This is a genomic window from Streptomyces sp. NBC_01166, assembly GCF_045039765.1.
Lineage (GTDB): Bacteria > Actinomycetota > Actinomycetes > Streptomycetales > Streptomycetaceae > Streptomyces.
Genome location: NZ_CP108613.1, coordinates 169,955 through 283,388 on the forward strand (window position 1 = coordinate 169,955; position 113,434 = coordinate 283,388).

Annotated in this window: 98 protein-coding genes and 16 pseudogenes (1 of these 114 only partly in view); 63 read left to right on the forward strand and 51 right to left on the reverse strand. The window is 68.3% G+C overall.

All coding sequences use genetic code 11. The annotated features are described in order from the left end of the window. Nucleotides 1–181 precede the first annotated feature (181 nt). The 5 genes and pseudogenes from OG379_RS00880 (at nt 182) to OG379_RS00900 (ending at nt 6,553) form a co-directional block, all read left to right on the forward strand. Nucleotides 182–1,432 carry an ATP-grasp domain-containing protein gene (locus OG379_RS00880; RefSeq protein ID WP_405658216.1) on the forward strand — a complete coding sequence of 417 codons (1,251 nt, stop codon included), beginning with the start codon at nt 182–184 and terminating at the stop codon, nt 1,430–1,432. Then, on the forward strand, nt 1,429–2,253 hold the full coding sequence (locus OG379_RS00885) for a methyltransferase domain-containing protein (protein WP_405658218.1): 825 nt from the start codon (nt 1,429–1,431) through the stop codon (nt 2,251–2,253). Before OG379_RS00880 ends, OG379_RS00885 begins: the two co-directional genes overlap by 4 nt. 7 nt (nt 2,254–2,260) lie before the next feature. Then, nucleotides 2,261–3,784 carry an FAD/NAD(P)-binding protein gene (locus OG379_RS00890; RefSeq protein ID WP_405658220.1) on the forward strand — a complete coding sequence of 508 codons (1,524 nt, stop codon included), beginning with the start codon at nt 2,261–2,263 and terminating at the stop codon, nt 3,782–3,784. Between the two features lie 154 nt (nt 3,785–3,938). Beyond that, nucleotides 3,939–4,555 (forward strand): annotated as a pseudogene (locus tag OG379_RS00895) (SDR family NAD(P)-dependent oxidoreductase). Between the two features lie 1,089 nt (nt 4,556–5,644). Further along, entirely contained in the window at nt 5,645–6,553 is a 909-nt protein-coding gene (locus tag OG379_RS00900; RefSeq protein ID WP_405658222.1) for a terpene synthase family protein, read from the forward strand. A 69-nt stretch (nt 6,554–6,622) separates the two neighbouring features. Here the strand turns inward: OG379_RS00900 and OG379_RS00905 are convergent, their stop codons facing one another. From OG379_RS00905 to OG379_RS00920, 4 genes are all read right to left on the reverse strand, one after another. Continuing rightward, nucleotides 6,623–7,813 carry a hypothetical protein gene (locus tag OG379_RS00905; protein WP_405658223.1) on the reverse strand — a complete coding sequence of 397 codons (1,191 nt, stop codon included), beginning with the start codon at nt 7,811–7,813 and terminating at the stop codon, nt 6,623–6,625. A 291-nt stretch (nt 7,814–8,104) separates the two neighbouring features. After that, on the reverse strand, nt 8,105–9,265 hold the full coding sequence (locus OG379_RS00910; protein WP_405668355.1) for a wax ester/triacylglycerol synthase domain-containing protein: 1,161 nt from the start codon (nt 9,263–9,265) through the stop codon (nt 8,105–8,107). Between the two features lie 546 nt (nt 9,266–9,811). Then, nucleotides 9,812–12,019 (reverse strand): MMPL family transporter, encoded by a 2,208-nt coding sequence (locus tag OG379_RS00915; RefSeq protein ID WP_405658226.1) that lies wholly within the window; start codon nt 12,017–12,019, stop codon nt 9,812–9,814. A gap of 906 nt (nt 12,020–12,925) precedes the next feature. Beyond that, a complete protein-coding gene (locus OG379_RS00920) occupies nt 12,926–13,309 on the reverse strand; it encodes a hypothetical protein (protein WP_405658228.1) in 384 nt (127 codons plus the stop codon). A 1,259-nt stretch (nt 13,310–14,568) separates the two neighbouring features. Between OG379_RS00920 and OG379_RS00925 the strand changes: the two genes are divergently transcribed. The 4 genes from OG379_RS00925 (at nt 14,569) to OG379_RS00940 (ending at nt 19,122) form a co-directional block, all read left to right on the forward strand. Next, nucleotides 14,569–15,069: a hypothetical protein gene (locus OG379_RS00925; protein ID WP_405658231.1), complete on the forward strand. Its 501-nt coding sequence runs from the start codon at nt 14,569–14,571 to the stop codon at nt 15,067–15,069. Nucleotides 15,070–15,209: 140 nt separating this feature from the next. Beyond that, nucleotides 15,210–18,290 carry a tetratricopeptide repeat protein gene (locus OG379_RS00930; RefSeq protein ID WP_405658233.1) on the forward strand — a complete coding sequence of 1,027 codons (3,081 nt, stop codon included), beginning with the start codon at nt 15,210–15,212 and terminating at the stop codon, nt 18,288–18,290. A gap of 265 nt (nt 18,291–18,555) precedes the next feature. Continuing rightward, complete coding sequence (locus OG379_RS00935) at nt 18,556–18,804, forward strand: hypothetical protein (RefSeq protein ID WP_405658235.1); 249 nt, start codon at nt 18,556–18,558, stop codon at nt 18,802–18,804. 60 nt (nt 18,805–18,864) lie between these two features. Further along, the gene (locus OG379_RS00940; RefSeq protein ID WP_405658237.1) at nt 18,865–19,122 is read left to right on the forward strand and encodes a hypothetical protein; all 258 of its coding nucleotides are present in this window, start codon (nt 18,865–18,867) and stop codon (nt 19,120–19,122) included. A gap of 300 nt (nt 19,123–19,422) precedes the next feature. Here OG379_RS00940 and OG379_RS00945 read toward each other — a convergent pair whose 3' ends face one another. From OG379_RS00945 to OG379_RS00955, 3 genes are all read right to left on the reverse strand, one after another. Further along, nucleotides 19,423–20,427 carry an NADP-dependent oxidoreductase gene (locus OG379_RS00945; protein WP_405668357.1) on the reverse strand — a complete coding sequence of 335 codons (1,005 nt, stop codon included), beginning with the start codon at nt 20,425–20,427 and terminating at the stop codon, nt 19,423–19,425. A gap of 69 nt (nt 20,428–20,496) precedes the next feature. After that, on the reverse strand, nt 20,497–20,904 hold the full coding sequence (locus OG379_RS00950) for an aldo/keto reductase (protein WP_405658240.1): 408 nt from the start codon (nt 20,902–20,904) through the stop codon (nt 20,497–20,499). 60 nt (nt 20,905–20,964) lie between these two features. Then, nucleotides 20,965–21,657 carry an SDR family oxidoreductase gene (locus OG379_RS00955; RefSeq protein ID WP_405658242.1) on the reverse strand — a complete coding sequence of 231 codons (693 nt, stop codon included), beginning with the start codon at nt 21,655–21,657 and terminating at the stop codon, nt 20,965–20,967. Nucleotides 21,658–21,782: 125 nt separating this feature from the next. Here OG379_RS00955 and OG379_RS00960 point away from each other — a divergent pair, with 125 nt between their 5' ends. The 6 genes from OG379_RS00960 (at nt 21,783) to OG379_RS00985 (ending at nt 27,033) form a co-directional block, all read left to right on the forward strand. Next, nucleotides 21,783–22,385 (forward strand): TetR/AcrR family transcriptional regulator, encoded by a 603-nt coding sequence (locus tag OG379_RS00960; RefSeq protein ID WP_405658244.1) that lies wholly within the window; start codon nt 21,783–21,785, stop codon nt 22,383–22,385. A 373-nt stretch (nt 22,386–22,758) separates the two neighbouring features. Further along, the gene (locus OG379_RS00965) at nt 22,759–22,998 is read left to right on the forward strand and encodes a hypothetical protein (protein ID WP_405658245.1); all 240 of its coding nucleotides are present in this window, start codon (nt 22,759–22,761) and stop codon (nt 22,996–22,998) included. Between the two features lie 393 nt (nt 22,999–23,391). Continuing rightward, complete coding sequence (locus OG379_RS00970; RefSeq protein WP_405658247.1) at nt 23,392–23,739, forward strand: ArsR/SmtB family transcription factor; 348 nt, start codon at nt 23,392–23,394, stop codon at nt 23,737–23,739. Nucleotides 23,740–23,876: 137 nt separating this feature from the next. Continuing rightward, nucleotides 23,877–24,884 (forward strand): zinc-dependent alcohol dehydrogenase family protein, encoded by a 1,008-nt coding sequence (locus OG379_RS00975; protein WP_405658249.1) that lies wholly within the window; start codon nt 23,877–23,879, stop codon nt 24,882–24,884. Between the two features lie 119 nt (nt 24,885–25,003). Next, a complete protein-coding gene (locus OG379_RS00980) occupies nt 25,004–26,017 on the forward strand; it encodes an NAD(P)-dependent alcohol dehydrogenase (RefSeq protein ID WP_405658251.1) in 1,014 nt (337 codons plus the stop codon). A gap of 218 nt (nt 26,018–26,235) precedes the next feature. Continuing rightward, nucleotides 26,236–27,033 (forward strand): SDR family oxidoreductase, encoded by a 798-nt coding sequence (locus tag OG379_RS00985; RefSeq protein ID WP_405658253.1) that lies wholly within the window; start codon nt 26,236–26,238, stop codon nt 27,031–27,033. Between the two features lie 19 nt (nt 27,034–27,052). On the opposite strand, the gene OG379_RS00990 is transcribed toward OG379_RS00985, so the two are convergent. The 6 genes and pseudogenes from OG379_RS00990 to OG379_RS01015 form a co-directional block, all read right to left on the reverse strand. Beyond that, on the reverse strand, nt 27,053–28,015 hold the full coding sequence (locus OG379_RS00990; RefSeq protein ID WP_405658256.1) for a hypothetical protein: 963 nt from the start codon (nt 28,013–28,015) through the stop codon (nt 27,053–27,055). A 278-nt stretch (nt 28,016–28,293) separates the two neighbouring features. Continuing rightward, nucleotides 28,294–28,734 (reverse strand): annotated as a pseudogene (locus OG379_RS00995) (aldo/keto reductase); the annotation flags it as partial. Nucleotides 28,735–28,794: 60 nt separating this feature from the next. Next, nucleotides 28,795–29,793 carry an aldo/keto reductase family protein gene (locus OG379_RS01000; protein ID WP_405658257.1) on the reverse strand — a complete coding sequence of 333 codons (999 nt, stop codon included), beginning with the start codon at nt 29,791–29,793 and terminating at the stop codon, nt 28,795–28,797. A 14-nt stretch (nt 29,794–29,807) separates the two neighbouring features. Then, nucleotides 29,808–29,996, reverse strand: coding sequence for a hypothetical protein (locus OG379_RS01005; protein WP_405658258.1), 189 nt, complete (start codon nt 29,994–29,996; stop codon nt 29,808–29,810). An 85-nt stretch (nt 29,997–30,081) separates the two neighbouring features. After that, complete coding sequence (locus tag OG379_RS01010; RefSeq protein ID WP_405658260.1) at nt 30,082–31,347, reverse strand: MFS transporter; 1,266 nt, start codon at nt 31,345–31,347, stop codon at nt 30,082–30,084. A gap of 300 nt (nt 31,348–31,647) precedes the next feature. Next, a complete protein-coding gene (locus tag OG379_RS01015; RefSeq protein WP_405658263.1) occupies nt 31,648–32,526 on the reverse strand; it encodes a helix-turn-helix transcriptional regulator in 879 nt (292 codons plus the stop codon). Between the two features lie 160 nt (nt 32,527–32,686). Between OG379_RS01015 and OG379_RS01020 the strand changes: the two genes are divergently transcribed. The 3 genes and pseudogenes from OG379_RS01020 to OG379_RS01030 all read left to right on the forward strand — a co-directional run. After that, nucleotides 32,687–33,823, forward strand: a complete 1,137-nt coding sequence (locus OG379_RS01020; protein ID WP_405658265.1) for an FAD-dependent monooxygenase — start codon at nt 32,687–32,689, stop codon at nt 33,821–33,823. 1,668 nt (nt 33,824–35,491) lie between these two features. Next, on the forward strand, nt 35,492–35,659 hold the full coding sequence (locus tag OG379_RS01025) for a hypothetical protein (RefSeq protein ID WP_405658267.1): 168 nt from the start codon (nt 35,492–35,494) through the stop codon (nt 35,657–35,659). Between the two features lie 247 nt (nt 35,660–35,906). Beyond that, nucleotides 35,907–36,008: pseudogene (locus OG379_RS01030) on the forward strand (DUF6959 family protein); the annotation flags it as partial. A gap of 165 nt (nt 36,009–36,173) precedes the next feature. On the opposite strand, the gene OG379_RS01035 reads toward OG379_RS01030, so the two are convergent. Continuing rightward, on the reverse strand, nt 36,174–36,749 hold the full coding sequence (locus OG379_RS01035) for a TetR/AcrR family transcriptional regulator (RefSeq protein WP_405658269.1): 576 nt from the start codon (nt 36,747–36,749) through the stop codon (nt 36,174–36,176). A 140-nt stretch (nt 36,750–36,889) separates the two neighbouring features. Between OG379_RS01035 and OG379_RS01040 the strand changes: the two genes are divergently transcribed. The 3 genes from OG379_RS01040 (at nt 36,890) to OG379_RS01050 (ending at nt 39,842) form a co-directional block, all read left to right on the forward strand. Next, entirely contained in the window at nt 36,890–37,708 is an 819-nt protein-coding gene (locus OG379_RS01040; protein WP_405658271.1) for an SDR family NAD(P)-dependent oxidoreductase, read from the forward strand. Continuing rightward, nucleotides 37,705–38,670, forward strand: coding sequence for an EamA family transporter (locus OG379_RS01045; protein WP_405658273.1), 966 nt, complete (start codon nt 37,705–37,707; stop codon nt 38,668–38,670). Before OG379_RS01040 ends, OG379_RS01045 begins: the two co-directional genes overlap by 4 nt. Before the next feature lie 1,004 nt (nt 38,671–39,674). Beyond that, on the forward strand, nt 39,675–39,842 hold the full coding sequence (locus OG379_RS01050; protein WP_405658276.1) for a hypothetical protein: 168 nt from the start codon (nt 39,675–39,677) through the stop codon (nt 39,840–39,842). Nucleotides 39,843–40,086: 244 nt separating this feature from the next. Here OG379_RS01050 and OG379_RS01055 read toward each other — a convergent pair. The 3 genes and pseudogenes from OG379_RS01055 to OG379_RS01065 all read right to left on the reverse strand — a co-directional run. After that, a pseudogene (locus OG379_RS01055) lies at nt 40,087–40,200 on the reverse strand (IS5/IS1182 family transposase); the annotation flags it as partial. A 150-nt stretch (nt 40,201–40,350) separates the two neighbouring features. Further along, complete coding sequence (locus tag OG379_RS01060; protein ID WP_405658278.1) at nt 40,351–40,827, reverse strand: hypothetical protein; 477 nt, start codon at nt 40,825–40,827, stop codon at nt 40,351–40,353. Nucleotides 40,828–41,758: 931 nt separating this feature from the next. After that, nucleotides 41,759–42,188, reverse strand: a pseudogene (locus OG379_RS01065) (transposase); the annotation flags it as partial. Between the two features lie 79 nt (nt 42,189–42,267). On the opposite strand from OG379_RS01065, the gene OG379_RS01070 reads away from it, so the two are divergent. Further along, complete coding sequence (locus OG379_RS01070; RefSeq protein WP_405658280.1) at nt 42,268–42,720, forward strand: SMI1/KNR4 family protein; 453 nt, start codon at nt 42,268–42,270, stop codon at nt 42,718–42,720. Nucleotides 42,721–42,804: 84 nt separating this feature from the next. Here the strand turns inward: OG379_RS01070 and OG379_RS01075 are convergent, their stop codons facing one another. Then, complete coding sequence (locus OG379_RS01075; protein ID WP_405668359.1) at nt 42,805–46,494, reverse strand: DNRLRE domain-containing protein; 3,690 nt, start codon at nt 46,492–46,494, stop codon at nt 42,805–42,807. Nucleotides 46,495–47,172: 678 nt separating this feature from the next. Here OG379_RS01075 and OG379_RS01080 point away from each other — a divergent pair. Continuing rightward, nucleotides 47,173–47,316, forward strand: a pseudogene (locus tag OG379_RS01080) (IS5/IS1182 family transposase); the annotation flags it as partial. 203 nt (nt 47,317–47,519) lie between these two features. Here OG379_RS01080 and OG379_RS01085 read toward each other — a convergent pair. Together OG379_RS01085 and OG379_RS01090 are read right to left on the reverse strand one after the other, a co-directional pair. Continuing rightward, a complete protein-coding gene (locus OG379_RS01085; protein WP_405668831.1) occupies nt 47,520–47,702 on the reverse strand; it encodes a hypothetical protein in 183 nt (60 codons plus the stop codon). 76 nt (nt 47,703–47,778) lie between these two features. Then, a pseudogene (locus tag OG379_RS01090) lies at nt 47,779–48,030 on the reverse strand (hypothetical protein); the annotation flags it as partial. 729 nt (nt 48,031–48,759) lie between these two features. Between OG379_RS01090 and OG379_RS01095 the strand changes: the two are divergent. Further along, the gene (locus tag OG379_RS01095) at nt 48,760–50,547 is read left to right on the forward strand and encodes a serine/threonine-protein kinase (protein ID WP_405658282.1); all 1,788 of its coding nucleotides are present in this window, start codon (nt 48,760–48,762) and stop codon (nt 50,545–50,547) included. 593 nt (nt 50,548–51,140) lie between these two features. Then, on the forward strand, nt 51,141–51,743 hold the full coding sequence (locus OG379_RS01100; RefSeq protein ID WP_405658283.1) for a hypothetical protein: 603 nt from the start codon (nt 51,141–51,143) through the stop codon (nt 51,741–51,743). Here the strand turns inward: OG379_RS01100 and OG379_RS01105 are convergent. Continuing rightward, nucleotides 51,729–51,889 (reverse strand): annotated as a pseudogene (locus OG379_RS01105) (ISL3 family transposase); the annotation flags it as partial. The gene OG379_RS01100 and the pseudogene OG379_RS01105 overlap by 15 nt on opposite strands. Nucleotides 51,890–51,952: 63 nt before the next feature. Next, nucleotides 51,953–52,105: pseudogene (locus OG379_RS01110) on the reverse strand (ATP-dependent DNA ligase); the annotation flags it as partial. 279 nt (nt 52,106–52,384) lie between these two features. On the opposite strand from OG379_RS01110, the gene OG379_RS01115 reads away from it, so the two are divergent. Beyond that, nucleotides 52,385–52,675: a hypothetical protein gene (locus tag OG379_RS01115; protein ID WP_405658285.1), complete on the forward strand. Its 291-nt coding sequence runs from the start codon at nt 52,385–52,387 to the stop codon at nt 52,673–52,675. A gap of 898 nt (nt 52,676–53,573) precedes the next feature. Here OG379_RS01115 and OG379_RS01120 read toward each other — a convergent pair. Continuing rightward, nucleotides 53,574–54,599, reverse strand: coding sequence for a hypothetical protein (locus OG379_RS01120; protein ID WP_405658287.1), 1,026 nt, complete (start codon nt 54,597–54,599; stop codon nt 53,574–53,576). Nucleotides 54,600–55,095: 496 nt separating this feature from the next. Here OG379_RS01120 and OG379_RS01125 point away from each other — a divergent pair, with 496 nt between their 5' ends. The 7 genes and pseudogenes from OG379_RS01125 to OG379_RS01155 all read left to right on the forward strand — a co-directional run bounded on the left by OG379_RS01125 (nt 55,096) and on the right by OG379_RS01155 (nt 59,408). Continuing rightward, on the forward strand, nt 55,096–55,656 hold the full coding sequence (locus OG379_RS01125) for a hypothetical protein (RefSeq protein WP_405658289.1): 561 nt from the start codon (nt 55,096–55,098) through the stop codon (nt 55,654–55,656). Nucleotides 55,657–55,934: 278 nt separating this feature from the next. After that, on the forward strand, nt 55,935–56,591 hold the full coding sequence (locus tag OG379_RS01130) for a hypothetical protein (protein WP_405658291.1): 657 nt from the start codon (nt 55,935–55,937) through the stop codon (nt 56,589–56,591). A 385-nt stretch (nt 56,592–56,976) separates the two neighbouring features. Then, a complete protein-coding gene (locus tag OG379_RS01135) occupies nt 56,977–57,627 on the forward strand; it encodes a hypothetical protein (RefSeq protein ID WP_405658293.1) in 651 nt (216 codons plus the stop codon). Nucleotides 57,628–57,642: 15 nt separating this feature from the next. After that, nucleotides 57,643–57,993 carry a hypothetical protein gene (locus tag OG379_RS01140; protein WP_405658295.1) on the forward strand — a complete coding sequence of 117 codons (351 nt, stop codon included), beginning with the start codon at nt 57,643–57,645 and terminating at the stop codon, nt 57,991–57,993. Nucleotides 57,994–58,138: 145 nt separating this feature from the next. Further along, nucleotides 58,139–58,390 carry a hypothetical protein gene (locus tag OG379_RS01145; RefSeq protein ID WP_405658297.1) on the forward strand — a complete coding sequence of 84 codons (252 nt, stop codon included), beginning with the start codon at nt 58,139–58,141 and terminating at the stop codon, nt 58,388–58,390. 219 nt (nt 58,391–58,609) lie between these two features. Continuing rightward, nucleotides 58,610–58,897 (forward strand): annotated as a pseudogene (locus OG379_RS01150) (hypothetical protein); the annotation flags it as partial. A 1-nt stretch (nt 58,898) separates the two neighbouring features. Continuing rightward, nucleotides 58,899–59,408 carry a hypothetical protein gene (locus OG379_RS01155; RefSeq protein ID WP_405668833.1) on the forward strand — a complete coding sequence of 170 codons (510 nt, stop codon included), beginning with the start codon at nt 58,899–58,901 and terminating at the stop codon, nt 59,406–59,408. A 114-nt stretch (nt 59,409–59,522) separates the two neighbouring features. Here OG379_RS01155 and OG379_RS01160 read toward each other — a convergent pair whose 3' ends face one another. From OG379_RS01160 to OG379_RS01170, 3 genes are all read right to left on the reverse strand, one after another. Next, nucleotides 59,523–59,915: a hypothetical protein gene (locus OG379_RS01160; protein ID WP_405658299.1), complete on the reverse strand. Its 393-nt coding sequence runs from the start codon at nt 59,913–59,915 to the stop codon at nt 59,523–59,525. A gap of 583 nt (nt 59,916–60,498) precedes the next feature. Further along, nucleotides 60,499–60,726, reverse strand: coding sequence for a hypothetical protein (locus tag OG379_RS01165; RefSeq protein WP_405658301.1), 228 nt, complete (start codon nt 60,724–60,726; stop codon nt 60,499–60,501). A 61-nt stretch (nt 60,727–60,787) separates the two neighbouring features. Next, on the reverse strand, nt 60,788–61,210 hold the full coding sequence (locus OG379_RS01170) for a DUF6003 family protein (protein WP_405658303.1): 423 nt from the start codon (nt 61,208–61,210) through the stop codon (nt 60,788–60,790). A 209-nt stretch (nt 61,211–61,419) separates the two neighbouring features. Here OG379_RS01170 and OG379_RS01175 point away from each other — a divergent pair, with 209 nt between their 5' ends. The 3 genes from OG379_RS01175 (at nt 61,420) to OG379_RS01185 (ending at nt 65,723) form a co-directional block, all read left to right on the forward strand. Then, nucleotides 61,420–62,373 (forward strand): ISL3 family transposase, encoded by a 954-nt coding sequence (locus OG379_RS01175; RefSeq protein ID WP_405658306.1) that lies wholly within the window; start codon nt 61,420–61,422, stop codon nt 62,371–62,373. Between the two features lie 597 nt (nt 62,374–62,970). Continuing rightward, nucleotides 62,971–63,609, forward strand: a complete 639-nt coding sequence (locus OG379_RS01180) for a hypothetical protein (protein ID WP_405658308.1) — start codon at nt 62,971–62,973, stop codon at nt 63,607–63,609. 1,166 nt (nt 63,610–64,775) lie between these two features. Continuing rightward, a complete protein-coding gene (locus OG379_RS01185) occupies nt 64,776–65,723 on the forward strand; it encodes an SDR family NAD(P)-dependent oxidoreductase (protein ID WP_405658310.1) in 948 nt (315 codons plus the stop codon). 165 nt (nt 65,724–65,888) lie between these two features. Here OG379_RS01185 and OG379_RS01190 read toward each other — a convergent pair whose 3' ends face one another. From OG379_RS01190 to OG379_RS01210, 5 genes are all read right to left on the reverse strand, one after another. Beyond that, nucleotides 65,889–66,872, reverse strand: coding sequence for an SDR family oxidoreductase (locus tag OG379_RS01190; RefSeq protein WP_405658312.1), 984 nt, complete (start codon nt 66,870–66,872; stop codon nt 65,889–65,891). A 185-nt stretch (nt 66,873–67,057) separates the two neighbouring features. Then, nucleotides 67,058–67,975, reverse strand: coding sequence for an alpha/beta fold hydrolase (locus OG379_RS01195; RefSeq protein ID WP_405658314.1), 918 nt, complete (start codon nt 67,973–67,975; stop codon nt 67,058–67,060). A gap of 369 nt (nt 67,976–68,344) precedes the next feature. Beyond that, nucleotides 68,345–69,727 (reverse strand): wax ester/triacylglycerol synthase domain-containing protein, encoded by a 1,383-nt coding sequence (locus tag OG379_RS01200; RefSeq protein ID WP_405658316.1) that lies wholly within the window; start codon nt 69,725–69,727, stop codon nt 68,345–68,347. A 7-nt stretch (nt 69,728–69,734) separates the two neighbouring features. Beyond that, nucleotides 69,735–69,971 carry a hypothetical protein gene (locus OG379_RS01205; RefSeq protein WP_405658319.1) on the reverse strand — a complete coding sequence of 79 codons (237 nt, stop codon included), beginning with the start codon at nt 69,969–69,971 and terminating at the stop codon, nt 69,735–69,737. A gap of 489 nt (nt 69,972–70,460) precedes the next feature. After that, complete coding sequence (locus OG379_RS01210) at nt 70,461–70,853, reverse strand: ester cyclase (RefSeq protein WP_405658322.1); 393 nt, start codon at nt 70,851–70,853, stop codon at nt 70,461–70,463. Between the two features lie 126 nt (nt 70,854–70,979). Here OG379_RS01210 and OG379_RS01215 point away from each other — a divergent pair, with 126 nt between their 5' ends. Next, on the forward strand, nt 70,980–71,558 hold the full coding sequence (locus OG379_RS01215; protein ID WP_405658324.1) for a PadR family transcriptional regulator: 579 nt from the start codon (nt 70,980–70,982) through the stop codon (nt 71,556–71,558). A gap of 20 nt (nt 71,559–71,578) precedes the next feature. Beyond that, the gene (locus tag OG379_RS01220; RefSeq protein WP_405658326.1) at nt 71,579–72,559 is read left to right on the forward strand and encodes an NADPH:quinone reductase; all 981 of its coding nucleotides are present in this window, start codon (nt 71,579–71,581) and stop codon (nt 72,557–72,559) included. A 32-nt stretch (nt 72,560–72,591) separates the two neighbouring features. On the opposite strand, the gene OG379_RS01225 is transcribed toward OG379_RS01220, so the two are convergent. The 3 genes from OG379_RS01225 to OG379_RS01235 all read right to left on the reverse strand — a co-directional run bounded on the left by OG379_RS01225 (nt 72,592) and on the right by OG379_RS01235 (nt 74,104). Continuing rightward, complete coding sequence (locus OG379_RS01225; RefSeq protein ID WP_405658329.1) at nt 72,592–72,738, reverse strand: hypothetical protein; 147 nt, start codon at nt 72,736–72,738, stop codon at nt 72,592–72,594. A 366-nt stretch (nt 72,739–73,104) separates the two neighbouring features. After that, complete coding sequence (locus tag OG379_RS01230; protein WP_405658332.1) at nt 73,105–73,317, reverse strand: hypothetical protein; 213 nt, start codon at nt 73,315–73,317, stop codon at nt 73,105–73,107. 283 nt (nt 73,318–73,600) lie between these two features. Next, nucleotides 73,601–74,104 carry a hypothetical protein gene (locus OG379_RS01235; protein ID WP_405658334.1) on the reverse strand — a complete coding sequence of 168 codons (504 nt, stop codon included), beginning with the start codon at nt 74,102–74,104 and terminating at the stop codon, nt 73,601–73,603. Nucleotides 74,105–74,185: 81 nt separating this feature from the next. On the opposite strand from OG379_RS01235, the gene OG379_RS01240 reads away from it, so the two are divergent. Continuing rightward, nucleotides 74,186–74,833 (forward strand): transposase family protein, encoded by a 648-nt coding sequence (locus tag OG379_RS01240; RefSeq protein ID WP_405658336.1) that lies wholly within the window; start codon nt 74,186–74,188, stop codon nt 74,831–74,833. After that, nucleotides 74,811–74,960 (forward strand): annotated as a pseudogene (locus tag OG379_RS01245) (hypothetical protein); the annotation flags it as partial. The gene OG379_RS01240 and the pseudogene OG379_RS01245, both read left to right, overlap by 23 nt. A 261-nt stretch (nt 74,961–75,221) precedes the next feature. On the opposite strand, the gene OG379_RS01250 reads toward OG379_RS01245, so the two are convergent. The 3 genes from OG379_RS01250 to OG379_RS01260 form a co-directional block, all read right to left on the reverse strand. Next, on the reverse strand, nt 75,222–76,055 hold the full coding sequence (locus tag OG379_RS01250) for a shikimate dehydrogenase family protein (RefSeq protein WP_405658338.1): 834 nt from the start codon (nt 76,053–76,055) through the stop codon (nt 75,222–75,224). A 112-nt stretch (nt 76,056–76,167) separates the two neighbouring features. After that, on the reverse strand, nt 76,168–76,725 hold the full coding sequence (locus tag OG379_RS01255; RefSeq protein WP_405658340.1) for an AAA family ATPase: 558 nt from the start codon (nt 76,723–76,725) through the stop codon (nt 76,168–76,170). Beyond that, nucleotides 76,722–77,369, reverse strand: a complete 648-nt coding sequence (locus OG379_RS01260) for a bifunctional 4-hydroxy-2-oxoglutarate aldolase/2-dehydro-3-deoxy-phosphogluconate aldolase (RefSeq protein ID WP_405658342.1) — start codon at nt 77,367–77,369, stop codon at nt 76,722–76,724. The genes OG379_RS01255 and OG379_RS01260 overlap by 4 nt, the downstream gene beginning before the upstream one ends. Nucleotides 77,370–77,611: 242 nt before the next feature. Here OG379_RS01260 and OG379_RS01265 point away from each other — a divergent pair, with 242 nt between their 5' ends. The 6 genes from OG379_RS01265 to OG379_RS01290 all read left to right on the forward strand — a co-directional run bounded on the left by OG379_RS01265 (nt 77,612) and on the right by OG379_RS01290 (nt 83,456). Then, nucleotides 77,612–78,592, forward strand: coding sequence for a Gfo/Idh/MocA family protein (locus tag OG379_RS01265; RefSeq protein ID WP_405658344.1), 981 nt, complete (start codon nt 77,612–77,614; stop codon nt 78,590–78,592). Continuing rightward, entirely contained in the window at nt 78,585–79,568 is a 984-nt protein-coding gene (locus OG379_RS01270; protein ID WP_405658346.1) for a LacI family DNA-binding transcriptional regulator, read from the forward strand. The genes OG379_RS01265 and OG379_RS01270 overlap by 8 nt, the downstream gene beginning before the upstream one ends. Further along, complete coding sequence (locus tag OG379_RS01275) at nt 79,565–80,134, forward strand: VOC family protein (RefSeq protein WP_405658348.1); 570 nt, start codon at nt 79,565–79,567, stop codon at nt 80,132–80,134. Before OG379_RS01270 ends, OG379_RS01275 begins: the two co-directional genes overlap by 4 nt. A gap of 5 nt (nt 80,135–80,139) precedes the next feature. Then, entirely contained in the window at nt 80,140–81,045 is a 906-nt protein-coding gene (locus OG379_RS01280; RefSeq protein WP_405658350.1) for a sugar phosphate isomerase/epimerase family protein, read from the forward strand. Further along, nucleotides 81,042–82,043, forward strand: a complete 1,002-nt coding sequence (locus tag OG379_RS01285) for a Gfo/Idh/MocA family protein (RefSeq protein WP_405658352.1) — start codon at nt 81,042–81,044, stop codon at nt 82,041–82,043. Before OG379_RS01280 ends, OG379_RS01285 begins: the two co-directional genes overlap by 4 nt. Before the next feature lie 84 nt (nt 82,044–82,127). Beyond that, nucleotides 82,128–83,456: an MFS transporter gene (locus OG379_RS01290; protein ID WP_405658354.1), complete on the forward strand. Its 1,329-nt coding sequence runs from the start codon at nt 82,128–82,130 to the stop codon at nt 83,454–83,456. A gap of 185 nt (nt 83,457–83,641) precedes the next feature. Here the strand turns inward: OG379_RS01290 and OG379_RS01295 are convergent, their stop codons facing one another. Together OG379_RS01295 and OG379_RS01300 are read right to left on the reverse strand one after the other, a co-directional pair. Beyond that, complete coding sequence (locus tag OG379_RS01295; protein WP_405658357.1) at nt 83,642–83,848, reverse strand: methyltransferase domain-containing protein; 207 nt, start codon at nt 83,846–83,848, stop codon at nt 83,642–83,644. 138 nt (nt 83,849–83,986) lie between these two features. After that, the gene (locus OG379_RS01300) at nt 83,987–85,027 is read right to left on the reverse strand and encodes an NAD(P)-dependent alcohol dehydrogenase (protein ID WP_405658359.1); all 1,041 of its coding nucleotides are present in this window, start codon (nt 85,025–85,027) and stop codon (nt 83,987–83,989) included. A 93-nt stretch (nt 85,028–85,120) separates the two neighbouring features. Between OG379_RS01300 and OG379_RS01305 the strand changes: the two genes are divergently transcribed. After that, nucleotides 85,121–85,729, forward strand: a complete 609-nt coding sequence (locus tag OG379_RS01305) for a TetR family transcriptional regulator (RefSeq protein ID WP_405658361.1) — start codon at nt 85,121–85,123, stop codon at nt 85,727–85,729. A 69-nt stretch (nt 85,730–85,798) separates the two neighbouring features. Here the strand turns inward: OG379_RS01305 and OG379_RS01310 are convergent, their stop codons facing one another. Both OG379_RS01310 and OG379_RS01315 read right to left on the reverse strand, forming a co-directional pair. Then, nucleotides 85,799–86,038, reverse strand: coding sequence for a hypothetical protein (locus OG379_RS01310; RefSeq protein WP_405658363.1), 240 nt, complete (start codon nt 86,036–86,038; stop codon nt 85,799–85,801). A 40-nt stretch (nt 86,039–86,078) separates the two neighbouring features. Beyond that, complete coding sequence (locus OG379_RS01315; protein ID WP_405658365.1) at nt 86,079–87,050, reverse strand: SDR family NAD(P)-dependent oxidoreductase; 972 nt, start codon at nt 87,048–87,050, stop codon at nt 86,079–86,081. Between the two features lie 141 nt (nt 87,051–87,191). Between OG379_RS01315 and OG379_RS01320 the strand changes: the two genes are divergently transcribed. Next, nucleotides 87,192–87,686 carry a TetR/AcrR family transcriptional regulator gene (locus OG379_RS01320; RefSeq protein ID WP_405668361.1) on the forward strand — a complete coding sequence of 165 codons (495 nt, stop codon included), beginning with the start codon at nt 87,192–87,194 and terminating at the stop codon, nt 87,684–87,686. A 401-nt stretch (nt 87,687–88,087) separates the two neighbouring features. On the opposite strand, the gene OG379_RS01325 is transcribed toward OG379_RS01320, so the two are convergent. Further along, nucleotides 88,088–88,711 (reverse strand): TetR/AcrR family transcriptional regulator, encoded by a 624-nt coding sequence (locus OG379_RS01325; RefSeq protein WP_405658368.1) that lies wholly within the window; start codon nt 88,709–88,711, stop codon nt 88,088–88,090. A gap of 124 nt (nt 88,712–88,835) precedes the next feature. Here OG379_RS01325 and OG379_RS01330 point away from each other — a divergent pair, with 124 nt between their 5' ends. The 4 genes and pseudogenes from OG379_RS01330 to OG379_RS01345 all read left to right on the forward strand — a co-directional run bounded on the left by OG379_RS01330 (nt 88,836) and on the right by OG379_RS01345 (nt 93,233). Then, on the forward strand, nt 88,836–90,290 hold the full coding sequence (locus tag OG379_RS01330; RefSeq protein ID WP_405658370.1) for an amidase: 1,455 nt from the start codon (nt 88,836–88,838) through the stop codon (nt 90,288–90,290). Between the two features lie 1,111 nt (nt 90,291–91,401). Continuing rightward, entirely contained in the window at nt 91,402–92,025 is a 624-nt protein-coding gene (locus tag OG379_RS01335; protein ID WP_405668363.1) for a hypothetical protein, read from the forward strand. Between the two features lie 20 nt (nt 92,026–92,045). Next, a pseudogene (locus OG379_RS01340) lies at nt 92,046–92,408 on the forward strand (hypothetical protein); the annotation flags it as partial. 117 nt (nt 92,409–92,525) lie between these two features. Beyond that, nucleotides 92,526–93,233 (forward strand): annotated as a pseudogene (locus tag OG379_RS01345) (transposase). A 25-nt stretch (nt 93,234–93,258) separates the two neighbouring features. Here OG379_RS01345 and OG379_RS01350 read toward each other — a convergent pair. Then, nucleotides 93,259–94,212, reverse strand: a complete 954-nt coding sequence (locus OG379_RS01350) for a LysR family transcriptional regulator (protein ID WP_393766817.1) — start codon at nt 94,210–94,212, stop codon at nt 93,259–93,261. 167 nt (nt 94,213–94,379) lie between these two features. Between OG379_RS01350 and OG379_RS01355 the strand changes: the two genes are divergently transcribed. Then, nucleotides 94,380–95,504, forward strand: a complete 1,125-nt coding sequence (locus OG379_RS01355) for a PrpF domain-containing protein (protein ID WP_405658372.1) — start codon at nt 94,380–94,382, stop codon at nt 95,502–95,504. Between the two features lie 105 nt (nt 95,505–95,609). Continuing rightward, complete coding sequence (locus tag OG379_RS01360) at nt 95,610–96,866, forward strand: SLC13 family permease (protein ID WP_405658374.1); 1,257 nt, start codon at nt 95,610–95,612, stop codon at nt 96,864–96,866. 52 nt (nt 96,867–96,918) lie between these two features. Here the strand turns inward: OG379_RS01360 and OG379_RS01365 are convergent, their stop codons facing one another. Beyond that, the gene (locus tag OG379_RS01365; protein WP_405658377.1) at nt 96,919–97,128 is read right to left on the reverse strand and encodes a hypothetical protein; all 210 of its coding nucleotides are present in this window, start codon (nt 97,126–97,128) and stop codon (nt 96,919–96,921) included. Between the two features lie 242 nt (nt 97,129–97,370). On the opposite strand from OG379_RS01365, the gene OG379_RS01370 reads away from it, so the two are divergent. Continuing rightward, entirely contained in the window at nt 97,371–98,057 is a 687-nt protein-coding gene (locus tag OG379_RS01370) for a maleylpyruvate isomerase N-terminal domain-containing protein (RefSeq protein ID WP_405658379.1), read from the forward strand. Nucleotides 98,058–98,161: 104 nt separating this feature from the next. Continuing rightward, nucleotides 98,162–99,020, forward strand: a pseudogene (locus OG379_RS01375) (IS5 family transposase). 27 nt (nt 99,021–99,047) lie between these two features. On the opposite strand, the gene OG379_RS01380 reads toward OG379_RS01375, so the two are convergent. Further along, nucleotides 99,048–99,338, reverse strand: a complete 291-nt coding sequence (locus OG379_RS01380) for a barstar family protein (RefSeq protein WP_405658381.1) — start codon at nt 99,336–99,338, stop codon at nt 99,048–99,050. 56 nt (nt 99,339–99,394) lie between these two features. Then, a pseudogene (locus OG379_RS01385) lies at nt 99,395–99,786 on the reverse strand (integrase core domain-containing protein); the annotation flags it as partial. A gap of 6 nt (nt 99,787–99,792) precedes the next feature. Between OG379_RS01385 and OG379_RS01390 the strand changes: the two are divergent. After that, nucleotides 99,793–99,930, forward strand: a pseudogene (locus OG379_RS01390) (serine/threonine-protein phosphatase); the annotation flags it as partial. Between the two features lie 250 nt (nt 99,931–100,180). Here the strand turns inward: OG379_RS01390 and OG379_RS01395 are convergent. Beyond that, nucleotides 100,181–100,519 carry a MerR family transcriptional regulator gene (locus OG379_RS01395; RefSeq protein ID WP_405658383.1) on the reverse strand — a complete coding sequence of 113 codons (339 nt, stop codon included), beginning with the start codon at nt 100,517–100,519 and terminating at the stop codon, nt 100,181–100,183. A 1,011-nt stretch (nt 100,520–101,530) separates the two neighbouring features. Here OG379_RS01395 and OG379_RS01400 point away from each other — a divergent pair. Together OG379_RS01400 and OG379_RS01405 are read left to right on the forward strand one after the other, a co-directional pair. Beyond that, entirely contained in the window at nt 101,531–101,818 is a 288-nt protein-coding gene (locus OG379_RS01400; protein ID WP_405658386.1) for a DUF305 domain-containing protein, read from the forward strand. Nucleotides 101,819–101,982: 164 nt separating this feature from the next. Beyond that, nucleotides 101,983–102,495, forward strand: a complete 513-nt coding sequence (locus OG379_RS01405) for a DUF4396 domain-containing protein (protein WP_405658388.1) — start codon at nt 101,983–101,985, stop codon at nt 102,493–102,495. Nucleotides 102,496–102,784: 289 nt separating this feature from the next. On the opposite strand, the gene OG379_RS01410 is transcribed toward OG379_RS01405, so the two are convergent. The 4 genes from OG379_RS01410 to OG379_RS01425 form a co-directional block, all read right to left on the reverse strand. Continuing rightward, nucleotides 102,785–102,973: a hypothetical protein gene (locus OG379_RS01410; protein ID WP_405658391.1), complete on the reverse strand. Its 189-nt coding sequence runs from the start codon at nt 102,971–102,973 to the stop codon at nt 102,785–102,787. 1,143 nt (nt 102,974–104,116) lie between these two features. Beyond that, complete coding sequence (locus tag OG379_RS01415) at nt 104,117–105,859, reverse strand: glycoside hydrolase family 35 protein (protein ID WP_405658393.1); 1,743 nt, start codon at nt 105,857–105,859, stop codon at nt 104,117–104,119. Nucleotides 105,860–105,897: 38 nt separating this feature from the next. Beyond that, nucleotides 105,898–106,620, reverse strand: coding sequence for a heparin lyase I family protein (locus OG379_RS01420; RefSeq protein ID WP_405658396.1), 723 nt, complete (start codon nt 106,618–106,620; stop codon nt 105,898–105,900). Next, complete coding sequence (locus OG379_RS01425; protein WP_405658398.1) at nt 106,617–109,076, reverse strand: polysaccharide lyase 8 family protein; 2,460 nt, start codon at nt 109,074–109,076, stop codon at nt 106,617–106,619. Before OG379_RS01425 ends, OG379_RS01420 begins: the two co-directional genes overlap by 4 nt. A 185-nt stretch (nt 109,077–109,261) precedes the next feature. Here OG379_RS01425 and OG379_RS01430 point away from each other — a divergent pair, with 185 nt between their 5' ends. The 4 genes from OG379_RS01430 to OG379_RS01445 all read left to right on the forward strand — a co-directional run. Then, nucleotides 109,262–110,365 carry a substrate-binding domain-containing protein gene (locus OG379_RS01430; RefSeq protein WP_405658400.1) on the forward strand — a complete coding sequence of 368 codons (1,104 nt, stop codon included), beginning with the start codon at nt 109,262–109,264 and terminating at the stop codon, nt 110,363–110,365. Between the two features lie 133 nt (nt 110,366–110,498). Next, nucleotides 110,499–111,812: an ABC transporter substrate-binding protein gene (locus OG379_RS01435; RefSeq protein ID WP_405658402.1), complete on the forward strand. Its 1,314-nt coding sequence runs from the start codon at nt 110,499–110,501 to the stop codon at nt 111,810–111,812. A 301-nt stretch (nt 111,813–112,113) separates the two neighbouring features. Continuing rightward, the gene (locus OG379_RS01440) at nt 112,114–113,034 is read left to right on the forward strand and encodes a carbohydrate ABC transporter permease (RefSeq protein WP_393767265.1); all 921 of its coding nucleotides are present in this window, start codon (nt 112,114–112,116) and stop codon (nt 113,032–113,034) included. Next, on the forward strand, nt 113,031–113,434 hold the beginning of the coding sequence (locus OG379_RS01445) for a carbohydrate ABC transporter permease (protein ID WP_405658406.1). The gene runs 553 nt beyond the window's last position; only the first 404 of its 957 coding nucleotides appear in the window; the start codon lies at nt 113,031–113,033; the stop codon falls past the right edge of the window. Before OG379_RS01440 ends, OG379_RS01445 begins: the two co-directional genes overlap by 4 nt.

The following is a 113,434-nucleotide window of genomic DNA, read 5'->3' on the forward strand; positions in this document are numbered from 1 at the left end:
GTGGCCCTGGGGGAGGTCTCGGGTGTGGTTGGCGCCTGGTGCATTTCCTGCCTTCGGCCAGGTTGCTGAGGCCGTGTAGCCGCGCTGTCGGCCAACTTGCCACGGCGTATCCGTACACCCTGTCTGGGCAGGTGTGCGGGTGGACGGAACTTCCATTGCCCTTGTGAGCAAGAGGACCCTCATGATCGCTTTGGTCGACCCTCTTTCCAGTGGCGTGTTCCTCTCCTCCGCTCTCAGGGAACGGGGCCAAAACCGACTCCACCTGTATGAGGAGCGCTTCTCAGGTGCGGCCAGGAGTGACGCGAACGCGCCTGTACTGATTGTCAGCGGAGATACGGCGGAGACGGCGGCCGTGCTGCGACACCGGGGGGTTCGGCACGTGGTTCCCGGCAGCGAGTTCGGGGTCGCGTTGGCCCATGAGCTTGCTGCGGCTCTGGGCCTGGCGCGTAATGAGGACGAGACGGCAGCCGCCCGACGGGACAAGGCGCTGATGGGGGAAGTCCTGCGGAGGGCCGGTGTGCCCCGCGCGGGGCAGGCCGCGGTTGCAACGGTGGAGGACCTGACCAGGGCGGTGCGGCGTCTTGGGCTTCCGGTGGTCGTGAAGCCCGGCCAGAGCTCCGGCAGTGACGGCTGCAGGGTGTGCTGGTCGGAAGCGGCGGCGGTAAATCACTTCCTGGACATTCACCGGCAGATGAACCTCGTGGGCCTGGCGAACGACGAGATCTTCGTCCAGGAGTACCTCCGCGGTGAGCAGTACGTGGTGACGACGGTGAGTCTGGACGGCCGGCATGTGGTGTGCGAGGTGGCACGAACTGTCATCGAGGAGCTCGACGGCCTTCCGGTGCGCCGGTACAACATCAGCTGCCAGAGCCTTGGGGCAGCCGAGCAAGAAGTGGTGTCCTACACCCTGGACTGCCTGAACGCTCTGGGGGTGCGTCACGGTGCGGCCAACGCGGATGTGCGCCTCACCGGTGAGGGTCCGCGCCTCATCGAGGTCAATGCGCGCATCCTGGGGCCGGTGCTCCACCCCGATCCGTACTTCGCCGCGTTCGGCGACAGCCAGCAGCATGTGCTGGCGGAGAGCCTCGACGACCCTGCGGCGTTCACGGCCCGCGTTCGTCAGTCCTATGCCCCGCCGCAGGTGATGGGCAAGGCATTCGTGCGCTGCTGGGAGTCCGGTGTCCTCACGGCGGTGCCCGGCCTTTCGTCCGTGCGCCGGCTCCCGGGTTTCCACAGCGTGCGGGGACTGCCGCACGTCGGACAACCGGTCCGCAAGAACACCCTGACCAAAGGAAGGACAGGGATCGTCTACTTCGTCCACCCCCAGGAGTCCGTGGTGCGGGAGTCTCTGAAGGCACTCAGCAGGCTTGAGGACCAAGGGGCCCTCTTCCGTATCGCTGCTGCGCCGGCCACTGGAAGCGGCCACCCATGAGCGACGTGTTCTCCTCGCTGGCCACGTGCGGCCCTGAGACCGCGCAGCAGATCGCGTCGGTGCTGCACTCCCGCAGGCAGGACCCGGAGCAGCACCGGATGCTGCAGCGTTTCCTCACGGCCCTCAATGTCACCGGCGGACCGCTGCTCGAGATCGGCTGTGGTTCCGGTGGGCTCCTCACCGACCTCTGCGACCGGGCGCGCGCCGCCACAGTCGTCGGCATCGACCACAGCCTCGACCTGTTGAAGACGGCCGCCCGGGCCCAGCCGGCACCGGGGAACCTCAGACTCCTGGCAGCCGACGCACACCGACTGCCGTTCGCTGCCGAGACGTTCCAGACGGTCCTCATGTACACGTTGCTCAGCCACATCCCGGACATCCCCTCGGTGCTCCGCGAGGCTCACCGGGTGGGCCGCCAGGGAGGTCAGCTGGCCATACTGGACGGCGACTACGCATCGGCGGACTTCTCGCTGGGCGAGAACGATCCGCTTAGCGCCTGCGTAGCAGCCTGGCGTGCGCACTACGTCCTCAACACGCACGTACTGCGGTCCCTGCCGCGGCTACTGGAGGCGGCAGGATTCCAGCTCACGCAGTCTGGTGCCCACATCTACACGGCCGCTCACTCGGCCTACGCTTACACCATCATCGACCGCGGCGTGGACACGATGCTCGACAGCGGGACGATCGGCAAGGACCTCGCCCGCTCGCTGAAGGAGGAGGCGCGGCGCAGGGCACACGACGAGGACTTCGTCGGGAGCATCACCTACCGCTTCGCGCTGGCCCGTAAGCGCCCAACTGCCCGTAACGCGCCCGGGGCGTAGGGCTGCGATGCGTATCTGTCTGGTGGGCGGGGGCACGGCTGCGGCTTGTCTCGTCATGGCCTTGGCCCGCGCGCTCGGCTCACGCGACGTCGACCTCGTGATCGTGGAGCCCTCGGACCGGCTGTGGCGCGGCAGCGCCTACCGGATGGACCGTGACGAGATCGTGGTGAACGCGCCGGCCTCCATGATGACGCTGGTCCCCGACGACCCCGGGCACGCGCAGCGCTGGCTCGCCCGCGAGGACGGCAATGGTGCTCCCCGCCCCTGGACGCAGGAAGTCTTCCCACCGCGGCACGCTTATGGGCGTTATCTCGAGGAAAGCCTCTCCCAGACCCTGGAAGGTCTGACGGCCGCCGGCTGGCGCGTGACATGGCTGCGCCGACGGGCGGTGAGTGCCGCCTCCGATGGTGACAAGGCGGTGGTGGGGCTGGACGACGGGGGCAGCATCCGTTGCGACCACGCAGTGCTGTGCGTCGGAAACCCCTCCGGCTACGACCCCTATGAACTCGCCGGTCACCCGTCCTACATTCCCCGGCCCTACCCCGTGGCGTCAGCTCTGGGCAGCGTTCATCCCTCGGCGTCCGTGGCCGTCATCGGCTGCGGCCTCACCGCCGTCGACACCGTCCTCGGATTACGGGCCCAACGGCACCAGGGGCGCATCACGCTGCTTTCCCGGCACGGCATCCTGGCCGCCGTGCGCCGCCCACGGCAAGCCGGCCGGCCCGCGGTGCTGACCCCCCAGGCTGTCCGAAAGCGCCTCGAGAGCCCGTCACCACCCCTGCGGTGGGAGGAGGTAGCCGCTCTGGCTCGGGAAGAAGCACTCCTCGCCGGGGCCACACCGGGCCAGATCGCCGCCGAGCTGTCCATCGCGGACTGGGGGGTGAGACGACTACGCCGACAACTCGCCGACCGGGCTCACGTACAAGACATCGACTGGCTCCAGGTCACCACCTGGGCCCTGATCACCACCGTGCACGACTGGTGGCCCGCTCTGGCCCCCAGCGACCGCAGGAGGTTCTTCCGCCGGTACCACCGGCTGTGGGCCAGCTTCACTTCCCCCATGCCCGCCGCGACCGCCCGCACACTCCTGGAGATGGCCGACAGCGGCCAGCTCCACATCCTGCGTGGGCTTGAGGACGTCACATCCGCCGATCAAGGATTCGTCGTCAGGGCACACGACCGTGCCATGAGGGCCGACGTCGTGATCTGTGCTGCGACGGCGGCATCGGCGGCCCGTCCGGCCGCACCCGCAGGTGCCCAGGAGCTGACGGACTCACTGATCCGCAACGGCAGCGCGCAGCATCACCCCGACGGTGGACTGCGCGTGGAACCGGAAACGGGACGACTCCTCGGCCAGGGCGGCAGACCCCAGCAATCACTTCTCGCCCTGGGCCACCTCACGAGCGGCACCCACTACTACATCTCCGGCATACCGATGCTCGTATGGCGCAGCGAAGCTATCGCCAAAACCCTCACGACCGGCACACCGACCAGCGCAGCACCGACACCACCCAATCTGCTCGCCCCCTGACCGCACCGACCGGCTTCGCGTCTGTCCTGAAGGGACGCCCGCTCTGGCCGGCGAGGGGGCGTCCGCTGCCTCTCGCTTCCACCGATATCTCACCGGTTGGGCGTGGCTCTACGAGGCCGGCGGCGTGGCATCCGTCCCGGGCTACGACCGCACTATGACACCTGCAACCGCATCCGCCGCAACATCCGACTCCATCAAGTTCGCTGGGAAGTTCGCCCTCGTCACTGGAGCCACGCGAGGGGTGGGCCGGGGAGACCGTGGCGCTCCTCCACGCCCGCGGCGCCCAGGTCGTCGCCCTCGACGTCCGCCCCGACGTCACGAATCTGGAAGAGGAGTTTCACAATGATGGCGGTCAACGCCCGCGGCTCCTTCTTCTTCGCCCGCGAGGCATTCCGGGCCATGAAGAGCCGCGGCGGCGGCGCCATCGTCAGCACCGGCTCGTACGCCTCCAACGTCGCCCTGCCCGAGGGCGTCGCCTACAGTGCGTCGAAGGGAGCTCTGGCCCAACTGACCAAGGTACTCGCCGTCGAGGGCGGCCCCCTGGGCATCCGCGCCAACCTCGTGGCCGCGGGCGTCATCGAGACGGACTTCCTCGACACGATCCGCCCCGACAGCCGCGCCTACCTGGCGTCCTTCGCCACCGCGCAGCCACTGGGACGTGTGGCGCAGCCCGAGGAGATCGCCGAGGTCCTGTGCTTCCTCGTCTCACCCCGCTCCAGTTTCGTCACGGGAGCCGTGGTCGCCGCTGACGGCGGTTACACCGCGATCTAGTTGTATTGACCCGCAGGGGTGTTCACACGGCTGATGGGTGGGTGTCCGCCGACTGTCGACCACGTCGCCCTGGGTGGCCACAGCACCTGCAGCGGACAGCCGATGCGCCGGCCCTGTTCCTCGTGCTCCCGATCGACTCCAAGGCCGGACCTGTAGTCCTCGCACATCGCGTGCACGGTGGCCAGATCGTGGACCGCGCGCCAGTAGTCCTCATAATCACCGACGCCCGTCTTGTCGGGGTGGTGTACCAGACATCAGGGCCGGCGCTGATGATGCCTTCGGCATGCTTGTCGGTCTGCCCGAGGAAGGATCAGCGCCGACCGGAGCGGGTGGCAGAGCGGAGCGGGCGCACCGGCAGCCCGGATCGCTCAGCGCTGGGTGTCGGTCGCGGGGCCGGCTTTCGTGCACACCTCGTGCTCCAGGTCGGGGCGAGGCTTACCGGTATCATTCGCGTACTGGGCGACAAAGTTCTGCATATTGCGTGTCAGATCACGCCACGCCCTCCACGCTGTTTCCTGAGCCACAGCCTGCGCCGGGGTCAACGACTCACCCGGAGGCGGCCCGAACCGCTCCCGCAGCTTCTCTACATGGCCGTGCGCCTCATCCACCGCGCGCGCTGCTTCTCGATCAACTCTTCCAAGGTGTATCCCACAGCTTCGAACACTAGCCGCGGCCCACCATCTGAAGCGCTCGCTCATAGCCGGCGACAGCGAACGCGGCACACCACCACTTGGCAAAGAGAAGGAAAGGCTGACACCCCGCTGCTGCCTTTGAACCTTCGCTTCCAGCCGACGACTCAAGCAAACAACCGACTCGGAGATCCCCGTTTGCCTGCACCTGCTGGCGGGGCCCGTGACTGCGGGGGCATCCTGTGATCACGGGGCCTTAATCAATACCTCTTAAATCCGCTATCGGGCGCGCGCCCGACGTGTCCTCAACGCTCCCGGAGCGAGCGATCGAGGAACGGCACGACCTGGCGGCGTGGGATGCGGTGATCGGTTACCGGAATGGGTGTTTGCCGACGGCCGCTTCAGCTCCTCCCGCAGAGATTGGCAAGGGACGGTTCAAGCTTCTGCCAGGATCGGGTGCATGTCTGACAGTGCGTCCACGCCTCAGCGCATCACTACTGTGCTGCGGTGGGCCCGCGGCGAAGGTCTGGTTGCTGATGCACATGCCGAGCGCCGGCTCCTCGCCATGCGTCTGGAGGTTTTGGCCGGGCGAGCTTTGCCGCGGGCCGGTGCCGCCGACGTGATGCTGACGGCGCAGTGGGCAGCGTTCATCTGCTGGGTGGACGACCACATCGACCGCCAGGGTCTTGGCTCCCGGCCGGGTGAACTCGAGGGTTTCACCGCTCCGCTGCGGAAGGTACTCGAGCACGGCGGGCAGCATCCGCCGACGGCCCCGCACGCGGTGGTCCTGTGGAATCTGTGGCGGCGCACCGCACCGGGCATGTCAGACCGGTGGCGCGCTCGCTTCGCCTGTGCCTACAACGACTTCCTCGACGCCAGCGAACAGGAGGTGGCTCTACGGCGTAGCGGGGTGCGGCTGCCGTTGTCGATGTATGTGCGATTGCGGCGACGCACGATCACCTTGCTGCCCATGCTTGCAGTCCTGGAAAGCACCGGCCGCGCGCCGATGGTGGAGGGGCACGGCGTGGAGGCCAGACTGCGGGGCCTGGGCGGGGCGGTAGCCGATGTGGCTGGGTGGGCAAATGACCTTGCGTCGTACGCCAACGACATCGCCGCGGGCCAGGACAATCTGGTGGCCGTCATCGCGCGTGAGGACGGCTGCTCCACCCTCCGCGCCCGGGCACGGGTGACCGCGATGATCGAGGAACGCAGAGAGGGGTTCCGTACCGCCGCCGCCGCGCTGCGCTCGGATTGCGCTGTCGCGGCCGGGAACAACAGTGCGGTGGGCTGCTATGTGGACATGGTGGAGACGTTCATGGCCGCCACGCTGCACTGGCTGGCTGTCACCGGCCGCTTTGTCACGCCCTGACCCCCCTGGTCCTGCAGCCTTTGGCTGTGGACAGGACGCGGCAGCCGGCCCTGGCACGGACGGGTGGCGTCAGAGGCTGGGCGACTTGCCGGTCGGGAGAGTTTCGGACGGATCGCCGGATCCATTGTGGCCAGTGCCCGTAACGCGGGGAAGGAGTGCGGCCATCGCGAAGACGGTGGTGAGATAGGACGAGCCGAAGTAGACGGGGAAGCGGCCCATCCGGTAATACGCAGCGGCCGGCCAAGACCCGTCCGCGCACTGTGCGGCCGCGAGCCACGTCCGGTGCCGGTCCTGACCGGCGCTGAGCCCGAGGTGGTCGGCGGCCAGGGTCCGCAGAGCGATATCCAGAGCACTGACAGGCACACGCACCGCAGCGGCGGTAGCTTCCAGTTCGGCAAGGGCTTGCCGGGCGGGAGCGGCCAAGACCTGCGCGCTGGCCGGGAAGCGGGAGCACAGACGCGCGACGGCGTAGAGGAAGGCATCGGGCGAAGGGTAGTAGCGGGTGCCCGCGAGGTAGCGCCCCGAGTTGAGATGTTCCTGGAGGTAGTGGGTCGTCGCGTCGATCACCGCTAGGGCTTGCCCGGTGACCGGCTGGGGTGCCATCTGAACGGTGTAGAGGGCGTTCGTGCAGGCCACAGCGTCGTGCTTGCGCCCGCGGCGCAGTGTCGACGGCTCTTTGCCGTCCTCCCAATAGACCATGAAAACGTCCCTGTGCACGCACGGGCTGAGAGGGTGTGCAGGTTCTGCGACCCGCGGTGCGGAGCTCAGGAGCTCGTGCACTCCTCGGTCCAGGCCGGCGTCAGTCAGCAGGCCGTGGTCGTAGAGGGCGCCGGTCGCCAAGGCCGTGCAGTCGGTGTCTGCGGGAAAGCCGCCGATGCCGGGGAAGAACCGATAGCGCTCGCCCCATCGGCACGTCTGTACCTGTGTGGCCAGTCGCCTGGCGAGCTGCCCAGTCACGCCTCGTTCGCCCCGGGGTGTGAGCGTTGGAAGGAGCACCAGCGACACCATCGCTGAGAACGCCTCCCCTTGGAGATCGAAGCCCGGGTCTACCCCGAGGCGGCTTCGCAGGACCCCGCGCGCGAGAGAGCCGGGAAAACTCTGCCCGAACTGGGGATCGAGGGATAGCAGCGCTGGAGGAGCTCCGGCTGGCCCGACTGAGCCGCTGACGAATTCCAGTGCCCGGCCGACCGCATCCTGTACCGCAACTGCCGTCACCGGCGCGGTCCGCGGCGTTGTGGTCCCGGCCATGAAGACCGTCATGTCCTGTTTCCTTCCGAAGGATGCGGGAGAGCCCGCAACCGGTGTTCATTCGGCACGGCACGGGAGCACGAGGCCGGTGCGACCCCGAGCCCTCTGACGCGGTTGCGGCCCGCAGGCGGGCCGGGCGGGTGGCGTCCTCGCCTCAGCCGGGTTTGTCAGCATCACGGCCGGGATGATCCCCCGGCGCGATCGCGTGGCGGGCCGGGACGCAAACGTGCGGCAGCCTGAGAGGGGTGGCCGGGGCGGCGGATGCCACAAGCAGGACGCGGGCGCCCTGCTGGACAAGGCAGCTTATGGGCGCGGTGTGCTTGGGCCGGGTGTTGTCGCTGCCCGGGCGGCTGCTTCCTGCTGATCGCCCACAGGGTTGGGCGTTGTCATGGGGACGGGCGCCTGGGCCTCGCTGACAGCTTGCTCCCAGTGCGTGGCCAACTCGTGGAATGAAGGCAGCGCTCTGTTGGTCAGGAAGTGCGTGGTGGTGATGCCGTTGTAGCTGCACGCGAGGACGGAGGCGGGGTGGTTGCGGGGAAGCCAGGTGAAGGGCTGGATGTGGGTGACCGGATCGCTCTGGTAGTGGAGGGGCCGGCGGACGGCAACGTAAGAGGTGTCGATGACCGCGCGCGAGGGGGTGGTGAGCCGGTCGGCCAGGGCGCGGCCGAGGCGTGTCGGCGTTCTGTCGAGGATGGTGCGGGTGGCTTCCCGTCGAAGGGGGCTCTTGGGCCCTTGGGTGGCGGCGATGACCGCGTCGAGGCGGGCCTGGTGGGTGGGTTCGTGACTGGGCAGCGGGACGGTGGCGTAGGCGAACAAATTGCCAGGGCGGCCTGCCTCGTGGGCCCGGCGCAGGTTGGCCATCATCACTGCGGGTACCGGCCGGCCGACTCCCCGGGCCCAGTATGAGTGGGCCCAGGTCCGCACGGCGGTTGCCAGGGCGGCCAGGAACGCGTCGTTGCCGCTACCGCCACGGGCTGCACCCATGTCATGCAGAAGATGGGTGGGGACGCTGGCCCAAGTGCTGATGCGGGAGTCGTCCAGAACGTGGGCCGGATCGTTCCAGATGTTGTTGTGGGCCAGGGCTGTGAGCATCCCCCTGAGGGTGGAGGCACAGGCGCGTGGCCCGGCCACAGGATTCGTGCCGGTGGGGGCATGAGGGAGTACGGCGCCGAAGAGGTTGTAGAGGACGTTGATGACGGCTGCGCCGTCCTGGCCGGAGTGGTGGGCGCGGTAGCACAGCGTGTACTGGTGTGCGGCGTGGCCGTGCAGGAGCCACAGGTCCCACAGCGGGCCACTGGTCGGGAGAGGCTGGGTGAGCAGATCTTGCAGGACTGCGTCGAGACTGTCCTTGCCGGGCACGAGTTCGCGTTCTCGGATGCGTGGCTGGAGATCAGGGCGCGGATCGTGAACCCAATGCGCCCTCAGCCCGGCGCCCTGGAGGTGATGAGTCAGGCAGGGCAGCACGGAAAGACGGTCGCCCACATGCGCGCGAAGGTCAGCAAGCGCCGGCGCCGTCCCCTGAAGATGTAGGGCGGCACCGATGGTTTGGGACAGCCAGGGCTGCTTCTGGGCCATGTCATGCATGGTCAGGTCCATGAGGCTGGGGCGGGTGGAGATCACCACGAAGATCCTTATCGGAGTGGGTCGGAGGTCCGGCACACAGGGCACTGGTTCCGTTCGGCGCTGTGATGACGAGCGGGTTGCGCTCGTCCGTGAAGGAGTCGGTGACAGCGGAAGGTCCCGCAGAAGGCCGGGGAAGGAGTCTTCGACCAGGCCTCGCAAGGTATTGACGATGGCTCCAACACGGGTGCGAGAGCTCGGTCGCGCGACTGCAGAGCCGAGCGGTCAGCGGATCCGCCGCCAGCCCCGGTGGTCCAGTGGACAGGGCAAGGGCGGCGGGCCGGTCTGCTGGGACAGTGCTGCCGGAAAGGGGGGCAGGATTTCGGATCCAGCAGGCCCTGACGCGGCGAACGACACGTGCGGGCGCCTGCAAGGGGCAGGGACCAGTAGTCACAGGTGCTCCGCGACGGGTGCTGTGAGCGGGTGAGCACTGGTGTCGGTGGCGCTGAGGGAGTGATCTGGCCGTGTGTGAGGTGCTGCTGCGGACGCCTGCCCGTCGTGCGCGCTGATGCGCTCGTGCAAGCGGCGCATCCACGGCGGCGCCCACCAGTTGGCGGAACCGAAGAGAGCCAGGGCCGCTGGGACGAGGATCGGCCGGATGACGAACGCATCGACCACAATGCTCAGGGCGCAGCCGATGCCCACCATCTTCAGCACGGACAGTGGAGACGCCGCCAGCGCCAGCAGCACCGTGATCAGGATGATCGCGGACCACGAAATCGTACCCGCGGTCTGGCGTGTGCCCTCGACGGCAGCAATGCGGATGTCCCGGGTGAGGAGGTACTGCTCGCGGACCCGTGAGAGGAGGAACATCTCGTAGTCGGTCGCGAGCCCGAAGCACACACAAATGATCACGATGACGACGGAGGGATCGAGGTAACCGGGCGCAGTGACGTCACCGAGCAGAAAGGCCGCGTTTCCATCCTGGAAGACGGTCACCAGCACTCCCATGCTGGCGGTGAGGCCGAGTCCTGCCAGAACCAGAGCCTTCACCGGCAGCAACACACTGCCGGTGAACAGGAACAGCAGCACGAAGGTGCTGGCAGCCATCAAGCCCAGCCCCAAGGGAAGCCGCTCCGAGAGAGCAATCAGGGTATTGACCCGGTCCGCCGTGCCGCCCACCGCGGTGACCGGCCCCGGCGGGGCCAGGGCCCGGAGACGGGCCAGTGTGTCGGCGGCCGCCTCACTGTCCGGTACGTCGATGGTCTCCACCCGCACCGCGGTGCGTCTGGACGGGCCGGCGCCGGCCACCACCGTGGCATGTGCCACGCCTTGAGTGCGGGCTACGGTCCCGGCGTAGGCTGCGGCTCTGCCGCCCTCCACACCGGAAGACAGCAACAGCCACACAGGATCGACCTGGCGCAGGTCGAAGCGCGTACGCGCCTGCTCCGTCGCGACCCGCACCGGTGAGGAGCCGCGCATCATCCGCTCATCCGACACGGTGAACGTCGCGTGGGCGAAGGGTGCGGCCAGCGCGCAGAGCACGACCACCAGCGGCACCGCCCACCTCCAGGGCCGGTTGGTGGCTGAGGCTGCCAGCCTGCCCCATCCATCACTCCGCGTGCGGGACGGCCGCCGCCGAGGGAGGAGAAACCGGTCCCCTCGCTGACCGAGCACCGAGATCGTGCACACCACCACGATCACCGCGCTCACCGCGGCAAGGGTGACCACACTCAGAGCCACGTAGGCCAGCGATGACAGGGCGTAGACGGGAAAGAACAGCAAAGCCAGTAGGGCCGCGCCGATAGCGAGCGCGGAGTAGATGACCGTGCGGCCGGCAGTGCGGACGGTTACATCGAGGGCGTGGTCGCGGTCACGGCCAGCAGCGCGTTCGCTGCGGTAGCGGGTCAGAAGGAACAGACTGTAGTCGACGGCGAGACCGAAACCCAGGGCGGTTGTGAGGTTGAGCGCGAACGTACCCACCGGGACGACCAGGGTGAGTAGCCTCAGCAGAGCCAGGCCGACGGTGACGGCCACCGCACCGACCGCGACAGGAAGCAGAGCCGCCGCCAGAGAACGGAAGGCCATGACCAGGGCCAGGAAGGCCAGCGGGACAGCAAGGAGTTCTGCGCGCAGCAACGCGTCCTGCGAGCTATGGATCAGCTCGTCCTGGATCAGCGCCTGACCTCCCGCGCCCACGTTGAGCCCGTCGGTACGGGTCACGTCATCGGCCAGGTAGCGGGCGGCCGCAGCAGCTGCACGTTCCGAACCGGAGATCTGCACGAGCACCAGCGCTGTGCGGCCGTCCTCGCTGAACAAGGGGGGCGAGGGTGAGGTCCACGGATCGGCCGTCAACGTAACTGCCGGATGCGCGCGGACCCGAGCCACCAACGCCTTCCCGGCGACGGCCGCCGACCCGGAGCGCACCGTGATGCGGTTATGCACCGTCAGGATGAGGTTGGCGTCGGCAGGAACACGGAAGTCTGAGGCAAGCACGTCCACCGCTCGCTGCGTCTCCGCGTCCCGGTACTGATACCCGCCCGCCGACAGCCGTTCGGTGGCATCCGCTGCGACCACCGCCGACACCACCATCACGATCCCAAGCGCGGCCAGGAACCAGACGGCATGACGCCGCAGCACTCCCGGCCACGCGCGCACCCAGCTGCCTGGAGTGCCTCGGCGCCCGACGAGACCTCTCATACCGCACCCGCCCCGGCAGCAGCAGTCTTACCCACGGACTGCGGCCACCCACGGAGCCGGCGCACATGCCAGCGCGACACCACTAGGACGTCCAGGTCGTTCCAGGCGCGGGCCTCGTCAAGGGTCACCCACTGACCGAACCGCATCATGAGGCAATCGGCCTTGCGCTGTGGGGGGTCGCCGGCTCCCGGTGGGAGAACGCGGCCCACGACAACCAGGGCTCCCCTTTGACAACGGCCGCCCGCAGGCTCGCCATGATGCCCCCCAAGGGGTCGTTGATGTGCTCGCTTCCCCGCCGCTCGGCCCGATGACCATCACCGTTTGTGATCACAGCAATGTGACGTGGCGATGTGGGCACAACTGCTCCTAGATCCGACGGCTGACCTCGGAGTCTGCGCCAGCCCACCAGCGCCACACACTCCAGATCCCCCTCGGAGCGGCATACTTCAGCCTTTTGAAGGGCTCACAGCGGCAAAGGTTGACGCTTGCCCACCACCAGCACGTCCGCACCCTGCACCGCCACGCACGCTCCTCAACCATCGGCCGTGCCTCCGACGATCCCGGCTGCTTGCCACACGCACCCCCACCATCCAGTCACCTTCACACTTGCAAGATCAAGGCGACTTGCGGCCAGCCCCCAGAAGGCGTCAAAACCCCGTGGCGGCACTCGCTCTGACGAAGCCAAGGTCGAGCGCGGCAATGTGGAAGGCGGTGGGCTTGTCGCCGCGACACGCCATCAGCAGAACCTCACGCCTCAGATCGCGCAGGCCAGACGGGTATGAGCAGCTTCTGCGCTGCCGGTCCCCAGCTGCGGGCTTGACGCCTCTCGGAGGAACGTGCCGGCGTGACTCCCAGCAGACGGGGTCAGCCCGTCGCGTTCGAGCAGTCGACCCAGGCGACGAGGTCGGTACTGAAGTCGGGATCGTTCACGTGAACGACGCCGAACCTGATGTGCTGTCCTTGGGACAGGGGCTTGAGGCAGTCGATCGGGCTGCCTTCGTGCCAGGTGCCGTCGGTGTCCTTCCACGGCACGGCGCCGAGTCCGAAGCTCTTCCCCGGCTGTCGACCGTCAAGGGAGATCCCGAACTTGTCTCCCTTGATACCGACTGCCGAAACCGTGCCCTGGAACACCTGCGGGGTCGCAGTATCCGTCTGCAGCGTGTGGCCAATCCCGACTCCGACACCGGCGACCACCAGGCCCGCGACTATCAGCAGCGCCGGCTTCGACTTGATCCTGCGTATGTCCATCCGCGCAACATACGTCGATCCCGTCACCGGCGTGCCTGGTCGGCGTGACGAGCGTGCGCCGTCCTGAGCCCGAACACCTGGAAGTTGACCGCGACGGCAGGCTAGCCTCACCTCCCCCTGGGGTCCTGGCCAGCACACGGTCCGGGCACCATGCGGCGCGACGGGCCTGGCCGGACGTGGCGCTGACCTGGCACGGCACGCCCGGCGGGACGCCCTGCCGTCGCACCTGCGGACCTGCCAGTGCCGGGAGCGGGGCTGCTGCTGGCACCGGCGCCACCGCGGCTGCCACGGTCCGGTCCGGCTCGCCCTCACCGGCGAGCGCGGCGGCCGCCGGTGGCGTCTGGCCGACGTCTGCACCGCCTGCCGCCACCTCACACACGGCCCTTGTCCCCGAGAGCACGCCCGGATCCCTCGCGTCAGCGCCGGCGCGCCGGAGGGATCCAAGGCCAGGACGCGGCACGGCCGCTGAACACGCCGACGCACAGGCACGCGTGCGCCGGACGCTCACCTGTCTCGTCTCGGCCCTTCCCTGATCCTGCTCCCCCGGGGCCCGGCTGGTGGCCTTCCAGTGCGCTTTGCACGCGGACCCGAACGGCGAGGTTTGCCTGCTGCGCGGCATGCGGCTGCACCAGCGCGCAGATCTGTGGGACGAGCTGGAGTACGCCGGCTGGCTTCGCCGCGGCGCACGCAGCCGGGTTCAGGTGCGGGCCCACCTGCTCGACGCGGCCATGCAGGCCAGCCTCGGCGCACGCAGCGCGCCCGATCCGCCCACTGGGCGCTACAGCCGCTTCCCCATGGCACCGTACGAGCTTGGAGGACGAGGTCCTGTGGGAGTTGTCTCACCTGTCTCGAATCAGCGGGCACCTGACGACTAAGCAACCCAGGACCCGCACACTCAGCGCGAGGTAGAAAGATCACTCTCGTTGCCCATGAGGGTTCGCTCCAGATGAACTGACACTAACCACCCCCGACGGCGAAACAGAGCTGACCACCACCCACGAGCACCCCTTCTGGTCACCCGGCCAGAACCGATGGGTCGCCGGCCAGCAAACTCACCATTGGCGCCACGCTTCTGACCGATGACCTCACCACCGTTACCGTCGAGGCGAGTCGACCCTTCTCGCAGCACGCAGGCACCTACAACCTCACCTGCGCCTTTCTCTGGCTGCTTCTGACCTGCCTAGCATCGTGGCGGCCAAGTACTGTTCAACGGAGGGGTTTTGTCTGCCCGGGGGACGTGCAGCGCTGAGGGGGTTGGGGTGGATCTGGAGGCTTTGGCGGCACTCGCTACGGCGGGTGGTGCGGCTCTGGTGTCGGCGGCCGGGACCGATTTGTGGGAGGCCGTTCGTTCTCGGATCGCCCGGTTGACCAGCCGGGGTGACGGCGAGGCCGAGCGGGTAACGCTGGAGCGGCTGGACCGCACGGCCGCCGAACTGGAGTCCAACGACACCGACGCGAATGGAGTAGTGCGTTCCCGCGGCCGCCTGCAGAACGAGTGGACGGTGCGCCTGTCCGATGCCTTGGACGCCACCGATGGTCCGGAGCGGGATGAGCTGGCCGACTACCTGCGAGAGCTGGCTGCTGCCGTCGCACAGCTTGGGCCCGCTGCCGCAGGTGGCACGGCGACAGCCGGTGACGGCGGTTTTGCAGCCGCTGGGGATGTGACCATCCGTGCCGAGCACGGGGGCTACGCCGCCGGCGTTCAGAACTTCGGGGGCGCGCCCGCAAACCCTACGCAGCCCGGTCAGTCCGGGCCCTGACCCAAGACGCCTCCACAGCGGATGTTCATCCGAGCATCACCACCATTGCGGCGACAGCGCCGGGAGCTTTTGCCTCCGGGACCACCCATATCCATCACCTGCATCTGGGTGGCCCCGCGCCCGCTCAGCCTCCAGCAGGCGTGTCCGCAGCGCAGACAGTGGCAGTCGGCGACCTGGACCCCTTCGCGCTGGAGGTCCACCGCGCCATCTCCCCCTCGGCTTCCATGGCGCTTCCTGCTCTGCCTGTCTATGTAGATCGTGCCCACGACCGGTATCTGAAAGAGGCCGTCACACGCGCGACGGCAGGAACAAGTGTGCTGGTCACGCTGGTGGGCGGGTCCTCGACGGGGAAGACACGGGCCTGCTGGGAGGCTGTTCGGCGACTGCCCGAGGGGTGGCGGGTGTGGCACCCCTACGATCCCACCCGGGCACATGCCGCCGCTGAGGCAATCTCTGCCGTCGGGCCACGGACAGTGATCTGGCTCAACGAAGCCCAGCACTACTTCCTCTCACCTGAACCGGCCGTTGCTGAGCGCATCACGGCCGGGCTACGTACGCTGCTGCAGGACCGGCGCCGCGGGCCGGTCCTGGTCATGGCGACGATGTGGCCCCAGTACTGGGCCTCACTCACTATGCGGCCGGTGACGGGCGAGGACGCCTTCAGCCAGCAGCGGGAATTGCTCACCAACACGGGCGAACACACCGTCGTACCGCCCGCGTTCACAGGGGCGGACCTGGAGGTGCTACGCGCCCGTTCTGCCGAGGATCCCAGACTTGCGGATGCTCTGGCCAAGGCTGTGGACGGCGAGGTGACCCAGTACCTGGCCGGGGTCCCCGAGCTCGTCACCCGCTACCGCACAGCGCCTACGGGTGCGTCAGCGCTGCTCCATGCCGCGATGGATTTCCGACGTCTTGGGCACACCCCGGTGCTCTCTCACGAACTGCTGGCCGAGGCCGCCGAGGGCTACCTCAGCGCCAGTACCCGCAACGAGCTCGGGCCGAGATGGTTCCAGGAGGCGCTCCAGTACTGTGCCGCACCCTGCAAAGGGGCCCCGGGCCCCCTGGCAGCGCTCTCCCCGCGCAGTCCTTCGGCAGGGCGGGCCTCACGGCTCTCCGACTACCTTGAACAGCACGGCCAGCGCACTCGTGGTGGGCTCTGCCCGCCTGCATCGTTCTGGGAAGCCGCCGTTCGTCATCCGCCCGACCTGATAAGTGTGCAGGCTCTGGCCTGGTCTGCCCAGAAGCGCGCGCGCTACCGGCATGCCGCCGGCCTTCACCTGATCGCCGCCGAGGCCGGCAATGTGTCATCACTTGGTGCCCTGGTCGCGCTACGCAACCAGACCGGTGACATCGCCGGTGCACGCCGCTTTGCCCACGCAGCTGCTGCGGCAGGAGACCCGAGCTCTCTGACTCGCCTCGCGCTCATACAGGACGGCGATACCGAGGCGGCTGAGCGCATGGCGCACGCGGCCGCCGAAGCTGGTGACACTCGCGCTCTCGCCCAGCTCGGCAAGCGCCGCGAAAGCGTCGGAGATCTCAAGGGCGCGCAGCAGCTCTACCGCGCCGCCGCCGAAAAGCGGGACAGCTACGCACTTGCTCGTCTGACTGCGCTGCGGGCGCAGGCAGGTGACCTGGAGGATGCGGAGCTGTTGGCCCGCACTGCGGCCGGGTTGGGGGCCTTGCAGCCCCTCATCGACCTCGCCCTGCAATGCGGAAACGCTCACGACTTCACGCGGGCGGAACGCCTCGCACGTACCGCAGCCGAGTTGGGGGTCTTGCGGCCCTTGATCGACCTCGCCCTGCAGTGCGGGGATGCCCACGACTTCACACGGGCAGAACAGCTCGCTCTTACCGCTGGGAAGAAGGGCGAACACGGTCTGCTGGCTGTCATGGCTCAGCGGAGGCAGGATGCCGGTGACGTCGAAGGCGCGAAGCACTTCGCCCGTGCCGCTGCCAGCGGCGGGGACACCTCAGTGGCCATGGGGCTTGCCGAGCAACGATCCGTGATCCACGACAGGGCGGGTGCCGAGCGGTTCCACCAGATCGCCGCGGAAGCCGGCGACTTGAAAGCGTTCGTCCTGCTTGCCCATCAGGGTGCTGAGCGACGGCTCGCCGAAGGGGACACCGATGGTGCTGAGCAGCTCCTGCAGGCAGCAGCCGAAACTGGGGACGCCGCCGCGTTCTGTCGGCTGGCTGAGTTGAGGGACCACGTCGGCGATACGGAGGGTGCGGACGGATTCTTCATAGCTGCCGCCAAAGCCGGTGCGGCCTCCGACCTGTTGAACCGCGCTAACTATTTGGACAACTATGCGAGCGATCTCGCCCTTGCGTCACGTTTCGCCCGCTTTGCCGCCGAGGCTGGGCACCCCGGGGCGCGCAGTTTGCTGGTCAGCCTGCTGCGAGAAATGGGCCGGGACGAAGAAGCCGCCAGGTGGACAGCCGTCCCGCAGGAGGAGGCGACTTCGAATGGCGAGCTCCCTATTCCTGACAGCGAGGAGCCTCTTTCCGCTGCGTGTGAATCCGGGGGTAGGCATGCACCCAACGAGCTCGCCCGTCATCGGGAACGTGCGGATGAGGTTGCCGTTGCGGAACAGATCGACCGCGCGGTGGAGGAAGGGCACGTGGAAACACTGACCCGTCTGGGCTACCGCCGCCTCAACGCGGGGGACATCGCGGGGGCGGAGCGCCTCGCCCGCGCAGCAGCCGACGCTGGAGAGGTGAGCTTGGCACTCCACCTCGGTGACCAGCGCGAGTCCGCCCGGGACAGTGCCGGCGCCGAACGTCTTTACCGAGTCGCAGCTGACGCAGGATCTACCATCGCTCTGGACAGGCTGGCGGCGATACGAGAACGCACAGGCTTCCCCTCGCAGGCCGAGGAGTTGGCACGTTCGGCCGCGGATGCCGGTAACGTCGCCGCGATCACCTCGCTGATCCGGGCGCGGGCAGGGGCTGGCGACTTCGAGGGGGCCGAGCGCTTCGCTCTGGAAGCCGGTGCAGCCGGGCACGGCGACGCGCTCGTGTTCCTGGTCCAGTGCCGGGAACTCGCCGGCGACGCCGCGGGCGCCGAACGCCTGTGCCAGGCCGCCGTGGACGCCGGGCACATCGGCGCTCTGGACGACCTCGCCAGGTTGCGACGGCAGACCATGCCTTCCGACCCCTCGGTGGACGAGATCCCGCGGTTCGGGCTCGAACCGGACGGCAGAGTTTCGCCCCCGTGGTGACATCACATCCGAGAGCGCCATTCACCTACGGGCCATCCTGAAAGGTGAGTTTCCATAACTCGGGCCCGACCGACGGGCAGAGCGTCCACGGCGGCTCGAGCCGGTGATCGACGAACAGCGCTTCCAGGACTTGGCGGCGGCGCTCGAACGAGGGCGTACAACAGCTCCCGGCCGTCAACTCTGCAGGACATCGAACGCGATGAGATGGGCGGGCATCTCGGCCGCCAGGGCGCGGGCGTTGCGGCCGGCTTATGAGGTTGAATCCGTGAAGATCAGCACTACGTGCAGGGCCACCCTGGGTGCGGCGTCCGCGCTGGCCGTCCTCAGCCCCGGCCAGGCTCTGGCCGCCGAAGCGCCGGCCTGCACGGCCGAGGACGTCGCCTACCTTGACGCGCAGGACAAGCAGGAGGACGCCGAGGCCGACGCCGACGCCGCCCAGCGGGCCTACGACGCGGCCAAGGAAGACCAGGCCAAGCTCGACACGACGGGTCCTCCAGGGCCTGCGGGCGCATGACGAGCGGGTCATCGAGCGCATGGCGCTGAGCACCACGACCGCCCGGGGCAAGCCACGTCCGTGGTCGCACTCGATCCGGTCCACGAGGAAGGCGACGACGTCCAGGAGAACGACGCCGACCACGACATCGAGGCGGCCGGCACCGCGGGCGGCACGGACGAGGAGACAACCAAGGCCACCCTCGAGGAAAGCGCGGACGACGACGCGACCGAGGAGGAACACGCGACCGCCAACGTGCCGTTGCTGCGGTTCTCCCTCCCCCGCGATGCGGGGGCGGTGAGACTGAGCGCGATAGGTGTCGTCATCCTTCCGTCCTGACCTGCCCTTTCGTGAAGCTCTGAGCGCGACATCTGTCGCCGAATTCGCATCGTTCCTGGCGTGATCCGCACTCTTCGCAGGCAAGTTGTCGTCCGGACCGTGCTGCCGGTAGGCGACGCCCACTCCGTGCACGGACATGGCGCGGATCGGCGCGTTCTTGTACGACGACGGGCTGGGGGTGGGAGAGCTGGACGGTGCGTTCGTGATCGGGTCCTTGTGTGGGAGAAAGGAGCGTGGGGCGGGTTCTTCTCGTTGTGGCGGGCGGCGTTCTCGGCGTCCGGCAGGACCGTTGCCCTGGGTTCACGCCATGGAGACGACGACCTTGCCGGCCTTCGCGCGGCCTTTCTCGGCGTACTCCATGGCCTGAAGGGTCTCGTCGAAGGGGAAGACCCGGTCGACGACGGGGCGGATCTTCCCGGCGTCGATGAGGGGGGTGAGTTCGCGCAGCTGGTCGCCACTGGCCTTCATGAACAGGAAGGAGTACGTGACACCGAGACGCTTGGCCTGGCGCCGGATCTTGGCGCTGAGCGCGGCGATGCCCAGGCGGAGCACCAGGTTCGAGCCGAGTTCGCGGGCGGTGGCCGCGTCGGGCGGGCCCGCGACGGAGATGGCCAGGCCGCCGGGCTTGAGGATGCGCAGGGACTTGGCGAGGTTCTCACCGCCGAGGGAGTCCAGGACGAGGTCGAAGCCGGTGAGGAGTTCGGAGAAGTCCTGGGTGCGGTAGTCGATGACCTCGTCCGCGCCGAGGTCCTTGACGAGGTCGACCTTGGCGGTGCTCGCGGTGGCGGCCACGTGCGCGCCCAGCGCCTTGGCCAGTTGGATGGTGATGGAGCCCAGGCCGCCGGCGCCCGCGTGGATGAGGACCTTCTGGCCCGGCTGGACGTTCGCCCGCTCGACCAGGGCCTGCCAGGCGGTCAGCGCGACCAGGGGGAGGGAGGCGGCCTCGGTCATGGTGAGCGTGGCGGGCTTGGCCGCCAGGTCGTCCTGGTGGACGGCGAGGAGTTCGGCGAAGGTGCCGATGCGGTCCTTGTCGGGCCGCGCCCAGACCTCGTCGCCCACCGCGAAGCGGGTGACGGACGATCCAACGCGGACGACGGTCCCGGCGAGGTCGTTGCCCAGGACGAGCGGGAGACGGTAGGGCAGGATCTGCTTGAGGTCACCGTCGCGGATCTTCACGTCCAGTGGGTTGACACTCGCCGCGTCGATCCTGACCAGGACGTCGTCGGCACCCACCTGGGGGTCGGGTATCTCGGCGGCACGCATGTTGGACGCGTCACCGTACTTCTCGACCATGAAGGCCTTCATCGTCATCTCCGTTCGTGTGGTCTCCCGTCCAAGCGGGAGGGGTGTTCTGTCCGTGAGCGTCCTGTCTCGTTACGAGACAGTTTGTCGTGTCTTCTGGTCCGCGCGCTCCGCGTCGGCACGGCAGTGGTCAGTGCCTGCGCGGAGAGCCCTGCGGCGGCGTGTTTCCGGGCTCAGGCCACCGGCACGACCGGGGCGATGACGCTGCCCGCGTCGCCCTCGTGCGCTACCGCCGAGCGGCATGGCGCTGACCTTGTCGAGGCGCGCGTACTGCTCGTCGGTGAGCTGGACGTCGAGGGCTGCGAGGTAGCTGTCGGCGCTGTCGAGGAAGGTGCCGCCGGCCTCGGCGAACCGGTGGAAGATCCGGCGGGCCTCGTCGGGCTCAGCGCCGGCGCCCCAGCCGGTGCCGAAATTCGCGGTGCCGAGCGCGTACTCGGACACGCGCAGTCCGGCCCTGTGGCCGAAGGCCGTATAACGCATGAGAAGTCCTTGCGTAAGGGGGCCTGGAACGCCGTCGTGCCGTGGCGGAGGGGGTGAGCGTCAGCCCGCGCTCGGCTGGGGCGCCGCGGACAGGCTCTGCTTGACGTACCTGCTGGTCTCGTCGGCGAGGATCTCGGGCAGGCCCGCCTCGATGCCGTACAGGGCCTGGGCCGCGACGTCTGCGGCGGCGACCTTCTGATCGGCTGGCACGCCGGCGGCCATGTCGGTGTCCATGTAGCCGACGTGCAGCGCCGAGACGGTGATCCCGCGGGGCGCCAGTTCCTCGCGGCTCGCGTCGCTCAGCGCCCAGGCGGCGGCCTTGGAAGCCGCGTAGGAGCCGAGGCCTGCCGGGTGGAACCAGGACAGGGCGGACAGGACGTTGAGTACGGCGCCGCCGCCGTTGGACTCGATGACGGGAGCGAAGGCCCGTGTGGCCACGAGCGGGCCGAAGAAGTTGGTCTCCATCTCGCGACGCACCTCGTCCAGGTCGCCGCCGACCAGCGTCGCACCGGTGGATATGCCCGCGTTGTTGATCAGAAGCGTCGCGTCCGACGCGATGCGGGCGGCCTCCCGTATCGACTCCTGGTCCGTCACGTCGAGGCGCAGCGGGGTGACGCCGGGCAGGTCGACCGTTTCGGGACGGCGGGCCGCCGCGTAGACCTTGGCGCCATGCTCCACGAGCTGGGCGGCCAGGTGCCGCCCGAGGCCCCGGTTAGCGCCGGTGACCACCGCGACCGCGTTCTTGAGTTCCATGCTCGCTCCTGTCCTTCGCAGGCGCCGTCGGAGCACCTGAGCCAATTAGATTTCAACCACAATCTAAACACGCGACTAGGATAGATGCCAATCGACATCCAAACTGGTTCGTGCAGGAGGTGGCCATGGGCCGCGTATCACAGGCGCAGGCGGAGGAAAATCGCAGGCGGGTGGTGGACACCGCGTCGCGGCTGTTCCGGGAGCAGGGCACCCACGTCAGCGTCGCCGATCTCATGAAGGCGGCCGGCCTCACCCACGGCGCCTTCTACAAGCAGTTCGCCTCCAAGGAAGCGCTCGTCGATGAGGTCACCGCCCACGTCTTCGATGAGATCGCACGGCGCAATGCGGCCGGGCTCGAGCGGCACGACGGGCAGCGGGATGCCGCTCAGCGGGCCCTGATCGACGCCTACCTGTCCGTCGAACACCGTGACAACGCGGCTGACGGCTGCCCGGTCGCGGCTCTCGCCGCCGATATCGCGCGCGGACCCGAAGGCCGCGAGGCGCGCCGTACCTACGCGAAGGGCGTGGCCGACTTCGCCGCGTTCGTCGCCCCCGCCGAGGCCGTCGCGGGCGGCGAGGGCGTCAGTGGCGTCGGGGGCGGCGAGGGCGGCCTCGCCCGGCTGTGCACCCTGGTCGGTGCTCTGGTCCTGTCCCGGGCCACCCATGGCTCCCCGCTCTCCGAGGAGATCCTCGCCGCCGCGCACGCGGCCCTGACGGAAGCCGGCTGACCGGGGGCCCGGCATCGGGCGCCGCGCGGCGTGTGTGCACCGGCCGCACCCGCGAGGTGGCCCGGGGTCCGAGGCTTCCGTGCTCGCGGCCTGATCGGTCTGGCGTAGTTCCGTGCTCCCTGCGGCAGTTGTCGTGCAAATGCGACACCTATCGCACTCAGGCTCAGGTGGTCGCCCTGTTCCTGCGCACCCGGGTCCTGCACCCCGACTCTGAAGTCTGGCTCACCGGCTACAACGCCCTGCGCCACTGGGTGCGCGAGCACGGTGGCTTTTTCGAGCAGTAGCGGGTTCTGCTCCAACTTCCGTGGTCTGCCTACTCGCTGTGATCGTTGGCCTTGCTGATAGGTCTCGCGGGATCGTCTAGAAACTGCTGGTGCCGATCGCGTTCGGCCTGATGGTTCTGACTGTGCGCGAGGTACTGCCCGGTGACGATGACATGGGGTGGGTGATCGAGCAGCTCAGGATCGCGTGGGCCCGGCTGGACACACTGCGCGACCGGCTGGATGACGGCGCCAGCCTGATGAGTAACAGCCACGTCGCCAGCGCTATCGGCTACGTCCGCAGGACCCGCGAAGCCGACAAGGCCGGTCCTTCCGACGTGCCGCGGGGATGACGACGAACAGCACGGCCCCAGCCAACCCGGCTGGGGCCGCCTCCCCACACCGAAAGGACGGATCGATGAACCCCCTGAACCTCCCGGCCGGCGCTTTGTGCGTCCTGATCGGGCCGCCGGGCTGCGGCAAGTCCACTTTCGCCGCCCGCTGGCCGGACAGCTGGCGTGTGTGCCTGGACAGATTCCGTGAGCTCGCCACGGACGACTTCTCTGTCAAGTTCAACGTGTTGAGCAGAGGGCGACGTGCGTCCTTTTGACTGAGAGGAGCCGAATGCCGAGTACCGACGAGAACGAGTGAGCCCCTGGGGCGCTGGAGCAGGAGCTCCGAGCCTTGCTTCGATGGTGGTCGTAGTATGGGACAGCCGTATCAAATAGCTGCTTCAAGGAGTCACTGTGGCCCGTCCCCGTTCTGCCCCCCGGACGGTGGAGCATCCCGATCTGTCGCAGGTCTCTCTACAGCAGGTCTTGGAGGCGCTGGTAGACCCGGTGCGCCGGTCGGTGGTGGCGCAGTTGGCGGGTGCGGGTGCGGACCTGAGCTGCGGAACTTTCGTCGCGTCGGTGTCGCTGTCGACGCTGACGCACCACTTCAACGTGCTGCGTGAAGCGGGTGTGATCCGCCAGTACTACGTGGGGACGACGAAGATGAACGCGCTCCGCACGGACGAGATGGACGAGAGGTTCCCTGGGCTCTTGCCGGCCGTGCTGGCTGCTCTGGCCACGGAGGCGGCAGATACCGCCTGAGCCTGCCGGGGCAGCGCACCAGGTACATACTTTGACCGTCATCGTAATTTGACCGTGGTCAAAGCTTGGGGCAGAGTGGAGAGCGCGCCGGGATAGTCCGGTGTTCTCCCGCTTTCTACCCTCGGGACTGGTGCACCATGGCAAAGCTCGTACAGTTCGACCGGATCGGCGGATCCGAGGTCCTTACTCTCCGCGAAGTCGCCCTTCACGATCCGGGCGCGGGCGAGGTACGCATCCGCGTCGACGCGATCGGCCTGAACCGGGCCGAAATCATGTACCGCGAAGGCGCCTACTTCTACCAGCCGGTCTTCCCCTCCACGCTGGGCTACGAGGCCGCGGGCGTCGTCGAAGCGGTGGGTGAGGGCGTGAGCGAGTTCTCCGCGGGCGACCCGGTAGCCGTCGTGCCCGCGTTCCTGCAGAACGAGTACGGCACCTACGGCGACAGCGTCGTCCTGCCGGCCGCAGCCGTCGTCCCCCGCCCCGAGCAGGTGGACGCCGTCACCGCGGCTGCCGTGTGGATGGCCTACATCACCGCCTACGGCCCCCTCGCCGAGAACGGCCGCGTACGTCCGGGCGACCACGTCCTGATCACCGCCGCCTCCAGCAGCGTCGGCCTGGCCGCCATCCAGATCGCCCGCCACATCGGCGCGATCCCGATCGCCACCACCCGCGGCGCGAACAAGAAGCAGCGCCTCCTGGATGCCGGCGCGGCTGACGTCATCGTCACCGACGACGAGGACCTGCCCGCACGCATCGAGGAGATCACCGGCGGCAAGGGGGTGCGCCTGGCCTTCGACCCGATCGCAGGACCCGGCGTCGAGAGCCTCGCCAAGGGCATCGCCCCCGGTGGATACCTGGTCGTCTACGGCGCGCTCGACCCGCGTCCCACCCCGCTGCCCAACGCGCAGTCCTTCCCGGCGCTGAACAGCAGCACCTACACCCTTTTCGAGATCACCTCCGATCCCGAGCGCCTGCGCCGCGCGGTCGCGTTCGTCAACGCGGGACTCGCCTCCGGTTCGTTCGCTCCCGTCGTCGACAAAACCTTCGACCTGGCCGACATCGCCGAGGCCCACCGCTACATGGAGGCCAACGGCCAGGTCGGCAAGATCGTCGTCACCGTCACCCACGACGGCACCACTTCCTGAGCCCGGCCGCGCCACAGCAGCGAGGACACCGTTCCCGCCCCGCCACCGGCGCGGTTTCGCGCCCCGGCCATTCCCCCTGGCCTCCCTCCCCACAGATGCAAGAGAAAGGAGCACGTGTCATGCGTGCCTGGCAGCTCGAAGACTTCGGTCTGGAGAACCTCCGCCTCGCGGAGCGCCCCGCCCCCAAGCCCGGTCCCGGCGAGATCCTCGTGAAGGTCTCCGCGGTCTCCTTGAACTTCCGTGACAAGGCGATCGTCGACGGTGTCTACAACCCGGAGAAGATGCCGAAGAACCTCATCCCGGTCAACGACACCGCCGGCGTGGTCGCCGAGGTCGGCCCGGGTGTGACCGAGTGGCAGGTCGGCGACCGTGTCATGTCGCACTTCTACTCGCACTGGCTCGACGGCGCCCCGGCCCGGGACGAGCCCGACTGGCAGCTCGGCGGCCCGATCGACGGCGGCCTCGCCGAGTACATGATCCTGGAGGCCAACTCGGCCGTGCCGACGCCGGCCAACCTCACCGACGAGCAGGCCGCCACCCTGCCCATCGCCGCGCTGACCGCCTGGTACTCCCTGGTCGAGTACGGCAACCTGCAGCCCGGCCAAACGGTGCTGGTCCAGGGCACCGGGGGCGTCTCCCTGTTCGCCATCCAGATCGCCACCGCGCTCGGCGCCCGCGTCATCGCCACATCCAGCAGCGACGACAAACTGCAGAAGGCAGCCGCTCTGGGCGCCTCTGACCTGATCAACTACCGCACCACCCCGGACTGGGCCGAGAAGGTACGCGAGCTCACCGACGGCCAGGGCGTGGACCAGGTCATCGAGGTCGTCGGCGGCGACAACCTCAACCAGTCCATCCACGCCACCCGGGCCGCCGGCCATATCTCCCTGGTCGGCTTCCTCGGCGGCATGACCGCCCAACTGGACGTGCTGTCCCTGCTCTACAGCCAGGCCGCCATCCGAGGCATCGCCGTCGGCCACCGCCGCGCCTTCCTCGACATGAACACCTGGATCGAGAAGAACGGCCTGGACCCGGTCATCGACACCGTCTACGCCTTCGACGACGCGATCAAGGCGTACGAGCATCTCGCCCGCGGCGCCTTCGGCAAGATCGTCATCCGCGTCACCAACTGAGCTGCCCGCGACCGGATTACACGAGGCCGGGCGGTATCGGCGGTCTGGCATCCACAATCCTCGGCTGCGGCAGAACCCGGACCACGCCGGTGCCCTGCGCCAGGCGTTGGCGAAGCTGCCTTGTGGTGGCTGGGTCTGCGCGTCTCAAGGGGTGTGAGCGTGGCAGGGCCCGGGAAAATCGGGTGCCGCGTGAAGGGCGGCCCGGCAGGATGAGGATCATGACTGGTGAGACGCGCGTGGGGAGCCGACAGGACGTGGGAGAGGCGGGGCGCCCGCTTGCCTTGGTCACGGGGGCGGGACGTTCGGCGGGGATCGCGGCGTCCGTGGTACTGAATCTGGCCCGGGCCGGTTGGGACGTGGCCTTCACGTACTGGACTCCGTATGACGCGCGCATGCAGTGGGGCATGGAGCCGGGTGCGTCCGAAGAGCTGAGGAAGAAGGTGGCGTCCCATGGGGCGAGAACGCTTGCTGTCGAGGCGGACCTGAGCGACCCGGCGGTGCCGGCTCAGCTCTTCGACAGCGTCGAGCGGGAGCTGGGGAACGTCACCGCGCTGGTGCTCTGCCATTGCGAGTCGGTTGACTCCGGCTTGCTGGACACCACGGTGGAGAGCTTCGACCTGCACTTCGCGGTCAATGCGCGGGCAACGTGGCTGCTGATCCGGGAGTACGGGCTGCGATTCCGCGGGCAGCACAGAAGCGGGCGGATCGTCAGCCTGACCAGCGACCACACCGCTGACAACCTGCCCTATGGGGCGAGCAAGGGGGCAATGGACCGGATCACACTGGCCGCCGCCCGCGAGCTCGCCCATCTGGGAGTGACCTGTAACGCGATCAATCCCGGGCCGACTGACACCGGGTGGATGACCGAAGAGCAAAAGGCGGACATGATCCGCTTCACCCCCCTGGGACGCCTCGGTGTGCCGCAGGACTGCGCGAATCTGGTCACGTTCCTCTGCTCGGCAGAGGGCGGATGGATCAACGCCCAGCTTCTCCAGAGCAATGGCGGTCTCGGGTAGCCAGCGCATCAGGCAAGACTCACGGGCACTTCCGGCTGGCGACGTCGGCGGCGTAGGCGGCCCAGTCGCCGGCCGATGCGTTCTGCCACTGGACGGCGACCTTGATGTGGACGCCGAGCATCCGGACGAGGATCGCGGAGGGAAGCTCGGTCGCGAGGGTGAACAGCGCAGTGGACCGATCCTGTTTGGACCGTATCCCGATGTTGTGGAGGCGCTTGCCGATCTGGCTGTCCGTGAGAGGGCGCCCTGGATGGCCGCCCGGGAACAGCCAGGGGGCATCGTCCGGAGTGCCGGTCTTGGCCTTGCCACGGCGGGTTGCGACGAGCTCGCGGACCAGGCTGGCCAGTGGCGCGGGGAGGACGACCGGCGAGCTGCCGAACGTGATCGTGACGGTGTGGCCGTCGATGTGGACGTCGTCGACGGTTAGTTGGCTGATGGCCGCGATCTTCTGTGCGTAGAGGATCAGCAGCAGTCCGGCGACGCGGTCCGGGTTCGGAAGTGAGTCGTCGTTGAGGAGGCTCCGAGCGTCGTCCCAGCGTTTCTCACTGTCGATGGTGCCCTGTGGGCCGGTCCAGCGGACGGTGCCGTAGGTGAGTCCGCGGGCATGCCGGTGCTGTACCGACCAGCGCACGAAGTGGCCGGTCTCATCGAGGTAGCTGACCGTGGCATCGGCCATCCAACGTTCCAGGTCCGCCTGGGTGCACGTCCCCAGCGTCAGCCCTTCGTTGTTGAGCCAGGTGAGGAAGCTGTCGGCTGCGGTGACGTGGCAGCGAACGTTCAGGTCCTGACGTCGAGTCGTGTGGTCTTCGGCGAGGCGTCGTCGGAGCCGGCACATGTGGTGCCAGACCGCGTAGCCGTGCAGGATCCGGCGCTCGGCGAGATCGGTGCGGGCCTGGACTGTCTCGGCGATCCACTTCTCCAGGGCGATGAGCCGTTCGTCGCGAGGCGGGAGGGTGCCGGTCGCGACCAACACACTGCGCAAGTGGGCCAGCACTTTGCCCGGGGGTAGTTCGTCGAGACCTCGTGTGTGACGGGCCTTTCGTCGCGTCCTATGTGCTCCAGGAGGTCGCGCGCCCTCGAGCGAGAGGCCCAGTCAATGGCGACATCCGGGCGCTCGGCACTCATCAATGCCTGGTGAAACGGGGCGAGTTCCGGCCTGCGCGATCTTGGACCGGCTCACCCAGCTCGGCTTCAGCACCGACTACATGGCCGTGCAACGCGAGGGACTGGTGCTGGCCCGGGCACTGATTCCGGAGATTTGTGGGTGATGAGGTCGGCGAGCCGGTCGGGGTAGAAGTTGCTGACTCCGATGGCCCGGGTGCGGCCGTCCCGGTTGAGGTCCTCCAGGGCCCGCCAGGCGCCGTAGTAGTCACCGAAGGGCTGGTGGAGCAGGTAGAGGTCGAGGCGGTCGAGACCGAGGCGGTCGAGGGAGCGGTCGAAGGCGTGCTTGGCGCTGTCCTGGCCGTAGTCCTGGATCCACAGCTTGGTGGTGATGAACAGTTCGTCGCGGGGGATGCCGCTGGCGGCGACGGCCCGGCCCACGGCCCGTTCGTTCTCGTACGCCGCGGCAGTGTCGAGGAGGCGGTAGCCGGCCTCGAGTGCGGCCTCGACCGCCTGCTGCGTCTGGTCGTCGGGGATCTGGAAGACGCCGAAGCCGAGGAGCGGCATGCGTACGCCGTTGTTGAGGGTGATCTGGGGGATCTGCACGGTCATCGGTAGTGCTTTCTTTTGCTGGTCGGTTGAGGGCTGGGACGGTGTGGGTCAGCGGTGCTTGATGCCGGTCTGGGCGGCGGGGGCGAGGGTGGGTTCGGTGACGGGAGCGTCGCCGAGCGCCCGGTCGACGGCGGCAAGCAGGTCGGCGGAGAGCTCCACGCCCGAGGCGGCGGCGTTGCTGTGCACCTGTTCGGGGCAGGAGGCGCCGGTGATGGCGGAGGCGACTTCGCTGCGGCGCAGGACCCAGGCGAGCGCCAGGGTGGGCATGCTCATCCCGGCCTGTTCTGCGATGGGTAGGAGGCGCTGGACCGCTTCGAGGGTGGCGTCGCTGTAGACGAGGCCCTTCGAGACCCCCGTGTCGGCGGACGCGAAGCGGCTGCCCTCGGGGGCGGGCTGGCCGGGCTTGTACTTGCCGGTCAGGACGCCCTGGGCGAGCGGGGACCAGACGATCTGGGAGATGCCGTTGGCTGCACACAGGCCGAAGACCTTGGCCTCGGGGGCCTGCCACAGCATGGAGTACTGGGGCTGGGAGGAGACGAACAGGTCGGGTCCGGCGATGTCGATCCCGGCCCTGATCTGTTCGGGGGTCCACTCGCTGAAGCCGAGGTAGCGGGCCTTGCCCTGCTCGACGACCTTCTGGAACGCCTCGATGGTGTCCTCGATCGGGACGGCGGGGTCGAAGCGGTGCGCCTGGTACAGGTCGACGTAGTCGGTCTTCAGACGGGCGAGGGAGGCATCGATCTGCTTGGCGATCTGCGCCGGAGACAGACCCTGGTCGGCCGGGTCGTCGGACATCGGGCCCCACACTTTCGTGGCCAGGATGTAGGAGTCACGCGGGTGGGCGGAGAGGATCTCGCCCCAGGCCGACTCCGCGGCGCCTTGTCCGTAGACGTTGGCGGTGTCAAAGAAGTTGATGCCCACGTCGAACGCCGCCTCGGTGCAGGCGCGGGTCTGGTCGGCCTCGATGCCGCCGGAGTAAGTGAGCCAGGAACCCAGGGAGATCTCCGAGACCTGCAGGTTCGAGCTGCCGAGTGTGCGGTAGCGCATGGTCGCTCCTTGCGTCAGTAACAGTTGGTCGTTTCGCGGTGATATGCAGCAGGCCAGCGGGGGATCGCTGCCAGCCGCAGGGCGGGGTGGAGGATGCCGCTGTCGGCCGGGGTGGTAGCCGTGCCTGGGGTGACGACCTCGACGGTGCGGTCCGGAACCAGCCTCACGTCGGCGGCGGACAGCTGCGACTCCAGGTGGGCCACCACATTGCGCGTGCCGAAGGTGGGCGTCGTGACCGCGGGCGGATCGAGGTGTCGGATGCCGACCGGATAGCGTCCGGCATCCCCATCAGCTTCGGGATGCTGCCGCCTTGCGGTGAGGGGCGGCCAGCAGGCCGAGGGGCAGCAGAGCCGCGAGGGCAAAGGCGAAGCCGACCAGCGACGGGCCCTGCAGGCCCAGGCGGGAGGTCATAGCGATGCCGCCGATCCAGGACCCCGTGGCGATGCCGATCTGGAAGGCGGACGTGGCCAGGGCCATGGGCAGGGACCGGCCGGCTCCGGCGATGTGGACGACCTCGCCGACCACGATGGGGTTGCAGGCGAAGCCGGCTGCGCCGAGCAGCACGACCAGGACGACAGCCAGGACGCTGTTGGTCGCCCACAGAGTGATGGCGCCCAGGATCGCAGCCGTGACTGCGGTGGCCGGGATCAGCGTGGTGTACGGGCGACGGTCGCCGAGGCGCCCGCCGACCGTGGTGCCGGCCAGCGCGCCGATGCCGAAGCCGAGCATCGCCAGCGGCACCACGGCCGCTGCGAGGTGGGCCCGCTCGGTGAGCAGCGGGGCGACGTAGCTGTAGGCGCCCATGATGCCGGCCTGGATGAGCGCGGTGGCCAGGTAGACCAGCCACAGGCGCGGATGCTTGAGCGCGGCTGTCTCGGCGCGCAGGGAGGTGTCGGCACGTGTGGTGTCGGCGGGCACCCGGCGGCCCACCACTACGGCGGCAGCCATGGCGAAAACAGCGAGCATCCAGAAGGGGGACTGCCAGCCGCCCAGCTGGCCGGCTGCCGTACCGAGCGGGACGCCGACGATGTTGGCGAGGGTGATGCCGCCGACCATGACGCCGGTGGCGCGTGTGCTGGCCGCCGGTCCGGCGGCCGCGGTCGCCACGACCGCGCCCACGGCCCAGAAGGTGCCGTTGCCCAGCGCTGCAAGGACCCGGCCGACGAGCGCGAGCCCCATGTCGGAGCTGAGTGCGCTGACGACGTGACCTGCGGCGAAGACCAGCAGCGCGACGATCAGGGTCGAGCGACGCGGCAGGCGCTGGGTCGCTATGGACATCACCGGCGCGCCGATCATCATGGCGACAGCGAAAGCGGTGATCAGCATCCCGGCGCTGGAGACGGTGACGCCGAGGGTGCTGGAGATCTCCGGCAGCAGGCCGGAGACGACGAACTCGCTGGTGCCCATGATGAAGGCGATGCCGCCCAGCAACCACACCACCGGCGGGAGCTTGACCTTTCCAGTGGTCACGGGGGTACCGCCGTCGTGTTCCGGCGATGCGCCGGCCGGGCGGACGTGCTGGGTGGTGGAGGAAGGGGACGCGGTGGAGGTCACCGAAGTTCCTTTCGATCAGTGCGGCGCGTGCCACGGGCGCTGGATGGCGACCGAGGGAGGCGGACGTGCCGTGAGGACGTACGGGCGGGGGTTTTCGCACCCGCCGAGATCTACGGAACCAGCTGCGGCCTGCGGCAGACAGTCATGCTCGTGAGGGGTAATGGCAGGGACCCTCTCCGGGTCAGGACCCGCGCGAGAGCGCACGGCAGAGCGCAGCCAGGAGACCGTCGCCGCAGAAGCGGCGACGGTCACAAGAGCAGAGGCGGCCGCGGGGCGGTCGGCGCGGGGACGGAGCTGACGTCAGCGCTCGGACTCGGCCTGCTTGGCGGCCGTTTCCTGCTGCTGGGTGGCGGCCCAGCTGGCCAGGAGCTGCAGGGCGTCGGCGGCCGGTGTACCGGGATCGGCGCTGTAGACGGTGAGGGACAGGCCCTCGTCACCGGGCAGGTCCAAGGTCTCGTGGACCAGCTCCATCTCGCCCACCGCCGGGTGCAGGAACCGCTTCGTGCCCTCGGTGAAGACGTGCACGTCATGTGCGCCCCACAGGGTGCGGAAGGCGTCACTGCGGGTGGAGAGCTCACCGACCAGGTTGGACAGCTCGCGGTCGTAGGGGTTCTTGGCAACTTCGACCCGCAGCGCCCCCACGCCTTCGCGTGCCACCCGTTCCCAGTCGGGGTAGAGGCGGGTGGCCCGTGGGTCGAGGAAGACGAACCGGCAGGTGTTGACCGGCTCGGTCTCGAACAGCTCGCAGTGCAAGGCCCGGGCGAGCGGATTGGCGGCCAGGATGTCCATGCGCCGGTTGCGTAGGTACGCGGGCTGGTCGCGCAGGCCCTCAACGATGCGCAGCACGCTGGGCCGCACCGTTGCCTTCTTCGGCCGGCGCTGGCCGCGGGCCGGGCCGGTGCCGGCCGCCCGCGCCAGGGCGTACAGATGGTCCCGCTCGGTGTCGCCCAGGCGCAGAGCCTGGGCGAGGGCGTCCAGGACGCTGTCGGAGACACCGCCAAGGTTCCCGCGCTCCAGACGCGTGTAGTACTCGACGCTCACTCCGGCGAGCATCGCGACCTCGCCCCGGCGCAACCCCGGAACCCGGCGCTGCCCGTACACCGGCAGGCTCGCCTGCTCCGGGGTGATCTTGGCGCGGCGCGATTTCAGAAATGCGCTGACTTCGTCCCGGTTGTCCATACGGCCAGCGTAGGGAGGCGCCGCCGAAGGTGGGGGACCCTGTCGTTACCCCTCACGCCAGAGACTCCCCCGTCCCTTCTCGTCGGGTTCGGATGGATTGACCGGACTTGCCGGCCTCAGGCCGCCACCGGCCTGACGCACGAAGGGACAGGGAAGCATTATGGAGAGGGAAGCACAGGCTGCACGCCTGCCCGGGACCGAGGCCTGCAGGGCGGTCGTCGTCGGCGGCTCCCTGGCCGGGCTGATGACCGGGCTCGCACTGGCCCGCTCCGGGATCGATGTCACCCTGCTGGAGCGGGTGGGCTCCTTCCCTCGCAGCGGAGCTTCGCTGGGAGGGGTGGACGAGCGCCTGCTGATGCGGCTCACCGGCGGCGCCTTCCCGCCACCGGGCTCGGTGGCGGGACGCTCGGTGACCTCAGGCATCCAGCCCTGGGACTTTCTCCACCAGCGGCTACGGGCCGCCGCCGAGGCCGACGAGCGCATCACCGTGCACCATCGCACCCGCGTGATCCGCGTCGGCCAGGACCCCGACGCCGCCTGGGCTGTCACGGAGGACGGCCGCACCTACCGCGGCGAGGTGGTGATCGGCGCCGACGGCCACCGCAGCACGGTCCGAGCCGCCGTCGCCCCCGACAAACCGGACGCCGCCTTCGCCGGCTACCTGATCTGGCTCGGTGTGGCCGACGAGTCCGCGCTCGCACCCGGCCACCGCTACCCCCGCGACTTCGACATCCTCCACGGCGGCGAGGATGTCCTCCTCGGCTACCCTCTCGCGAGCCGCCGCGGCTCCATCCGGCCCGGCTCCCGCCGGATGGGCTGGGCCTGGTACGACGCGAGCCGCACCGACCTCCTGAGACAGACAGGCAGCGTCCGCGGCACCGTCGTCCAGCACTCCCTGCGCGCCGCCGACATCCCCGAAACCACCTTCAAGGAGCTCATGGCCGAGGCCGCCGACCTGTGGCCGGCCCCCTGGCGCGACGCCATCCTCGACAGCCTGGAGCGAAGCGACATCCTCGGCACCCCGATCGCCGAGTACGTCCCCGAACTCCTGATCAACGGACGCGTCGCCCTGGTCGGGGACGCCGCACACGTCCCCACCCCCATGACCGGCTCCGGCTTCGCCGCCGCCATGAAGGACGCCGAGGCCGTCGCCGAGGCCCTCGCATCCGGCCTCCGGCACGGCACTCCCCTGCCCCAGGCCCTCGCCGTCTACGAACGCAAGCGCCTGCCCCAGGTTCGCAGCATGGTCCAGTCCGGACAGCAGTTCAGCCGCTCCTTCGCCGGCCAGCTTGTGTAGGTGCCCACCGGACCTACCATCCGGTGCCAGGAAGATCGACGCTCCGGCACTGACAAGCAGCTTCCGGGAGGCCCGCTCGGTGTTGCAGCCACTCGGCTCCTGCGCCGCGCGAACCTGAGCTTGACGGAGAACTGCGTGAACATGCGGACCTGCCCTCCCCCGGGCTCCGTCACAAGGCACCTGCACGCCTGGACGGCCCGTCCTCATGACTCTTGCTTGGCAGGCCGGGTGAACGGGGGCGAGCCAGACCGATGGGAACTGGCCCAGCTCGCAGCCAGCAACGGACCCCGGCCACCACCGACTGGATCTGCGGCATCACCAGCCTCCGTCAACGGCCGCCGCGCCGGCTGCCCCGGCACCCACGCCCTGGAGCGGACCAGGCCGTACTCGGAAACGTTGTGGTAGTCGCGGTCCATCCCGATCAGCGCGTGCCAGTCCGTGCCCGGTGCCACCTCGCGCCCGTAGGCGGAGGCAACCGTGGACCACCTCACCGGCCGCTCGTCCAGCTCGGCCGGATGCAGGATCCGTGCGTAGGCGGCGTACCCGGGTGCGGCGACGCCTGCCACCGTTCCGAAGTCGCCGTGCCCGGGGGCGCGTCGGGTGACCCAGTGGGCCGGACTGAGATCGGCGCTCTCCACGCGCAGAAGCCCATACCTCTCGGGAGCGGGTTCGCGGTGCACCAGGCCGTAGTCGTTCACCCGGCGCAGTCTGCCTTATCGGAGTCCGGCCTGCAGAGAGCGCAGGACGGCGCCCGCCAACCGAGCCGCGCTGCTGGGTGAACACCGCCCGGTCGAAGCGGAGTTCGGCCAGGTTGTGCGGGCGGATGAACCAGGAGAGGCGCCGCAGTTACCCCACATCATCCCGGCGGCGGAGTCGCTGTCGAACTGGGCGAGCAGTACCCAGTTGCCGGTCTCCTCGTCGAGGGCCGGGTCGCCCGGGCGGCGTCCCCGTCCATGATCATTTCCGCGGACTCGGCCTCCACCGGATTGCGGACCGTGCGGGTATGGCTCTTCTGGCTGGTGGGCCCCGCCGCCGGACTCCCGGCCACGTTGAGGGAGTCCCACGCAGTCCAGGGGTAGAGCTCGACCGATCCACTGCGAGGTGTGATGGAAGCTGCCCGGCTGTGCGGGTCGAGCTTCCGAGGTGTTGTACGAGCGCGATCGTCCCGGCGTGGTCAGGATCGGAGTGATCAGGCGGGCGCAACACAGTGGAATGCCCCGGCTGGCCAGGGAAGGCCAGCCGGGGCCGTATGCAGAGCCAGATGTCCGTGGCAGACGGGTGTGGTCAGCGACGGTGGTGACCGCGGCCCCATGCGCTCGGTGTCGACGGTGCGGCCGCGGGCGTCGCGCAGGGTCGCGGTGGCGGAGTTGTTGTCCCAGACGTAGGCACGGCGGTCGACCAGCCCCGCGGGCGCGGGGAAGGTCCTGTCGACACCGTGTGGGACGAGGACTAGGGTCCCTACTCCCCCGCGGACGCGGGGATGGTCCCCGATGGCGCGACACGGACGAGCAGGACCGATACTTTCTTCACGAGAACCGTATGCCACTTGGGGAGGGGCAACGGGACACCGGCGGCAGCAGCTCTGCAGGCGCGACAATGCAGAGCAACAAGGGACCACAGGGCGGTTCCGCCATACGCAACGGGGGAAGCATGATCTTCATCATTTCCATGGCAGTCGTGTCTGCGGCCGCGATCGGGGGGTGCCTGATCGCGCTGCGACGCAGAGGCGGCTCGGGGGAACGCGGGGCACTGGAGCGTGGGGCAGCGGACCAGGGTCTCGCACAAGGACTGGGCGCGGCGAACGCCAAGAGCCAGAACACGGGGTCCTGGTCCTGAGCTCTGCCGTCACCTACGACCGTCAACGCCCCCGCCACGGCTCGCTGCGGGGGCGTTCTGCCTGGTCGGCGCGGACGGTTTCGAACCGCCGACATCTGCTTCGAAAGTTCGATCGACCTGCCTGACAGCGCATTTGACAGCGTAAGGCCCGGCGACTCACGACCGCCCGGGGCCGTCCCTCTCTGCTGCCGTCGATGTCAGGTGGTGATGTCAAGTTGGATGGCCCTCAGGGAATGTAAAGGCCGAGCTGTTCACGGACGGCGGGAACAACGCGCTGGTTCGCCTGCCCGGTCGACGGTTCTCGGGTGTGATCCAGTGCGACTCGCTGATCATTTGTGAGACGCGGCGTAGCGAGCTCGTGCTGGGTCGGCGGTTCCTCGCCATGCGGGCCAACGGCGCCGCTCTTGGCCAGCGTGATCGGGGCCGGACAGGCTCGGTCGCCGTGCCACGTCCAGATATCGCCGGCGGACCGGGTGCGGCAGGCAGCCGCAAGTGGTTGCGGAGGACGCTCCGTTCAGGTGCGCGGTCCGGCGCCGTGCAGCAGAGTATCGATGATGCGGGCGGCGGCGGTGTCGGTGTCGGTTTGCTCCGAGCCGCTTTGCAGGGACTCCCCGAGGAGCGCGTAGTAGACGCGCTGCACCCACTGGAGGTCGGCTGCCTCGTCGATGAGTTTGTTCGCCCGGGCTCGTTCCAGCACCGCGATGCAACGCCGAGAGATGTCCTGGTGGAGGGCCGCCGCTTCGCTGCCGGGAGCGGCTGGCTGCGCCAGGGCGAATCCCCAGGCGCTCTTTACCTCCAGCACGTTGGCGGTGATCTGGTGCAAGGCTACGAGCGGTGGAGCGGTGTCCGGTCGGCCGTCGTCCACTGCCTGGGCGAGCTGGCGGGCGGCGGACGACGCCAAGGCCTCGACGAGCGCCCGGCGGTGGGCGAATCGCCGGTTGATCGTCGTCCTGGCCACCCCCGCCGCAGATGCGATCTGCTCCATCGAGGCTCCTGGGTCTGCGGAGAGCACGCGTTCAGCCGCCTCCAGGATCGCGCGCACACTGCGCTCCGCGTCTGCTCGCAACGGTCGTGCCGCTGACTCACTCATATGGCTCCTCCACTCATCCACCAGCTCAATCCCTACATGGTACGACGCTGCTGCAATTTTGAGCTAACTGCATCAGTCCTGTTGCAACTAGCCTCTAATGCGGTACTCTCCTGCATCAGTTACTAGCGAAGGAGTCTCGTATGCGTAGTACAGCCCTCGTCACCGGCGCGTCCTCCGGACTTGGTGCGGAGTTCGCCGTGCAGCTCGCAGCCCGCGGGCACGATCTGGTCCTGGTGGCACGTTCTGAGGACAGGCTCGCTGCCCTCGCCGGGCGTTTGAGCGCGGAGTACGGCATTCGCACCCACGTCATGGTCCAGGACCTCGCCGAGCCCGAAGCTGCCCTCCGTATCGCTGACCGGCTGGCCGAGCGCGCCCTGAGGGTCGATCTGCTGGTCAACAACGCAGGGTTCGGCACGTGCGGCCGCTTCGAGACCATCGCCGCGCGCCGCGACCATGACCAGCTGATGGTCAATGTCGTCGCTCTCGTCGACCTCACACACGCGCTGCTGCCCGACATGCTGGAGCGCGGTGCGGGGGCGGTCGTCAACGTCGCCTCCACCGCGGCCTTCCAGCCCGCCCCGTACTTCGCCGTCTACGGTGCGGCCAAGGCCTTCGTGCTCAATTTCGGGCTCGCTCTGCGCCAGGAGTACCGCAAGCGGGGCATCCGTGTCCTCACGGTGTGCCCCGGCCCGGTGGACACTCCCTTCTTCGACACCATCGGCACACGCGACGCGGCCGTGAACGGCTCCCTGAGCACGCCGGAGGCGGTCGTCAGCGCCGCTCTACGTGCTCTGGACCGAAACCGTGGATACCTCGCCCCCGGACTCGGCAACGCCCTGAGCGCGCACCTGCTGCCGCGCCGGCCGCGCACCTTGGTCGCCGCTCTCGCCGAGCGGGTCACGCGCAAGGTTCTCGCCTCGTCGGACACCGCTGACCAGCCCAGGGACTACGCGGCATGAGTTCTTCCTCAGCCCCGGCCGTGGGCGCCGCTGCCGCAATGCTGCTCGTGGGCACCTCGACGGCCGTCTCCGCAACCGTCGCCGACTACCCCGTCCTCGGCGGCCAGGCCCTGCGCTACGCGCTCGCCGCAGCAATCCTCCTCGCCGTCGTACGCCACCAGCGCCTGCCCCGCGTCGGGCTGACACTCCGGGACCTTCTGCTCCTGGCAGCGCTGGCCGCCACTGGGCTGGCGGGCTTCAACATCTTCCTGGTCGAGGCCACCCGGCAGGCGAGCCCCGCCGTGATCGGCACTGTGGTCGGAGCGGTGCCCATCGTCCTTGCCCTGGTCGGACCGCTCACCGAGCACCGGCGGCCCACCACCCGCACGGTTGGCGCCGCAACCATCGTCACTCTCGGCGCCGGCATTGCTGCGGGGTTCGGCGGCGGCAGCCTGCACGGTGTCCTGCTGGCAACGGGCGCACTCGCCGGCGAAGTCGCCTTCTCGCTTCTCGCCCTCCCCCTGCTGCCGAAACTCGGCCCCCTCAAAGTCGCCGCCTACTCCGCAGCACTCTCCGTACCCGTGCTGGTTGCCGCAGGAGTCGTCCTCGACGGCACGAGCGCCCTGCGCCTGCCCACCCCCGCCGAAACGACCGCATTCGCCTACCTCGGCATACTCGTCACAGCCACCGCCTTCTTCCTCTGGTACGACGCGCTGCGCAAGATGGGTGCAGCCCGCGCCGGACTCTTCGCCGGACTTGTCCCGGTGGGCGCCCTGCTCACCACCGCGGTCCTCGGACTCGGTGCAGTGGGGCCCGCAGATGTGACAGGTGCTCTGATCGTCGCAGCGGGCGTCGTTATCGGGATACAGCCGACCCCAACCAGTGGCGCACGCAGAGCAGACAATGCGATCCCTCAGGCGTCAAGGCAAGATCAAGATGGTGCAGGACCCGAGGGGACACCACTCCGCCCAACAGGCCCCTGAACGATTAAGCCGCTGACCGCACGATGCTGCACGACCCCACCGCGACTGCTTTCGCACCTTGCCCGGGCAGCGGCTACCTGTCGTCGACCACGGAGGGCACCTATGATCCCGCCGACCGGCTCGCTACGAGCGCCAAGACCGGTATCGGCGGGGCAGGCGAGACGTAAGCTGCACTCTGCCGCGGGGATTCAGCGCTACTCGGACGGAAGGTGCGTCCCACGCCGGCCGTCGCAGACCGCGGCGAGCGCAGACCGGGCCGGCGGCCGCCGATTCGGGACCAAATAGCGGAAGCCGTCCCCTCGGGCGGCAATCCGTCCCGTGCACCAGTAGCGCTGCTTCTCCCGTCACCCGCACCCGCAGCACGTACGGCCGTCCCGTACCGAGGCCTCAGCCTGCTCGCGTAGATCCGCGTTGGTGACCTCCAGCAGCGACTGTTCGACGGCCCGGCTCAGGGCGTCCGCGGTAGGGCGGCCGGGGTGTTTCAGCAAGGCGCTCGAAGGCTGACAGGTAGGAGGTGCCATAGGTGCCGGTGTTGGTGCTGTCGACTCGTACCGCGTGGCCGTCAGACAGGCCCGCGCCTAAGCGGCTGCAGCCGCCACGAACTGACGTCTGTCCCGGTCACAGGGCCAGGACCCGCCTCTCTGAAGAGCTGATGAATCGATCGGCGCCCCTCTGAAGGCTTGCGGCACCGGGCATGGAAATCTGGCCGCATGGATACGTTCGCGAAACGACTCGACGGTGGGTGGAAGTGGTGGGAGGCAGCCATCGAAGAAGCGCAGGAAGGGCGCTGGGTCCGTGACGCCGTAGAACAGCAAGTGATCAAGGACATCGGGGCCGCCACAAACCCTCTCCATGGTGGGCGGGTGGCCCCGTTCAACGAGGACTCGTGCCACGTACGCATCGGGAGGATTGCGAACTGGGCCGGGGTACTACGGCTCGCTGCCCGGTCAGGCGGGTGGGCTCTCCAACCGGTCGCCGGAGTCCACCCACCGCACCCTGCAGGCATGGCCGAGCTGTTGTCTGGCATCTACGCGGTCGGTGAGCAAGGAGAGATCTGGATGCAGCAGCTCTTGAAGGGCGACCTGCCACCAGAAGAGGAGATCGCGGCGGCCGAAAACTTTCTCACCGGACCGGGGTCCATCGAAGACCTTGAGCTCTTCTTTTACGACTGAATCACCGCTCGGTCGGTGATCGATGTCCAGAAGAGCCGAAATTTTGGTCGTTCACGCGTCCAAGGTGGGGCCACTTCTCACATTCAGATCTTGGTGCTGAGGCCCCTGAACGGAGTTACGGGTTGCCCCGCGATGGGCGGTTGGGCCGTGCTTGGCTGATCGTTCAGCTGGTGGGTGATTCAGTAGGCCGTGGTGTGGGCGAGCACGAGTCCGACGGTCGATTTACGCAGGGCGGCCCAGCTGCTCGGTCAGAGACCAAGCCGGCAATGGCGCGGTGAGTCTCGGCGTACACCTCACGTCGTCCGGTGTACCGCTGGAGCGGGCGCCACTGTCGGTGCTCGGCGTGGGCGTGCTCGACGCAATGTTCAACAACACTGAGCGTCACCGCTCCACAGAAGTGGATCAGAACCAACCTCGGATCAGGCACGAATTACGTGAGGACGGTCAACGGCGTATGACCCCGGTGGCGCAACGTCATCTGGGACCGTGGGCGACGTTCAGGAAGGGGTTATCGGAGAGGTCCTTGTTCGTCGATGAGCACGGTGGGCGTGGACAGGAACACATCGGCGTTCACGGGGCCGTATGCGATGTTGAACGTGTCCAGCCAGTACGACCAGCCCCGGATCCCCAGGGCACTACTGAAGCGGTAGTTGAGCTGCCAGCGCACCCACTGGCCGGGGGCGAGCCGCACTGCCGGGGGCCGTCGTGGCCGGGGCGGCAGGGCAAACAAGGGCTGGACTCGGGGGAAGACCCGCAGTCGTTCGTCGGCTTCCCGGAGCTGGACATCGACTGCGCGGCGGTCTTCCTGGGCGTCGTAGGGCTCGAAGCCGTCACGCTCATGCATGCGAATCACGTGTGCGGAAGTGGTGGTCTCTGCAGACGGGAGAGCGAAGCCGATCGGGGCCGCATTCCTACGCGAGGCACCCTCCCCTCCCCGAGACTCCTTTGTCCAGGACGTCCGTATCCACTGGACGGTGATCTCCATGGCGTACCCCCGCCGAGTCGTCGAGGGAATCACCTTATGCGCCTCCCGGAAATCACCGGACCTGCCTGGCGGTCAGCGTCTGTGCTGACGGGCGGGTGGCGGTGAGAAGGACGCGCTCGCGGAGGAGCGGGAGTTTGGCTCGGCCGAACACCCAGGGTCGCCGCGTCGCGGCCGGGCAGCAGGCCGAGATGCTGGCCGGTCTCGCAGTCGATGAGCACGGTGCCGTAGTGCTGTCCACGGCGGGTGGCGAAGTCATCGACGCCCAACACCTTCGGAACGGTCCAGGCGGGATCGGGTAACGCCATGACCGCCCGCAGCAGTGTCGTTCGGCTCACCCGTATGTGCAGAGCAGCGGCAAGACCGCTCCCAGCCCGACCCGCGAGAGCGACGACGACAGCCTCCAGAACCCGCCGGGCGGCAGGCGTGCGGCGACTGTAGCGAACGGTCAGGCCCTCGACCGAGTGCGGGCCGATCTCCGACCGGTGTGTCGGCCAGACACCTCCCGTACGTGCTGTGCACCCGGCTGGAGAGCACCGCACAACCAGGACAGGCCACCTCAGTCTCCCGGGTTTTCGCCTCCAGCCGCATCACACCGCTCGCGGAGAACACTCGCTCCACCAGCAACTCCCTGAGGTGGGGAAACAGGTCCCCGACCAGTTCGTCACTCCGCACCACGGTCCCAGATGACGTTGCGTCACCGGGGCCGAACGCCGTTGATCGTCCTCACGGAATTCGTGCCTGATCCCCGTTCTCTTGGACAAAGCCAAAATGGGGAAGTCCGGGCGCTCACCACGCAAGAAGCGGTGGTTCACCTGCGGTTATGCGAGGAGCGGCGCGTGGCGGCTGTAACAGATGGCGTCGCAGATGCTGTCGCACATTCGAAGACCTCATCCTTCTGCCAGGCGGCGGAGTATCCGTAGAGCGTCTCTCATGGGGCGTAGTCGTGTGGCAGGTACCGGTAGGGGGACCCCGGTTCGGTCGACGTAGAGGATGGCGTCCATGATCCGGCGCAGATCGTGCTCGGGCGGCCGGCCGATGTCCAGGCCCTTCCCTCTTCGTTCGGCCCGCCAGGCTGTCAGAGCTGGTTCCAGCAGTCCCCAACGGGCATCGGACAGCTCACTCGGGTACTCGTCGAGGACCAGGCGCTGCAGCTCGGCCCAGGCTCTGGCCTTCGTCCACTCGGTGAATCTGCGGGTGGGCTGTCGCACCGGACGGACATAACGACGCCGTGGGCAACTGCTGCCACGTGCAGCCTGACGTGGCCACGAACACGATCGCCGCCAGGACCTCCCGATCACCGTGACGGCACCGACCGCCACCTTGCGGCGTGACGGCGCCTCCGGCACCACCCGCTGGAACAACTCCTCACATGCGCTGAGACGCCACGCGAGGAGAGCCGAACCCCGGTTCCGGCTTCTCACGCGCCGGTAGCATGAGCACATGAGCACCCTCGTGATCGCGGCCTGGGACCGTATCGAGTCCATGCTGAGTCTCCACTCTCCAGCCACGCCAGTGCCCCGTGGCGCCTCCGACGAACTGATGGCGGAAGCGGAAGCCGCACTCGGGTTCCGTCTCCCCGCCGACCTGCGGACACTGTGGCAGCGATGCGGCGGGACGTTCGGGCCGCTGACACCCGAGGGTGAGGTGCTGCTCGGGGTGCGGCAGACCTTGGAGACCTATGCCCTGCTGAGTGACCCGGGGGTCTGGGAGACGACGTGGATCCCGTTCACCGCCGACGAACCCGATGACCCGTTCAGTGGGACGTTCATCGACGCCGCGACCGGACTAACCGGGTCGTGGAACCGGCAGGACGTCTCGCATCTCTACGACGACGGCAGCACGCTCGCCGGGTATCTGGCCGAGGTGGCCGATGAGCTGCAGGCAGGCCATTGACTACATCGAGCGAACCCCGCCCGTTGCGGAGAAGACTCTGCAACAGGCGGGGTTCGTCGTTTCAGGGCCCCGGTTCCGTAGGGCTCAGTGGCGCGGTGTGCTGAGCTTCGGCGCCGAACGGCTTCTCTGCGGGAAACCGTCAGCCCACCCGTCGCAGATGACCGTTGCCGCACTCCAGTCGCATCCGGCGGCCTTCAGTCCCGTCCAGACGTAGTAGCCGTCAGCGTCCAGCAGCCGGTTCGCCGACGCGAACTGGCCGAACAGGCGCATAGCACCCGAGTTGACCTCCAACGACATCGATGACCGCCCGCACTTGGCCTTCGTCCAGTCCGGTTCGGGGTAGCGCCCGTCGTCGCGGAAGTGCAGCGTGCCGTCGTCGCTCAGGCCCTCGTAGGTCTGCACGCACTCCTCGCCGTTGGCGACGAGGTACGGATTGGCGTTGCCGTCGGGCGTCTTGGGCATGCCACCGGATTCGTAGGTGGCGTTGAAGGCGTACTCGTCACATGACGGCTTGTCCTTCGGGTTGGGGTTGGTCGGCTTGGGTGTCAGCAGATAGTCGAACAGGGCGGTCTTGTCGTGCGGGACGAAACCCGTCGCGCCCGAACGGCCGCAGACGACCTTGCGGTTCTCCTGATCTGACCGGTCGAAGCGGTTGCGCTGCGGCTTCCCCTTCTTGGTCATGGGCAGGTAGTGCAAGGGATTGCTGTAGTCGCCACCTACGTGTCCCGGCAGCTTGGCCGCCATGAGCTCGGCGTGCACGGCCGCAGCGGGGTGTGTGTTCGGGTCAATGACCCATCCGGGGTTGTTGGCCGGGAACACGCATCCTGGGGGCATGTTGTAGATATTCGCCCCGTCGCAGCGGGCCGAGAATGTCCCGTTCTCGAATCTGACGTTCTGCTGCTTGACCCCGTCCAGGCTGGTGTCGATCTGCATGCGGAAGTCGATCGGGAAGGAGCGCTGCCGGTCCTGGTCGTGCGGGCCGCTGGTGTCGAGGTCGTCGAGGGTGCTGTCCCACGTCATCACCGCGGTGCCGGTCTGCTCGTGCGGGTCGGTGGCGTAGGAGCCGTTCCAGGTCATCAGCCCGTCCCAGTCGAACTCGGGGCTGTCGGTGCATCCGAAGTCGCAGGCGGGGTCGAATTTCACCTTGATGCTGCCAGTGACCGGCGGTTCGCTGGGCAGCAGTGGCTGCGGAGTCCACTTCGCCCAGAACTTGATGTCCTTGGACCTGACATCGGTCAGCACCTGCGCCTGGATGTCGAAAACGGCCACGCCCTTCAGCTTGGGCGGCTGGTTGCTGGATATCTCGATGGCCCGGTAGGTGTACCGGTAGCCCAGGCACGCCTCGGTGCGGGTGAAAGTGCCGTCGGCGTCGGGACCCGTCTGCGAGCAGTACGGGATGATCGGCGCGGGGGTCGTATCGGCTCGGGTGCCGGGCGCCTCGCTGGGCCGGACCGCCTTGGCGCCGGGCTTGAGCACCTCTCTCAGTTCGACCTTGGAGCAGATCCGAGTGGCGCCGGAGTCTTCGCACCGCTCCTTGCCGGTTCGGCCGGCCGCCCTACCGTCGGGAGTGGTGACGCTGCCTGCGCGAGCAGGCTCCAGGATGGTGGCGTCGGGGCTCCAGTCGGGAATGAACTGGGGCCCCTCCACCTGCTGCCAGGTACCGCTGCTCTTCTGCGGCTTGGGCAGAGCGATGTCGATGATGTGGTTGCTCCGTCGTGGGCCCGTTCCCGCCCGGAACCCGTAGGCGCGGACCTCACCGACGTTGTCGGCACGGTCGACGGTGCTTGCCTCGACGTAGTGCGAACCCTCGGTACCAGGAGTGACCACGAAGGCTGCGTTGCCGGCTGCTGTCGCGACCGACTGCCAGACGTCCGCACGCAAGGCCGGCGAGGTTTCCGGGTCGTCCATCGAGCCCTCGTCCTCCGTGAGGTCGGCGATGCCGTCCACGCGGTAGCGAACCTCACGGGCACCACCATCGCCGGTTTCGACGTCGAACTGGCCCTCGGTGCCGCTTCCGCCGCCCCACTGCCCTTCGGGGTAGGTGGCGGAGGACATCATCACCGGTTCGCCCGGTGCGGTGGTATCGACGACGAACTGGGTCCAGGGCGACCAGGCGAGATTGTAGTGGGTGCCGTCGTAGGAGTTGGTGCGGAACTTGTACGTCCTGCCGTCCTTCAGCTGACCGGCGGGGACTGTGACGGAGGCCGGCTTGCCGGAGGCGACGAAGTCGGAGACGAGCAGGCCCTCTCCCGAGGATGTGGTGATGGGGAGGTTGGTGGCGGCGTCGTAGACCTGGAAGGTGCCGTTGACGGTGTCGCCGTCGGCGTCGGTGAAAGTGTCCCGCAACGCCGGGGTGGTGGTGTTGACCGCCCACACCCCCGCGTACGACTTGAACGGTGCGCCCGCCTGGCGGTTGGTCCCATCCGAGGGGCGGTAGTTGTAGGTCACCGACAGCTTGGGCTGGTTGGACGCGCTGTTGGCGGAGTTGACGCGCTTCCAGGCCTTGACGTCGTCACTGGCGGCGCGCAGTCCCATGTGGCCTCGGGTGGTTCTGGCGGAGGCCCAGGACTGCACGAGTTCGTCCACGTCGGCGTTGATCCAGCCGTCGGGCTGGGCGGTGCACGACGGGTTTCCCTTGGTCTCTGTGGAGGAATGGTACTGCTTGTTCCACGTCGGCTGTGAGGTCCAGCGTGAAGACGTGGAGGCGGCGGTGGTGTCCCAGACGGTCCAGGACTGCGCGGTGCAGTCGGTGTTGCCCGAGTGGAAGTTGTACAGCGACAGGTTGGTGTCGACGATCAGCGCGTCCTGGATCGGTGTGGTGTCCCACGTGATGAAGGACCGTGCGGTGCGCGCCGTGCCGTTGGAGTTGGTGGTGCCGGGGTTACCGAGGTCGAGTTCGACATCGGTGGACCAGTCGACGGTCTCGCCCTGCTGCACATAGGTGTCGAAGGTGTTCGACAGTGCGGACGTGGACGGGTCGACCGTGACCGGGTACTGCGTATCGGGATCGGCTAGGTAGTCGGCATCCGGGGTGACCAGCAGGTCAACCTCACCGGCGCCCTTGTCCACCACCTGCATGTCGACGCGCACTCTGTTGGTGTGCTCGCCGGATGCCTTGTCGACGGCCGCGTCCCACATCACCGGGGCAGGCATAACGGCGCGCTCAGCGCCGGTCTCGGCGTCGGAGAAGGTGACCGAACCGTCCTTGTTCGCCTTCGCCTTCAGGCCGTCGGCCTTTACCGGCAGGGTGTAGGAGTAGGCACCCGTGGGCCGCTTCCCGATCTCGACGAACTGCTCGAAGCCTGTGCGGGTGGCTTCGACGATGACGTCTGCCCCGGGTACCGCGTTTTTGTAGCGGGCGCGCGTGCCCTTCAGCTCGGGCTCCGGAAGACCGCCCTTCCACTGCAGCGTGACCTTGTCCTCGCCGGTACCGAGGGTGACCAGGTCACGGGCCGCGCCATCGTGTGCTGCGCCCAGCGACTTCGGCAGAGTGCCGCCCTTCCCGGCCAGCCGCAGGCTGTTGGGGTGCGACTTGGGGGCGATGTTCCCGTCCACGCTCTTGACGAGGGTGGCATCCACCTGCCGCCATGTGCCGTTCGCCCATATTCGTTCTGGGCCGGCGGTGAGTTCGGTAGTCAGGGTGGCGTCGGGGTTGGCCACGGTGTAGGTCGTCGGGGTGGTCTCGTCGGTGACAACGACCTTCTCGCCGGTCCGCTTCGCCTCGGTGATCGCCCACGCCTTGGAACCCTTGGCGTGCGCGGCGGCCCACGCCAGATCCGACGCCGCGATGTCCGCCTCGTGCGGCTGAATCGGACCGGAGCTGTGGTCGGGCGCAGGTGCTGCGGTTGCCTGGCCGCCCGGTAAGAGGGCGGCTTCGGCCAGAAGGAGCAGGAGAGCCCCAGCCGTGAGGCCTGTTCGGCGCCGTCCAGCAGGGTGTCTGTGGGAACGCACGGATCCACATATCCTCTCTTTATTCGAACATTCATTCGATCAAGTGTGTGCGGTGAGACCCTACGTTGCGTGTGCGTGTTACGTGAAGACAGTTACGGAAGCCAACTCAATCGTGGTCGTCTGCGCGCGAGTTGCCGCAGTCGACCTTCACCGCAAACGTGTTGTTCGCTACACAGCTGGTCCACACTGTGGGCACAGCCTTCAACTGAGGTAGTCGTCGATCCGTCAGTGACTGTTCTGCCTGCGGCAGCGTCCGGGAACGTCGGGGCGCGCATAATCGCGCCGCCGCGCGACAGTGCTCATCAAGCCAGCGAGCCCAGCACGACGGTCCGAACAGCAGCGTCCGCCTGCTGCGGCCCGCCCAGTGCACCTGTGGCGCCGCCCGATGCATGCGGGATACCCGCCGCACGCGCGCCGGCCGGGGCGCCTCCCCAGCCGAAGCCGCGGCGACATATGGAGTGCCGGAGTGACAGTTCGGCCCTTCAGGAAGCAGGGTCCCCCCGCGACTGCGAAAGCCTGCCCACCCGCTCCGAAGCCGTGATCCACATTGCCATGGCCGACCTCATGACCCGCCGCCTCACCAGCGAGAACACCATCTCCTGGCGCGACCCGAAAACAACCACAGAACATGCCATCTCGGGATGAAACATCGGACGAAAACGCCCTCTCAGTAGTCCAGGTCCAGGCGGACGGCGCCCTTCGCGATCAGGTGGGCGAACCGAAGGGGCCGCTACCGCCAACCTCTGTTCCGTTGGTCCCCGAGGTCGGAGTGGCGCCCGGGCGCCCGAGGCCCCGGACGACCACCTGATTCGGCCGGCTCCGGATGTGCGGGGCAGGTGTCCTCGCGGTCAGGCGACGCCGTGGCGTTGAGCAGCCAGTCGGACCTCGGCGACCGCACCCGGTGGTTCCAACAGCATCGTTCCGGCTTCCTGCCCCAGGTGGTGAATGCGCAGGCGGTAACCGTCGACGATCACCCGGAGCTCGGGCCAGGGGTGCTTCCAAAGCAGCTCGGCGCGTTCCCACATCTCCACGCCGCGTGAGGTGACACGGAGGTGGTACTGCGCCCCTTCGGCGCCAGCGTCGGCTCAGGAACGCGACAGCACACAGCACAGGGATCAGCGCGGCCAGCGTCCAGGTCAGGCCGGCGAACTCGGCGGCCCAACCGATCGCAGCGGGGCCGAACAGTGTCCCCGCGTAGGTGAAGGTGGTGAATCGGGAGATCAACGTCGCGGCTTCCGGCCTGTCCTCCTTCGCCTGCCCGACCGCGCTGCAGGCCAGCGGGATCAGGACCGAGGCGCCCGCGCCCGCGACGGCGAACCCACCGATGGCCGTGACCGGGTTCGGCGAAAGCACCGCCATCGCCAGCCCGCAGGCCGCGACGACGCCGCCGGTGCGAAAAAGGGCCGGGCGCCGTAGCGGAGGGCCAGGCGGTCGCCGATCACTCGGCCGAGCGCCTGAGCACTGGTGTAAGCGGTCACCGCTGTCGCCGCTAGACCGAGCGACGCGCCCCGAGCTCGGAGAGCGTGTGCCTTCTCCAGAAGCCTGCTCAACCGGCCTGGCCTGCGAGCTGCCGGACACGGCCTCGTCCAGAGACCGGCATGGCCGCTCATGAAGGACCCCTGCGGGGCTCCAGGCCCTCGCGCGGCAGCCCCCGACCGACGCGACGCCCCAGGCTCAAGGGAACAATCCCCACAAGCCCAGGGAGAATCGGCCGCGGCAGGCCCCGTCGGGGGCCGGCCAGGGATCATCCCCGCACGCGCGGGGAGCAGCCCGCGGAGCCCAGCTCGACGGGACCATCCCCCACATGCACGGCGAGCAGCCTCCGTGACCTGGAACGCTACCGCGCACCCACCAGCCCCTCCCCACTTGAGGGGTAAACCGGTAGCGGGGGCGCGGTCGTAGCGCTCGGCGTCCAGCCGATCGAAAGGGTGACCGCCCGTCAGCCCATGCGATGTGCCGGAATACAGGCTGATCCGTGGCGGAAACGTTGCGCGAAGCGGCCGAGGGGACCCATGGAAGTCGATACGCTCCCCTTGACTTCGCGGCTTCGGCAGGGGCCGACCTGCCGTAAACAGGGGATGATTCATCATGAGCAGCACACCTTCTGCCAACCTTTTCAAGCCGCTTCAGGAGAGCGATCCTGTGGTTGTGGGCGGATATCGCCTGGCTGCCGTGCTCGGTTCCGGGGGTATGGGCAAGGTGTATCTCTCCTACACGCCGGGCGGCCGTCCCCTTGCGCTCAAGGTGATCCGGCCCGAGTTCAGCGAGGACCCCGAGTTTCGGCGGCGGTTCAAGCAGGAGGTCCAAGCCGCGCAACGGGTGCAGGGTCTGTACACGGCGCCGGTCATCGACTCCGACACCGACGGCGCTCAGCCCTGGCTCGCCACAGCCTATGTGCCGGGCCCTTCCCTCGCGCACGCCGTGGCCCAGCACGGTGGACTGCCTCTGCGCAGCGTACTGTTGCTGACCGTGGGGGTGGCCGAAGCGCTCCATGTGATCCATGGTGCGGGCATCGTCCACCGGGATCTGAAGCCCGCCAATGTGCTCCTGGCCTTCGACGGCCCTCGCGTGATCGACTTCGGCATCGCCCGCGCGGCTGACGCCACCGCGCTGACCGGCACCGGCGTCAGCGTGGGCACCCCGGCGTTCATGGCTCCCGAACAGGCCTCGGCCGGCACGATCACTCCGGCCACCGACATCTTCGCCCTCGGACAGATCACGGCCTTCGCGGCGCTCGGATCTCCCGCTTACGGCGACGGGCCGTCGCACGGGGTGCTCTACCGGATCGTCCACGAGGATCCCGACCTCAGTCAGTTGCCTGCAGAGCTGCTGCCGCTGGTGTCCCGTTGCCTCATCCGCGACCCGGCCGGCAGGCCGAGCCTGACCGAGATCATCGAGCTGTGCCACGAGTTGTCACCCGTCGCTCTGCGCCAGGGTGAGGACTGGCTGCCGCAGGCGGTTGCTGGATCGATCACCGAGAGGCTTCAACTGCCCGAACCGGCGAAAACCCCACCGCCTCCCGCCGCCGCTCCGACGCCGACCGAGTTCTCCCCGCCGGGCGCCCCGTCCACACCGACCGGTTCCACTGTGTCCTCCGCCCCGACCCAGAGCGCGGCCGGACTACCGGGACCGGTGCCTCCGCCGGGCCACCCGATGCGCCCCGGCTACCCCACCCCGGCGCCCGGATCCCCCACGTACTCCCCGCTCGGGCCGGGGTATCAAACACCGCACCCCGTCACTCGGGCTCCCTACATGCCACCGGCCCCTCGGAAGCCGAAGCGAACCGGGCTCATCGTGGCCGCGTCCGTCGTGGGCGCCCTCGTCGTGCTGGGAGTCATCGGGTCTCTTCTGCCTGACGGAGACAACGACAGGAGCAGCGGAGCGAACTCCCCGCGTGGCACCAGCAGTAGCGGGTCGGGGGACGGTGGGTCCTCAGGCGGGAAACAGCCCACGGCAGACCCGAAGCCGGTCTCGTACAGCGGCGTCGATGTGCCAGAAGGCTACAAGATCATGCTTGCCGACAGCCCGCCCCGGCCGCTCGAGAGCGAGGACGCCGCTTACGACGGCGGAGATCTCTACTTCGGCGTCGTGCGCTTCCTGGACGAAGCATCGATCGGCACCGCCAACGGCAAACTAGTCCTGTTGAACAACACGCAGAAGGGTTCCCTGGAAACCTGCCGCACCGAGACGCGCTACGCCAAGGAGATCGGCCTGGATCAGCTGAGCAACGGTTCGGAGATCTGCGTGCTCAGCGATGCCGGCCATGTGGCGGTGGCCACCTACCGAGGGCGGTCGGGCGAGAGCGACCCGGGCTCGTACGTCACCATCGACTTGCGCATCTGGCGCAACGCAGCGGAAGCCAAGGACAACGAGTAGCACTTCGTCAGGTTTTGGGCCAGTTCGGTTGCGGGGTGGGGCTCAGTTGCGGGAGTTGGGGGGCCGGTTCGTGAATCCCTCAAGCGATGCCGACACGGCCGCCGCGTCCACTCAAGGGCGCTCCATTCGCACAGCGCCGATCCTTGATCGACTCTGTTGTTCTGCATCAACCGGTGGGCTGCGGAACCCTGTTGCCCCGAAGCCGGTCACTCGCGCAGGCTCGCACAAGGAGGAGAACTGTGATGATTCTGGCCGCTGACGGTCGTGGGAGCTGGATTCCGGAAGGGACCGCCGGGTCCGTCGTCGCGATCCTGATCCTGGTTGGGATCCTTGCCATGTTCGGATACGGGATCTGGAACAAGAAACGGAAGGGATGAGCCCGTGGCGGGATTCCCAGAACGTCTTCGTGACCGGATGACGGGCCAGAAGGCCATCGGGAAATCCGGGCCACAGGGCTGGTGACACACCTACAGGTGGCTTTGTCCACGAGAATGGGTTCTGGTCCAACTACTGTGAATGGTGACGCTAAGTGACGGTCACGCCGTTCCCGTAGGCGCCGCGGGTTGTCATTTCCGAGTGTCATGATCGGGTCCGTGGAGCGCTACACGGCTGATCAGATCCAGGTAGTCACCTTCGAGGAGCACGTGTGGACGCGTCCTGCGATGTATTTCCGGGTCGCCCGGGGCAGTCCTGAGCTTCCGACAGAGATTCTTCAGCAGGTGGTGTGGGACGCGCTGCACCACCGCAACTGCACCCATGGCCAGATCAGCGTGGAGATCGGATCGGACCTGGTATTCAGCGTGGAGGATGACCAGCGCCGTACTGCTGACGAGCGGGGAGCACCCCTCCCTGGATTCTTCGGCTCCCTCCTCGACAAGGAGCGATGGGCGCCTGCGGCGGCTGCGGTCCTCAGCGTCCGTACGGTTGTTGAGGTGCGGCTGGACGGGCGGGGCTTCCGCCAGGAACTGGCCGGGGCTGTGACGGCGGGTGTCTGGGAGGAGTTCGCCACTTCCAAGCTCTCCGGTACGCGGACCACGTTCCACCTGGACCCGTCGTACTGCGGCCCCGACGAGGCCATCGCCTGGTCATTGCTCCCGGAGGAACTGCACGGCCGGGAGTGCGACGCGCATCCCTCCCCGGTCACCTTTCCGGTTCATGACCTGCGAGAAGAGGTCGAGGAATCAGCTGGCAAGTAGGACACGCTTCCTCAAAAGCGCGAAGCCAGCTCGGCCGTACATCTGACGCTCGATCATTTTGATCCGGTTGACGTGCCTTCGACGACGCCGGAGCTCCACGGCAGTGTCAGGCCGGCGGTGACGGCCGCGAGATCGCGTTCGAGGCCGTCTGTGGTCGACGGGCAGAGCGTCCACGGCGGCCCGAGCCGGTGGCCGGCGAACAGCGCCTCGAGGATTTCACGGCGGCGGGCGAACGGCTCGTCCAGCAGCTCCTGGCCATCACTCTGCAGGACGTCGAACACGATGAAATGGGCGGGGAGCTCGGCCGCCAGGGCGCGGGCGTTGCGGCCGGCGGTCGCGCGGCGCTGCAGGGCCGTGAAGCTGAGCTGCCCGCGGTGGTCGAGGACAGGCGGAGGAAGCGCACGTCACCGCGGCCGGTGACTGCACAGCCGCCGGCACCCCACGTGGTGGCCGACCCGAGACGCTGACGGAGATCGAACAGCTCCGGCTCAGGGCCGTCCCGGCCAACTGCCCTGAACTCGACGCCCTGGCCGGCCACGTCCGGTCCTTCGCCCAGATGGTCCCCGAGCGCCAACGGGATCGTGGCTGAGCGGTAGCCGCGATTCGGTGACAGCCCTCAACGGTGCTCGTAGGATGCCTGAATGCCTGAGCCGATACGAATGAGCCGCCGCGCGTGGGTTGCCACCTGGGCGGTGCTGTGCGCGGCCGGCCTCGGCGCCACTGCCGGTCTGAACGCCTCCTCATCACCGGACCCGCAGACCGAAATGCCCGTCAGCGCCGAGTGCGCCGAGCGCATAGCGGATCTCGAGACGCAGTTGGCCAAGACCAAGCAGGAAGGCAACGATGCAGTGCTGGGCTTCTCGCGAGTCCAGGTCGGTGCCGAGAACGACTACCGTGACGAACTCCGTGAGCACTTCCGTGGCGATCGATGAGCCCCTGTATCCGGCTCTCCGCCCTGGCCGGGCCGACTCTCATCGTTGCACAGCGTGATCATCGTTAACAGGGGGTCAGGTGTTTCCCCAGGTAGCTCTAGCGAGCCTGCCCGGGGCAGCAGGAGTCATTTGACCGGCCCTTGATCGTTCTCAGAGCGGCTGTACCCGAGGCCGCAAACGCGAGTCGTCGAGTTGTAGGCCGTGCGGAACTCCGTCGTCGCGGCGATGGCACCGGCGACTGGGTCCGCGGCCGTGCCCACAAGGCCGACGCGACGAAGAACTGGCAGCAGATCACCGCTCACGGGCTGCGTCCGGCGGGGCGCAGGCCATCGCGGAGGCCGGCGGGGATCCGACGAAGCAGGGCAGGTGGACGCCGGACTCGGCGGTCGTGAAGCGGGAGTACCTGGACCGCGCGGAGTACAGAGCAGAGAACCCGTGGCTCAGGGTGCAGGCAAAGCGGCAGGAGAAGCCGATGTGAGCCCAGAGACGACAGTCCGGGCCGCCTTCACCTTCATGGCACACCGGACCATGGATCCGCTCGTGCTCCGTTCCGTTCGCACCCGAAGTGCCGGACGCGGTGCTCGGCCCTGCTGAGCCTCGGACCGGCTCTGCCCACTACGGCATGTCTCGTCCGGTCGTAAACCTCCAGGTGGCGGGCGGATTCCACGGCGATGTCGATGTCCGGGAGCGAGGCGCGTCGTTCGGAGAGGAACCGCTCTTTACCGACCGGCGAGCGCACCGGGGCGCGCTCAACCTGGGGCGATGCGTCGCGGTCGTGTCAGGGATGGCCTGCTTCCTTCTCGGATGCCGGGCCGCAGATAGGCACTCTGAGCCTCGCGGCCACCCGGCGTCACGGCATGCCCGCGCCGTTACGCCCCGGCTGCACACTGCGGACGGGCTACGTCATCAACTCGATGTGCGGATGCTCGGGCTCCGCCGGGCAGACGAACAGGTGCTGCCGGTAGCCGCTGCCTATCTGGACACCGGTCGCGTTGTAGCCGCGGTGGCCGGGGTACGGCCCAGCACCTGGGTGCGGGTGCGGAGACCAGCTGTTCCCGGCGTCGTCCCCTTCCTCGAACGTGGCGACGGTCATCAGGACCTCCATGCCGGTGCCGCACGCGGAGCAGAACTGCGAGCTGGGGTCGGTGGAGTTCCAAGCGGGCCAGCCGCCGACCTTCCAGCCGGGTGCGTTGGACAGCACACAGTCGTAGTACGTGTCCGGGTCCATGTCTTCCTCTGCTGCCTGCGGCACACTCCACTGCTTGAGCTGCTCCCGCAGTTCTTCGCTCAGCTCCAGATGGTCGGGGTACTCGGTGATCTGCTCCGGTTCGAGCACGCACGGTTCCGGTAGATAGCCGTCGAACTGCACTGCGGGCGGCTCGGGGGGCGGGTCGAGAATGTCGGTGACGGCGGCTGCCGAACGCCAGAAGAGCAGGGTCCTGGGCATGATCGGATGATCGAAGGGGCACCACAGAACCTGCAGCAGGTCCTTGCCCTCCGGCGGGCTCAGATCGGGCACATCCCGTACGTACAGCTGCGCGACGGGCAGCATCGCTATGGGGCCGTCGTACGCCTGGACCGCCAGCCTCACCGGATACGTCCGAGGGGGTCGGATCCGCTCGAGAGTCTCCCGTTCCTCCGGAGTCAGGTCCCGGCCGTGCGAGGCTGCGAAGATCCGTCGTTCCAGCCGCAGATCCGCCGGGGACTGGGCTCGATTGATGCCATCCACCACATGCGGTTCCTCGCAGTGCGGCCACGGCTCCTCGGCGGGCCACAGCAGCGGCCCGCCGATCGAACTGTCGTGCCACGTCGGCGCCCCAGGGCGGGGGTGCAGGCGGGTCGCCGTGCGGGCCAGTGGAGCCAGTTGGGGAAAGACGGCGGCAACGTCGATCGGCCGTGGCGGAGTGACAGGAGTGACATTCATGGCCGCAATCTTGCCAATCGCCTCTGACAACGGCCCTCGTGGCCGCCCCACGAAGAATTCCGGCACGGGCGTCACCCGGGAGAGCGCTACCGCCGGTCCGTTGCCGGACGATGGCCCGCTAGCAGGTCAACGATCGCCGGCCGCCGCCGGTCAGGAGATGGTCCATCATGATCTCCATCGGCAGGCCGTGGCCGAACCCCTTGAAGTTGAGCATCGCGGCGATGGTAGGGCACCGTGCCCGGCCGCCGGGCGAGTCCGGCGATCAGCCAGACGAGCCGGGCCTTGGCGTCCCGCCCGTACCAGGGTAGTGACTGCAAAACCCTCAGTAACACGACAGAAGCACACCTGACCTGCGTTAAGTCTTCGCGGAGGGCGGGGCCCGCTCAGCCCAAGGCAGTGTCCTGCGACGATGTCCGGGCTGGACGGTTGGCACGCACGTTGGCAACCGCTCGATCGAAACCCGTCGCTACGGGCTGACGAAAGAAACGGGTGTGGCATGCAAACGCTGGTGGAGGGGACTGTCGCGGAGTCACTGCGCGACAGCGGCGGCGAGGTGATCCGTCTGTACGTCGCGGCCTGCGCCGAGCGCATGGCGCCGCTGTTCATAGGCCTGCGGGCGGGGGTGCCCGGGCGGGAGGCCGACCTGGACTTCTGCGTGCGGTCGGTAGGGGACCTCTGGCATACCGGCCAGCCGCTGGCCGACGCTGCTGAGCGAGTAAGCGTGCTGGAGCGGTTCCCCGAACTTCAGCCGAGCGAGGAGGGGATCACCGACGTCGCTGGCACCTACGCCTTCTTCGGCGCCCTCGTCCTGCGGCACGCCCTGTTGGCCAACAACACCGGAGATGTCCGTGACGCGTTGGCCTGTGGCCACGCGGCGCTCACCGCGATGGGGATGCTGGACCAGAACCTCGCGGGTGCCGGCTTCAGCGCCGAGGAGCAGCGGCTTCAGTCCCGCTCGGCGACCGGCGACGCCGCAGGTCTTTGGGAGGCCAGCGTGACAGCGGGACGGGAGCGGTTCCGTGCCGTGCTGGGTCGTACCGGGAGCGGCGGAGGCTGAGCGCCGTAGTTGGCCGCACGGGCCAAGTAGGCCGCTCAGTCACACCTACTGTGACTGAGCGTGCTATCTGGCCCCGAGCGGGGCAGAAGGCCCGCGGGGTAGCGGGCGGCACGCTGGCAGCTTCCGTGCGGCCTTGCCCCGCTCCTTGACCGGCTGGAAAGCCGATCACCTTCACTCACTGCTACGTCAGGCCGCTGGGCATGCACGGATATCGTTCGCCGATACGTATGTGAACAACACGAGTTCGAGGGTGGGGACCTGCGAAGGCCGGGCCGGCGATGAGCACGGCAGCCGGTAAAGCTCTGGAGCACTCCGAACCGCTGACCGCTGCCAAGCTGAAGGCCGCGCTGCTCACTGCGGACCAGGCCGTCGGTTTCGAGATCACGGGGAGCAGTTCTCGGGACGGGGTTGAACCGGACTCCTCCCCCGACGTCAAGGAGACCGTCTCCCCGGAGGTCTGCCGGCATGTGAGGGAGGCTACCGGGGGTGATGGTGAGGAGGCTGCCGCAGTTCCGTCGATCATGTATCGGGCTGGGACCTCCGTGGCTCCGCTGAGCACCAACCTGATGAGCTATCCGGAAGGGGCTGCACGGGCCCGCATGAAGCAGTTGCGCGAGGCCGTCGGGGCATGCAGCCGGTTCAGCTTCAGCAACACGACCGGAAAGGCATCCGTCACGACCGAGGCGCTGGACGTCCCTGCCCTCGGGGAGAACGCACTGCGCTACCGGACCCTGTTCCGGTTGGGCAACGGAGGCTTCGCCTGGACCCTGGTGACCGCCGTACGGGTCGGAGGCGTCATCGCGACGGTGCACGTCCTCGACACCACCGGGCCGATCCCACCCGAAAAGCTCGCCACGTTCAAGCCGGATCCGGGCCCCGCCGAGGCGGTCATCGCCACTCTCATCGAGAACGTCACCACAGTCCGGAGCACGTGAACTCGACCACGGCCCGCCGCACGCCTCGGCTCGTTGAACGCATCGACGTTCTCGCGATCCGGCTATAGCTACCCCCGGGCACGCTTTTTCGCCGCAAGACACCTTCGCCTCGGCGGACTGGGAACTCTGACCAGCACGCCACCGTCCATGCCCGAAGCAGTGTCCCGCGTGTGCACGTAGTTGGCCAGACAGAACTACGCCACTCAGTCACTGTGACTGAGCTGGATAGGTGGCCCTTGAGCACTCCTGTTGGCCCCTGTGCGCGATGGTTGGCCCTGTAGAGCATCTGAACTGTCCGCCGCCCGGCTGCCAGGGGGCCTCCGCCCCGGTCATGATCAGGTGTCCGAAGGTTCGAGGGTGGGGGTGTGCTGTGAAGGATTGGCGGATGGGTCCGACATTCGCGATGTGTAGGGACATCGTGGACGGGGCGGACCTGGCCTTGTTCGCGAGTGGCCCTTTCGATGTCCGGGCGGTGGTGGCCAGCATCCTGCCCGGGCTCCGAGGCGACTTGCCCCTCGACGCCGTTCCGTGGGGCAACTTTCCCCACGGCATCGAGGCCCGAGAAGCTGTTGCCGCCCTACGCGCCGACGGCGAACCGGGCATGGATGCGACCGGTGTGCTGTGGGGCCTGTGCGCCAACGACAGTCGGGCAGCCGCCGCTCTCGCCGTGCCTTTCCTGATCCCGCTCGCCACCGACCCCCATCACCCCCACCGAGCTGCCGCCCTCGGCGCCCTTCCTGGCCCAGCCCGAGCCCGGTACTTCGGCGTCGCCTCCCGCGAGGGATTCCTCCTTCACCGCACGGACTCCGCACGTCGGGCGCCCTACGGAGATGACGACTACGGCTACGAAGTGACCGGCTACCCGGCGGGCTGGTCGGTCGCCGCCGCCCGAAGCGCGATCACCGCGAACACGCCCGCACTTCTGCCCCTCCTTGACGACCCCGACCCGGCCATCCGTGTCGACGCCGCCTACGGCCTGGCGGCGGTCGCAGACTTCGACCACATCGTCCGGACCGCTCTGATCGGCGGGTGCTAGGCGGAGCGTGACCCTATGGTCCGTGCCGCCTTCGCCCTGGCCACTGCCGAGATCACCCGCGCCCACCCGCACCCGCCGACCGTCGCGTGGCTGCGCGAACGCTGGCACGCCCATGCGGAGGCCCCAGAAGTCCGCCTCGCTGCGGCGATCGGATGGCTCTGCCTAACCGACAGCCCCGCCCCAGACGAACTCCGCCGGACCGTCGACACCCTCGCCGACGACGCACACGCACACGCCATGGAGACCCTGCCCTGGATGAGAGCCGCCTCCGGAACCAACGAACCCGGACTCCTGCGCTGCAAGCGCTGCATGCTCCACCCAGACGAACCCGATCCGGAAACGATCTTCTGGGACTCCCTGTTCTGAGCATCGGGCTGCGATGTGCGCATTGGAGTTGTCCAGCGGGGCCAAATACGGTGCACGGTGACACAGTCGACGTTAATCGAACGTATGCACTGTTCAGGCCGAGAGGGGAGACAGCCCCGGCTACGCCGCGCAACAGCACGAAGAGGTGGCCAGGCTCCGCAAGGAGTTGCTCGACCTCAGCCTCACGGTGACTACCCACCCGTTCTGGGCGACAGTGGACAAGGGCGAGGTCGTCCAGGCCCGCATGGTGCTCAAGCACGCCCATGAGGCAGTGGGTGTGGACGGGCGTCAGCAGGAGAAGGAGCGTTCACCGGGCTCAGAGCCCGACATCACGGACCTCCGCCCACGGGAAACGGTTGCCGCGCTCATCGCCACCACCAAGGCGACCACCCGATAACCGGTCGCTCCCCTACCCGCCTAAACCGCGTTCGCCCTCGCCCGGCATCGCCGCGCTGGCCCTACAGCAGGTGCACGACGGCACCACCGGTGACGGCCCGGAGCCCACCCCCGGCACCTACTTCGCTCCCCCGGCCTCGGCCTCCAGCCGCCGGGCTACCTGATCGATCAGCCGACGCCGGCACAACCGACCCGCATCAACCAGTAGAGAGAGCTCCCCATGCCACACCGGCTGTTACGCACCCCTGAGCAGCGGCTCGCCGCCCCGAAGCGAGGCCTCGGCCTACCGGTCGTCGTGGCAATCTGCGGCTCCACCCGCTTCATGGAGCAGATGGCCGAACCTGACCTGCGGGAGACCACTGCCAAACGGATCGTGGTCAAGCCGGGCTGCGACCTGAAGAAGCCGCACCTGCTGTGGGCGGACCCTGACCTGGCCGAGCGCCTCAAGAACGAGCTGGACCAGCTGCACCGGGCGAAGCTCCGCCTGGCTGATGAGGTCCTGGTTGTGAATGCGCGCCCGAGTTCCCCCGCACGAGACCAACCCCGCCCTGAAGCTGCTGATCGCCCTCGTCGGCATCCATGCGCTCTACCCGCACCAGGCCCGAGCGCTGCCCCTGACCGCCATCGACTTCACCCGCGGCCGGCTCACGCTCGGCTACATCGATCACCCCCTCGACGCCTTCACCCAGCAGGCCGCCGTCGACTACATCCACCTACGGCACCAGCGCCGGCCACATACCCGCAACCCTCACGTGTTCATCAGCTCGCAGACCGCGCACACCCGGGCCCCGGCCACAACCGGCTGGATGCAGCCTCTGCTGCGCGGCCTCCCGGTCACCGCCCAGCAACTTCGCGAGAACCGAATCCTCGAAGAGGCCGCCGTCACCGGCGCTGACCCGCAACACCTGTGCGCGGTGTTCAACATCACTCCGGAGACCGGACTCCGCTACACCCGCTTCTTCCACCCCGACCCCACGGACAGCGACGACGTATCCGGCTGCAACATGGAGACATCGTGACCGACCACCACGCTCACCTGCTCGCCGCCATCGTCGAGCTCGGAAGTGAGCTGGAGCTCCCAGCTACCCGTAACGGGCGCTTCAGGGGCGCGGTCATCCCGGAAGGCCGCGCGGTCAGCGACGCCGGCCGCCGCCGATGCGGCGGTCGTCCGCCAGTGCGGTAAGCGGGCCGAACTCGCGGGCAAGCTGGTTCCACGTCAGAACCTCGCCACAGCGGGCCGGGAACTCCTTCGGGTTGAACTCGGGCATGGTCCAGGTGCCAGTGCCCCGGTCCCGCAGCCACAGGTCCCCGTCACCGTCGACCACAGTCGGCGGGACCGGTACGGGCTCGGCCTGATCGGTGGGCTCCCAGGTGACCCGGCCCGGGTGGGAAACGCGGCGCAGCTCGGTGGTGGCCAGCCGCGCCACCAAGTCGCGGGTGGACTCTTCGGCGTCCTTGACCGACGCGAGTCGGAATGCGTCGTCAAGTACGGGCAGTGCTGGATTCTTGCTGCGCTTTGAACTCATACGCTGACTACCTCCGGTGGGGGGCGTCACATCCGTTATGGCACCCCGTAGAGGAACACGGTATCCGAGGCGGGAGCCGGGCGGGCTACGACCACTGTCCAGGTGGAGGCGCTGGCACACCGGGCGGTGGGGCTAGGTGGTGAGCTGGTCCTGGACGATGCGCAACCCGTGGTGGTAGCGCTCAGATATGGCGGTCCGGGTTCGAGAAGGTGAGGCCGCCGGGGGGCGAGCGGACGTCGGGCCGGGGCGGGTGCGGGCTCGGGCTCGCCGCGCGGCTGACGGAAGTCGGCGCCCTGCTCGACCGGCATCAGTCGGCGCCCACCCGCTTGGGCGGGTACGGGAGCGTCGGAAGCGGGCTCGGAGAAGGCGGGCAGCGAGAGCGGTCGACCCATCCATGCTCCATAGGGAGCGGTGACCCGTACGAAGAGGTCGCGCGCGCATACGGTTTCGCGCTTGCCCACCGTCCCGTCGGCCGCGCCCGCAGGGCTCGCCGCCGTCAGGACCACAGCAGTGGCCAGAGTCAAGGCTGCGAGCTTGCTCGTCCAAGTCATCTCTCGTCCGTTCCGTCGTGACTGCGTGCGGCTCACCAGGATCCATAGCCGCCGAGGCATTCCTGCCTGACGAAGCCCCAGTCGTTCGGGCCGAAGTCGAAGGTGGCAGCCCAGCCGTTGTAGACGGGATGGGCGCCGCGGGTGTGCCCGACCTTGTCGCCGCGCGACAGGATCCGTTTGAGTCCGGCCGGGCCGGATGAGCTGTCACAGTTCGCGTAGAAACTCGCGCTGTCGCAGACAATGACTGCGTGTTCAGGCACGGCGCTTGGTCGGCCACGGGACGGTAGACGGCCGAGGCCGACGGGCGTTGTCGCCGAGCGATCACACCGTCAGGCGGCCGATGTCCTGAGGGTCGAGACCGGTCAACTGGGCGATGCGCGGAGCTGGAACGCCCGCCGTCAGGGCCCGATGGACAAGGGCTTCCCAGTCCTGAGTCGTGTCCCGGAACTCCAGCAGTTCGCGCTCCACGTCCGTAACGGCCTGGGGCGCACACTCCTGCTGCACCCGCAGCGCTTCCTCCTCACTCAGTGGAACAGGCAGGCGCTCCGCGTTCTCTGGGATGAACACCTGGGCTTCGGCCGGAAGGATCCTGACCTGCTCCGAAAAGGCCGAGACTCCGTGAGCCTGCAGCCATCCCAGAACGGCTGGTGTGTCCGCACACTCCAGGAAACCGACGGCAGCCAGGGCCGCCCCCCGCCGAGGGTGGCGGTCAGGAAGAAGGAACAGGTATGCGTCATCGGACATCGCGCGGATTCGCCTTCTCGATCGGATCTCAGCGGGCGGACTGATGCTAGCGCCCTTGCTGGCTCCGCCTGCGTTACATCCCCACCCGACGAACCACGGTGGGCTGGTCGCGGCTTCTCATGGATCGCTTGGCGGCGTAGCAGGCCGGGCCACAGCGCCACCCTTTCGGATGAGCATGCTCAAGGCGGTCGGGCTGACAGTTCGGGGCCGTGGAAGAGGTTGCGCTCCGGCTGAAGGAGTTGTTGTTCCCGTCGGTCGCGGACATCGCGGTGCTGTCGGTGGACGTCAACATCGAGATAGTGCGTGTTGCTGCGCAATGCATCGCGGACGGTGCCGTGTGCCCGGTCTGTGAGGTCTGGTCGAACCAGATTCATGGTTCCTACCTGTGGTTTCCCGCTGATGTGCGCGGTGGAAGAAGCGTTGTTCTCCAGTTGAGGGCCCTTCGGTTCGCCTGCGGGACCCGGGGCTGCGCTCGCCGTACTCTCGTCGAGCAGATCCCCGGCCTGACACGCCGGCACGGTCAGCGGGCTGAGAGGCTGCGCTCCACCCTGGCCACGGTCGGTCTGGCCCTCGCGGGCCGGGCCGGGGCCCGCATCGCGCGTGTTCTCGGGGGGTCCGTCAGCCGCAGTACCGCGCTCCGGCTGGTCGACGCTCTGCTCAATCCCGAGGTGGCCGCACCGCGTGTGGTCGGTGTCGACGAGTACGCCACCCGCAAGGGCCGACACTACGGAACCGTCCTCGTCGACATCGAAACCCGCCGCCCCATCGACCTGCTGCCGGACCGGGAGGCATCCAGCCTCGCGGCCTGGCTCACCGAGGGGCCAGGCATTGAGGTCATCTGCCGGGACCGGGCACCGTTCTTCGCCGAAGGCGCCATCGCCGGCGCACCGCAGGCCGTGCAGGTCGCCGACCGGTGGCACCTGCGGCACAACCTGAGCGAAGCCGCCGAACGGACCGCCACCCAGCACCGCAGCTGCCTCCGCGCCCTTGTCCCGGCCGCCCACGGACCCGAGCCGGAGCCCGCTCCGGACGAGGAGCCGCCCGGTTCCCCTGGCCGACCGGGCACCGGTTCGCCGACCACACCCGGGCCCGGCACGCTGCCGTCCACGCGCTGCTGCAGGCCGGGCACAGCCGCCGCTCGATCCAACGTCAGCTCGCCATGACCTGACGGGCAGTCAAGCAGTGCGCCGACGCTGCGGTCCAGGAGGAACTGTTCACCGGCCAGTGGCACAACCGGCCCTCGGCCCTCGATGACTACAAGCCCTACCTGGACGACCGGTGGAACGAGGGATTCACCAACGCCTGGAAGCTATGGGAGGAGATCGTGCCGCTCGGCTACCAGGGCAGCTACCAGCGCGTCCGTGCCCGCGCCGACGTCTGGAGCTATGCCGACACCCGCACCGCCGCCGGCCCCCACCGCGCCAAACACCCCAGCAGAAACCCCCATCCTGACGGCACGCGCAGGACCACGCCCCAAGCTAACCGCCGGCCCCACGAAGGCCTGCTCCCCCCGCTGATGCCGAGACAGGTTCTCACCCCCAACCAGATGTGAGCTCAGGAAGCGCTGTGACCTGCGACCTTCCTGAACGATGCGGGAAAGATCCGTGTCCGGGCGGAAACCGAAGGCGCAGCGGCCCCTCATCCCGTCCGGCGGCCTCGCCACAACCCCGATGCGGGGGATAACCTCAGCGGCACGCCGTATGACCCGCGGGGTTGAGCGGTCATCGTCCGAGCGGTCCACGCCACAACGAGGGGGTTCGATGCGCTGGCGATCACTCAATGGCGAACGACGGACGGTCACCGCCGCCATCCGACTCGGCGACGATGCGGTCGCTCGCGGCCAGTGGGCCCTTGCCCTGCGCCACTACGGGAAGGCCAACCACCATGCGGTCAGGGTCGCCCAGGCGGGAGAAAGCGACCAGGACCAAACGGTATTGGGCTCCGTCTACTACAACCTGGCTGAGCTCCGCGTGAAGACCGGCGAAGTCTCGATGGCCTGGCTGTGCGCGCTCCAGGCCTGCCAGGTGTACGGCCGGCTGGACCCCACGAACGCTCGTCCCACCGCCGTGCACTCCTGCCTCACGGACCCGAGCCAATTCACATTCCCGAGCCCGCCCCTGGCCGAGGAACGGATTGCCCTGAACGCCGACGCCCGATCCCGCTACGTCCTGCTCAGTGCAGGCTTAGTGCGGGAGTTCGGGTCTCAGGCCCTAGGGGTGGACGTTGGTGGCGGTGCACTCGACGGGATCACCGATGTCCGCGAAGTGGTCGAACGGATCGGTGAATCAGCCGTGCGCACCTACCAGGAACTGGTGCGTCACGACACCGTCTACACCGAGGTCGACGTCACCCGCACCCGAGAGCGCGTTACCAAGGCACGCAGCATCATCGACGCCTGATGATGTCCGCCAGTACCCGGTTGTGCGCCGTACATGACATATCAGCCCGTGTTTGCGCAGCTCAGGCTTGGAACGGGCTGGCCTGAGGAGCCGCGCTCCTCGCGTGACGCCCCGTCGCACTGGTGCGGTTGGGGCGTCAGGGGGTGGGGATGTGCTGGGTGAGGAAGAGGGCGGTGCGGCGTTCCCACCACCCCGCCCCGAACGTTCGGAAGGAATAAACCATGCCTCGTGTTGGATGGTCAGTGGAACAGCGAGCGGCTGGGAAGCGGTATGCGCAGTTCGCCACGTTCTTCGCCGTCGTCGGCGTGCTGTTCTCGGCGTTTTTGATCATTTCGGGAAACGCTGGAGGATGGGCTCTACTAGCGATCATCGCTTGTATTTGCCTCGTCGGTTACTTCTTTGTCCAGAGAGGCAAGGGCGGGCAACCCTGAGCTCGATCTCCCACAAATGGGCCGCCGACGGAGTCGGCGGCCCATTTGGTTGTCCATGACCGTAATTGGACAGGCGGGGAGGCCGGCCCCGCAGGACCTTGGCTTCTGCGTCCGGCGGCGCTCCGGAGGCGGGCGGGGATCGGCAGTACGCACGAGCCGGGCAGGATGCTGACCAGGGCAGCCGTAGTGGCCGAAGACACGAGCCCCCGCTTCCCCCGAACGAGCGAGGTCTCCGGTCAGCTGTGTCCATCAGGGTTGGTCGGTCGCCGACTCCCCCAGCGGTGGGCGCGCCCTGTCCCGTCGCAGTGGAAACGCCAGCCGCCCTCTGGAGTGCTGGGGGCGCCGATGGTGGTCACTCCCAGCGTGGCCTGAGTCTTCGGTGAGCTCGGCGCCGTCAGCCTTGCTCCGCTCGTTCGCATCGGCTTCCTCCGGCATGTCGGTGGGCGGCGGGCTCAACGCGGGCGCGTGCGGGCGCTCAAAGGTCCGACAAAAGCCAGTGCTGTTCTCGCCTCACAGCGCTCCTCCCCCACCCGCGTACAGGTATTCGGGCGTCCAGAGCGCGACGCGCGGCGTGACGCCTTCGAGTCGTCCTGGGCGGGCGGTGCGTGACCCAGGCGGGTGCATGGTCGTTGCTCCCAAGCCCGCCCCTCCGCCGCCCCGGGCCGGGGACGGGGACTACTCGGGAGCTTGGTTCATATCGGGTCAATACTGGCATACCCCTGGGGGAAATAGATGGTGAATGAGAAGACGAGCAACGCTGCTTGGCCGGCAAGCGTGCTGGTGACGGGTGCGACCAGCGGGATCGGGCTGGCCACAGCGCTGCTCCTGGCCAGCCAGGGCCGGCACGCGATCGGGACGGCCCGCTCCCGGGCCAAGGCCGACGCGCTGGTCTGTACCGCCCGGTCCCATGGACTGGCGCTGGACGCGGTGGTCATGGACCTCACCGACCCGGCGTCCTGCCGGGAGGCCGTCGAGAGAGCGGCCGCCCTCACCGACGGTGGCCCCCACGCGCTGGTGGCCAATGCCGGCATCCCGCTGACGGGGGCGATCACCGACCCATCGGACGACCGGATCCGTGAGGTGCTGGAGGTCAACGTCGTAGGAACGCTGCGGATGTGCACGTTGGTGCTGCCCGCGATGGTCAGGCGGGGACGGGGGCGGATCGTGACCGTCTCTTCTGCCTCTGCGCGGATCCCGGCGCCGATGAACGGCTGGTACACGGCCAGCAAGCACGCGCTCAGCGCGGCTACGCACAGCTTGCGCATGGAAACCCGCCGGTACGGCGTGCAGGTGGTCCTCGTCGAGCCGGGCACCGTCGCGACCCCATTCTGGGACCGGGCCCAGAGGGACCTGTCCACCCTCACCGCAGCCCGATCCGACGCCGGTGTCCACGACCGTACCGCGAGCCTCTTCTCCCGCATCCAGGGGTCGGCCGGCGGGCCGCAGCCGGTGGCCCGCACCATCGCCAGGGCTCTCGGCGTTCCGCGCCCGCGGCGCAGGTATACCGTCGGCGTCGACGCCCACGTGGGTGCCGCCCTGCAATGCGTGGCGCCTCTATGGCTCAGCGACCAAATCAAGACCCGCCTGTTCGCCCTCCACACCCCCGCCGGGGCCCATTCGCCCGATGCAGCTCGCACCGACGAGCCTGCCCGGCTCGATCTCACCGGCGAGTCTGCTGGGTGAGACGGAGCCCCCGCCGGCGAGGAGCCAAGAACGCTGTGGAGGCTGTTCGCCATGGGCAGCGCCGATCCTCATGGTCCCGTGTAAGTGATTGGCCCGAGGGGCGGGACGGTCCCTGATGCGGCGCCTGTTACGGCGGGGCGCACGTACGACGTGCGAGGGGTGGGGTCATGATGCCCACGGCGCGCAGCGCCGGACGTTGTGACAGAGGGCTTCGAGTACGTCCGTACGGGTCACCTGGGTGGGCAGAAGGCGCCTCAGGTGTGTGGGCATGTCCGGGTGGTCAGGCGGCAGGAAGCCGAGTTGGGCTACGCGGGCCATGCCGTGCGTGCGAGGCTGCGGCGCGGTGGGATCGGCCAGCAGCGGTCCTCGGGCCGGGCGGCCCGCTTCCTTGAGGAAGTCGATGCAGGCTCGCTCCAGGTCTGCTGCGGTCAGCCGGGCGGGGCCGGCGGTGACCCAATGGAGGCCGGGGGCCGTGGCGTCGCCGCGGATCTGGGCTTCGGTCAGTGCGGTGACGTAGTCGACGAGGGTCTCCATCGGCAGGATGTCGGTCCAGTGATCGGGCTGGACGGGCAGACCACCGGGACGTGCCTGCAGCAGGGCGGTGAAAAGGGCGTGCGGGAACTGGTGTCGAGGTGCGGTGGGGGCGCTGCGGGCGGCGAACAGGAGGGCTGTGCGCACGATGGCGACGGGTTGGCTGCAGTGCGTGGCCAGTTCCTCGGCTCGCCGCTTGGACTGGCCGTACGCCCGCATGGAGCGGGCGGCGAGGTCGTCCCCGGGGACCTCGAAGGCGGCGGAGGCGGAGGAGAGCAGCACCACGGGAACGCGGGCGTGTTCTGCGAGCTCCAGGATCCGGCGGGTGCCGTCGGCGTTGACGTTGTCGAAGGCGGTGTGGTCGCGCGGGGCAAAGTCGGTAAGACCTCCGCAGTGCACGATGGCATCGATGCCGGCGGCCAGTTCGCGGCGCTGGCTGGTGCTCAAGCCCAGGCCATCGGCGGTCAGGTCGGCCTGCACGAAAGTGGTGGCGCCTTCGGGCCGGCGGCGATGGACGAGGGCAGTGACATGGTGGCGGACGGCCAGTGCTGGGAGTAGGTTCGCCCCGATCACGCCGGTCGAGCCGGTGAGGAGGACGGTGGGACGGGCTGCAGTCATGGAGGCCTCGGGGCTGTTGAGTGGGGACGGGACTGCACTGTGAGGGGCGCCCGCAGCTGGGGTGTCGAGGGCCGAGTCGGTGACTTCGGCCGGTTCACGTGCCGCCAGAGGGAGAAGGTATGCGCTGACGCCGGCAGCGGGCGGCGGAAGAAGCGATGGCGCGGCTTACGGATTTGGTGAACCGGTCATCGCCGTCCGTCCGCCGCGTACATCCCGGCGCCCGGTGACAGCGCGGCCGAAAACTCCACCGGGTGGCAGTAGGCGAGGCCATCGAGGGACTCCCCGATCGCGAAGCGGGTCAGCAGGTCGGCGGCTTGGTCCGGAAGCTCCAGATGCATCGCATGGTCGGCGTCATACACCAGCGTGAAGCGGGCGTCGGGACAGGTCGAAGCGACCTCGCGGCACAGGTCCGGCGGCGTGAAGAGGTCGTGCTCGCCTGTGGCCACGAGGACGGGCGCGGTGATCGGCGGCTGTAGCGACGGCGCTTGTTGCAGCACTCGCAGGGTGTTGTTCCGGTACTTCTGCCCGTCCGCATCATCGATGTCGCGAAAGAGGGAATACAGGATGCGGCGCACCGCCGACCGGCGGGCTACTCGCGCGCCCGGCCCGGAACGAAGGACGATGCCGGCGCTCAATTCCGCGAATTCCTCCATCCGCTCGCCCTCCAACAGGCTTACGGTGCGCCGCAGATCCTCCCGGACCCCATCGGGGACCCGCAGGAGCGGTCCCGCCAGGGTGACGCTGAGCACCGCCTGGGGATACGTCTGGGCATAGCGGTAGGCGATGCCAGAACCGTACGAAGCGCCGAGCACGTGCACCCGCCGGTGCCCGGCCGCCCCCAGCAGGTCGTGCAGGGCGGCCGCGAGGAAGTCCACGTCGTACGAGGCAGGCAGCGTGTCCGCTTCACCCCACCCGGGCAGGTCCACGGTGAACACGTGAAACCTTTCGGCCAGCACCGCTTCGAATCGGCCCCATGCTGTCTTGCGCTGGAGTGCCCCGCCGATCAGCACGACCGTCTCGGCCACGGGGTCGCCGTGCCATAGCGTGCGCCCTTCGGACTTGAATCCGCCGTAGCCGGACACCACGAACTCTTCGAAGGCCAAAACGTTCCCCTGCTCTTGCGGGGCCGGCCGGGACCGACCGTGCCATCCTCGCTGCCAGTGCAACGATTTCGGGGGCGTGGCGTCACGCGGATGGCGTAGACAGACGCCCCACCGCGAATGGCGCGCCTGGCAGGTCGAATGCGGTCTTCGGGCTGACCAGCAGGCCGGCTGCCCAGACCTGTTCCGCGACACGGACACCATGGGCAGGACGACCCGGCACCGGCCTCCGCGGCGGCAAGCACAGCTACACCGTCCTTGCCCTCGTGACGGCTCCCGGGGGAAGACCGGCCACGCTGCGGCATGGCAGACCGAATGCACACCGAATGCGCCGCTACCGCGGCTGGCGGTCGCGGTGGAGGCAGGCGGCGGTCAGCTTCTCCGAGCAGCGGCCGCTGTGGAGCGTTGAGCCCGCCAGGTGCCGAGCGCCCGCATGACCGGCGAGATGCGCCCGGCCGGTAGGCGTCCGGGATGTGGGGGATCGTCACGTGCGGCGTGCGGGGCCATTGCCGCCAAGTCGGCCAGGGCTTGGCGCCAGCGTTCGGGAAGGCTGTCAGCACCGGGGAGGGCGGTGTCGATGCGGAAGCACACGCTGGTCGTGTCGCCGTAGGTCGTTGCCATGACGGCGAGGGGCACACCGGGCAGGCAGCACATGATGGGATCAAGGCGGTGCACTGCCGCGTCACCGTAGTGCAGCCGCTGGCGCACCACGCCGTAGGAGGCGCAGACGGTGAGCCGGCCTGGGACTGTGCTCACGTCCACAAGACACTTGAGCAGACGCCGGGGAAGGCGTGTGAGTGCCGCTCGCAGCACCTTCTTGTGCGCGGCCGACTTCAGTACCGGGGTGCGCTCTCGTGTACGTGCCAGTCGCTGGTCCACCGTCATGGATCCGCCGGGCAAATCGATCCGCATCAGGAACAGCCGGTTGCCGGGTGCCGCTACTTCCTCGGGCGTACGCAGGTTGACGGGCACCATCACCGGCAGGGCCGCCCCGGCAGCGCGGGGCCAACCATCAATGGCCCACTGGGTGATCGCGTGAGCCAGAGCGGTGAGGTAGACGTCGTTGGTACTGGCGGCGCCTGTGCGGGCCGCGGTACGCAGGCTGTCGGAGGGCGCCTGGACCCACAGTGTGTGACGGCGGCTGGACAACGGATACGAGGTGGATTGCCACAGGCGGTGCTGACGCGCGTGCCGCAGCAGGCGCACAGTGCTACGCACGGCCTGGCGCCGGGCGGGCCGCCCGGTCGAGGAGACATCTCGAGTGAGCGCGGAGCACTCTGCCGGCCGTGACCGGGACCCGAACAATGCTTCCAGCACTGTGACGATGTTGGCGCCGTCCTGGACGGCGTGGTGCGTGAGATACAGCAGCGTGAACCCGTCGGGCACGTGACCGTGCAGCAGGACCATGCACCAGGCGGGGGCACCTCTTGGCCACGGTTCACCCAAGAGGAGGCCTACCGCCGCCTCGAGAGCAGCCGGACCGCCGTCGATGACCTGGGCGCGAACGTGCCGGGCCATGTCCGGGACGGCAGACGTCCACCGTGCGGCAGGCCCGTCCCCGGTCAGCATGTGCGTCAGGCAGGGCAGCTCATGAAGGCGCGTGGTGACGTGCTCGCGCAGGCCGGCGAGATCGGGCACGGAGCCGGTCAGGTGCAGCAGCGCCCCGATCGTGGCGTTGGCGTCCGGGTGCTCCGCGAGCTGTTCAGCCTTGATCATGACGATATCGGCAGGGCTGGGATCCAGAAACTGGCTCATGTCTTTGTCACCTCAAGAGCGTGTAGAGGGGTGCGCTGACCACCATGCCGATCAGCATGCCGTCGGCCACCTGGCCGACGGTGTGGCAGCGCAGCCGGACGCGGGGCCAGCCGATCAGCGCCACGAGGACGCCCGGTGCGAGCATCCACTGGCCGTAAACCGCTGCGAGGGCGGTGAAAGGACCGGAAGCGTCCGCGGGGAGCACCGACACCTTCAGCGCGGCACCGGTCAGGGCCGAGGGCATCACCCCTGTAAGGCCAACCGGACGATGCAGCTGATGCGACCGGCGCAGCAGCCGCAGCGTCCTCCTCCGGCACCGTCGAAAACCCCCGTTCCTCACCTGATCGTGCCGTCGCCGTGCGCACCGTTCATCGTCCCAACGACGCGCTCACCGGGCTGGTCACGGCACCGGTGCGAGCTGCTCGCGCCCGGAGGAAGCTACTTCCCGAGAGCAGCGGGAGTCCCGTATTCGAAGGTTGCAGTATTCGCCGTAGAGCGAGCAGTTCCGTACCCGGCTCGGTCACGTCAGCGGTGACAAGGTGTAAAGCTCTCGCCGCAACGGGCGCTGTCTGCGCGAAGACGCCGGATCAAGAAGAAGACCGGCCTCTTGCGGTGAACCCGCGACGGACGCCCGCGCTCCGGTGCGAGCCTTCGCCCTCTGCCACCGCGCCGTACGCCCCCTCCCGGCAGCGGCAATCCCGCGCGCCAGAAGGCTCACCCGGCGCTACGAGGTTCACGGCGCCGGCACGGCACCGATCTGCTGCATCACCCCGAGGAGATCGGGCTGGCCCCGTTCGCCGACGATCCGGCCGTCGGCCAGGTAGTAGAAGTTCATGGCCTGCACCGAGATCTTGTTGCCGCTCGCCGGGATCCCGAAGAATTCACCGTCGTGGGTTCCCCGCATGGTGAACCGCGCGGCAACGGTGTCGCCTTCGGCGACCGTCTCCTCCAGCGTCCACTGGACGTCGGGGAAGGCACTGCGCATCATCCCGATGACTTCCATGTACCCATCGGGCCCTCGCAGTGGTTCCGGGTGGCTTGGCGCGTGGAACACCGCGTCCGGAGAAATGACCTCGCGGACGAGAGCCTCGTTGCCCGTGTTGATGAACTCGACGAAACGGTTCATCACTGACTCGGTGGGCTGCGATGGCATCTTGCTGTGCCTCTCCAGAAACGTTTGGGCGGGTACCTGCGAGCCTAACATCGAATCGATGTTTACATCGTTTCGATGTTCGCGTGCGAAGATGGACTCATGCTGGAACTCGCGATACTCGGCTTTCTCGCCGAGGGACCCCTGCCCGGACACGAGTTGCGCCGCCGCATGTCACAGCTGACCGGCTATATGCGGCCGGTCAGTGACGGCAGCCTGTATCCGGCGATCAATCGCCTGACCAGGGCGGGCTTGATCGAGCGGCGCGCCGACCCGGCTGCGGGGGCGGCCCGGTACGTGCTCAGCCTGACCGCGGCCGGGCGGGCCGAAATGCTTCAGCGCCTGCGCAAGCCCGTCGACCACGAGATCACCGACTTCACCCGGTTCTACGTCGTCCTGGCATTCCTCTCCCACCTGCCCGACGTGGCCGACCGGCACGCTGTGCTGCGCAGACGACTGGAGTTCCTGGAAGAACCGGCGAGCTTCTTCTACGACAACGAGCGGCCCCTGCGTGCCGAGGAGGTCGCCGACCCCTACCGGCGGGGCCTGCTGCTCACCGCCCGCGCCACCAGTCGCGCCGAACGGACCTGGCTGCGCGAGACCCTCGGGGAGGAACCGCCCGTATTCGACACCGGATGCACCGACAGCGATCCGCATGCGCCCGCCGCTCCCGCGAGCTGACTGTCCACGGAGGTACCCCCATGCTTGCATCCTGGTACGACGACCAGGGACCCGCCGCCGATGTCCTGCACGTCGGTGAACTCCCCGCTCCCGCCCCCGGTCCCGGCGAGGTCCGCGTCCGCGTCACCTTCTCGGGCGTCAACCCCGGCGACACCAAGAAACGGCGCGGCTGGCTCGGCTCGTCCATGCCCTTCCCGCGGGTGATCCCGCACAGCGACGGCGCCGGAGTCATCGAGGCGGTGGGCGCCGGAGTCGACGTCCACCGCGTCGGACAAAGGGTCTGGGTATACGGCGCCCAGTCCTACCGCCCCTTCGGCACCGCCGCTCAGTACGCCGTCGTACCCGACCACCAGGCCGCACCCCTGCCCGACCACCTCAGTGACGAGCTGGGCGCGAGCCTCGGCATCCCCGGCATCACCGCCCACCGCACCGTCTTCGCCGACGGCCCGGTCGACGGCCAACTGGTCCTGGTCCACGGAGTTCTCGGCGGCGTCGGCTCCCTGGCCGCCCAGCTCGCCCACTGGGCCGGCGCCACCGTGATCGCCACCGTCCGCCGCACCGCGGACCTCGACCGCGTCGACCCGGCGGTCGCCCACGCCATCGCCCTGGACACTGGCGAGCCCGCCGCTGCTATCCGCGCGTACGCGCCGCGGGGCGTCGACCGGATCATCGAGGTCGCGCTGTCCGACAACGCCGATCTCGACAACGCCGTCGCCGCCCAGGGGGCCGTCATTGCCGCCTACGCCACCAGCTCGGACCGCACCGAGATCCCCTTCTGGCCTATGCTGTTCAACAACGTCACCCTGCGGCTGCTCGGCAGCGACGACTTCCCCGCCGAGGCCAAGCGCCAGGCCGCCCGCGACCTCACCTCCGCCGCCGCCGTCGGCGCCCTTACTTTCGCCGTCGGCGGCTGTTACCCGCTGGACGACATCGCCAAGGCCCACGACCACGTCGACGCTGGCGGTGGCCACGGCCGCATCCTGGTCACCATCCCCCAATAGCGCAGACTCGGAACACTGCCCTGCTCAACTGCCTAGCCCTGCGGGGCGGCCCGTCGCGCTGCCAAGTATTCGGACCGGTTCCCGCCGACGAGGGTGGCCCAGCGTTCGGCTGTCTTGGGGTGGATTCCGATCAGGTCCGCGATGACCATGGGCGGCAGGTCTACCAGGGCGTCCATCATGGCGGTGTTCCGTGCTGCGCGGGCGGGCAGACCGTGGAGTCTCAGGGTGTCGGCGCCCTTCGCGATCAGGCGGGCGAACCGGAGGGGCCGCTACCGCCAACCACTGCTGCCGACGCCAATAGCGTCGGATGCGATGAGGCGATCACCATTCTGGAGGTTCGCCTGGGGCCATCTGGAAGCTGTCCCACCGGGACGTCGGCCTCCGAATCGCGGTGGCAGCCACCTCGGCCGACACCTGCGCCTTTCACTTCATCGAGCGATTGAACTGCGAAGACGCCTCCGAGTCGCATCTGATGCGAAATTCTCGCGTCAGATGCGATAGACGGAGGCCCCCGGCGACCACGCACGCTGACGCCGGGACCTACCTCACCGAGTCCAGTTGTGGAAGCGCGCCCGCTTGGGACCGCACGCGCCGTCGGCGAGGGCCTTGTCGTAGCCCCGCTGCCCAGCGGCGTCGACCTCGGCTTTCGGCGCGTTCATGGGGATGTAGGACGCGGAGTAGACGACGCACGATGAGTCGTAGACCGGCCACAGCACCCACGCCCCGAACGCAATGACGGCGGCCGTCACGGTGAGCACGGCTGCGACTCGGCGGCATGGCGTGGAGGGAGGACGGGATGTCACCAGCGGATGGTACGGAACGGAGCACAGGCAGCGGACGACCGGGGCCTTGCCGACAAACGATGGTGCCCTCGGCGAACACGCACTGTGACACCACGACTGACCCTCACCGAGGAATACGCGACGCGTCAACATGCGAGCTCACCAGTCCCGAGGTCGGAGTGGCGCCCGGGCGCCCGATGCCCCCGGACGACCACCTGATTCGGCCGGCTCCGGATGTGCGGGGCAGGTGTCCTCGCGGTCAGGCGACGCCGTGGCGTTGGGCAGCCAGTCGGACCTCGGCGACCGCGCCCGGTTGTTCCAGCAGCATCGTTCCGGCTTCCTGCCCCAGGTGGTGAATGCGCAGGCGGTAACTGTCGACGATCACCCGGAGCTCGGGCCAGGGGTGCTTCCAAAGCAGCTCGGCGCGTTCCCACATCTCCACGCCGCGTGAGGTGACGCGAAGGTGGTACTGCGGGCCCTCGTGGGGCGAGGGCGGGGTGTGCTCGGTGTACGGGGGCCGCACCGCGTAGGTGCCGATCACGCGTTCCCCGGGTTCCAGACGGGCGGCGCGGATGCCGTCGATGCGCCCGATCCGCGATCCGGTCCAGCCCGCGAGTCCGGTCGCGGGCAGGGCGAGTGCCAGCACCTGCCACCAGGGCAGCACCCCCGCACCGAGACCGATCACCGTCGCACCCGTGATGCCCGCGGACACGGTGACCCGGACTGTCCTGGTGCGCCGTATGACGGCGTTGTCCTCGTCCATCCCCGTTCCCCCCCTGGTTCCTGGCCTTCCACGGGGTCGGCTCAGGGCGTCCTCGTCGCTGTCACCCTATTGTGGGCGGTTATGGCGCCGCCTGGCAGCTCTCTCAACTGGTCGCTTGTGAGGGGCGGTAAGCGGAACCTGCCCTACCGTGAATGGCTGTACGGAGGGCCCCCAAGGCCGTACTCCCACCTTCGACGGCCAGACACAACAGTGCTGTCGGTAGACGTGAACAACGAGGCGATACGCATCGAGGTCCACGTGACGACGATCGGCTCGGAATGTCCGGACTGCGGGAGTTGGTCGAGCCGGGTACACAGCTCCTACCTGCGGTTCCTAGCCGATGTGCCTACTGCGGGGCGGCGGGTGGCCGTCTGTCTGCACATCCGCCGGTTCTTCTGCCCGAATGCTTCGCGCGGACGGCTGACGTTCGTCGAGCAGGTGCTGGGGCTGACCCGACGGCACACGCGGCGGAGCGAGTGCCTGCGTCAGATGCTGGCCGCGGTCGGCCTCGCGCTCGCAGGTCGGGCCGGTGCACGGATGGCCTGGTCCTCGGAGTACCCGTCAGCCGCAGCACCGTGCTGCGGCTGGTCGCCCCACTGCCCGAGCCGAAACCTCCGGCCTCACAGGTGGTTGGCGTCGTCGAGTACGCCACGCGAAAGGGCTGCGTCTATGCCACGGTCTGGTCGACGTCGAGACCCGGCGACCCGTGGACCTTCTACCTCACCGTAAAGCATCCAGCCTGGCCAGGTGGCTCGCCGAGCGGCCCGGCATCGAGGTCGTCTGCCGAGATCGAGCTCCCTTCTTCGCGGAGGGCGCCACGGCCGGGGCGCCCCAAGCGGTCCAGGTCGCCGACAGGGGGCATCTGTGGAACAACCTCGGAGAGGCCGCCGAGCGAGCCGTCGCCCGCCACCGCCAGTGCCTACGCGTCCTGGCCCCCGAGCCTGTCGGAGAGAAGGCCGAGGAGTCCCCCGAGGAGACCCCGGACTCGCCGTGGCAGAGTCAGCGGTTCGCCAACCGTGTTCGAGCCAGGCACGCCACGGTCCACGCGCTGCTGGAAGCCGTACCACAGCCGCCGTTCCATCGGGTGCCAAGTGAGTGGCTCGTAACTATCGCCTGCTCACGACGGCAGCTGTGCAGTGGCACGCAACTCATCGGCCGTGGCACTACCGAAGCCGAAGAACTTCAGAAGCGGCGGAATCATCTCGAACAGCATGTCAGTACCACCCTGAATTGTGCAGCCCCTCCCCTGCGCCGCCCGCAGGAAGGGAGTGACCTCGGTCTTGTGCACTACGTCCACGACGAACGAATCGGGCGCGATCCGAGCAACGTCGACCGGCAGTGGGTCGCCATCCCTCATCCCGATCGGGGTGGCATTGACGACCAGGTCATAGCCCTCGGGATCCATCGATCCCAAAGCGACCTTCACTTCGGGGTGCCACTCGCCGATGCGTTGGGCGAGCGACTCGGACGCGGCCGTATCCGGATCGAACAGGCCGATCCCGGCCAGCCCGACGCCGGCCAGCGAGGCCGCGATCGCTGAACCGACGCCGCCATTGCCTACAACGAGCGCGCGTTTCCCCAACGGGTCGAACCCCTTGCCCAGCACACCGCGGATGAACCCGGCGCCGTCGAACTGATCGGCAAGAAGCCGCCCGTCCTCCCGCAGCAAGACCGCATTGGCCGCGCCGGCGATCTTGGCGGTCGGACTGATCTCGTCAACCAAGTCCAGGGTGGTCACCTTGTGCGGCATGGTGACAAGCGCACCACGGATGTTCGTGAGCCTGAAGACCGACCGGAAGAAGTCCGGATAGTCCGTGTCCTTGACCCCCATCGGGACGACGACCGCATCGACACCGTTCTTCTCGAACCAAGGGTTGTAGATCAGCGGCGACTTGAACGTGTAGGTGGGGTACCCCATGTGTGCGATGAGCGACGTCGTTCCGCTGATCATCGTTTCTCCTTCTTCGGTGATTCGATTCCCGTCCTGGAGTCTTCCGGCGCACCGGCGGCGGCATCGTCCACGGCCGCAGCCACCTCTCCCGACCTGCCACCAGCCATCCGCACTACGCCCGCAAAGACAATTCAGCCTCATCCGCGTCGTTGGAGAGCTCCCGCAGACGAACCCCTGCCCAGGCGCACGGCTGTCCCCCGTGCTGGGCCCAGTACTCCTCCCAGTGGGCAAGCTTCCAGCTATCGCGCTCGAGGCCGCGCTCCCGTAGGCGTTGTTGAAGTGTCTCGGGAGAAACACGGACGCGGATCACCTCGATGTCAGCAGGCGGCCAGTCGAAGCGCTCCGCGGCCTTCGTGATGAAGTCGGGATCGGAGAGGTACGGGCTGAACGGCGCGTCGACGACCACGGGCCGGTCGATGCGCAGGTTGGCCCCGGCCATGTCGAGGAGCGAGTCGTACTCGAGGGGCAGAATGCGTTCCAAGTAGAACGCGTTCGACTCGCGGTCGCCCGGGTCGTAGCCGGCCGCTTGCAGGGCCGCCTCGACAAAGCGGGCGCTCATCGCGTCCTTGTCGAGGTAGGCGGCGGCGTACTCGCGTGCGAGACGACGGGCGACCGTGGACTTCCCGGAGCCGGCCGTGCCGATGACGATGCGGAGGGCAGTGCCGGTCATCGGCGTGCGTCCTGCACCGCTGCCAGGAAATCGCGGGCTGCGGCAGTCACTCGGGTGAAGTCGCCGTCAGGTTGCCACGCCTTGGTGACGGCGCTGCCCACGCCGACGCTGGTGACGCCCGCCGCGAACCACTCCGCGACGTTCTCCGTCGTCACGCCGCCCGCGGGCATGATCGGCAGATGCGCAAGCGGCGCGAGCACGGCCTTGGCGTACGGGATGCCGGCGTTTTCCGTCGGGAACAGTTTGAGGATGTCCGCTCCCGCCTCGGCCGACTCGAGAAGCTCGGTCGGCGTGAACGCACCACTGACCGTGGGTACCTGGTAGCGGTTCGCGACGCGGATCATCTCGGGGTTGAGCTGCGGGCTGACCAGGAACGCCGCACCGGCGCGGATGCACTCGAACGCGGCGTGGCCGTCGAGCACGGTCCCGGCCCCCACCGCGATGCCCTCCGACGCGTACTGCCCGGCCAGTCTGCGGACGAGATCCACCGCCCCCGGTATGGACAGCGTGATCTCGAGCGCCCGGAACCCGCCTTCGATCGCGGCGTGTGCGACGCGCTCCGCGGTGTCCGGATCCGGCAGGCGAACGATGAGGACGGCACCGGACTCGTCGATCGTCCGGAGCGTCCGCAGCTTGGTGAACATCGGTGTCCTTTCAGCGGAAGAGATCCATTGACAGGACCATCTCACCGTCCCTACGTTGAATGCAATCGATCTCAGCAACCGATCTCAGCAATCGATCTCATTGGGGATCCGCAGATGGATTTTCTCGAGCCACAGGCTCAGGCCGGCACCCGCTTCGCCCGCACAGCCGTTCCGGATGCCAGCTTCAGCGAAAACTTCGGCGAGGGCTTCAGCGCCCCACACGAGCTCCGTCCGGCGGGGTCATGAGCGGCGCGCGCACCATCGTTGTCGGCGCGTCACACTGGCACGTACCTCTCTATGCGGAGGCGATCGCCGAGGTTCACGACGTCGTCGGGCTTTCGGATGAGGGCCCCGGGAGCGTGGGTGACCTTGCCAAGCTGTGGGACTGCCCGGTGGAGGCCGACTGGCGTCGGCTGCTTGAGCTGCGGGACATCGAGCTCGCGTACGTGTTCGGCCCGCACGACCGCATGACCGAGGTGTGCCGGGCGCTGATCGAGCGGGGCATCCCGTTCGTCGTCGAGAAGCCGCTCGGCACCTCGATCGAACAGCTGCGGGAGGTGCGACGCGCCGCCGAAGAGGCACGCGTCCCGGCCGCCGTCCCGCTGATTCAGCGCGGCGGCCCCGCAGACCGCTGGCTCGCCAAGGCCGGGCGCCCCGTGTACCAGCGGCTGTCGTTCATCGCGGGTCCGCCGGAGCGCTACGAGCGCAACGGCAACCCGTGGATGCTCGACCCCGAGCGGGCCGGCGGCGGCTGCCTCGCCAACCTGGGTCCGCACTTCGCCGACCTTTTCTTGCAGCGCAGCGGCAACACGACCGCCGAGGTCGACGCAAGACTGTCGTCCGCCCTGCACGCCGGAACCGTCGAGGATCATGCGACCCTCCTCCTCACCGCCCCCGACGGGCGCGAGGCGATCATCGAGGTGGGGTACGCGTTCCCGGACTCCGGGCTGAAGCGTTACTGCAGCTACTCATCCGCGGGCGAGGCCGGTTTCGCCTCCATCACCTCGGACGGAGAGGCCACGTTCACCACGCTCGAGGGCAGCACTGAAAGGGCCGTCATCGACGTCGACAGTGACCCTCTCTACGAACCATTCGTACGGCAGGTCGCGCGCACACTCGGCGACGGCTTCCGCGGCCTGCCAACGCTCGGCGAGCTGGAGGACACCATGCGGATCATCTGGCACGCCTACGGCACCGGCTCACAAGGAGGACTCCATGGCTGATCCCAGCATCGATGCCGTCGCGGAGGCGGCGGGCGTGCACCGCTCCACGGTCTCCCGCGCCTTCTCCCGCCCAGAGGCGGTCAGGACGGAAACACGGCAGCACATCCTGCGCGTCGCGGAGCAACTCGGGTACACCATGAGCCCGCTCGCCCAGGCGCTACGGCGGAAGTCGAGCACCTTCGTCCCGCTGATCGTGCCGGACATCACCAATCCGTTCTTCGCCGAGCTCGCCAAGACGATGACCGAGGCCGCGGGGCAGCGCGGCTATCAGCTGATGCTCTGCGTCACCAACGGCGACACCGTCCAGACCGCCGGCTACCTGACCGCCATGCAGTCGCTGTACGCGCCGTTCGGCATCATCGCGCCCTCGACGCAGGTGGACATCGACACGCTGACAAAGATCGACTTCGGACAGCGCATGGTCGTCATCGACCGCGTGGACGAGCACCCGACCGTGCCGACCGTCACCGTCGACAACCGCCGGGGCATCGAGCTCGCCTTCGAGCATCTGCGCTCGCTCGGCCACCACCGGATCGGCTACGTCTCCGGCATCGCGGGCACGCACACGGCACAGGACCGCATGGACGCCTACCGCGACCTGGCCGATGACCCGATCGTTCTGGACAGCGGTGCCGACACAGAGGCGGGCGAGCGTGCGGCCGCACAGTTCGTCGCCATGGACGACCGGCCCACGGCGATCATCGCGGCGAACGACATGGTCGCGTTCGGGGTGATCTCCGCACTCGCCGCCCAGGGCATCAGCATCCCGGGCGACGTCTCGATCATCGGTTTCGACGGGCTCAGCCTGGGAGCACGCTCCAACCCGGCCCTGACCACCATCAGCCAGCCCATCACCGACATGGGCAGCATCGCGATCGACCTCGCCGAGAAGAAGGCGGCGGACGGATCCGCTGGACACGTCGTCCTGGAGCCGGAGCTGCTGGTGCGCGCCTCGACCGCCAGGCCGCGCTCATGAGCGCGCGCAGCGCAGGCGAACTGCCCCGCGTCCCCGGCATCCGCTACGCCGACCACATCGGGCTCACCGTCCCCGACCTGGAGGAAGCCGTCGCGTTCTTCGTCCAGGTACTGGGAGCGGAGGAGCTCTACCGCTCCACCCGAGGTCCGGATGCGGAGTTCATGCCCGAGAACTTCGCCGTACCGCAGGACGCGAGCCTCACTCTGGCGATGCTGCGCATGCCTCCCAACCTCAACGTAGAGCTGTTCGAGTGGAACACCTCCGACCGCCGCACCGAGCACCCGCGGCACAGCGACGCCGGTGGGCACCACCTGTGCTTCACGGTGGACGACGTCGACGAGGCGGTCTCGATGCTCCGCGGCATCCCGGGTGTGCGCGTGCTCGGCGAGCGCAAGGAGGTCGCCGGCGACAGCCCTCGCGTCGCGGGCAATCGATGGACCTACTTCCTCACGCCGTGGGGACTGCTCGTGGAGATCGTCGACCGTTCGAGGGTGGCCGACCCGCCGCCCTTCGTCGGCCCCGCCGACTGGCGCACGGCAGCAGACGACAACACCGGAAAGGATTAGTGATCATGCGGCTTGCAGGCCACACCCTTGGAACTCCGCAGCAGACCGTCCTGGAAGCCCTCGCACTGTTCGCGGCGGCCGGTCTCGACGCCGCCGAGGTCATCTACCAGGACGACTACCGATCCGGGCTGCCGCTAGGCGATCGTCGCTCGGCCGAGGAGGCCCGCCGGGCCTCCTCGGACCTTGGAGTCCCGATCATCGGGCTCACGCCGTACACGACAGGGATCAACGCTCTCGACGAGAGCCAGTGGCGGACGGCCATCGACGAATTCCGCGGCGCAATCGAGATTGCCCAGCTCGTCGGCGCCGATCGGCTCCGGGTGTACGCGGGATCGTGGCATCCGGGCGACCAGGACCACGCAGCCCGCTGGGACCGCCTCGTCGCGGCCCTGCGCACACTGGGCCCGGAAGCCTCGGACGCCGGAGTGTGCCTCTGCGTCGAGAACCACTTCGGAACCATGACGCAGTCGGCTGCCGACACGGCACGGCTGGTGCGCGAGGTGGACAGCGATGCTGTACGGGTCCTCTACGACCAGGCCAATCTGACGTTTACCCACGACGAGCCGTACGAGAAAGCGCTGCACGTACAGGGCGACTTGATCGGCCACGTGCACGTGAAGGACCTCGTGTTCTCCGACCCCGACGCGCCGTTCCAGGCGTCGGAGACCGCCCGCGTCGCGGCGTCCGAGCGCGCGGTACGCTCGCGCGTCGTCGGCGACGGCATCGTGCCCTGGAGCGACATCATCTCGTCCCTTTTCACACTCGGCTACGACGACGTCCTCTCCCTTGAGTACGAGTATCGATGGCACCCTCAGGACTTGCCCGAGCCGATGGTGGGCTTCAAGCGGTCCGCGGCGGCCCTGCGCGCCTGCGTCGACCAAGCGGCCGTGGCAGTGGGGAGCGCACGATGAGCACACAGGCCAAGACCCGCGTCGGTGTCGTCGGCGCGGGAAACATCGCCTCCATCGCGCAACTGCCCACACTGGTCAAACGCGAGGACGTGGAGCTCGCGGCGCTGGTGTCGCGCCGCCCGGATCCCGGACCGCTGGTGCGGCGCTGGGGCTTCAGCGCGGCCTACGGGACGGTCGAGGACATGCTCAAGGCCGAGGCCCTGGACGCGGTCTTTGTGCTGACGCCGCGTTCGGAGCATGCCCCCGCAGTGGAAGCGTGCCTGCGAAGCGACGTCGACGTGTTCTGCGAGAAGCCGCTCGTGCCGTCCGCCGATGAGGCCGAGCGCATGGCCGACCTCGCCGACGAGCGCGGCCGCATCCTGATGGTCGACTTCAACCGTCGCTACGCCCCTGTGTACGTGGCCGGGCGCGAGGCCTTCGGGTCGTCCGGGGCCACTTTCTGCGTCGCCCAGAAGAACCGGCCGGGCTCGGAGTACCGCGCGACGTTCGAGAACGCCATCCACATGGTCGACCTCCTGCGTTGGTACTGCGGCGGCGAAGCCGTCGAGGTGACCGCGCACGCCACAGGCGACAACCCGTGGGAAGAGGACGGGGCCGCGGCGATCATCCGCTTCGACACCGGTAACACGGGCGTGCTGATGGCGGCACGCACGGCCGGGGCCTGGAACGAGAAGCTCGATGCGTACGGCGCGGGGCGTTCCGCCGAGGTGCGGGCACCGGAGTCCGTCTCGATCACCGTCGACGGCGTGACCACGACCCGGAGTCTCAGTTCGGAGGCATTCGGCTGGGCCACCGCCACCGAGACCCTCGGCTTCGCCGAAGCGGTCCACCATTTCCTCGACCGCCTGGCGGATCGCCGGCCGCCCCTGACCACCGGGCGCGACGCCGTCGCCACGCAGAGGCTGCTCGATCGCATCCTCGCATCCGCGGGGCTGCCGACCAGCGAGCAAGAAGGCCGCCAGTGGGCAAGCCACGCCACGAACGCGGCTCAGCGCTGAGCCTGAAGGTCCTCACATCTTTTCGGATTCCTGAGACGTTCCCACATCTCTCCGAGCAACACCTGACTCTGTAAGGGGAGTTCAATGACGAACTCGAATGATGTGCTCAATACGTCGAGCCCTTCCGAGCTTCCTGAAGCAGTCCAGCCCTCCCGTCGCCCTGCCAATATGGCGGCAGGCACGATCGGCCACTTCGTGGAATGGTTCGACTGGTACATCTACGGACTACTGGCAGCGGTTTTTTCGGGACAGATATTCCCAAGTCACTCGTCCTTCGCGTCTCTTGTCGCAGCGCTGCTCACCTACGCGATCGGGTTCGTAGTACGCCCGATCAGCGGGATCATCATTTCCCCGTTGGCCGACCGCTACGGCCGACAGGTCGTTCTGACCCTGTCCATCTCGGGGATGGCGCTCGGCTCCCTGATCATCGCCCTCACCCCGCCATTCGCAATGATCAGCTACGCGGCGCCCGTTCTCTTCCTGTTCGCCCGCGTTCTGCAAGGCATTTCGGCTGGCAGCGAAATGCAAAGTGCCATCGCGTTCATGGTCGAGCACGCCCCACCGGACAAGAAGGGCCTGTTCGGTTCCTTCTCCAACATGGCAAGCGGTCTCGCGACCCTCGCGGCGACCGGCTCCGCCGCCATCGTCACAGCCGCGTTCGATCCGGACACGCTCGCCGCATGGGGCTGGCGCATCCCCTTCCTTGTGGGCGGCATCATCGGCTTGGTCGGCCTCCTTCTGCGGGCCCGCGCCGACGAATCCCCCGAATTCGAGGCCAGTTCCGCCGTCGAGAAGTCCGCGCCCGGGCGTCTGAAGGCTCTGCTCCGCGAACACCCGATGGCTCTGCTGCAGACGGCGGCACTGTCCGCCCCGGCCGTGGCCTATTACACCTGGGCCACGTTCCTCCCCACCTACGCGAACCTGACCACGGGCCGGAACACGGCCTCCACTCTGGCCGGCAGCGTCATCGGACTCGCCCTGATGGTCATCATCGTGCCCATTTGCGGCGCGCTCTCGGATCGACTCGGCCGACGGAAGATCTTCCCGATCGTTGCAGCCATCGGCATGATCGTGCTTTTCTACCCCTTGCTTCTGCTGCTGAACCGGCCCGGATTCTGGGTCTACGTTCTGGTCTCGAGCTCCGGGTGGGTGGTCCTCGGCGTCTGGCAAGCCGTCTACCCGACGATTCAGGCCGAACTCTTCCCGGCCTCCGTACGGGTATCCGGCATTGGTTTCGCGCATCAGATCGTGACCGCCGTTTTCGGTGGCACCGCCCCACTGATCGCCGCCGCATTCATCGGCGCCGGACATCCTATGTTCGTCGCGATCTACATGGTCACCATTGTCGCCCTCTGTCTGATCGTCTACTTCACGCTCCCGGAGACCGGTCGTAAGAGGCGGCTCGCACCGTAGCCCTGAATGAGCATTCTCAGGTTGGCCCCGGATGAGGGATGCGACTGGAGAACGCTCCGCTCGGTTACCGGTTCAGGGTTGGCGGGCTCGCCAAGGCGTTTCGTCCACGTGCTCCACGATGAGACCGGCTGCTTCGGCCTGCTCCACCCACGTGGGGGTGGCGCCTCGGCGCAGGGACCGGGTCATCACGAGCGGCCGCCTGGGGCCAGGACCCGGCCGAGCTCGGCTACCGCCTGGTCCCGGTCCCTCGCGCGGCCGAAAGCGTCGATGCAGACGATGCCGTGGGCGGCAGAGGTGGGCAGGGCGGTGTTCTGCAGGTCGGCGACGTGGAACGTGGCTCGGGTGGTGTCGCTGCCGAGGAAGTGGGGTCGGCGGCTGTCCGCCGCGGTCACCGCACTGCGCGAGCACGGTGCCCCACAGGCGTACGCCGCACTCCACCTCCGGGAAAGGTCGTTTGTGAGAGGTCGGTGGGCCGGGCCATGCGCGCACCGTTGTCCAGCCCGCACGCCATGGCCCGGCCCACCGTCTCTTCAGTCCAGGTCGGACATGTCGAGCACGAAGCGGTAGCGGACGTCGTTTCGCCGGAGGCGGTCGAGTGCCGTGTCCACCTGTGACGATGGGAGTACTTCGATGTCGGCGGCGATGCGGTTGTCGGCGCAGAATTGGAGCATCTCGGCTGTTGCCAGGCGGCCTCCGCTGCCCGCGGAACTGAGCTTCTTGCGGCCGATGAGCAGGTCCATGGCCTCGACGGTGACGGGTCCCAGGTACCCGAGGAGGCTGAGGGTGCCGTCCATCGCCACCAGCTTCAGATACGGGGCGAGGTCGTGAGGGGCGGAGATGGTGTCGATGACGACGTCGAAGCTGTCGCGTGCCGTGGCCATCTGCTGGTTGTCGGTGGAGGCGATGAGGTCGTGAGCGCCGAGCTTGCGGGCGTCGTCGCGCTTGTCCTGGGTGCGGCTGATGACGGTCGTGGTGGCGCCGAGTGCCACGGCCATCTTGACCGCGAGGTGGCCCAGGCCGCCGAGCCCGGCCACGGCGACGCGACTGCCGGGGCGCACGCCGAGGGAGCGCAGGGGCTCCCAGACGGTGACGCCGGCGCACATCAGCGGGGCCGCTGCGGCCGGGGCGAGGCCGGAGGGGAGCGGGTAGGCGAAGGTGTCGCGCACGACGTACTCGCGTGAGTAGCCGCCCAGGGTGGTCGATCCGTCCTGCCGGTCGGTGCCGCCGTAGGTCAGAGTCGGGAAGGAGTGGCAGAAATTCTCCTGTCCGGCTTCGCACATGGCGCACACGCCGCAGGAGTCGACGATGTTGCCCACCGCGACGCGGTCGCCGACCGAGAAGGTGGTTACCTCCCCTCCGGTCCCGGCCACCACGCCGGTGAATTCGTGACCGGGCACCAGGGGCGCTTTCGTCTGCTGGTCGTAGGCGTACAGGGCGTGCAGGTCGGTGTGGCACACGCCGCAGTAGTCGACCTGCACCGCGATGTCATCCGGGCGCAGGTCACGGCGCTCCAGTGACGTGCGCCGCAGCGCCGTCGGGCCGGCCGCCCGCCATCCGATGGTCGTTCGCATGCCTACCCCTTAAACAGACTGTTCGGTCTGTCGAAGCTTAAGTGCGACCGCACCCCAAGGCAAACCTACTGTTCTGTTTGGTAGGCTGCGGGCATGCCGGAACAGCCCCAGACCTCGCGAGGCGCCGCGACCTACCAGCGCATCCTGGACGCCGCCACCGAAGAGTTTGCCCAGCACGGCATCGCCGGGGCGCGCATCGAACGCATCGTGACGGCAGCGCGCACCAACAAGGCACAGCTCTACGCCTACTTCGGCGACAAGGAACGACTCTTCGACGCGATCTTCCTCAGCTCGCTGGAGCGCATCACCAACGTCGTGCCCATCGACGCCGACGATCTCGCGGAGTGGGCCGTTCGTCTCTACGACGAATACCTGCGCCGCCCCGACCTCATCCGGCTGGCGACCTGGACACGACTGGAGCGCCGGCCTGCCGGGCACCTCGTCGAGACCCACCAGCACTACGACGACCGCAAGCTCACGGCCATCGCCCAGGCCCAGGCCGCCGGGCGGGTCCGCGCAGGTGACCCGTTCGACATCATGGCCATGGTCATCTCCATGTCCATGGCCTGGTCACCGGTCAGCAACGTTTATGCGGCCAGCAGCCAAGAACCCGTTGACGTACATGACCAGCGCCGCGCCCTGCTCCGCGACTGCGTCCAAAGCGCCACCGCGGCCAGCAGAGGCGACGCATCCCCCTCATGACTGCCACCAACACCCCTGATGGCACTCACGCACGATGCCTGGGCTCCGGCCAGGACCGGAGCCCAGGCCTCACGCCGGAACTTCGACTGCTTCCCCCTGCGGGGTGCGCGGGCCGGGCACCGTCGCCCGGATGGACAGGTCCAGGTCGAGGCGGCTGTTCATGTCCAGCTCGAACCGGCCGTACGGATTCACATGGGTCCAGAACAGCGGCGACAGCCCCCGCCGGTCCACCTCGGTGAGCGTGTCTGCCCACTTCGGGTCGGCCAGAACCTGCTGGACAAGGGCCTTATGGGTCAATGCGGTGACCAACCAAGAAGGCGGCGACACCGCTTGCTGTGGCGTCGAGAGGTCAGACGCGGAGCAGGCCGGTCGAGACCGTCCAGAGGCGCTTGGCGGTGGCGGGATCGAGCGCCCACTCCTTGACACCGTGCGGGTGCTGCGCGAGGTCGGCGTCGTTCGTCACTGTGTAGGCCTCCTGTGAATCGTCGAGGTAGTGACCTCCGGAGTGCGCGAACTCCGGGGCGACGGCCGCAACGATGCTGGTGGCAGCCCCCTCCTCGACCGTTTTGTACGTGAAGACTCCAGCGGCTTCGGCCGCATCGAGCGACTCCTTCTGTTGCGTTGTGAAGTTCCGCTGCAGTCCCGTCGCGACACCGCCGGGGTTCACCGCATTGGCAATGATGCCGTCGGACGCCCAGAGGCGACTTGCCTCGACGGCGAATAGAGAGTTCGCCGTCTTCGACTGGGCGTAGGCAATCTGCGGATCGTAGCTGCGACGCTCGAAGTGGAGGTCGTCGAAGTCGATGCCGGCACGCATGTGCGCCGTCGAACTGACCGAGACGATCCGTGCCCCGTCGCGGTCGGCCGCTCCCAGGGCCAGGGCGTGATGAAGGCCGGCGGCGAGGGCGAAGTGGCCAAGATGGTTCGTCGCGAATTGCAGCTCCCAGCCCTCACGTGTGCGTTCGAGGCCACCAGTGACCACGCCCGCATTGTTGATCAGCAGGTGCAGAGGGCCGTCCCACGCGTCAACGAATCGCGTGACGGTGCTCCTGTCGGCAAGGTCGAGCCGGACGGCTCGGGGCCGTATACCTCTGGTCGACTTCTCGATCGTCTCAGCGACGGCGTCCCCCGCTGTCGTGTTCCGGACGGCGAGCGTCACCTCCGCCCCGGCAGCGGTCAACGCGCGAGCCGTCTCGATCCCGATTCCGGAGGAAGCTCCCGTCACGATCGCGCGGACGCCGGTGAGGTCGGCGCCCCGCAGTACCTCGTCCGCGGTGCTGGAGGCGGTGAAGGGCAGGGAGATGGGTTCGCGAGTAGTCATGGCGCTGACTGTACTTACTAGTCTTGATTTGTATAGTAAGAAACTCGCTCGTATGCTCGGTCCATGAACTGTCCCGCTGCCAGCCACCCACCGTCGGCAGTCGCCGACACCGACCGTCGGACCATGGTTCTGGACTCCGCCATGGTCACGTTCGCGCGATTCGGTTACCGGAAGACCTCGATGGAGGAGGTGGCGCGGGCGGCAGACATCTCCCGGCCCGGGCTCTACTTCCTCTTCTCCTCGAAGGAGAGCCTGTTCCGCGCTGCCGTCACCCAGGCGTTGGAGCGCGACATCACAGCGGTCGAACACGTCCTGGCCGACACCGGCCGACCCCTTGCAGAGCGCCTCCTCGATGCGTTCGACCAGTGGGCAGGCCGCTACATCGGCCCATTGACACGCGATGTGGCGGTGGTCATCGAGGACAACCCTGGACTCCTGGGGGAGATCGTCGAGACCACGCCGCAACGTTTCGAGCAACTGATCACAGACGCGATCGCCGTCGAGACAGGACAAGCAGCGGCCCGCCAAGTCGCCCAGACGATGATCAGCGCATCGACCGGCCTCAAGCACCAGGCCGCATCACGGGACTTCTACCTCGAACGACTGGCGGTCGCCATCGACCTCCTGGTGCGCTGAAGACGCTTACCGAAGTTGCGGGAGAGAGCCCGGCCGAACAGCCAGGTCCGCCCGCCCAGCCAGAGCTGGCACCGATCGCCCGCCACCCGACGATCTTCCGGCAGCCGGAAATTACGCCAAACCGGCACGCTTCCAACCCTGTTCTATCCGCTTCAACACGTCGACCCAACAGAGAAGACGACGAGACGGACCAGTCCGCGACGCCGGTCGCCGTCGAGGTCCAGAACCGTACGCGTCCTTGGCACGCATGCGGAGGCCCGCACCTTCCGCTTCTACGCGGACGACCCGGTGTCCGCGGTCGCAGCGCTGAGGGCAGGCGGCCGGTCTTCCCCTGGCTCCCTCACCGCCTCGGGCCCGTAGTCGACGGCGTCCAGGGGGAGGAGTCCATGCGGCGGGGGCGGTCAGTCAGCCGCCCTGTGTGCGCCGAGGTAGGAGCGGTGCCGGTCCACGATTCCCTCGACGATCTTCATCAGGCGGTCTCCCGTCTGATCGATGCTTCCGTTCTGTGTGCTGACCTGCGCCCCTTCGAGTACGAAGGTGATCTCGGCTGCGGCCTGTTCAGGGTCGGGCATCTGGGCCTTGGTGCACATGCCGATCAGCCTGCGGGTCTGGTGGGCCTTGTGGTCCTCGATCACCTGCCGTGCCGGATGAAGGCGGTCGGGCAGCTCGGCGAGGGAGTTGATGAACGGGCAGCCCCTGTATGAGATCGCCGGCAGCCCCTCGGCGATGAAGCGGGCCAGGCCCAGAATCTGCTCCTCGGGTTGGTCGGGGTATTCGGTTTCCACGCGGTCGAAGGCCGCCTGGTAATCGGCGGCGACGATCCGCAGCCACTCCGCGACCAGCGCGTCCTTGGTCTCGAAGTGCCGGTAGATCGCCATTTTGGTGGTCTCGGCCTTGTCGGCGATCGTCTGGACCCCCACCTGCCGGATCCCTTCCCTCTGGAAGAGCTCTTCGGCCGCGTCGAGAATGCGCTCACGAGGCGGCAGCTTCGCCACTCTGCCCGGCCTGCTGAGGGTCGATGCCATGACTACTCCGTCACTCCGGTCGATCGTGCGGTTCACAACCTCACTCACGGTACCAGTCAGACCCCTTCGATACCGTAGGGTATCGTTCGGGACTCAACGGTATCTTTCTTGTCAGGGAGTGGCAGTGAAGGTTTCTGAGTACGTGAGCTTCGACGCAGTCGGGCTGGCGGAGCTGGTAGCCAAGGGCGAGGTACTCCCCGCCGAGTTGGAGGCAGCCGCGCGCGAGGCCGTGCAGGCAGTCGATCCGCGGATCAACGCCGTCGTGGAGACCTGGCAGACCGACGACGAACCTGTCCCCCGCAGCGCCGCACCCCTGGCCGGCGTCCCTTTTCTGATCAAAGACATCGCAGTGGCCATGGCCGGGAGGCGGATGGAGCTGGGAAGCCGCCTGGCGGCCGGTAACGTCGCCGGCGCCGACTCCTCGCTGATGCAGCGCTTCCGTCGCGCCGGCCTCGTGACGTTCGGACGCACCGCGACACCGGAGATGGCCTATGGCATCTCCACGGAATCAGCGTTGTACGGCGCGACCCGCAACCCGTGGGACCTGGAGCGCAGCGCGGGCGGATCCAGTGGAGGCGCGGCCGCCGCTGTCGCCGCCGGGGTGGTCCCGGTCGCCCATGGCACCGACGCCGCCGGATCGCTCCGTATCCCCGCCGCCTACAACGGCCTCTTCGGGATCAAACCCACCCGTGGCAGGGTGTCCATGGGGCCCGACGTCGACGAGGTCTTCAACGGCCTGGCCGTGCACGGCAGCGTCAGCCGCACCGTACGCGACAGTGCGGTGCTGCTCGACCAGATATGCGGCCCGGAGTCGGGCGACCCCTACTTTGCCCAGCAGCCGTCACGGCCGTACGCGGAAGAAGTCACCCGTCATCCGGGCTCGTTGCGAATCGGTGTCCTCGCCCAAGCGTGGGGCGGACGCCACACTACCGCCCCGGTGACCGACGCCCTCTCCCGCACCGTGCGGTTGCTTGAATCCCTCGGTCACCAGGTGGAGGCGGCCGAGGTCGACCTCGGCGCCGACTGGGAGGAATTCGTCCTGGCCAACGCCCAGCTCATGACGGTGAACCTGACCACCCTGGTCGACGGGCTGGCCGCCGCCTTCGGCCGTCCCATCGACTCCTCGACCCTCGAGCCGGCGACCCTCGCCGGCTACCGCTACGGGCAGCGGGTCGACGGCGCGCAATTCCTCACCGCTCTCGCGATGCGGAACCGGGTGGCCCGAAGCCTGGCGCGGTACTTCGACGCGTACGACATCCTCCTCACGCCGACCCTGCCGGAGCCCCCCTTGCCTCTGGGCACTCATACCGAGGGTGCGGAGACACTGGACGGCCTCGGCTGGATCGAGCGCATCAATGACCTGTCGCCGTTCACCATGCCGTTCAACGTGGCCGGCACGCCCGCCATGTCCGTACCCGTGGCGGCCGACGCCGGGACGGGGCTTCCGGTAGGTATGCAGTTCGCCGCCGGATACGGCCTTGAAAGCCGGCTCTTCCGCCTCGCCGGCCAACTCGAACAGGCAAGTCCGTGGTCAGGCCGAACCCCCACGGTATGGGCTGGGAACCACCCAGGCCGCTGAAGAACGCTCCTGGCACGCTACAGAGAGACATCGAAGGATTCTTGTCGGTTGTCGGTCTCAGGACCGAAAACTCTCGCGGCGAACGGGACGAATACCCTCAATGCCGAGGCGAAGCCGCGGGTATGCCGACCTCGACGATTTGGGGCGGCCCTCGTGACTGCCCCCTTCATGGTGGTGCCCCAGCCTGGGACGATCCTCTTGCGCATGCGATCGCGATCGATCCGCCCGCTACGCACAGCCCGGGAAAGAACATGACGTCCATGCCGGCGAGGTCGCGAACGCAGGCGGGCAGGCCGTGAGAAATCCGACCGGCGCCTGGCCCTCAGCCGTGGCACGGGCCTGCTGAAGACAGCCGCCCGCACCGGCCACAGGGAGGCCAACATCGCCGGAAGCCGCGGCTGCCCCTTAAAACTGCACCTTCTGCGGCGTCGCCGTCAGCGCCAACCCGGACCTCAGTATCCGCGTGCGCCTGACGGCGTCGTCAGCATCAGCGGATGAGAGCCCCTCAAGGTCCGAAAGTAGCTGCCCCGCCCTGTGCAATCCTCTCCACGCGACCGGAGGTGAGCCGGCCCGGTCTGCGGAGACGGGGAAGCTCGACAAGTGGCGTACCGGCGCCCTGGGCGCGGCCGGGGCTGTCGACACCGTGGTCACGCTCCTCGTCGACACGGCGACCAACGACCCCGGGACCCGCATCACGTTCACCTGTCCCACCAGGACCGGCAGGTGTGCGTCCTCACCCTGTCCCACCAGCCCGACCTGACCCCCGGAGCGGTCGAAGGGCGGGGAGGCGTCCAGCGCCATTCGAGCCCAGCGGTACCCGGCGTGCTAGCTGCTCGGCCCGCCCGACTGGGCAGGTCAACCGCTGGACAAGCACTCCGACGGCGGCGGATGCCGGCCAGAAGGTTGTGCGGGCCGACAAGGCAATTCCGTAACTGTCTGACGCACTCTTGATCACACCACCTCCCCCTGAGCACTGCCTGATCTCCGAGGCCGGACAGGATGAGTCCACCATCCACCTGCGGCCCGGGGTGTTCCTGCTCGGGCTCGACACTCAGAGGATCTACCTGTGTCTCACCGCCGGACAGCGCCCCTGACTCTAGTGCTCTTGGGGATGATGCTCTCCGCGTGCTCCTCGAGCCAGCCCGCACCACCGAAGGGCGACCCGCAGGTAGTCCGCGATCGGCTGGCCGTAGCCGGCGACGCCCCGTACTCGGCCGCGCTCAAAGCCATCACGCAGTCAGGGCACAAACAACTCCAGCTCATGGAAGGGCGGGTCAACCTCAACGCACCATTCACAGGACGCACGACAGACTCGACCGAGCAGTACACCGAAGACGTCGTGATCACCCGTCAGAAGGTATACCGGCGCGCCACCGGAACCCACGGGCCATGGCAGGAGTTCCCCGCGTCGGCGGCAAAGGGGGGTATACCCACGGACCGGCTCCCGCAGTACGTGCGGCTCATGCTCGATCACAGCGCCTCCGTGCACCAGAACAGCGAACCTGTACGCGTATCGGCCCGCCTCACCCCGAAGGACATCGAATCGGTGGACAGGACCGTCGGGCGCAACCTGCGACCCGCCACCACAATCGACGCAGATGCCTGGATCGACAACGAGGGCCGAGTCGTGCGCGTACGCCAGAAAATCCACTTCGCGTCCGACCCCGACATCGCAGCGACGATCACGTTCACCGACTTCAAAAACGCCATCCCGGTCAACGCACCCGCGCCCTGACCTGGGCCTAGCCTCAGCGGATGATTCCTGAGCCGCTACCGAAGGTCATCACGCGTCACCGCGACGGGCGGGTCCACGCCTACGTCGTGGGCGCCGGCGTCTACGGGACGCTGGAGCCCGCAGCGGTGTTCCAGCCGCGGGATGGCGACGAAGTCGTAGCGTCGGGGGTCCGGCAGGATCTGGAGCGGGTCGTGTACACGACGCTGAACAGAGTCGTCTGCCTCACGCGTGCCGGCGACCTCATGTGGGCCTCCGACTTCGAGCCGCACTCTGACGTACGCCATGGCCACCGGCCTGGCTGTGCGCTGTCCCTGGACGGCCGGACGGTGTGGGTCTACCGGCCGGACGCGATGGCGGAACGCGGGGGCGGGGACCCTCACGTGGGCGGAGTCGAGCACGGCCCGGGACAGGTCGAGCAGGCCTGCGTCGTTCAGGCGGTGCAGGATCTCCTCGTGGAGCCGGCCCCACACGCCGGTTCTTGACCAGATCAGGAACCTGCGGTGGGCCGTCAACTTCCATACGTTGGACTCGTCACGGGGCGGGGTACGTGGAGTTGGATTGTTCCGGACGGGCTGTGGGAGATCGCGGAGCCGCTGATCCCGCCGTCGAAGGTGCGGCCGCGGGGCGGCGGACCGCAGGACACGCCTGATGAGACGTTGTTCGCCGCGATCATCTACGTCCTGGTCAGCGGATGCGCCTGGCGGGCACTGCCGCCGCCCTTCGGGATGGCTAAAAAAAGGGGCGAAATCACAGGTCCGAGCCCCGTGGACCGTGGCAAGCCGGGTTCCAAGACGCACGTCCTGTCGGACGCGAACGGACTGCCCCTACTCGTCGGCCTCTCCGCGGCGAACACCCACGACAGCCTCGCACTGAAACCCATGATCACGGGTCACCAAACGAGACACGACCCCCACCGCGGACGCTACTTCAAGCCCCAGCGCCTCCACGCGGACAAGGCATACGACATCCCTCACCTGCACAAAATGGCTATGAGGCAAGCACATCGGCGTGCGCATCGCCCGCAAGGGAGTCGAGTCCAGCGAACGGTTAGGCCGCCGCAGATGGGTCATCGAGCGGACCATGTCCTGGCCGACCGGCTACCGCAGGCTCAACCACCGCTATGAACGCCACCCCCGCAACTACCTCGCCTCCTCGGCCTCGCAGCCGCCATCTGCTGCTACAAACGACTCCGCCGACTCACCACATAGGACACGGTCTAACCACGCTGGCCCTTCAGCCCCGTCGGACCGCTCCGAGCTGGGCCCGGTTCAGACCAGGGGCCTCGAACCGCTGTGCCACCGCGCGCAGGACTCGGGCCATCGCCAGGGCGGGCGGAGTGGCGGCTCGGGCCCGGGCTCGAGCCAGAAGGACGCGACGAGTAGGGGCGGGCACGTCAGAGGCGAAGGGGAGCAGCCGGACATCGCTGCGGCGGCTGGTGAGCGCCAGCCGGGGCGCCAGGGCGATGCCGAGCCCTGCGGCCACCATGGCCTGCGCCTCCTGATAGTCGTGTGAGGCATAGGCGATGCGCGGCTCGAACCCGGCCTGACGGCAGCTGCGGCGCAGCACGTCGGCGACAGGGTGGTTGTCGGCGCGGATGATCCATTCCTGATCGGCGAGGTCCCCGAGGCGTACGGAGGGGTGCGAGCGCAGCGGTGAGTCCGCGGGGACCACGAGCACCGTCGGGTCGTCGAGCAGATGGGTGAGTGCGAGCGCGGGATCGTCGATCCGGTTCCAGCCGTAGTCCCACAGCAATGCCTGCTCCACCTCGCCGGTGTGCAGCATCTCCCCCAACTCCGCCAGGACCCCTGCGCGCACTTCGATGCGAATTCCGGAGTGGCGGCGGCGGAAACGGGTCAGGGCGAGCGGGAGCAGCGAAGCGCTCGCCGTCGGGAAGGAACCGAGCCGCAGCGTGCCCTGATCGAGGTCGGCGAAGGACCCCAGGTCGGCCTGAGCGGCGCGCAGCTCTCGGCGGATCGCTTGGCCTCGTTCGGCCAGGGCGGCGCCTGCTGGGGTGGGGCGGATTCCACGCGGAAGCCGCTCGACGAGCGGCTGGCCGGCCTCGCGCTCCAGCAAGGACATCTGCTGGGAGGCCGCGGAGGTGGTCATTCCCATCGCCTCTGCGGCGGCGGTGAGTGAGCCGCGTTCGGCGGACTCGGCGAGCAGCAGGAGACGGCGCACGTTCAGCATGGTGAGAGTTTAGCTCAGCTAAACCCAGGTGAAGCAGACTGCCATTGTGCCCAAGTCACGCCTCTGCAAAGGTCGTCGCATTCGCCGGAGCGGTTCACCCATTGGCAACGCACCCGGAACCGTCCTCCGCGTCCTTCACCGGCGTTGATCGAGAAAGAGCCTCAGACGTGCACACACCCGCGACCCTGGTCCGCGGCGGCACCAGCAAGTGCTGGCTGTTCCACCAGGTCCATGTTCCCGCCGAACGCGCTGCCCTGGAGAAACTGCTGGTCGCGGCCTACGGTTCCGCCGACCCGGTGGAACTCGACGGGGTCGGCGGGGCCACCCCCACCACATCCAAGGCTGCCGTGGTGAGTGCCTCGCCCGAACCCGGCACCGACATCGACTACCTCTTCGCCCAGGTCGGCATCGGCACCGGCTCGGTGGAGTGGACGAGCAACTGCGGCAACTGCGCGACAGGCGTCGCTCTGTACGCGGTCGCAAAGGGCCTGGTACCGATCACCGGTGATCAGACCCGTGTGGTGATGCGCAACACCAACACCGGCGCCGTACTCGAAGGGCTCGTGGACACCGCCGGCGGCGTGGTGCACGACTTCGGCACGCAGACGGTGCCGGGCACCCTGGCGGGCGGTGTCGCGGTCGGCCTCACCTTCCGCGAGCCGGCCGGCAGCACCACCGGCTCCCTCCTGCCCACCGGCGAGGCCGTGCAGGAGATGAGGGTCGTCGGTTCCGCGGATCCGCTCCTGGTGAGCATGGTGGACGCCGGCGCCCCGGTCATTCTCGTTGACGCCATAAGTGCTGACCGCACCGGTTCCGAGACGCTGCAGCAGATGCGTACGGACGCGCCCTGGCTACGCACCGTCCGTCATGCCGCCGCACCACTGATGGGCCTGCTCGAGCCCGGCCAGGAACCCGGCGACGCTGTCCCCAAGGTCGGTCTGGTCGGCCGTGCGGCCCCCTACACCACGACGCTCGGAGAGTCCGTGGCGGCCGAGGACTACGACGTTTCGGTGCGCATGCTCAGCATGAACTCCCCCCACCCCGCGATCGGTTTGACCTCCGCCGTAGCCGTCGCGGCCGCGGGCCTGCTGAAGGACTCAGTAGTGCATCAGGCCACCGGCGGCCCCACTGGCGAGTGGTTGCGTCTGGGCACTCCCGCCGGAGTGATAGCGGTCCGTTGCTCGCACATACAGGACGGTCTGCCAGGCCGGGTCACCGTACAGCGGGCGGCGCGACTGCTCGCGGACGCCCGAATCTACGTGCCCGAAGCAGGCTGGCCACAGGCCGCCTGACCGGATGTCCGTCACCCCATAGGGCCCTGTACGCGCCCGTGTCCCCCGGGTTAGTCTCGCGCGCCTCGGGGCGCGCGCTGCCCTGCCCCCACCGCACCAAGGACAATGATGTCTGCTGAATTGATCTCCATAGGCGCGCTGCTGGTGATGTTCGTGGTCGGCACCATCTTGCCGATCAACCTCGGCATCCTCGCCTTCGTCGCCACCTTTGCCGTCGGCACCGCCTCACTGGGCCTCACCGAGGACGAGATCTTCGAGGGCTTTCCGGTCGAACTCTTCGTGACGATCGTCGGTGTCACCTATCTGTTCTCCGTCGCGCGCCGCAACGGCACCATCGACTGGCTCGTCGGGGCCGGGGTGCGGCTGGTACGCGGCAAGGTGGCGCTCATCCCCTGGGTGCTGTTCCTGGTCGCCGCGACGCTCACGGCCTTCGGCACCTTCACCCCTGCCGCCGTAGCGCTCCTCGTGCCGATCGCGATGAACTTCGCCTACCGGTACAAGATCAACCCGCTTGTGGCCGGCATGATGGTGATCAGCGGGGGGCACGCGGGCGCGTTCTCCCCCCTCGCGGTGTCCGGCGCACTCGTACTGGGCCTGGTCGACGACACCGAGCTGCACGTCTCACCCGTGGCCCTGTTCAGCGCCAGCTTCGCGATCAACCTGCTGCTGTCGGTCATCACGTACGTACTCCTCGCCAAGCGTCCCGCGCCACTCGCGGAGAATGCGCACGAGGAGGCCAACGACGAGGAGCACGCCGAGGCCGGAAGGCTCGACTGGCGCCAATGGCTCACGCTCGCCTGTCTGCTCGCGCTGGTCATCGGCGCGCTCGGTTTCCATCTGGAGATCGGCTTCCTGGCACTGCTTGCCGGGGCACTGCTGGCGCTGCTGGACATGAAGCGGCAGGAGAAGGCCGTGGACGGCATCAGCTGGTCCACCCTGCTGCTGGTGGCGGGCATGATGACCTACATCGCCATGCTGGAAAAGGCCGGCATCATCAAGGACATCTCCGAACACGCCGCAGACCTCGGCTCCCCGCTGGGCGTCGCCCTGGTGCTCTGTTTCACCGTAGCCATCACCTCGGCGTTCGCCTCCTCAACGGCGATCCTCACTGCGATCATCCCCCTCGCAGTGCCGCTGCTGCTCTCCAGCCACCTCAACGCCGCCGGTCTGATCGCGGCCCTGGCGGTGTCCACCACGATCGTCGACACCTCTCCGTTCTCCACCAACGGCGCGCTCGTACTCGGCAACGCCCGAGGAGTGGACACCCGACGCTTCTACCGCCAGGTCATCAGCTACACCGGCGGTATCGTCGCGGTCGGCCCCCTCGTCGCCTGGGGAACCCTCGTGCTCCCCTGGTCGTGACCACCGGGCATGACGTCCTGAGTGCGCCGAACGCGGTCCGCGTTCGGCGCACTCAGGACGTCATGCTGTGCATCCGCTGCCGCAGCTCCACCCAGGCCGCAGGCGTGCGACCGGGCGAGGTGGACCAGAAGGGGTGCCAGTGGATCCGGACGGACAGGGCGAGCAGGCGGCGGCGCAGCTCGGTAGCACGGCGCGGGGAGGCCGAGGGCACGGTAGGTGTCGTGCCATTCCTGCTGGGCTCGTACGAGGTCGTCGTCGACATCGGGGCGGCTGCATGGTTTCGAGAGCTTGGCCGAGCGGCGTCTACTCTTGGCGCTCGTTTTTGTGGGCGGCGTGAACGAGCTGCTGTCGCAGCGCGACCTGCAGCAGACTGCTCGCGTCGAGGCTTGTAGCGACCAGATCCGCCGAACGAGGATCGGGCAAAACAGAGCTGCCTACGATCAGTGGTGAGCTACTGCGGGAACGTCGGACCGTCTCGAGGTTCGGCCATGTACGGGGAGAGACATGTTCACAGGCGAGACGGGGCATGGGGCGCTCAGCGCTCTGAAGGGCGCCTACAGGGCCTTTGCGGGTGTGGTGACCTCACTCAGTGAGGAGGAGTCCTGGCTGCCAAGTGGATGCGCGGGGTGGGCCGTGAGAGATCTTGTCTTCCACTGCGTGGCCGACGCGCAAAGGGGGTTGGTGGCTCTGCACACGCCTGCTGACGGGCCTGCGGACAGAGATGGGGTCACCTACTGGGCGGACTGGCGGCCGGGCGCAGCAGATGCCGCGAACGAGCGGCGGTACATCCGGGTGGGCGCCAGCATGTTCCTGGACTTTGAGCAGTTGCGAGAGCTGTATCTGGCAACTGCGGCAGCGGCCGTCACCGCGGCTGAGCGCAGCGATTCCCAGCAGTTCGTCAGTACGCAGGGGCATGTACTCACCGTCGGCGACCTGATGAAGACCCTCGCCGTGGAGGCCACGATTCATCATCTTGACCTTGTTGCTCATCTTCCGGCAGTTGTATCGCGCCCGGAAGCCGTCGGGCTGGGGTGCGTGCGGGTCACTCTAGACGGCCTGCTTGGTCGCCCGGTGCCCGTGCACTGGAGCGATGAGCACTACGCGCTGGCTGCGACCGGGCGGCTGCCGCTGACCGCGGCTGAGAAACACCGACTTGGCACCGACGCTGATCGGTTCCCGCTATTTGGGTGATCGCTGTGGCACAGGAGGGTGACAACAAGATCGCGAGTTCGCAGTCTGTGACAGCTGGATTGCCTAGAGCGTGTCTCCTTGGTGGGTTGATCGGTTGATCGGATATGCCTGTCCGGTTAGCGATCACCGATGCGATGTGGGACCGGATCGAGCCGCTGATGCCGGCCGATCCGGTCCGTGGACGAAGGTGGGCCGACCACCGCCGAGCCCTGGAAGCCATCGCGTGGAAGTACCGCACCTGCTCGCCGTGGCGTGACCTTCCGGAGGAACTCGGGTCCTTTCAGACCGCGCACAAATGCCTGATCAGGTGGGCCGTGGACGGCACATGGGAACGAGTCCTCGCGGCGATCCTCGCTGTGGCGGATGCCGATGGCGACGTGGGCTGGACGGTCTCGGTGGACTCCACCATCTGCCGCGCCCACCAGCGTTCGGCCGGAGCCAGGAAAAAAGGGCTCCCGACCAGCCCGAGCCCGAGGACCACGCGCTTGGACGCTCTCGTGGCGGTTTGAGCACGAAGGTCCACTTGGCCAGCGACAGCCGGGCGCGGCCTCTGTTCATTCACCTCACGGCAGGCCAGGCTGGCTACGCGCCGGCCTTCGAGGCGGTCATGGCGGGAATCCGAATCCCGCGAAGCAACTCGGCAGACCAAGAACCCGCCCTGCGGGCGTCCTTGCGGATCGCGCCTACTCCTCCCGCGCGATCCATGGGCACCTCCGTCGACGCGGCATCCGTGCGGTCATCCCGCAGCCCGCCGACCAGGTCGGCCACCGCCTGCGGCGAGGCCGCGCTGTAGGCCGGTCCCCCGCCTTCAACGTCGAGGCATACAAGGAGCGCAATACCGTCTAGCGATGCATCGCCCGACTCAAGCAGTGGCGCGGCCTCGCAATGCGGACGGACAAGCTCGCCATCGCCTACCAGGCCGCACTCCACCTTGCTGCCATTCTCATCTGGACCCGGCGCTGAGCAAGGCGCCCGAAGGATTCGTCAGGCCTACCCGTGCACGATGAGCCGGTTCTGATCTCCGTCAAAGATGCTGGCCAGAACTTCGGCCTCCCGCAGGTTCCCGCCGAAGAGACCCCGCCGGTCGACATGCACGATCAGAATGTCGTAGCTGTCGATCACCTCAGAGATGCCCCGGGTCTCGATCGTGTCCGACCACGCGTCCAGATTCCGGCCGAACCACTCTGGCAGCCTGCATGGCGCACTCACCGCGTCCCAGAAGTCGTTGAGTGTCTCGATCAGTCGACCACGCAGGTCAACGACCAGCTCGCTATCCGTCATCGCAGCAGACTAACCAGCCCGCCCTACGAGGCACTCACCGGTCAAAGAGACAGGCTCTAGGTGTATCGACCCGCAGCGTTGTTCACGCGGCTGATCGGGGGTTGGCCTCCGAGCGCGGTGTGGCAGCGGTGGCGGTTGTAGGTGTAGAGGAAGTCTGCCAGGGCTGCTGTCCGCTCGTCGTTGGAGGTGTAGGGCTGGAGGTAGGCCCATTCGTCGGCGAAGGTGCGGTTGATGCGTTCGACTTTGAGTTTGCCGGTCGCGCCGATGTAGACCAGGGCTTGTGCTTCCGGACCAGCCCCTTGCGGTAGGCCCACGCATTGTCCGTCAGAACGCGCTCGATCCGGGTGATGCCCAGGTCGGCGAAGATCGCGGCGGCACGGGTCAGGAAAGGCTGCGCAGGTCGGGAGTGGTCGTCGCCCGCGGAGTGGAGGTAGTCGAAGTCCATGCCACAGACGAACATCCCCGCGAGGTCGTGCGCGTCCAGGCAGCGGCGGTCACCGACGCGGGCGCCGGCCACCTGGCCGACGACGCCACCGTGCTGCGCCTCGACTGGCACGGCCCCCGTCCGCACCGCCGTCGTCGGCCGACAGGTCCCTCTGGTCCTTGCTTGCCCTCTACCCGGGACTGGTCCATGGGGTTGATCTCGATACAGTTCCCGCGCTGCCGTCAGGGTGCGGTGCGTCTTCCAGTTCGCCGAACGCGCTCCGTCCGCGCCCGGTGTGCGGCGGGCAGCCTCATCAAGGACCGTGGTCCTGATCAGCAGTGCGAGCGCGGCTGTGCGCGGTTTGATCCCCGGCCGGTACGCGCGAGGCCCGCCGGTGCCCCGGCGGGCGCGCAGAGCTTCAGGCCGCGGGTGGCGTGCTGGTCGGCTTGGTGTCTCGGTGGTGTTCGGCGTTGATGCGCTGGGCTTCTTGGAGCTGGTCCTCAAGGATGACGATGCGGCAGGCCGCCTCGATAGGAGTACCGGCATCGACGAGTTCGCGGGCGCGGGCAGCAATGCGCAGTTGGTAGCGGGAGTAGCGGCGGTGGCCGCCTGGGGAACGCAGCGGTGTGATGAGACGGGCTTCGCCGATGGCGCGGAGAAACCCCTGTGTGGTGTTGAGCATCTCAGCGGCCCGGCCCATGGTGTAGGCGGGGTAGTCGTCGTCATCGAGACGGCCGAACGAGTCGTCTGCTGTCATCTGTACCTTCCTGTGGAACACGCGTCGGAGGGGCCCTGGTGCCAATAGCACCAGGGCCCCGAAGGAACTGCTACACCATCAGCCGGCTGTATTCTTCTCCGCCGGCTCTGTGTTTCCGCACACCCGCCGGGAAGAGATCCGCGGGTTGCGGGGATCGCGATTGCTTGACCGGAGACCACCTCACTATCGATGTCCTGCGGTACCCGGGCCCAATATTTCCGCCCGGGCGATCCTGATGGCGCTCAACTCCTCCGTTCTTTCCCTCTGGACAAACTACTTCCGTACCTCCGGTGGCCTCTCACAGCGCCACTTCGACAGCCAGCCCCGTCGCCCGTCCTGCATCCGCTCTGGCTTGGAACCCCACTGCCGAACCTCCCGGCACGCGCGCCGCAGCCTGACGCCTTTTACCGAGGAACCACTGATACTGCGGACTGCACTTGCGTACTGCGGTACCGCTCGCGGTGGCCCCTGATTCACTACGGGCCACCCAGTCCGGGGCCAGCCCCGTCGCCTACCTCCAACAACCCTGGCTTCGGAACTCCGCCACCGCACCGACCTGCACTTACATGTACTGCTTCCCGGCAGTTCATCCCTGCCGGGCCTGCTCGACCTCTTGGCTACGAACAAGACACTAGACCCAGCAACGACCAGATGTCTACCTCCGCCATGACAGGTTTCCTGTGAGGACTGACAGTGATGTCTTGCGGTGCGCAGCACCTAGTGTCACCTCAGGCAACGTTTACCCCGTCCTGAGGTGCCGCCCGGTGGCTGCACCGGGCGGCACCTCAGGACAGACAGAATGATCACGTGGCTGAACGGGTGCGGGTCCGGGATATTGACCACGCCGAGGGCAGACGGTTGCTGCGGATCATCCGCCGGTGGTGACCTGGCGGCGGGGCGACGACGCCTCCGGCGGGCACGACGGTCACGGCTCGTCGCCCTCGGCGTCCTCGTCCGCTCCGGCCTCCCAGGGCCAGCACAAACTCCGCCGACGTCGCGTTCGCCAAAGGGATGATCCCCGACCACCGTCAGGCCGCGAAGATGGCCGACCTCGCGCCTGACAAGGCCGAATCCGCCGAGGTCAAGAAGCTCGCCGACGAGATCAAGGAGGCCCAAGACCCGGACATCAAGACCCTGTCGGGCTGGCTGACCTCCTGGGGTGAGCAGATTCCCGCCGAGGGCACCATGGACCACTCCCTGCATGGCTCGGGCGGCGAGGCGAAGCCCGAGGAGATGGACAGCCTGACCTCGCAGACCGCCGAGATCGCCACGATGAACAGCCTGCTCGGCAAGCGCTGACCCACCCGGCAAGGGGGGTGCCGGGCCGGGCGGTGTGGCCGGCACCCCCCTTGCCCTTTGCCGGGCTCACCCTCCCCCTGCTCGGAATACCCCGGGGGGGTATATCGTTATCCTGTGAGTTCGCGGGGCGCGGGTCACACTGGACGGGATTGGGGTTGACGGTCATGGACCACAGCGCACACCACACCGGTACCGCTCACGACCACGCCGAGCACCAGGCGCACAGCGGCCACGGGCTCGGAGGCGCGTCCTGGGGGACTGCGGCGAAGGCGACGCTGCACTGCCTGACCGGCTGCGCCATCGGCGAGATCCTCGGCATGGCCATCGGTACCGCCCTGATGTGGGGCAACATCCAGACGATGATCCTGGCGATCGCCCTGGCATTCATCTTCGGATACTCCTTCACCCTCTTCGCGGTCCGGCGGGCCGGCCTGGACTGGAAGAGCGCGGTCAAAGTCGCGCTGGCCGCGGACACCGTATCGATCGCGGTGATGGAGCTCGTCGACAACGGCATCATTGCCCTGACGCCCGGGGCGATGGACGCCCAACTGTCGGACGCGCTGTTCTGGACGGCGCTGCTGGGCGGCTTCGCCGTGGCTTTCGTGATCACGATGCCGGTCAACAAGTGGATGATCGGCCGCGGCAAGGGCCACGCCGTCGTCCACGCCTACCACTGACGCTCGGCACCGCGCCCGGCTGCACCCTTCACGGTGCGGCCGGGCGCGTTCGCATGGAGAGGCGCTCATGCGACGGACCGTAGCCCGCGCCACGCTCCACCGATCACCCTCCACCTCGTGCTCCCCGGCAACGCTGGGATCACGGTGAACGGGACAGTACGACTATGACCGCCGGACAGTGCCTAGACGTCCGCAGACCGTACGGCCTCCGGCGGCACGGTGGTGTCGGTTCAGCTCAGCAGCCCGGTTTCCAGTCAGGACTCGTTTCCGCAAGAGACCGGCCCGGCCGTTACATCTGGCGCTTGACCATTTTGATCCGGTCGACGATGCCGGAGCTCCAGGGCAGCGTCAGGCCGGCGGTGACAGCGGCGAGATCCCCTTCGAGGCCATTGACAAAGGCGGGGAAACTGGGCAGGCCGTCGGCGCGGACCGCCTTGATCCATTGAGGAAGCTGGTCACCCTGGAGTTGGGTGAGCATCTTCCCGAAAGCGCGGACGTGCCCGGTGAGGGCATTAGTTCAGAGCAGCCCACGAGAACGGATTTGAGGTTCGGACGCTCGCTCTCCGGCAGGGTCTCGGGGTGAGTCAGGCTCCAGCCGGCGACCGTGCGTGGGGACGGCGGACGGGCCGCAGGTGCGGTCAGGGATCTGCGGAACGGCTGGAGATGGGCACGGACGGCTCCGTAGCCGCCGGTGTAACCGTGAGTCTTGATGTCTTCCCAGAGGGTCCAAGCGTTCGTGCAGCCGTCGGCCCGTCGCCCGTGCAGGTAGGGCTTGAAGTCGTCGAGCTTGGTCCTGCGGTTCTGCCACCGTCCCTGGAACAGGTCTTCCGGCCTTGCGGCGTCGGCCAGCCGTTGGACGGTGCGGTAGGTCATGCCGAGCTGTCGCTGAATCGAGCATCTGCTGTGGCCGGCGGCCAGCAGCGCGTGGACGGTGGCGTGCTTGGCGCGGGTGCGGTCGGCGAATCGGTGTCCGGTGGGCCATGGCGACCCACTCTCGGCCAGTTCCGGAGCCGGAGCCTTCTCCGACGTCGACTCGGCGAAGGTCGCACCTTAGGCACGCGCGGTTGTGCGAGACGCGCCTCTCGGCCGCTTCGCCGAAGTTGCGCCAGAATTGGAATCGGTCGGCGACCTGGACCGGGGTGGGTGCCCCGATCCTGGCACCCTCGGCGAAGTACGGGGCCGGTCGCGGCAGACGACCTCGATCCCCGGGTGATCCTCGACGTCGACCAGCGCGGTCCCGTAGACACAGCCTTTGCGCATCGCGTACTCGTCGACGCCAACCACACGCGGGACATGCGGCTGGGGCTCCGGAAGAGCAGCGACCAACCGCAGGACCGTGTTCCGGCTGACCTTTGCTCCGAAGCCATCGGCCAGCCTGGCACCGGCGCGACCGGCCAGGGCGAGGCCGACCTCGGCCAGCACCGACGCATTCGCCGACCGTGCCGCCAGATTAAGGACCTCAACCTGCTCGACGAACGTCCGCCGTCCGCAGGACATGTCTTCGCACGTGAAGCGCCGGACACGAAGCCGCGTGGCTTGAGTAGGCTCTGGCCGCGGTGCGAATGCGGCGGCGGATTGGATCCTGTCAGCTTCGTGGTGGCCGCCGAAGAAGGGAACGGGCTCATTCCAGCCGCACCCGGGTGCCACCGGTTCGCTCCGTCTCCAGCACCCACACCTCGTTATCCCCGGGACGGAGTACGGGACCGGGAACGTACAGGGCAGACTGAGGGCCCGCAGACCAGTACCGCCCGAGGCAGAAGCCGTTGATCCAGACGAAGCCCCTCCCCCAGTCCGGAAGTTCCAGCATCGCGTCCCCGGGGCCCGATACGTCGACGCTGCCCCGGTAGAGGCCCGGCTCACCCCCCTCCGGCAGGCGGGACGGCAGCCCGGCGACCGCCTTCCCGTCGTCGAACGCGTCCAGCCGCAGGCCGCGTGCGCTCACACCGTGCACGTACTGCCGCTCGTGCAGGATCCCGCCAGTCAGTCCCTTGGTCTCGCCCAGGCGGGGCCCGTAGTTGACGCGCCCCAGGGACTCCACCCATAGTTCCAACTCGGCAGGGCCGGCGACCGCCGTGCCGATCGGGGTGTCGACGCCGTCCACGGAGAGCCGGACCAGGTCCCGCACGCCGGGCAGGGACAGCGGCAGTGGCGGCCGCGGCCCGGGAACGCGGACCCGGTAGCGCACCAGGCCCCGGTCGACATCGAGCTCCTCGAAAGCCGGCGCCATGCCAAAGACACCCTCCGTTCCACCGAGCGTGTCCATCACCTCGTCCAGCGGCGTCCACGCATCGAGCACGGCTGTGGCCGGTGCCGTGAGGACCGGCCAGGCGGCCGGCACCGGAGGCGGAGGGATGTCAGCGAAGTCGGCCAGCACCTCCCGGAAGCGCCGGAACAGCTCCGTGGGCCTGCCCCGTTCATCGACGGGGGCACCGTAGTCGTAGGAGGTCACCGTCGGCTGCAAGGCGCCGTCGTGCAGGTCGCCCGCGCGGTTGGCGCCCGCCCAGCCGCCGAAGCTCGTCCCGCCGTGTGCCATGTAGATGTTCACCGACGCCCCGCACTCCAGAATCTCGCGCAGTACCGCCGCCGCGTCCCGGGCTTCGCGCGGCTCGGGCTCACCGGCGCCCCAGTGGGCGAACCAGCCGCACCAGAACTCCATGCACATCAGCGGCCCGGTGGGCCGGTGCCGGCGCAGCGTGCGGAAGGCCCCGGCTGCGTCCGAGCCGAAGTTCACGGTGGCCAGGACACCGGGCAGCGAACCGCCGGTAAGCATGTGGTCCTCGGACCCGTCGGAGGTGAACAGTGGCACCGTCACCCCGCCGTCCCGCAGGACCGTGGCCAGCTCTTGCAGGTACTCCTGGTCGGAGCCGTAACTGCCGTACTCGTTCTCGACCTGCACCATGACCACCGGCCCGCCGTGGTGGACCTGGCGCTCCACGACCTGGGGCAGCAGGCGGCCGAACCAGCGGCGCACCGGCTCCATGTACGCCCGGTTCCTGGTGCGGACCTGCCCTGCCACGGTGCCGGTGAGCCACTGTGGCAGCCCGCCGTTCTCCCATTCGGCGCAGATGTAGGGACCGGGCCGGACGACGGCCCACAGGCCCGCCGCGTGTACTGCGTCCAGGAACCTGCCCAGCGCCTCCGCGTCCCGGTACTGTCCGGGAAACGGCTCGTGCAGGTTCCACGGCACATACGTTTCGACGCAGTTGAGGCCCATCGCTCGCAGCATTTCCAGCCGGTGCGCCCACTGGTCCTCGTGCACCCGGAAGTAGTGCAGGGCGCCCGACAACAGCCGTACCGGCCGACCGTCCAGGGAGAATCCGCTGTCGGTCACGGTGAAAACGCCGTCCGCCGGTCGTTCGGTCATCGACGGTCACCTCTGTCTCTCTCGTTGTGCACGGCAGGTCAGCCGACGTCCGCGTAGGTGGTGCCCACGCGCAGCCGGTCCAGTCGGTTCACGACATCGCTCTGCGGGGTGTCCCGGTCGTAGACGCCCCATTTGGGTTCGTTGGCGCTGTCCCAGGTGCGTGCCGCGTAGCGGGAGCCTCCGCTGGTGAAGGTCTGCCGGGTCCCGTTGAAGGACAGCTCTACCCAGCCCGACTCGGCCGAGGCGGAGGTGTGGATACCGAGAGCGAACCGGCTCCATGCCCCGGCTGAGACCGGCGCCGACCAGATCAGGTGCCACGTGGCGTCCGTACTGACGTGGAAGAGGCGCACTGCACCGTCCTTGACGGTCATGATCAGGGGGTAGTTCTGTGCCGCGTTGGGATACGACTTCCACTGCCACACCACGAAGTCCCCGCTGACGGTGGACAGCTGGGACTCCCAGCCCAGCCAGTAGGTGGAGCCGAGCGCGAAGGCGTACCGGGCGCCGCCCACCGAGAGGCCCCGGGATTCGCAGCGGATGAGACCGCCGGGCTTGGTGAACCGGAAGATGGTCCCGTGACCGTCCTGGTTGGCGGCGGTGACCAGGCTGCCGGGCTCGGCGCACTCCACGCTGCCGAAAACGCCGGTGCCCCCTGCCGCGTCACCGTCCCAGACGGTTGCCGCGCGCGCCGAGGTGGCGGAGACCAAGAGGCAGGCCAGCGCCGCCGCCACGGCGGTGGAACGTCGTACCGTCGCCCTCATGCTGTCCTCACCGTGATCTTCTGGGTGGCGCCTGCCTCGGCGGTGAGATCTCCAAATGTGACGGTCAGCTTCCGTCCGGGTACGGCCTGTTCGACCGTGGCGGGATGGGAGACGACTGCGGTGACCCGGTGCCGCCACGTCAGGGTGAGCGTGGTGAGGGTGCGGGTCGGGTCGGAGACACAGACGACCGCGGTGCCGTCGTTCCGGTGCCGGATCAGCACCGCGCAGGGGCCGCTCACGGTGAGGTCGCCCACCGTCCCCGGCGCCCAGAAGTTGACAGCGGTGACGCCGAGGGAGGGGACGTGCACGCCCTGGGCCCGGGGCGTGTTGACGAGTGTTCTGAGCAGTCCTCGCGCGCCCGCGGCATGGGCCGCGGTGCGGGCCGCACTGGCTCCGGGCAGCAGGACGTAGGCGTAGGCGCCGTCGACCGGGTCGATGCCGTGGTCGACGTACAGGGTGAGGTAGCGGTCGGTGAGGGGGGCCGTGGACGAACCGGTTCTGATGTCGCTCCACCGGCCGGTGCGCTCCTCCCGCAGCGCCGTGATGCGGCCGCCCGCTGGAAAGACGTAGCCTCCATGGCCGGTGATATGCGCCCAGCCCGGGTCGCTCAGCGTCTCGGTCCAGCCCGGGGTGCCGGGCTTGCGGTGGCGGTCCACGGTCAGGGCGTGGGTGCCGGTGGGGCCGAGGCGGCGGTTGTCGATGACGGTGTCGACCGCCTCGCCGTCCGTGGCGGTGACGCCCGCGCCCAGACAGACGATGCCCTCGTCCAGGAAGAACCAGGATTTGTGTGCCTCCAGCGTCGAGGCCAGCCCCTTGAGATGCTGGCCCACCGCGGCGTACGTGCCGTCGGTCGTGCCTCCGACCCATGCCACCGCCGGGCGTTCGGCGCCCCACTGGCCGCCCTGGCCGTCGGCGAGCTTCTTCCTGGAAGCGGTGATGCCGGGCAGCCGGTTGGGGTCCACGGTGGCCCAGAAGGTCTGCGAGTACTGCTCGTTGGCGAAGTCGTCCCCCCACCAGGACAGCCAGCCGGCCCCGGTGTGGTAGCCGCGCAGGTTCTCCCCGTTGCCCCACTCGTAGTGCGCGATTCGGTCGGAGGCCATGGACAGGCAGGCGGCCCACCCCCGGCGGCGGTGTACCGCCCGGTCCTGGGCCGGGAAGAGCCGGTGTGCGACCGGCTCGGGCAAGGGCTTGACCGAGGTGTCGTCCACGACGCTCTGGAGCTGGGCGAGCTTGTAGATGCCGAGCATGGGGTTGGTGTGCGGAGGGCTGAAGTGCGCCCGCTGGATCCATCCCTTGGCCAGGGCGCGCCAGCGCGCGTTCTGCTCGGGGCTCGCGGCACGTCCCAGGGCGACGATCGAGGCGATGATCGAGTGGCCGCGCAGATGGTCGTCGTTGGCGCCGCCGGGATCGCCGGGCGGCAGGCCCCGTGAGACGGCGCGTCCGGAGACGGCGTCCATGCACAGGCCGTTGTAGATGAAGGGGGCCCAGGCCCGTTCGACGGCGTCGAAGTAGTTCTCCCGGGCCGGATCGGTGATCTCCCACGGGGAGCCGGCGAGCAGCGCGCACAGCAGGCTGAGGCCGGTGAACAGATCCGCGCCGTACGACCCGGCGTAGGGCACCCACGTGTGCTGGACGAAGGAGCCATCACGGTAGAGGCCATCCCCGGACGTCACGTAGGGGAAGACCGGGGACAGCGCCCCGGACGCGAGGGCGAGCCGGTCCGCGTCCTCGCCGACCAGGCCGCTGAGCGCGATCGTCCGGCACAGGTCGACGCGGTTGGCGCCGGTGGAGGTGCCCGTGTACGAGGCCACCGCACTGTCGGGCACGAACGCGCGGACGGCTTCCGTGATCGTGGCGATCAGCTCGGCGTCCAGGTGGTCGTACAGGAGGGTCGACGCGTCCAGCAGCGCGTGGGGCCCGCCGATCTGCCAGTTGTACCAGTTGCCATAGCGGACCCGGCCCGCGTGGTAGACGTCGGTGACCACGTGCCGGATGCCGGTCACGACATCTCGAGCGAAGGCATCGTCTCCGGTCAGACCCGTGCCGGGCTGGGCATACGCCTCTGCCATGGAACGCAGCCGCTGGAAGGTGAGCTGGATCTGCGCGGAGTAGGTGTACGACGCGGTGTCCGTGTCGGGATCCGGGTCCAGCCACACCATGCCCGGCCACAGGGAGCCCGGCGCGGGCAGCATGGTGGCCCGCCAGGCGGCGGCGTCGGTGCCCAGCCGGGCGAGCTTGGAGGCGAACGGCTCCGCGGTCGGGCTGAAACCGGAGCCGAGTATCAGGCCGCGCCAGGTGGCTCTGAGCCTTTCGAACTCGGCGGACGCGGCCGACGCGGCTTGGGCGGGCTCGGAGGTGGTCAGGACCGTCACCGAGGCGGTTGCGGGGAGACCCAGTGCGGCGGCGGCACCTCCCGTCGCCTTGACGAATCCGCGGCGGGACCAAGGTGTGGGCATGGCGTCTCCTGGGACAGGACGGAGGGAGAAAGACGGAGGAGGAACGCAAGAAGGAGGAGGGCGAGTGCGGTGGTGGGTTTCTAGCACGGTACGCACAAGATGCTCAATACGTAAGACTCATAAGAATCGATCATTGGAGTACGGTGGAACTTGCACCAATCGGGGGATCATCAGGAGGACGACAGATGCGGTCGCATGTCAATCAGCGCCACGAACGGGTGTTGGAGATCGTGCGCAGGCGAGGCGAACTGCGGGTAACGGATCTGGCGGAGGAACTGGGAGTCTCGGCCGTCACCGTGCGGCGCGATGTCGAGACGCTGGCCGAACAGGGGCGGTTGATGCGGCTGCACGGCTCGGTCACGTGCCCCGAGCCGCCCGGATCCGGCCCGGCCGCCGCCGACGCCGACGTGGACGCCCCTGTGCGATCAGCGCCCACCGGAGTGGTCCTGGGAATGGTCGTGCCCAGCATGGAGCACTACTTCGCGGAGCTGGTCAAGGGCGCTCAGGACGCCGTCGCGGCGCGCGGCGGCCGGCTGGTGCTCGGCATTGCCCACTGGCGGTCCGAGGAGGACACCGCACAGATCGGACGGATGCTCGACGGCGGCGTCGACGGCCTGCTGATCCAGCCCAGTTGGGAACGCGGGGTACCCAGCCCCGAGCAGGAGCAACAGCTGCTGGCGCTCCGAGTCCCGGCCGTTCTGGTGGACCGGCGCGTCCCTCTCGGGGGCCGGCTGGCCGGACTGGACAGCGCACGCTCCGACCATGCACTCGGGGCCGCCGCCGCCGTCCACCACCTCGCAGGGCTGGGGCACGAGCGAATCTCCCTACTCGCCCAGGACAACCCGACGTCACCGCAGGTCCGGGAGGGATATGAGGCCGCCATGGCGGCGCGTGGACTCTCGGTGCCGCCGCTCGTGGACGTCGACCCGGAGGACCCGGCCGGCCTGGAGGCGGCGGCCCGGACGCTGTACCGGTCGGTGGCGGAGGGCGGGGTCACCGCCGCGATCGTCCACAACGATCAGACCGCGATCGGGGTGGTGCAACGGCTACGCGAACGAGGCCTCTCCCTCCCTGGCGACGTGTCGCTGGTGGCGTACGAGGACGAAATGGCGGCGCTGGCCGATGTGCCGCTGACCGCCGTGGCTCCGCCGCGGCAGGCAGTGGGGGAGAGCGCCGTCGAGATGATGTTCGCCCGGCTCGGAGCTGGGCCCGGTGCGGCGGCGCCGAGTCGGCACGTCTCTCTGGTACCCCGGCTCATGGTGCGGGCGTCCTGCGCTCCACCCCGGTGATCTCGGATACCCAACAGTTGATTGTTTTGATCGAGTTGGTCATTTACTCTTGACGGACGATCGTTCTGCGCAAAAGATGAACGGAATCGCCTCCGGTCGCTGAGGCGCCTTGCTCATCGAGGAGCCAGTGCAGATGAAGCCCGCCCACCGCATGCCCCGCCTCGCTCTCACAGCCTCCCTGGGCTGTCTGGCCCTCCTCGCCACCGCCTGCGGCGGGGGCGGCGGTACGTCCGGGGCTACGGACGGCAAGCCGGTCACCCTCACCATGTGGTCCTGGATGGTCGGCACCAAAGAGGTCGTCGAAGAGTTCAACGCCACCCACGAGGACATCAAGGTCGAGTACACCGAAATCACCGCCGGCGCCGACGGCTACTCCAAGATCGACAGTGCGATCAAGGGCGGCAACGCACCTGACGTCGTGGGCATGGAGTACGCGATGCTCCCTGAGTTCGCCAGCCAGGGGAACCTGGAGGACCTGACCGGACACTCCGGGAAACTGGTCAAGTCGTTCCCCGAGAGCCTCCAGTCGCTGGTCACCCCCGGCGGCCGTACGTGGGGCGTCCCCTTCGACGTCACCCCGCAACTCCTCTACTACCGCACCGACCTGTTCGAGAAGGCAGGCGTCGAAGTACCGGTCACCTGGGCCGAGTTCGAGAAGGCGGCGAAGAAGATCAAGGCTGCCGACAAGGGGGCCCGCATCCTCAACATCCCCAAGGGCGGCGACATCCCATTCATCAACGGACTGGCCTGGCAGGCTGGTTCGCAGGGCTTCGGCGTCGAGGGTGACGCATGGACGGTGCACATCGACGACGAGCCCGCCCTGAAGGTCGCCGGGTTCTGGGACGGTCTGGTACGCGACGGCCTGGTGCTCAACCACCCCGCCTGGAGCGAGGAGGAGAGCACCGCCAAGAAGAAGAATCAAGTCGCCGCGTTCATCGGCGCCCCCTGGAGCGGAGCCGGCCTGATATCCCAGACACCGGAACAGAGGAAGAAGTGGGCCGTGGCTCCGCTGCCCACATGGGACGGCACACCGGCCACCGGAACCTGGGGCGGCACCTCCTTCGCCGTGCCCAAGGGCAGCGACCACATCGAGGGCGCGGCGGAGTTCATCGAGTGGCTCACCACCGATCCGGCCGCGATGAAGGCCCGGCTCGCGGACGCCGAGGCGCCAAGCAGCGTTCTGCCCGCCGACCCCGGCCTGCAGAAGGTCGCGGCAACGGAGTTCACCCGAGCCGCGGGCGGCTACTTCGTCAACGACCTCTACCAGGTCGCTGCCGACCAGGTGGACACCATCGGTGACGGCTGGAGCTGGGGCCCGGTGCAGGGTTCGGTGAACGAGGCGTTCGAGAGCACCGTGGCCAAGGGCGGCTGGGAGGCCGGGTTCGAGGCGGCCCAGCGGGCGGCGCTGAAGGCGCTCCACGACCGCGGACTGAAGACCGTCGACTGACCCCGTGCCCGGCGGACCCGCGACATACCGGCCGCGCCCCGGCCCGACCTGGTGGGGCGGCCAGTGGCCGCGGATGGGTGCCGTAGAAGCTCCTGACCTGGTGGGGGCCCGGGTGGCGCGAGCGCCGTGGAAGCCCCCCCCTCGCCGCACGTCGACACGCCACGAAAGCCGCCACCCCCGCCATCTCGGGTACGTCGACACCGCGGCACACCACCTCGGCCTGCCCCATCCGGCCGTCTCGCCCCCTGATCCACCACTGTTCCGGCCCCGCTGCCCCGGGCGCCGAGGTCAGGAGAACTTCATGACAGTTCCGGCCCCAGCCCCTGTTCGCCCCTCGGCCGGACGCGCCCGACAGCGTGCCGCCGCGGCCTACCTCGTACCTTTCTTCGTCCTCTTCACGCTCGTCATGGTCGCTCCCATCGGCTACGCGCTCTGGACCAGCCTGTTCAAGGAAGAGTCCTCCGGTCTCGGCTTCGGCGGCACCGAGAGCGTCTTCGTCGGCCTCGGCAACTACGCCGACGCACTCGGCGACACGGCCCTGCGCGCCTCGTTCCTGAACGTCGCCGCCTACGTGGCGATCTACATCCCGCTCATGACCTGCACGGCACTGTTGCTCGCCCTACTGCTGGACTCGACCGTCGCACGGGCCAAGCGGCTGTTCCAGCTCGCCCTCTTCCTGCCCTACACGGTGCCTACCGTCATCGCGGCGATCATCTGGGTCTACCTGTACTCCCCCAGCCTCAGCCCGGTCATGGACTGGCTCGGCTCCGCAGGCGTCAGCGTGGACTTCTTCTCCGCGCCGCTGGCCGTCCCCTCGGTCGTCAACATCGTGACCTGGCATTATGTCGGATATAACATGGTGATCCTCTACGCGGCGCTCCAGGCGATCCCTCGGGAGACACTCGAAGCGGCCACCATGGACGGCGCTGGGGCGGTTCGTACCGCGCTCCGGATCAAGGTCCCCCACATTCGTTCAGCCCTGGTCCTCAGCCTCCTGTTCACCTGCGTCGGCGCCATCCAGCTCTTCAACGAGCCCTACATGCTCACGACCCAGTCAGAGGCCATCAACCGCGACTGGTCACCCGTGATGTACGTGCACAAGACGGCGTTCGTCGATCACCAGCCCGGCCTCGCCTCCGCGGCGGCGATCCTGATCGCTTTCCTGGCCGGCCTCCTGTCCTACGCAGTCACCAAGCTCGGCAACCGCTGGAAGGCAGCATGACCACGCACACCGTCACCGGGCAGCCCTCCCCCCGCACGGCCGGCGAGGGGAGCGGACCCAAGATACGAACTCGCCCGCCCGGCCCACGCCCAGGCGGCTGGGGCCACGCCCGCCCGAGCCGCTCGTGGACCTCCAAGGCCGTGGTCAACGGCCTTCTCGCCCTCTTCGCCTGTTACACCCTGATGCCCCTGACCTGGTTGTTCGTCGCCAGCACGAAGGACCACGGTGATCTCGTCGGCACCGGCGGATTCACCTTCGCCGACTTCAACCTCTTCGCCAACCTCGGTGACCTGTTCACCTACGGCGACGGAATCTACGGGCGTTGGCTGCTCAACAGCATCCTGTACTTCGGCCTGGGCTGCCTGGCCTCCACCCTCGTCAGCACGGCCGTCGGCTACGC

What these genes read in the sequence shown, in the direction of transcription:
- OG379_RS01395 (WP_405658383.1), bottom strand. Translation starts at nt 100,519, where the DNA reads ATGACAGCAGACGACTCGTTCGGCCGTCTCGATGACGACGACTACCCC.
- OG379_RS00880 (WP_405658216.1), top strand. Translation starts at nt 182, where the DNA reads ATGATCGCTTTGGTCGACCCTCTTTCCAGTGGCGTGTTCCTCTCCTCC.
- OG379_RS01210 (WP_405658322.1), bottom strand. Translation starts at nt 70,853, where the DNA reads ATGAACCGTTTCGTCGAGTTCATCAACACGGGCAACGAGGCTCTCGTC.
- OG379_RS01190 (WP_405658312.1), bottom strand. Translation starts at nt 66,872, where the DNA reads ATGACTGCAGCCCGTCCCACCGTCCTCCTCACCGGCTCGACCGGCGTG.
- OG379_RS00975 (WP_405658249.1), top strand. Translation starts at nt 23,877, where the DNA reads ATGGCAAAGCTCGTACAGTTCGACCGGATCGGCGGATCCGAGGTCCTT.
- OG379_RS00920 (WP_405658228.1), bottom strand. Translation starts at nt 13,309, where the DNA reads ATGGACATACGCAGGATCAAGTCGAAGCCGGCGCTGCTGATAGTCGCG.
- OG379_RS01305 (WP_405658361.1), top strand. Translation starts at nt 85,121, where the DNA reads ATGCCGGAACAGCCCCAGACCTCGCGAGGCGCCGCGACCTACCAGCGC.
- OG379_RS01095 (WP_405658282.1), top strand. Translation starts at nt 48,760, where the DNA reads ATGAGCAGCACACCTTCTGCCAACCTTTTCAAGCCGCTTCAGGAGAGC.
- OG379_RS01435 (WP_405658402.1), top strand. Translation starts at nt 110,499, where the DNA reads ATGAAGCCCGCCCACCGCATGCCCCGCCTCGCTCTCACAGCCTCCCTG.
- OG379_RS01335 (WP_405668363.1), top strand. Translation starts at nt 91,402, where the DNA reads ATGATGCTCTCCGCGTGCTCCTCGAGCCAGCCCGCACCACCGAAGGGC.
- OG379_RS01360 (WP_405658374.1), top strand. Translation starts at nt 95,610, where the DNA reads ATGATGTCTGCTGAATTGATCTCCATAGGCGCGCTGCTGGTGATGTTC.
- OG379_RS01270 (WP_405658346.1), top strand. Translation starts at nt 78,585, where the DNA reads ATGGCTGATCCCAGCATCGATGCCGTCGCGGAGGCGGCGGGCGTGCAC.
- OG379_RS01250 (WP_405658338.1), bottom strand. Translation starts at nt 76,055, where the DNA reads ATGATCAGCGGAACGACGTCGCTCATCGCACACATGGGGTACCCCACC.
- OG379_RS01280 (WP_405658350.1), top strand. Translation starts at nt 80,140, where the DNA reads ATGCGGCTTGCAGGCCACACCCTTGGAACTCCGCAGCAGACCGTCCTG.
- OG379_RS01370 (WP_405658379.1), top strand. Translation starts at nt 97,371, where the DNA reads ATGTTCACAGGCGAGACGGGGCATGGGGCGCTCAGCGCTCTGAAGGGC.
- OG379_RS01415 (WP_405658393.1), bottom strand. Translation starts at nt 105,859, where the DNA reads ATGACCGAACGACCGGCGGACGGCGTTTTCACCGTGACCGACAGCGGA.
- OG379_RS01045 (WP_405658273.1), top strand. Translation starts at nt 37,705, where the DNA reads ATGAGTTCTTCCTCAGCCCCGGCCGTGGGCGCCGCTGCCGCAATGCTG.
- OG379_RS01315 (WP_405658365.1), bottom strand. Translation starts at nt 87,050, where the DNA reads ATGACTACTCGCGAACCCATCTCCCTGCCCTTCACCGCCTCCAGCACC.
- OG379_RS01060 (WP_405658278.1), bottom strand. Translation starts at nt 40,827, where the DNA reads ATGGAGATCACCGTCCAGTGGATACGGACGTCCTGGACAAAGGAGTCT.
- OG379_RS00885 (WP_405658218.1), top strand. Translation starts at nt 1,429, where the DNA reads ATGAGCGACGTGTTCTCCTCGCTGGCCACGTGCGGCCCTGAGACCGCG.
- OG379_RS01160 (WP_405658299.1), bottom strand. Translation starts at nt 59,915, where the DNA reads ATGAGTTCAAAGCGCAGCAAGAATCCAGCACTGCCCGTACTTGACGAC.
- OG379_RS01265 (WP_405658344.1), top strand. Translation starts at nt 77,612, where the DNA reads ATGAGCGGCGCGCGCACCATCGTTGTCGGCGCGTCACACTGGCACGTA.
- OG379_RS00985 (WP_405658253.1), top strand. Translation starts at nt 26,236, where the DNA reads ATGACTGGTGAGACGCGCGTGGGGAGCCGACAGGACGTGGGAGAGGCG.
- OG379_RS01020 (WP_405658265.1), top strand. Translation starts at nt 32,687, where the DNA reads ATGGAGAGGGAAGCACAGGCTGCACGCCTGCCCGGGACCGAGGCCTGC.
- OG379_RS01225 (WP_405658329.1), bottom strand. Translation starts at nt 72,738, where the DNA reads ATGATGGACGCCCTGGTAGACCTGCCGCCCATGGTCATCGCGGACCTG.
- OG379_RS01380 (WP_405658381.1), bottom strand. Translation starts at nt 99,338, where the DNA reads ATGACGGATAGCGAGCTGGTCGTTGACCTGCGTGGTCGACTGATCGAG.
- OG379_RS01115 (WP_405658285.1), top strand. Translation starts at nt 52,385, where the DNA reads ATGCCTGAGCCGATACGAATGAGCCGCCGCGCGTGGGTTGCCACCTGG.
- OG379_RS01235 (WP_405658334.1), bottom strand. Translation starts at nt 74,104, where the DNA reads ATGGACGAGGACAACGCCGTCATACGGCGCACCAGGACAGTCCGGGTC.
- OG379_RS01000 (WP_405658257.1), bottom strand. Translation starts at nt 29,793, where the DNA reads ATGCGCTACCGCACACTCGGCAGCTCGAACCTGCAGGTCTCGGAGATC.
- OG379_RS00945 (WP_405668357.1), bottom strand. Translation starts at nt 20,427, where the DNA reads ATGAAGGCCTTCATGGTCGAGAAGTACGGTGACGCGTCCAACATGCGT.
- OG379_RS00890 (WP_405658220.1), top strand. Translation starts at nt 2,261, where the DNA reads ATGCGTATCTGTCTGGTGGGCGGGGGCACGGCTGCGGCTTGTCTCGTC.
- OG379_RS01410 (WP_405658391.1), bottom strand. Translation starts at nt 102,973, where the DNA reads ATGCTCACCCAACTCCAGGGTGACCAGCTTCCTCAATGGATCAAGGCG.
- OG379_RS01155 (WP_405668833.1), top strand. Translation starts at nt 58,899, where the DNA reads ATGCGCGCCCGAGTTCCCCCGCACGAGACCAACCCCGCCCTGAAGCTG.
- OG379_RS00905 (WP_405658223.1), bottom strand. Translation starts at nt 7,813, where the DNA reads ATGACGGTCTTCATGGCCGGGACCACAACGCCGCGGACCGCGCCGGTG.
- OG379_RS01205 (WP_405658319.1), bottom strand. Translation starts at nt 69,971, where the DNA reads ATGCCCTCGGCCCTGACCGGTGCCGCGCTGAAGGTGTCGGTGCTCCCC.
- OG379_RS01200 (WP_405658316.1), bottom strand. Translation starts at nt 69,727, where the DNA reads ATGAGCCAGTTTCTGGATCCCAGCCCTGCCGATATCGTCATGATCAAG.
- OG379_RS01350 (WP_393766817.1), bottom strand. Translation starts at nt 94,212, where the DNA reads ATGCTGAACGTGCGCCGTCTCCTGCTGCTCGCCGAGTCCGCCGAACGC.
- OG379_RS01130 (WP_405658291.1), top strand. Translation starts at nt 55,935, where the DNA reads ATGAGCACGGCAGCCGGTAAAGCTCTGGAGCACTCCGAACCGCTGACC.
- OG379_RS01070 (WP_405658280.1), top strand. Translation starts at nt 42,268, where the DNA reads ATGAGCACCCTCGTGATCGCGGCCTGGGACCGTATCGAGTCCATGCTG.
- OG379_RS01275 (WP_405658348.1), top strand. Translation starts at nt 79,565, where the DNA reads ATGAGCGCGCGCAGCGCAGGCGAACTGCCCCGCGTCCCCGGCATCCGC.
- OG379_RS01125 (WP_405658289.1), top strand. Translation starts at nt 55,096, where the DNA reads ATGCAAACGCTGGTGGAGGGGACTGTCGCGGAGTCACTGCGCGACAGC.
- OG379_RS01300 (WP_405658359.1), bottom strand. Translation starts at nt 85,027, where the DNA reads ATGCGAACGACCATCGGATGGCGGGCGGCCGGCCCGACGGCGCTGCGG.
- OG379_RS01040 (WP_405658271.1), top strand. Translation starts at nt 36,890, where the DNA reads ATGCGTAGTACAGCCCTCGTCACCGGCGCGTCCTCCGGACTTGGTGCG.
- OG379_RS01405 (WP_405658388.1), top strand. Translation starts at nt 101,983, where the DNA reads ATGGACCACAGCGCACACCACACCGGTACCGCTCACGACCACGCCGAG.
- OG379_RS01365 (WP_405658377.1), bottom strand. Translation starts at nt 97,128, where the DNA reads ATGTCGACGACGACCTCGTACGAGCCCAGCAGGAATGGCACGACACCT.
- OG379_RS01135 (WP_405658293.1), top strand. Translation starts at nt 56,977, where the DNA reads ATGGGTCCGACATTCGCGATGTGTAGGGACATCGTGGACGGGGCGGAC.
- OG379_RS01425 (WP_405658398.1), bottom strand. Translation starts at nt 109,076, where the DNA reads ATGCCCACACCTTGGTCCCGCCGCGGATTCGTCAAGGCGACGGGAGGT.
- OG379_RS01290 (WP_405658354.1), top strand. Translation starts at nt 82,128, where the DNA reads ATGACGAACTCGAATGATGTGCTCAATACGTCGAGCCCTTCCGAGCTT.
- OG379_RS01440 (WP_393767265.1), top strand. Translation starts at nt 112,114, where the DNA reads ATGACAGTTCCGGCCCCAGCCCCTGTTCGCCCCTCGGCCGGACGCGCC.
- OG379_RS01180 (WP_405658308.1), top strand. Translation starts at nt 62,971, where the DNA reads ATGCGCTGGCGATCACTCAATGGCGAACGACGGACGGTCACCGCCGCC.
- OG379_RS00950 (WP_405658240.1), bottom strand. Translation starts at nt 20,904, where the DNA reads ATGCGTTATACGGCCTTCGGCCACAGGGCCGGACTGCGCGTGTCCGAG.
- OG379_RS00900 (WP_405658222.1), top strand. Translation starts at nt 5,645, where the DNA reads ATGTCTGACAGTGCGTCCACGCCTCAGCGCATCACTACTGTGCTGCGG.
- OG379_RS01240 (WP_405658336.1), top strand. Translation starts at nt 74,186, where the DNA reads ATGGCGCCGCCTGGCAGCTCTCTCAACTGGTCGCTTGTGAGGGGCGGT.
- OG379_RS01220 (WP_405658326.1), top strand. Translation starts at nt 71,579, where the DNA reads ATGCTTGCATCCTGGTACGACGACCAGGGACCCGCCGCCGATGTCCTG.
- OG379_RS01320 (WP_405668361.1), top strand. Translation starts at nt 87,192, where the DNA reads ATGGTCACGTTCGCGCGATTCGGTTACCGGAAGACCTCGATGGAGGAG.
- OG379_RS01285 (WP_405658352.1), top strand. Translation starts at nt 81,042, where the DNA reads ATGAGCACACAGGCCAAGACCCGCGTCGGTGTCGTCGGCGCGGGAAAC.
- OG379_RS01260 (WP_405658342.1), bottom strand. Translation starts at nt 77,369, where the DNA reads ATGTTCACCAAGCTGCGGACGCTCCGGACGATCGACGAGTCCGGTGCC.
- OG379_RS01325 (WP_405658368.1), bottom strand. Translation starts at nt 88,711, where the DNA reads ATGGCATCGACCCTCAGCAGGCCGGGCAGAGTGGCGAAGCTGCCGCCT.
- OG379_RS01420 (WP_405658396.1), bottom strand. Translation starts at nt 106,620, where the DNA reads ATGAGGGCGACGGTACGACGTTCCACCGCCGTGGCGGCGGCGCTGGCC.
- OG379_RS01025 (WP_405658267.1), top strand. Translation starts at nt 35,492, where the DNA reads ATGGCAGTCGTGTCTGCGGCCGCGATCGGGGGGTGCCTGATCGCGCTG.
- OG379_RS01400 (WP_405658386.1), top strand. Translation starts at nt 101,531, where the DNA reads ATGATCCCCGACCACCGTCAGGCCGCGAAGATGGCCGACCTCGCGCCT.
- OG379_RS01035 (WP_405658269.1), bottom strand. Translation starts at nt 36,749, where the DNA reads ATGAGTGAGTCAGCGGCACGACCGTTGCGAGCAGACGCGGAGCGCAGT.
- OG379_RS00980 (WP_405658251.1), top strand. Translation starts at nt 25,004, where the DNA reads ATGCGTGCCTGGCAGCTCGAAGACTTCGGTCTGGAGAACCTCCGCCTC.
- OG379_RS01015 (WP_405658263.1), bottom strand. Translation starts at nt 32,526, where the DNA reads ATGGACAACCGGGACGAAGTCAGCGCATTTCTGAAATCGCGCCGCGCC.
- OG379_RS01255 (WP_405658340.1), bottom strand. Translation starts at nt 76,725, where the DNA reads ATGACCGGCACTGCCCTCCGCATCGTCATCGGCACGGCCGGCTCCGGG.
- OG379_RS01170 (WP_405658303.1), bottom strand. Translation starts at nt 61,210, where the DNA reads ATGTCCGATGACGCATACCTGTTCCTTCTTCCTGACCGCCACCCTCGG.
- OG379_RS00955 (WP_405658242.1), bottom strand. Translation starts at nt 21,657, where the DNA reads ATGGAACTCAAGAACGCGGTCGCGGTGGTCACCGGCGCTAACCGGGGC.
- OG379_RS01430 (WP_405658400.1), top strand. Translation starts at nt 109,262, where the DNA reads ATGCGGTCGCATGTCAATCAGCGCCACGAACGGGTGTTGGAGATCGTG.
- OG379_RS00960 (WP_405658244.1), top strand. Translation starts at nt 21,783, where the DNA reads ATGGGCCGCGTATCACAGGCGCAGGCGGAGGAAAATCGCAGGCGGGTG.
- OG379_RS01050 (WP_405658276.1), top strand. Translation starts at nt 39,675, where the DNA reads ATGGCCGAGCTGTTGTCTGGCATCTACGCGGTCGGTGAGCAAGGAGAG.
- OG379_RS01120 (WP_405658287.1), bottom strand. Translation starts at nt 54,599, where the DNA reads ATGAATGTCACTCCTGTCACTCCGCCACGGCCGATCGACGTTGCCGCC.
- OG379_RS01215 (WP_405658324.1), top strand. Translation starts at nt 70,980, where the DNA reads ATGCTGGAACTCGCGATACTCGGCTTTCTCGCCGAGGGACCCCTGCCC.
- OG379_RS01140 (WP_405658295.1), top strand. Translation starts at nt 57,643, where the DNA reads ATGGTCCGTGCCGCCTTCGCCCTGGCCACTGCCGAGATCACCCGCGCC.